Source organism: Flavobacterium sp. B114r, from assembly GCF_056824125.1.
Genome location: NZ_CP124858.1, coordinates 2249186 through 2364528 on the forward strand (window position 1 = coordinate 2249186; position 115343 = coordinate 2364528).

Here is a 115343-nt window from a genome sequence, read left to right on the forward strand (position 1 = left end):
GAGCGGAGGAGTCGATTTTAGTCCGTTTCCTGACAAGTGGGATATCAAAAAACGTTTGGGAACGATTACGGAATATCCTGAAAACTGGGAAAAAAATACGGTTGTCAATATGCTTGAATTGGTAAAAGACAACAAGCTAAAACTGATTATTGATTGTGGTGTCGACGATTTTTTTATTGATGTAAACAGAAATCTTCACACGAAGATGCTTGCCCTGAAAATAGACCATGATTATATAGAACGTCCGGGACAGCATAATATTAAATACTGGGAAAATTCCCTGAAATTTCAATTGTTGTTTTTTGACAATTTTTTCACAGAAAATAAAATTAAGTAAGGAATTGTGTGTTGCTATTTTCGATAAACAATGCATAAAAATTGGTTTGGTTACCTATCCTAACAGGTTTTTAAAACCTGTTAGGTATTTTTGCTGCTATTAATAGAAAGATTAAAAGTTTTTTCGCACGACCCGAGCAACAGCGAACAAGCAAATCAATTGCACAAATTAAATCTGCTTGATCTGCTAAATCTGGGAGAGAAAATTTAGCCACAGATTAAAAGTTTTTTAGCCACGAATTGCACGAATTATCACGAATTAAATTTGCTTGATCTGCTAAATCTGTGAGAGAAAAATTTAGCCAAAGATTAAAGTTCTTTAGCCACGAATTAAATCTGCTTGATCTGCTAAATCTGTGAGAGAAAAATTTAGCCAAAGATTAAAGTTATTTAGCTACGAATTAACACAAATTAAGTCTGCTGAATTTACATGAAGAAAAGTCAGATGAAGATTAGAGAATTAAGCTTTTTTTTAAATTAAGAATTATGATTATTTACGATTGTTCCGCTTCGTTTTTCATTTTGATCAAAAGGAGATTCGAGTAACAGCAAACAGGCGAAGTAATCACAATAGTAACCCGACAAAGATTGACGAAATTAGTAAAGGAATTTCTTGTGTGATTTCTCCTTTCGTCGAAATGACAATATTGTGTCTAAGCTTTGCTCCGGATAACTATCGGCATTGCGGTTAAGCTAGCTTGTTACAGATTAAAACTATATTAACTAACCAAAAATAATATTATGAAAAGTCTAAAATTTTTAATTGTGATGTTACTGTTTCAAAACTATGTTTTCAGCCAGCAACCAGCAAAAAGAGAAATGCGGGCAGCCTGGATATCTACTGTCGATAATATAGACTGGCCATCGAAACCCGGTTTGTCAGACAAACAGATTAAAACAGAAATGATCACTTTACTGGATAATTTACGGTCCAATAATCTGAATACCGTAGTTTTTCAGATCCGTCCTACGGCAGATGCTTATTATAAATCAACCAAAGAACCCGCATCATATTGGATCACCGGAACACAGGGAGTTGCTCCCGGTTTTGATCCGCTTCAGTTAATGATTGATGAAGCAGGAAAAAGAGGAATGAGTGTTCACGTTTGGCTCAATCCGTATCGTGTACAAAAAGATACAACCAAAGAAGTGCTTGCAAAAAATCATTTGTATTTTAAGAAACCGGAGTTATTTGTGACCTATGGAAAAACAAGATATTTTAATCCCGGTTATCAAGAAACCAGGGATTTTGTTGCTTCTGTAGTAGGCGAAATAGTCCGTAATTATAACATTCAGGCGATACATATGGATGATTATTTTTATCCTTATAAAATAGTAGGACAAGAGTTTCCTGATCAGGCAGCATTTGCCAAAGAGCCGAGACAATTTAAGGACAAAGACGATTGGAGAAGAGACAATGTCGATTTGATCATCAAACAAATACGAGATACTATAATTGCGAATAAACCGGAGGTCGAATTTGGAATTTCGCCTTTTGGCGTCTGGCGAAATATAGCCAAAGATTCAGAGGGTTCAAATACTGTGGCAGGAGCGACAAATTATGATGATTTGTATGCTAATATTTTGAAATGGCAAAAAGAAAACTGGATCGATTATGTAACGCCGCAATTGTACTGGCACATTGGTTTTGACAGAGCTAATTTTGAAGTTTTGGCAAAATGGTGGGCTGCACACAAATACGGAACAAATGTTTATATAGGTCATGGAGATTACAAGATTTCGAATACAGCCAAAGAAGTAGAATGGAGAAGCCCTGACCAGATTGTAAAACAAATAGAAATGATCAGAACCATGCCTTTAATAGATGGTTCAATGCATTTTACGGCTTCTACTTTTCTAAAAAAAGGAGATACGCTGAGAAAAGCCATTACTGAAAAACAATATAAATATATCGCATTAACACCTGAGGCGAATAGAATTACAAGGATAAAACCACAACCGCCTACAAATGCATCGATTGCAGATAAAGGAAACAAAGTAGTGCTTACCTGGAAACCCGGGGCAAACAATCAAAAATTTGTTATCTATAGATTCCCTAAAGGAAAAATAACTGATTTCTCTAATCCTGAGAATATTTACTATGTTACTACAGCTGTAAAATTAGAGGTACCGGATGCTAATTTAAAAAACTACACTTATGCTATTACCGCTTTGAGTGCCACGCAAACTGAAAGTATTCCGATACAATTTTAATAAAATAAAAAGCTATAAAGATGAAAAAAAGTATACTGCTAATTGCCGTTTTCCTGAGCTCGCTGAATGTATTGCAGGCGCAGAAACTGGATATTATTCCCAGGCCTGTAAAGATAGAACAAGAAGATAAGTTGTTTGTAATACCTTTAGCTGTGAAGATTATTGTAGACAAAAAAATGCAAAAAAGCGCTAGCTATATTGCAAGTGATTTTTTTAAAAATACAGGAATTAATGCAACGGTTGCTACTGGAAGCAAATACGGAAAAAATGGAATATCGTTTTTGATAGATGAAAAATTAGATCTTCCTAATGATGGTTATAAGTTAACTGTAACTCAAAAGGGAGTTCTGGTAAAAGGAAAATCTTCAAACGGAGTGTTGAATGGTTTTCAGACTTTATTACAGATTTGTTCTGCAAAAGACGTGAAGAAAGGAACAATTCCGTTTGTGAAAATAGAAGATTATCCTCGCTTCGAATGGCGCGGAATGATGCTGGATTGTTCAAGACAATTTTTTGATAAACAAACGGTAGAGAATTATATAGATTGGCTGGCAGCACATAAAATGAATGTTTTTCATTGGCATCTTACGGATGATAACGGATGGAGAGCCGAAATTAAATCAATGCCTGACTTAACTTTAAAAGGAGCCTGGAGAGGTCCCGGTGAAGTTTTATTGCCATCATATGGTTCCGGAGATAAACGTTACGGAGGATTTTATACGCAGCAGGATATGAAAGAAGTTGTAGCGTATGCATTGGCCCGTGGAATTGATATCATGCCTGAAATCGAAATCCCAGGACATTCGCGTGCCGTAACAGCTTCATATCCTGAAGTAGGATGTGTAACGACTCAGGAAACAAAAAGTGTTCAGGGAGAAGTAAAAAATGTCTGGTGTGTAGGCCGCGAAGAAAATTATCAGATTCTGGATTCTATTATTAGAGAATTTTCAGAAATGTTTCCATTCGAATACATTCATGTTGCGGGCGACGAAGTAAACAGAGCCAATTGGGAGCACTGCCCAAAATGCAGGGCTTTGATGGAAAAAGAAGGATATACAGATACTTTTCAGCTTCAGAATTATTTCTTTAGACGTGTAGAAAAAATAGTAGCAAAATACAACAGGAAAACAGCCGGCTGGAATGAAATTTTAAAAGGAGGAGAAATCAATCCCAATACTTTAATTAGTGCGTGGCAGGGAATAAGCTACGGAATTGAATCGGCTAAAAAAGGATATGAAACAATTATGATGCCCGGGCAATTTACTTATTTCGATATGGCACAGTCTGAAAATGAGCGAGGTCATCGCTGGGCTGCGATTACGGATACAAAAAGAGCGTATTCGTTTGAGCCAATTCCAAATAATGATTTAACTCCCGAACAGCAAAAAATGATAAAAGGGGTTCAGGGTGCTTTGTGGAGTGAATATCTGGACCGCCCTGCGAGATTTATGGAATATCAGAGTTATCCCAGAATTGCTGCTTTGTCTGAAATAGGGTGGACTAAAAAAGAAGATAAAAACTGGGATGATTTTTACGGAAGATTGACACATAGCCATTTACAGCGTTTGGCAAATATGGGAATTGCTTTTAGAGATTTTCCTCCTACAGCGATTTATAAAGACGGAAGCATAACAGTAACTCCGCCTTATGAAGGAGCCATTGTACGATATGATACACAAGGAAATGAGCCTACAAGACAATCGCCTTTGTACACAAATCCAATCAGGACAAAGGATTATGAAAATTACCAGTTCCGTACTTTCTTTAATGAAGTTGTTGCAAGTCCGGCTGTAAAAGTAGAGAAATTACCGGTTGCCAACTGGAATACCTCTAAAGTTGAGGTTTTAAACATTTCGGAGAATATTTCGGAACATATTGATAAGAATGGCATTTGGTATCTCACATTTGTTCCAACAACAGATGAGAGTATCAGTGGTGCTGTCAAAGCTGTTTCGCTTTTTGAAAATGATAAACTGATACAAACTTTTTCAGATGAAAAAACGTTGAAATCAAAACCTCGTTTGCGATTTTTGATCGAAAATTATAACGATAAAAATACGTATCGTCTTGATTTTACTGTTGAAAATAAAGAAGCAAAAGAATCTTCGGCGAAAGTCAATTTCAATTGTTCTCCTTATTTAGAACCAGAGGTTAAGGTAACTTCATCAATGGTTGAAAATCCGAAATTTCCAATTTCTAATTTAGCGGATTATAACCCGGAGACGTATTTACGTACTGATGTTGCTTGTGCAAATGGCGATTGGATTTTATATACTTTTACAAATCCTGTAACCACTGCAAAAATTGATGTTTTGACAGGGATTCCGCATCATCCAAGATTTATTATTAATAACGGTTTTGTTGAGTATTCATATAATGGAATTGATTTTATAAAAGGTGATGATTTTGATTATGGCAATGCATCAATTTATCCTAAACAACCGGTAAAAGCAGTTAAAACTACGATTACAGGAACAAACAACGAACCTCTTATGGCAGGACAGGATTTAAGAATTAACCCTTAGTAAAAAATGAAAAAAACAGGAATCAGGATCGTACTTGTTATTTTGATACTTTCAGGAATTAGTTTTAGTTCCCTGAAAAAGTCTTTTGACACAAAACAAAATGAGGTTTTTATTGATTCGATGATGAATAATGCCCTCAAAAAAGGTTTTTTTCCGGGAGCTCAAATTATTGTGGGAAGCAAAGATTCTGTTTTTATAGTAAAGAATTACGGCTATCATGATTACTCAAAAAAAGATTTGGTAAAAACAGACGATGTATACGATTTAGCTTCCATGTCTAAAGTTTTGGGAGCAACACTTGTCGCCATGCGTTTAGTAGGAGAAGATAAAATAAGTTTAGAGGATAAATTGGGGGATGTTGTCCTGACATACAAAAATACGCCTATTGCAGATTTAACGCTTTTTGAATTACTGACACATACAACGGGACTAAAATCAGGAATCACTTTTTACAAAAGCCTGTTGTCAACCCCTGACGGATCGCCTTTATTGAGCAATCAGCAATCGGCAGATTATCCAGATTTGTTTGATAATATGTATGTAAACAAGAACATCGTTTACGATACAAAATACCTTTCTTTTGAGCCAAAAGACAATTATGTGAGGATCTATAAAAACATGTGGCTGAATCCTGAATTTTATAAATCTGTTTATGACCAAATTGCTGTAGCGAATACAAATAAGCGTGGTCAATATTTGTACAGTGATTTGAATTTGATTCTGGTACAACAAATGATGGAAGCCAAAACCGGTTTAAAACTAGATCAAATGGCGAGAGGAATCTATAACGAATTGGGGATTTCAAAAATTGGATACAATCCGTTGCAATGGACTTCTGAGCAAAATGTAATACCTACGGAGATTGATTATTTGTTCAGGAAAGACACCATAAGAGGATATGTACACGATGAAGCAGCAGCTATTCTTGGAGGCGTTTCTGGAAATGCGGGTTTATTTGCCAATGCGCAATCTATCGCTGTGATTTGCCAAATGTTGCTTAACAATGGAAAATATAATGGAAACCAAATTATAAAAGCAAAGGTTGTTGCGACGTTTACAAAATCGCCTCTTGTCAAAAAAGGAATCTATCGCGGACTTGGTTTTGATAAACGTAAACCGGATGAATTCTTTAAGAAAGATGATTTTGGACATACGGGATTTACAGGTACATTTTTCTTTATAAATCCGGAAAATAATAGGTTCTTAATTATTCTGACCAATCGTGTCAATCCTACCAGAAGTAATAGATTGATGTATAAAGATGATTTTAGTGCTAAAATTTGGAAACAAGTAAATAAGTAAAAAAAAGTTAGCCGCAAATTGCACTAATTTCCACGAATTAATTTCTGATAATTTAAAAAAGTTAGCCACTAATTGCACTAATTTCCACGAATTAAATCTGCCTTAATCTGCACGATCTGTGTGAAAAAATTTGTGCTAATTTGTGAAATTCGTGGCTAAAAAACTTTGATCTCCATAATTTATCCGGCATAAAAAAAGCTCCAGATTTCTCTGAAGCTTTGGTACATATATAATTCCGTAATAATGAAACCAGACAGGTTCCGTAAGAATGATAAAGGATATTCTAAAAGTTAGTGTTTACTTTTTTAGAACGATCTGCAATGTGAGAGATCAGCCAGGTTACCTGTCCGTCTTTTACAAAATATATTTTTTTAGTTTCCAAATTTGGAATACTTTCAAGGAACATTGCCAATATGTTATTTGCAGAAATAAGGTATTTCTGGTCGTAAACATTAAAAACTCTTTCAGCTTCTTTATTAGTTTTCGCAAGGTTACTATACTTGTTGAAATTGTTTTTAAGGATTGCATCATAATACATAACATCTTCTAAAGTCAAAGGAATGTAGTGATCCTTAAGGTTTTCGTTATAGTATAGCGTTGCAAAAGCCCATACGGCACCACCGGATAAGTAGATTTTTTCTTTCTTTAGAATTTGAGGATTTGCATCAAGCATTTCTTTTATTCTTTTGCGAAGAACAGTATTAAAATCAAAGGATTTTTCCTGAAATGTAGACATATCATTGACCTGATTTTGATTTACAACCGTTTTTTTGACTGCATCAGTAAGCGACATCGTACCAAAATCAAGTTCAAGAGGTACAAATTCTAATTTGCTGTCAAGGTCATCAATATAACCGCCTTTTGTCGTTTTTGCACCAATATCAAGCAATAAAGCATTAGAATAATCAACAGGAGGTATAGCACCTTTAACAAGCATTTTAGCTTCTTCGTCGATATCTATAATGTCAAAATTTTTGCTGGTCAGGGTCGAAACTTTATTCTTTAAAACATCGATGTTGCGCGCAGATTCAAAAACCGGAGCGGCAACTATAAAAATGTTTTCTTCAAGAAGTTTAAACTGCTTTCTTACTTTCTTTAATTGATCAAAAATGATGATACTTGTTTTGTTGATATCGTCCTGAGTAAGCTCGCCGTTATCAGTAATGTGTTGGGCAAGATCAATTCTGTCATTCGAGAAATAAAGAATCTTATAGTCTGCTTTTTTGATGTTATTAACCTCAAGAACAGAAGTTTTTATTGCTCTTCGTCCGATTTCAATTCCTACGTAAAGGTTTTTTTGAGAAAAGGAATTGATCGAAAAAAATAGGTTTAAAAGAATAAAAAATAAAATTTGGGATTTGTTTTTTTTAAGCATTGGATTTAGTTATTGTTGTAGTATTTGTTTTTGAATATAGGTTGTAAGATAACTTGTGTGGTATTTATGTGAAAGTCATAATTTTAAATTAAAAATAATGGGTTTCATTACAAGATCGCAAATTTATAAAAACATTTAAGAACATAAACGCAGTTGCTGGAAAATATAGCATTTAATTAATATGAGGTTTTTTCAGTGATAACGGTAGGTGAATTGTAGTTGCTAAAGTGCTGAAAAAGAATAAATAATAGAAAAGTATTTAGGGTTAAAAACAATCCAATAGCCGAGTGTCATGATTAATGTTTTAGATAGTAAATCATTTGTACGACAGAATTTGGATTAAATTTGGTTTTAAAAGTTATGGAGTTTATCTAATTAGTTCAAACTAACGATAGGTGGATGTCCTGAATCTTATTTTGATAAGAGATACCATAATTAAGAGAAAAGGCCAGACAATTTTTAATATTCATGAAAAAGATACATATTATCATTAGCATGGGAATGTGGTGGAAGGGTTTAAAAGTAATTTATAATATATGTTATTGATTAATTGTTTTCAGTCTTCGAAGAATTCTGGTAGAAGTTGCATAAAAGTTTTTTTTGCGCGTTTTTTTATTCTTTTGAATCGTAGATATGATGCGTTTCTTTTTTCTAAAAGCAATATCAGATTTTAAATAGTTTTTTGTGTGTTATCGTAAATGATAACCGAATTACGTAAAAATAGTCTCACATTTGAATTATCATAATTGTAATTTAATTGGGAAGAAACTAATGGAAGCAAAAGAAATTAAAAACGTAGAATATCTTAGAAAACTAGTGAATAAGTATTTAGATATTTCCAAAGAAGCAGATAATAAAACAGATTGTAGTGCTGAAATCAAGTTTGTCAATTATTATGAGCTTGGCTGTACCATAACAGATATGCTCAAATTATGTATTTGGCACTGAATAAGGAAACGCAAAGGACTTCAGAAAAAGTCGAAAACCCATCGATTAATGTGGCCCTTATTTTAGAGGTGGTACTTCAAATGTTTCCTATAAATGAATTCGAGCTTCTAACTGAAATTAGTGAATTGGTTAGTGCAGATTCCTTATAGTTTTTATAAAAAAGGACTATAAAATAATTGAATAAAAAAAGCTCCGGAGAAATCTGGAGCTACCTATGGACATAATTACGAGACAAGCACAAGTTTCATTATTTGGCATTAATTTTTTGTGAAATTGATTTCACAAACTTAGTTAACGTAATTAAAATTTGTGCAAATTAGTGCAATTCGTGTTTATAATTGATTTACAATATTGGTCTCTGCACGATAAGTTTTATAGGTGTCTTTATATTCAGTTTTACGGAATTTCGGTAGCTTCTCCCATTCCCGCAAAAATGGCTTTTTTAAAGTCCAGTTTAGGCTCATTGATCAAAGTTTCATCTTTTACAATTGCAACATTTACAACCGTTTTATTAGCGCCTTTTTGCAGAGGCTGTTCCTTAAACCTTCCGCCTACGATAAGATAATCAGTTTTTAATTGAGGTTTTTTATCTCTTTCTTTATAGTCGAGAGTTTTATCCAGTTTTACTAAATAGTACTCGCTTCCGTCTGCAGCATCTAATTGTTTTACTATTTTTCCCGAAACTTCATCAGCACCCGGAGAATAATCTTCTAATCCATTTTCGCCATAAATTGTATTGAGCTTAATCGAAAAGAGCGCTGGATTTGAGTCATCCAGTTCTCCTATTTCTATTGACGTTAGGTCCAGATTTTCAGTTTTAGATTTGTTTTGACATCCTGATAAGACTAAAAATAAGGATGCTATTATGAGGGTTTTATTCATAGATTTTTGATTAACAGGTTGTTTTGGTAGTGATTATGATGAATTAAATTTGTTTATATAAAGAGTAAATATAAACAAAAAGCTTTGGATTTTTTTGAAGCTTTGTTTAAAAATCCAACAAAATTATACTGGATATTCAGAAGTATATTGTTGATTTTTAATAGTGTAGAAAACCACGATCCTTGCTATTGTTTATATGAAAAAAACAATATATTTGAACAGCATATCTTACAAATGTGCAGTAAGAAATAAGAATAATAAAAATGGGATACCTAATTGGACTTTTAATAATTGTAATTACAGTTGGAGTCTTGATTCGATCTAAAGCAACAAGTAAGAAAAAAGTAATCATATTTTCTGTAATTATTTTATTAATGCTATTGCTGCCTTTTATTTTATTGTTTTTGGCCTTCGCAACCGGAGCTGAATTTAAAGATTAAACCGAATTGAAATGAATAAATTATTTGCACTTTTTATATTAATATTCTCCTTGCAATCTTGCGAAAATAAAACTGGAAAAAAGATTAAGGATTCACATCAAATAAAAGAGAAAGCAGAAGAATGGACAAAAGAACAGGAGGAAGAACTTGCAGGAAGTTTATCAGTAAAATTTGATGATGATAGTTTAGTTGATAATTTTAATATCTTATTCAATGAAGATGAAATAGCGCAGAGTGTACTTTCGGTTTATTTGTCTTCGCAAAAGAAAGAAGTCAAAATTAATCTGCTAAATAATAGCGTTCTGTATAATAATAAAGAATCGGCTTATTATACATTCTTTACAATAAACGAAAAAAAGATATGCATAGTAACCATACAATATGCTGATCAGGAATCGATCCCGAATATCTCTGGAGAAAAGAAAGATCTGGTCGAAAAAATAAGATTAAGATTTAATAATCAAAACCATAAAATTCAGGTAATTGGATATGACGTATCTTATCAGAAAGAGACAAAAAGCATCACAAAATCTTTTAACTTCATTACCGGGAAATATATCGCGACCAGCAAAATTGATGGAAAAACTTCTACTGTAGATGGTTGGTCTGCAGAATTGGAAAATATTTATGCAGAAGATTGGAATTTTCCATTGGTACGTGATAAAATTTTTTGGATTGGAGAAGAAGTGGAATAAAACAAAATAATCTCGATTTGAATTATAATAGATTTTATAAAGAGGGAAATCACTGCAGCAGATAGCCATTAAAAGGGATTGATTTTGAATCAAAAAAAACAAATAATATGAGAAAAATAATTGCTTTGTTTTTTATAATTATAAGCTACTCTTGTGATAAAGGGAATGCTGGAGAAGATAATATTGTAATAAAAAATTCAGATTTAAAAACTGAAATCCTGAAATTTAACGAAAATGCAAAATATCATACAGGAAGAAATACAGACAATACGGTTTCGGTAGCTTTTTGGAATGATAATAATGAAATTCGCGTAGGGCTTTATTCCTCCAAAAAACTTAAAAATGAGGACTATATTGGAAAAACCTATGCAGATAAAATAACTGTCTTTTTTTATTCTAATGACAAATCTGCTTTTAGAGATTTAATTGATGTAAAATTTACAGCTAAAGAAAGTAACGATAAAAAAGATTTTTCTGATGCTTATACAAGCTTTTATGTATATAAGAATGGAAAATTAGAATCAATTCCAACAAAGTAATGCGACTAACAAGTCGTCTTTCTTGGCTGTGAAGTCTTTCGACTTTAGAAGTTGTAATCAAAAATACAATCATGGAAAAGTTTATCTGTATCAAATTATTAATCATTATATCAATAAGTTGCTCTGCGCAAAGACTTAGCTTTGCAGATAAAAAAGCACACAGAATTATTGGTCTGGGATCTAAAAAACAACAGTAAAATAACTTACCGGCGATTAAAGTTTCTGTTTTTGATAGAGGTTCGACTATAATTTTAAAGAAAGGCGATATAACACCTCCCGCTCCCAATCTTGAATATAAAGATTATGTCATGACAAAGCAGTAAATAAGTATCCCTGCTCCCCCAAAAGCAACTTATAAAAAGTAGGAGGAATGCCGGAAATCTAACCAGATTATCGCAGGATATGCATATAATTGTTGTATTTCTATCTTAAATTTAATACTTCAGGAAATAGCGATAATCTTTTGAAAAAAAGGGAAGTTATTTCATTGATACTCATTGTCTCTGATGATATGGGCAAACTCAGGAAACATAATGCCTAAAGAATAATGTTAAATAGTATGTAAATATAACCCCACAAGTAGTGTTGAATAATAAGTTTGTTAAAATTGTAAGATTTAAGTTAGGGATATGTGAATATTGTATACTTTTATATAAAATCTAAAACATATCCTATGAAAACCTACAAAATTTTATCTGCTTTATTTTTACTAGCTGTTTTTGGAAAAGTCTATGCCCAAGACACTAGGACTGATTTTCACACGATAGGAATTACAATTCCTACAGTAGCCATTGTGGATATCGAACCAGCTCTGGCCAAAAACATTACGATGGCTTTTACTGCTCCTATAGAAGCGGGTTTGCCCATTGTAGCTCCTGCAAACAATGCTAGTTTATGGCTTAATTATTCTTATATTCCAACAACAAGCACAAAAACGGCCAAAGTATCTGTTAAAATGGATGCAGTTGTACCTGGTTTAGATGTAAGGGTTCTGGCAGCTACAGCTACCGGAACAAATGGCGGCGGAACACTGGGAACTAGTGCCGGAAGCGCGATAACACTTACCGCGGCTGATCAACAAATTATATCAGCAATTGGAGCTTCTTATACAGGAGATGGTGCCGCCAACGGACACAATTTAACCTATTCATTAAACGCGACTAATTACACAGGTTTGTTTGCATCTACACCTTCAGTGATAGTTACTTATACCATTAGTGAAAACTAAAACCCATATTTTTTCAAAGATATTTAAACAAAAATAGTGTCGCTTACATAAAATCAGGAGACACTATTTTTGTTTAACTATCTACTTCTGTCTACCTATTTCAACCTACCTGCTAAGCGATGACTTTAAAAAAAACACTCTTTTTTATTGCAGTTTTCTTTGCGTATACTAATGTATTCGCAAGCATTGTTATAACCAATGGTTTAACACATAGTTACAAACTAAAAGAAGGAATATTGCAAAAAGGAATTATCACTATTCAAAACACTTCTGATATTGCTCAAAATGTAAAATTGTATCAACAAGATTATAGCTATAATGCTACGGGGACTTCATTTTATGAAGATTACGGAAAGAATAAAAGGAGCAATTTAAAATGGATTAAATTAAGTACCAATTTATTAAAAATAGAGGGCAGGAGTAAGACTGATGTGTCTTATGAAATCACTATTCCTGAAAATACCCCTGCCGGCAGCTTTTGGAGCGTAGTTATGGTTGAACCTGTAGATGATGTTGTACCAAATGATGTCAAAAACGGTATTCAGTTAAAAACGCTCATTCGTTATAGCATTCAGATGGTGACCACAAATGAAAAACCTGCGAAGGCTTTAATGACTTTTGATGCCATCAATTTAAAGAAAATTGAAGGAAAGCATGTTTTAGAACTTACAATTTCAAATAATGGGGAAATATTTCATATCGTTGAAGCCACCATTGAGATATTTGACAGCAAAGACGGCAGTAATAAAGGAAAATTCAAGAGCGATATACAGAGTTTACTACCCAATAATTCTAAACTATTTACTATAGATTTAAGTTCAGTTCCTGTTGGCAATTATAATGCTTCAATACTTGCAAGTAGTGCAGAGGACCACGTTTTTGGAATAAATATCGAATTAAATATACCCAATGAATAAATGAATAAAAGAATAATTATATTATTTTTTATTATTCCGTACTTTTCTCAGGCACAAAAACTCGCGGTCGATTTAGTAAATCAGAATGAGTTTATTACTCCGGGAAAGGTACAAACGTTGGTTTTTAAAATTACGAATCCATTTCCCAAGGATTTTTTAGTCACGGTAACGAATACACTTCCTGAAGGTTGGGTTTTGGCTGCTGCACCTTATGATCTTACTTTAGCAGCAAACGAGACCAAAATATATTTAGTTGCTATTCAGGTACCCATTAATTCATCAAAAGGCAAAGACAAAATAAATTTAGTTATTAAGGACAAGACAAATAATATTTTGCACTCTCAGGATTTTGTACTAACGGTCAGTCAGTTGCAACGAATAACATTAGAACTTATTTCGGCATCAAGCTACGTAAAAGCAGGAGACACTATCAATAATTTTTTTATGCTGAAAAATGAGGGAAACGTCAAAGAAAATATTTTTATCGAAACCTCTGCCCGAACTTTTATAAAAGGTGATAATCCTATTTTGATATTACCGGGAAAGTCTGTCCTAATAAATGCATATCAATCTACTGAACTTGAACAGCCTAAACCTTCACAAAATTTAATTAAACTTACAGCTTCTGTCAAAAACGACTCTGTTCAACCTGTTTTTGCCTCCCAGATAACAAATGTTATTCCTGTTTTTCCGGTAAATGAAGATGTCTGGCTTCGGTTTCCTATTAGAATAGCGGCAACCTATATTGGGAGACAAGAGCGAAATGATTTTGACAGCGGATTTCAGGGAGAAATTTATGGAAGAGGAGCTCTAAATGAAGAAAATTCTAAATTACTTGAATTTAGGGCTATCGGTCCGGACCGTTTCGGATTAACGTCCTTTTCTCAGTACGAAGAATATTTTATAAATTATAAATCGACTAATTTTTATGCTCATTTGGGCGATAAGACCTTTTCTTCGTCATTTTTGACAGAGTTTTCAAGATATGGGAGAGGTGTAGAATTAAGGCAAAAATTCGACAAGTTAGAAGTTGGAGGTTTTTATAATAAACCCCGTTTTTTTAAAGATATTAAAGATGAAATCAGTGTTTATGCCAAGGTAAATTTTAATGCCAAAAATAATATACGCTACGGATATTTATTGAAACGAAAAGAGAACAATCAGGACGATCATCTACACTATGTTGCAGGCGAGGGAAATGTTTTTAAGAGAGTTGCTGTACAAGGAGAATATGCTTTAAGCAGTAATAATGTAGCACAAGGAAATGCATGGCAGCTACAAACACAAACTTATTTTAAAGATCTGGATGTCAATGCGAGCTATATATATGCATCGCCTCATTTTTCAGGTTATTATACCAATACCCAGTTTTTTACGGCTAATATTAATTACCGAATTTTACCCAAACTGAGCCTTTCGTCTAACTATCAAAAGGATGCAAGAAACTTTGAAAGAGATACTCTGTATGGAGCCGCGCCATACAGAGAAGCTTTTCAGGTAGGGATACGTTATAATTATTTAAAAAGAGGTGCGATTTCGTTCTTTAGCGGAACTCAGGAATATGAAGACAGAATGGAACATAAACAGTTTTTTTATAAAGAAATGTTTAGCCGTATTGAATTGTCTCAGGATATTTATAAATTTTCGATCAATCTTCAAATGTATTTAGCAGAAACGACTAATTTTTTGATTAATTCAAAAGGCGCATCATCACTATATACTGCCAATGTTAGTTATAACAACAAAGGAAATTCTATAAGTCTTTATGGTAGTTATTCGACCGTAAATCGATATGCGACAAAGGATGAGAAGCTGTTTTTATATGGAGGGCGTGTCAATGCTCATATTTACAACAGATGGGATGCCAGTTTATTTTATCAAAACACCTATTATCTGGAGGATTATTATACAGACAGAAATCTGTTGGAGCTGGCATTAAATTACAGAGTAGCACCAAATCAACAAATAAATATACTTTCCCGATATGCTTTAGCGCAGCATCAGATTGAGAATAAGGATTTTGCATTTTCAGTACGTTATGTTCTGGACATTAATGCGCCTATAAAAAAAATCAAAGAGTATGGTTTTTTTGAAGGAAATATCACTAATTTAGGGAGTGCACAAATAAAGGATATAAAACTTCATTTAGGTCCCTATTCAGCTATTACGGATGAAAATGGTCATTTTTTGTTTAAAAATGTGAAACCTGATATTTATTTTCTTGAAATAGAAGAAGGAACATTAGGTGTGCAGGATATTACCGATATTGACATTCCGGCTAAAGTTACCATAACCGAAGGAGGAAATTATTTCAATTTTGGTATTACAAAAGCTTCCGGTATAAAAGGAATGATACTGCTTGACGAAAAAGATGCTGATAGCAAAGACCAAAGTGTTATTGTTGAAGTGATATCAGATAGCCAGGTTTTTAGAAAAATATGTGATATTACCAAACCTTTTGATTTTACCTATCTAAGACCCGGTGATTGGAAATTAAAAGTATATCGCAACGGATTAAACAGTAAATATAAAATTCAGACAGATGATATAAACTTAACACTTAACCCGGATGAAGATCAACAAGTTCAGGTTAAGATTAGTAAAACGGAAAAAGAAATAAAATATTTGCAAAAACCAATGAGAGTAGGTTTTAACACTTCAAAAGAAAAAAAATGATTTTTAATTCGATTCAATTTGTTTTAGGAGTATTCCTTTTTTTTTCTGGTAGTTTGTTTCTTTCGGCACAAACAACAGGAAGTCGCAATATTAATGTGAATCTTTCTGAAGTTGCATTACTTGATGTAGAACCTGCTATGACGGCTATTTCTTTTAGCTTTTTGGCACCCACAGAGGCTGGTCGCCCATTAACCATTCCTGCTGTTAATACTACAAAATGGTTAAACTATACGTCTGCTATAAAAACAACAACGCCCGCAAGATCTGTTTCTGCCCAAATTGATCAGACGTTCACCGGATTATTCGTAAAGCTTCAGGCCGCTGCTGCCAGCGGTAGTGGGGGAGGTACACGAGGGATTCCTGTGGGTAAAGTTACACTAACCACCGTGCCTACAACAATTATAACAGGTATTGGCGGTGCTTTTACGGGAAATGGTATCAATAACGGACACTTATTAAATATTTCTCTTGAAATGGATGATTATAAGAAATTAGTACAAACTACTAATAAAATAATTACTATAACCTATACTATTAGTAACTAAAAAGATGGTGAAACAATCTAGTATAAGAAATCGAATAAATACATCTATAAGATTATTGTCTTTAGTTGGTGCGTTATTTGTGTGCGTAGTTGCCCAATCTCAAACGATTACGGTAGGAGGTACAGATTGGACTCCTGTTATCCCAACAATTACAGAAGCGGGATCTGATTATGTGGGAACTTATGAAAGCAGCTCTTCTCAAATTAATTTAAGTTTGGCAGTACCACTTCTTTTAGGCACAGGAAAGGTTTCAGTCAGATATGAACCCAATCCTACATGGAATAATTCTCTGAAAATTGATGTAAGAAAACTGAATAATGGATCAGGTTTATGCGTGCTTTGTAGCATGGTACCAGATCAATCAGCGCCATATCAGGAAGTTCTAACGAGTGATGCGGAGTTATTTAGAGTAACTGCTGTTTTATCATTAGCAACAGTAACTAATATTGGCTTAAACCTTCGAATACGCGGTGTGTCTGTTATAATTCCGGTTGCTAATTATAGTGCTCGTATTGTATTTACTATTGGTCCAACATAAAAAATGTCAAATAGCCAGGTTTTATATTGTTAGTCAGGTATCAGTGTTTATCAGTAATAAGGGGAATTATAAAAACGAAAAGCTCCAGATTTCTCTGAAGCTTTTGTTACATTGTTTACCTCTTTTAATTTTGATCCAATCTGTTTAAAAAATCTGTAATAGGTAAAACGAGTACAAATCACACCGGTAAAAAAGGCGGCTATATTCCTAGGCAGTCTTAGGGATAAAAGCCATACAATTATTAAGTTCTAGAAGAAGAAATAACCAACAGATACTTGAAATACTCCGTTTTTATTTTTAATGGAAGAATTATCCACATTATTAATATCAGTTAATCCCAGATTGTATCGTACCCCAAAATTAAGTCCGTTGTCAAGTTTATAGCCTAAGCCAAAATTAATACCAAAATCAAAAGTATTAAAAGCATCTTTTACATCTGTCTTCTCATTTTTAGCAGAAAGTAAAAAACCTATTTGCGGTCCGGCTTCCACACTCAATCCTTTTGTTACATAATATTTTCCCATTAAAGGAATGTTCAGATAATTTAAAGCAACGGTATTGTCATTGAAACTATATCCCTGACCGGAATACATTAATTCAGGTTGAAAAGAAAATTTATCTGAGATTGGAATTTCTGATACAACACCAAAATTAAATGATGTTACGACATCAAGACCTTTGGTATTATCTCCGCTGACATTTGCAAAGTTTAAACCTCCTTTAGCACCAAATTTAATTTTTTGGGCATTGACATTTGCGAATCCTAAAACTGTAAGAACAGCTAGTAATAAAAAATTTTTCATAAAATGTGATTTGAATTATTTGAATGCAAAATTCACATAAGAAAAACTAGAAAAGGTTTCAAAAGCTTAAAAATGGATAAATTGGCACTTATTTACTTATCTTTTTTTTCTCAAAGCCACAGATTAAAGTATTAAAAAAATTAGAAAAATCTGCCTGATCTCCTAAATCTGCCTGAAATAAAAAAAATTTACAATTTTAGGAGAGATTTATTTTGCAACAAATCATGGAAATCTCCTTAAGGTGATATTGGGCGTGAGTGTCCCGCTCGTAAACGCAAAGTTGTTTCAGGGGAGTCCAAAATAAAAAAGCTCTGGATTTCTCTAAAGCTTGTCTTAGTGGCCTACCGTTTGTAAACAAATATTATAAATCAATTTTGAACACGAATTTCACTAATTGACACTAATTCATTACGTGAAATTAATTTCGCAAACTAATATTTATTTTAGCAGTTTATTAAAATCTATATCCAGCGCTCAATCCAAATTTTGCAACAATAGTGTGGTCTGTTTTATTTGCATTAAATAATAGACCGCCATAACCAACATTTGCTTCAAAAAGAAATCCGCTTTTATTGATCCACTTCCAACCTCCGCCTGCACCGAGAGCAAAATCAATAACGTCGGGATTTTCGGTATATATTGAATGATCTTCTGAAGCGTATATTTTTTTGCCATCTATAGAAGTCAGCATTCCAAATCCTTCAACAAACCAGCCTGATGCATATTTTTTACCAAAATATCTTCTGTAATACGGGGATACGGAATAATTTAAATCTTCTTCATTCTTTGTATTGTCAAACACATAATAAAACGAAAGTCCTAATGACGAATTATGATTTAAATGCCTTTCGTAACCAACCTGAAAAGATTGCCATAAAGGAGCAATTGCATTTAATTTAATTTCATTATTTTTCTGATAAGGATCAGTTTCATTTTGAGCATTAGCAGAATAAAAGGCAAACAAAATGATAAGTAGTAAAAATTTTTTTTTCATAAAAAGTGATTTGAATTATTTGAATCTAAAATTCGCAGAAGAAAAACTAGAAAGGGTTTCAAAAGCTTAAGAATGTATAAAACGGTACTTATTTTCTGGTGTTTTTATATTCATTGGGTGTTTGACCGGTAACTTTTTTAAAAGCTTTATAAAAAGTCGTTTTAGACGTAAACCCGGATTCTAATCCCATCGCCAACAAATTATAGTTTTCGTATTCAGAATTTGAAATCATTTCCTTGACAGCTTCTACCCGATAATTATTTATGTAATTGGCAAAATTGTCACCTGTTATCGTGTTTATAATTTGTGAAACATATCCCGCACTTATACCTAATTTTTCGGCAACCTTTTCTCTGTTTAAAGTACTGTCAGTATAAATGTGCTGATCTTTGCAAAGAAGTTCCAGTTTTTGAAAATAAAGATTATCTGCCGTGATAGATTCCCTGTATTCTTCGGGTCTGCTATTTTCTACAATTTGCAGATTGCTATACGAAATAGCGAAGTCATTATTTAGAAAGTTGTAGACAGCACTTTGGTCTTTGGCCAGCTTGTATTTGTAAATGCCTATATAAGCTGTCCAGTGAATTATGAATGTTGCAGATAAAGCCAGGACGCTCATGGTATAAGAAATGTCAAATTGAAGAAATAAGCCGGCGAGACAGGTAATGAGAAAAGCGAATACCAATGAAGAAACAATTGTTAGTAAGGTAATGATCCATTTTTTTTCCTGTGAATCCTTTAAATGTCTCATTATAAAATAAGAGTAAGATAACAGGAATGGGATGAATGTAACGGCTAAAATAAGGTGTATCAGACCAAGTATGTTGATTACAGCTATGCCTGACTCAGGAATAGTATAAAGTCCTGCAACACGATCAAGATCTTGTATAATATTAAGAACAGCGGAATAGGCAAATGGAATAAAATACCAATAAAATTTTTGTTTGTTTTTAACAGTATCATCAATCCGGTTTATAATAAACAAGAATATGAAAACAGGGATTAGAAATACCCACTCGACATTCTCAATAAAACGCAGAAAAGGATAGGAAGTAAATACATCTTCAACCTCAAAAACATGATTTAGTAAAATAATGGAAAGTGTAAATAGTAAATACGCCAGATATTTATTTGAATTACTATTGAATAAGGAAGACCTTAAAATAATTAAGCCCAAGACTATTCCCTGAAAAATCGCAATATTTAAAAGTGTGGTATAAATCAATTTTTTAATATAAAAGTTGTTCCTGAGATTTGTTTTGGGATATCAAGGTAATCAGTCATTTTTTAAAACATAACTTATTTCATACGAATTGACAAGACGAATTTATATCAATACCGATGACTTTCTTAAGGGATTAAGAAATGATTAACTAAAAGACCCACTGACTCTGCAACCGCAATCTGAATCAGACTTTGTTTTATAAATGGATATAAACGAAAAAAGCTCCAGATTTCTCTGAAGCTTTGTATCAATAGCGCGAAGCATTGAAATAGCTGTAGTATTTTAGCATGCACATCTTAAATTTCAAAATTGTTATTCTATTTATACTTACTTAAATCCAGATTAAGAATAGTACCAACCCTGCTGAACTCTTCGTTAATCCTGGCATTCAGGATGAGTTGTTCATTTTTTATAGGATGATTAAAAATTAACTGATGTGCGTGAAGCATCATTCCTTTCAGGTCATAATTCTCCAACCATAATTTATTTTGTTTGTTGCAACCATGTGGCCGACTTCCTAAAATAGGATGAAAAATATGTTTAAAATGTTTTCGTAATTGATGCATACGTCCCGTTTCAGGAATCGCCTCTACCAAACAATATCGTGACGTGGGCTTGTTGTTAAATTCTAACTCAACTTCGGCATTTTGCAAACGATGAAAGTATGTTATTGCATTTTGTGTAACGTTATCATCATTAGTTAAATCATAGTCAATCGTTTGTTCTTCGGGCGACCAGCCCCGTAAAATTGCTAAATATTTTTTTTCGACTTCGCGTGTGGCAAAACGATCATTCATAATTTTCAAAACTTCTTTATCCAACGCAAATAACAAGACACCAGATGTTTTGCGGTCTAACCGATGAACGGGATAAACGTGTTGCCCTATTTGATTTCTCAATTCCTGAATAGCATACACTTTTGCATCGCGCGCATAAAATGATTTGTGAACCAATAATCCGCTTGGTTTATTAATTGCTATAATATATTCGTCCTGGTAAAGAATTTCTAACATTTGGCAAAAGTAAACGAGATTTCGATTAAAATTACTTTTAGGACTTATTTGTTTTTATACTTTCTCTACAGCTAGTGTGAGCGCAATGTCATTGAGTTAAGCTTTTTTAAAGACATATTATGGCTAAAAAAATTCGGCAAAGTCGCAGAGTCGCAATCCATTTGGCAAAAGCATTATAGATTTTTTCTTAACTTAATGACATTGAGTGTTTTCGTTCTGCTCGTGAACGCAAAGAGATATTGGTAAAACGAAAAAAGCCCCGGATTTCTCCGAAGCTTTATTTTGATATTTTTATAAATGGGTATTTCTTAACTTGATATTTCTAGCTATGAATAAGAATTATTCCGAAATTATTTATTGATTAATTTTTCAAGTCTTGCCATCATTTCATCTTTTTCTTTCAGCATACGCTCGTATAAAACAATCTTTTCTTCGTGAAGTTTTAAAACCTCTTTTACAGGGTTAAATGTGGGATGAATGTTAATTGCGGAAGCTCCATCTTTAAAATCTGAAAAAGTATTAGAAATGATATTTATTGCTTGCTCCTCATCAAAATTCTGAAAAGCTTCCACAGGAATTTTTAATGAGTTTGAGATTTGATTAAGTATATCATCTTCAATTACATCTTTTTGCTCCAGCATAGAAATTTTCTTCTGGTTCCAGTCATTTCCCAGATCAAAAGCCAATGCTTCTTGTTTGATGCCAAGCATTTCTCTAAAACGTTTTACGTTTCTTCCCTGATGTATTTTCTGTTCCATATTGATTATCAATTTTTCTAAAGGCTCAAAGATAAAGCCATTTGGCTTAAAAATTTTGAATTTCAAAGATAAAAAAATATCTTCTGAATATCAGTTTTTTCAGATGTTATGTCTGTTTGGTTTTACTGTGGCATTAATGCTCTTTCTTGTGACACAAGTGAATCGATAAAGGATTGAAACAATAGTGAGGAAAAAAGCTTTCGCATATTTTATGTAAAAAAAACATTACATTTGACCGATTAGTAAATTAACTACTCTTCACCTTTTTATCAAGATCACAGGTTAATATTCTAAAAAAATTACTCAAATTGATTTTTCAACTTTAAACCTAATATGTTCTCAAATAATGAATTAGCTTTTAATTCATCTTATTTTTTATTGGATTTTGAAGTTGGAAATAAAAAAATTTCAAGGTGTACAATAGAAAAGCAAGTTGGAGATAATGCAACTCAAACATTTGATTTTTAAAATAACGAAAGGGCGGTATAAATAATCAATAAAAAAGCCGCTGTAGCATAAGAACTTTAGCCAACATTGTAAAAAAAACACTAATGAAAATATACCTTTCCTTGATTTTATTATTATTTCTTTCCTGTAATAATAAACAAAAACAACTAGAAAAAGCACTTTTAGAAAAAGAAGGACCAATTGAACTGGACTATTTTCACATAACTGTCCAAAGTTCTGATAAGAGTTATGGCTTTACTGAATCAAATCCAATTAAGGTTGGAGGTAGATCCGAAAATATGGGGCCAAAAAATGAACGAAGATTTTTAAGTGCATTGAAAGGCCCAAAAGGCGAAAAAGTTAGATTTTATAGAGAAGGAAGCTGTTGCCTTTTTGAAACTCCGAATTTAGAAAAAGGATTTAAAGGCTCGCTCGATATTTATAAAATATATTGGGAAGATGTGACAGATACTCTCAAGATCTACATAAATATGTACGATAAAGACAGTTTAATGATTCCCTCAGGTTTGACTTCAAAAAACTAACTTCACTACACATTGGCTAACAGTAAATTTTATAAAGGATATTAACTTTTTATAAATTATTCTAAAACAAAAAAAGTCTCAGATTCTCTCAAGTTTTTTATCAAGCTGTAGTAATCCGTTAGTTGCAAATTTTATACAACCCATACAAATGAAAAAAATATTATTCATAATTTCAATTATATTTAGCATTACATTACAAGGACAAACGGATATTAAATACCATGAAATTGATTCTTTAATCGAGAGTAATTCAATGATAAACTCGATGAACGCAATTAAAAAGCTTAAAGAAGATTTTGCAAAAGATTCAATTAGTTCAAATTATTGGCTCAGATATTCAAAAGCTTCATTTGTTTTTTTTAGATACGAAGATGCTTCATCCGGTATTGATAAAGCGATTAAATTAAGCCCAAACGATTCAGAGTTGTATTTTGAAAAAGGTATGCTTAACAATAAAATCGATAAACTTGAAATAGCGTTGCAAGCATTTGAAAAGGCTACAGACATTAAAAAAAAGGGGGAATATTTTTACTGGAAAGGTATTGTAAACCAACGGTTGAGAAGATTGCAGAGTGCTGAAAATGATTATCAAACAGCTATTGAATATAAATTTGAAAGCTCACAATTGTTTAACAATTTTGCAATTCTTTTGTCAGAAAGCGGAAAGAATGAAAAAGCGTTGGTAATGATTAATAAAGCAATTAATCTAGATAATAAATATCCAGAAGCGTATTCTGTAAGAGCTAAAATTAACTTCGCATTATTAAATTTTGATTTGGCTTGTAAAGATGGAAAAAATGCAATAAAATTAGGGCATCGAAATCCCTTTCAAGTCCCCGATTCAATTTGTAGTGGTACTTTAAATCAAAAACTACAATATGCCTCGGATGTATTTGTTGTAAATAAATTATATAAACAAGGCATTATTGGCTACACAATGTTGATAAACAATAAGGCTGCAAAATCAGATAATTTTTTAAATCGAGGTTACTGCTATTTTCAAATTAAAGAGTATGTAAATGCCGAAAAGGATTATCTTAAGGCCTTATCTCTTCCGGAAGCAGCAATCGATCAAATTTATGATAATTTAAGTTTGTTATATTTTGATATGAATAATTTTGAAAAATCAATACAATACTCAACAAAACGTATTGAACTAAATCCAAAAAACCACGTTCCGTATATTGACAGAGGACTTTGCTATAGGAAATTAAAAAATTATGAAAATGCTGAAAAAGATTTTAATAAGTCTTTAGAATTGAAACCTGATTTTTTTAGAGCATTTGGTTACCGTTCATTTTTATTTTTGGAACTAGGTCAATATCAAAAATCATTAGAGGATGCTAGTAAATCAATTAAAATAAATCCCCAATATGGTTATGGTTACATTGTTCTGGCTCAAGCAAAACAACAAATTGGGATATCCGATTTCTGTGAAGATTATTACAACGCAAAAAAATATGGTGAACCTGATGCTGAAAAAGGAATAAAAGAATATTGTAAATAAAAAATCTGCAACTAACAGCTACAGCAGATTTGGGCAATTGACTTAATGGAAAGTTAGTTTTGTATTTGGGATGATCGCTTTAACGGTAGTTGAACCAAATTCCTTGAAAACACAGGCTTTTAATTTTTTACATTGTAGCGGGGACACGAACCTACGTCCGCCGTGATCGATATAAGCCCGCTCAATATAATTTAAAAATAAAAAAGCGGCAGTCTAGATTGGAGTTTTTTTGTGCATATAATATAATGCATAAGAAATATCTCTATGAAAAATGTATTATATTTGTAGAAAAAATAATACAAATAAGCATGATCAGATTGAAAACAATAGTCGCATTTTTACTTATAATTTTTATTTATTCTTTTAATCAAAAAGCTAAAAGTGCCGACATAGAAAAGCTAAAGACACCAACTAAGGTTGTAATAAAGAATATCAGAAAAACTGAATCAAAACCTTTCAAGAAAGACATTCAAAATATATCCCAAAACATTGAAAGTTTTGTACCAAAAAATTACACGATTTTAGATAGCACTTCCGGAGATCTAAATTTAGATAATTATAAGGATATGATTTTGGTTTTGAGTAAAAAAGGTGAAGAACAAACTTCTGATGTAGTAGATCATCCGGAAAAAAGACCACTTTTAATTTTAATTGGTCAGCCAAATAATAAATACAAACTAGTTTCAAGAAATGACAATACCGTTTATTGTTTTGATTGTGGCGGAATAATGGGCGATCCTTATACTGGAATTACTATAAAAAATGGCTATTTTTCAGTTGAACATTATGGAGGAAGCAATTGGAGATGGACTAGAATTATAACTTATAAATATTCAAAAAAAGACAATAATTGGTTTTTGTACAAAGATGGCAGTGAAAGTTTTCATGTTTCAGATCCTGAAAAGGTTACAAAAACTACTTTGACTACAAAAAATTTCGGAAAAGTACCTTTTAAAAATTTTGATATCTATAAGGATAAATAATTTTTATCGTCAGTATATCATTAGTTTAAAATGATAGTACTCGAGAATTATATGGCATTACTGAGATTCTTGGTTTGCAGTACATTGTCAATTCATCTGCTATTTTATTCATTAATTTTATTTCCCCAATCTCCGAAGAATTCTTATGAAACGCTGTGCGAATGTCTCCTGACTTCGCACCCGCAATCTAAAGCAATTAAACAAGAGCTGCTTTCTGTGAATTTCTTGCGTTATTATCTTTGCGTTCCTTCGGCTTCGCTCAGGATGACAGACGAAAAAATTAATGTATAAAAAAAGCTCCAGATTTCTCTGAAGCTTTGTCTTAGTAGCGGGAACAGGACTCGAACCTTTGTCCGCGGCAGCGGATAAGAACCTGCCGAGCTATAATTTTTGAATTAGTTGTTTGATAAATTCTCTTCCAATTCCAGTTTTTAAATATTTTTCTCTTTTCAAAGCTTCAGATTTAGAATAAAAAAATTCAACATGAATAATAATCCAAGGTCTAAATTTTAAAGTATATCCTTTTGTTTCCAGGAGATTGTGAGATTTAAATCTTTCAATTAAATTAGAAGTATAACCAGTATAGTTTTTATTGAATTTTTCAGAATAAAGAATGTAAACAACGAATTCTTCCATAAATACAAAGTGTTATAAATGAAAAAACACCAACTTTTTCAAGTGGTGTTTTCTTTAGTAGCGGGAACAGGACTCGAACCTGTGACCTTCGGGTTATGAGCCCGACGAGCTGCCTACTGCTCTATCCCGCGTTGTTTCGGGTGCAAAGATACGCCGTTTTTTGAGAAATCCAACGAAAACTTTAAAAAATGTTTTATTTTCTGTATTGAGTTGATATGACTACCTTTGCAAATTAAATAATACACAAATGTCACATAAAGCAGGTTTTGTAAACATCATCGGGAATCCAAACGTTGGAAAATCAACATTGATGAACGCCTTTGTTGGAGAAAGATTATCAATCATTACATCAAAAGCACAAACAACTCGTCACCGTATTCTAGGGATCGTGAATGGCGAAGATTTTCAACTTATATTATCGGATACTCCCGGAATCATCAAACCCGCTTATGAAATGCAGGAATCGATGATGAACTTTGTAAAATCAGCTTTTGAGGATGCTGATATTCTGGTTTATATGGTCGAAATAGGAGAGCAGGATCTAAAAGACGAAGCTTTCTTTAATAAAATCATTCATGCTAAAATTCCGGTTTTGTTGTTGTTGAATAAAATCGACAATTCAAATCAGGAACAATTAGAAGAGCAAGTAGCATTCTGGACAGCAAAAGTACCAAATGCTGAAATTTTCCCAATCTCGGCTTTACAGAATTTTAATGTACCGGAAGTTTTTGGGAGAATAATTGAGTTGTTACCAGAATCACCGGCATATTATCCAAAAGATCAATTAACAGACAAACCGGAACGTTTTTTCGTAAACGAAACAATTCGTGAGAAAATCTTGTTGAATTACAGCAAAGAGATTCCATATGCAGTTGAAATCGTAACAGAAGAATTTTTTGAAGATGAAAATATAATCAGAATCCGTTCGATCATTATGGTAGAACGCGAAACTCAAAAAGGAATCATTATTGGACATAAAGGTGCAGCTCTTAAAAAAGTAGGTACTGAAGCTCGTGCTGATTTAGAGAAATTCTTCGGAAAACAAATTCATATTGAACTGGTTGTAAAAGTGAACAAAAACTGGAGAAGTAACGCCAATATGTTGAAACGTTTTGGTTATAATCAATAAGAGATCAAATAGTTTTTAGATCTGAAAGTTATTAAGAAATCATTCTGTTTTTTTTAGCCCGGATCGAAATAAAAACCCCGCAGTATAAAAATATTATTGTTCTTGTATTTGCAAAGCGACCAACGGAAGCTTTGCAAATGCATTAGAACAATTTTTTTTGCGAGGAGTTGAAATGCAGAGCTGGAATAGCTCCTCAAAAAAATATAATTCTTGTAATTCATAAAAATCGTTAAGTTTCTTTATCTGTTTAAGATCCTAGGATTTCTAAAAATACTTTTTCGATTTCATTCATTTGTTTTTCGCCATTTTTCCGAATTTGCTTAGCGATAAAATAAAGCAAAATCCAGGCAATCACCATCAAGGATAGTATAATAAGATCAGTTTGCACTGGTGTTTTTAGGACGTAATGAGTATAGGCGATTCCGCAAAAAATGATAAATGTTCCTGCGATCATAAAGTGCAGAAACATAAAAAATGTCCATAAATTAGGATCAGGTCCAAATAAACCACGAATGTGACTTTGATTTTCGCCTCTTGATTCCATTTCGAGATGCAAATGTGGCGACCAATATTCCTTTTTAGAGCCTTTTATATCGATCCAAATATGATACCCTTTTATTTTTAGGATGAAATCAGGCGAGTTTTTGGTGGTAAAATAGTTGAATTTCTGAAGCAGGGAATCTATGTTTTGATCGACCTCTTTGTAAAAACGAAGACGTAGACGGATATCGTTATTGGTGTCCATAAAGTAGATAATGAAGTGATTAGCTGTATAAGTTAAAGCTAATATATCAAAAAAGTGATTCTTTTTTGATTTTTAGGTGGTAATTTTCAGACATTTTCACTGAATGCTTAAAACAGTGAACTACAAAGTAAAAAAAGACTACCTTTGCAAAAAATTAAAATAAAGCATTTTGGATTTGTAAGAGATAGGATTCTAGGAAACTAGAATTTAAATTCTGAAATCTAAAATCTAAAATTTACAAAAATGAATAACATTGTTGCGATAGTAGGAAGACCTAATGTAGGGAAATCAACCCTTTTTAATAGGCTGATACAAAGAAGAGAAGCTATTGTAGATTCAGTTTCTGGAGTTACCAGAGATAGAAACTACGGTAAAAGCGAGTGGAACGGAAAAGAGTTTTCTGTCATTGATACCGGTGGATACGTTCGCGGGTCTGATGACGTTTTTGAAGGCGAAATCCGTAAACAAGTAGAATTAGCGATCGACGAAGCTGATGTTATTATTTTTGTAGTTGATGTTGAGGAAGGTATTACACCAATGGATGACGTTGTTGCCCGTTTGTTGCGTAAAGTGACTAAGCCGGTTTTATTAGCGGTAAACAAGGTAGATAATGCCATGCGTGAGAAAGATGCAATTGAATTTTATAACCTTGGTTTAGGGGAGTATTACACGTTTGCAAGTATTTCAGGAAGCGGAACTGGAGATTTATTAGATGCTCTGATTGACTCATTTCCTGTAAAACCAGAACCAGTTCAGGAAGAAGTTGTTTTACCTCGTTTTGCTGTTGTAGGACGTCCTAATGCAGGAAAATCAAGTTTTATCAATGCATTAATTGGTAAGGAACGTTTTATGGTAACAGATATTGCAGGAACAACACGTGATGCAATTGATACAAAATTTGACCGTTTTGGTTTTGAATTTAACCTGGTAGATACTGCGGGAATCCGTCGTAAAGCTAAGGTAAAAGAAGATTTAGAGTTTTACTCAGTAATGCGTTCTGTTCGTGCGATTGAGCATGCAGATATTTGTATCTTGATTATCGATGCTACCCGTGGATTTGAAGGCCAGGATCAGAGTATTTTCTGGTTGGCAGAGAAAAACCGTAAAGGTGTTGTAATCTTAGTAAACAAATGGGATTTGGTCGAAAAAGATACCATGTCTACACGTGATTACGAAGCAAAAATTAGAGAAGAATTAATGCCTTTTACAGATGTGCCAATTTTGTTCGTTTCGGCTTTAACGAAACAACGTTTATTGAAAGCATTAGAAGCTACGGTTCAGGTTTTTGAAAATAGAAAGCAAAGAATCCCAACTTCTAAATTCAATGAATTTATGTTGAAGGTGATCGAAGCTTATCCGCCGCCTGCAACAAAAGGTAAATATGTAAAAATTAAATATTGCATGCAGTTACCAACTTTAACGCCTCAATTTGTGTTTTTTGCAAACATGCCACAATATGTTAAAGAACCGTACAAAAGATATCTCGAAAATAAGATTAGAGAAAACTGGGACTTTTCAGGAGTACCAATCGATATTTATATCAGAGAAAAATAAAATAAATAAGTCCTCACAACGGGGACTTTTTTTACGCCTTGTTTTTTCAAATTGATGATATTCATACTAAATGGCATACTATTTGAATAAATGTTAAAAACACAATTAAACCTTTTGGCTCTTTTTGAGTCTTACTGTTTCTAACTAACCAATTTATGACCAAAATTTATTATTTCCTGATTTTTTCTCTTTTTTGTTATTCGGCAAGTGCGCAGAACGATATTGTTCTTAAAGGAACTGTTGTTGATATCAATACACAATTGCCACTCGAGTTAGCGACTGTTTATTTTACAACAGTAAAAGATTCTACAGTAATCGAATATGCTACAACTGATAAAAACGGATCTTTTAATATTAAGACAAAAAAATATGATAAGCCTATTTTTCTAAAGGTGAATTATATGGGATATCAACCTTATTTTGAAGAAGAGAAGGGACTTTTGGAGAGTAAAGACTTTGGTAAATTGTATTTACTTGAGGCTGCAAATGCTTTAGATAATGTGGTTATAAAAAGCGAAGCACCGCCAATTACAATCAAAAAAGATACGCTCGAGTTTAATGCGGGTTCTTATAAAGTCAGGCCTGACTCGAATGTGGAGACTTTGCTAAAGCAATTACCGGGATTTGATGTAGGTACTGATGGAAAAATTACTGTAAACGGGCGTGAAGTTAATCAGGTGTTAGTAAACGGAAAGACATTTTTTGATAAAGATGGTGCCATTGCTTTGAAAAACCTACCGGCAGAAATCATCAAAAAAATTCAGGTTTCTGATTTTAAAACAAAGAAAGAAGAACTCTCCAAACAAGAATCGACTTCGGATTTTTCGAGTATTAATATAACAATTGACGAAAAGAAAAACAAAGGTTACTTTGGTAAAATTCTGGGCGGATATGGTTCTGATGATCGTTATGAAAGCAGTCTTCTTTTGAACTTCTTTAATAATAAGCAAAAAATTAGCGTTCTCGCTTCTTCAAATAATATTAATTCTACCGGTTTTGCGATGGATGAGGTGTTTGATAATATGGGAGGCGGGAGAAACAGCAAAGGCAGTAGCGGAAGCTCAGGAAGTGGTAAAGGAATCACGCAATCGAACCTTATAGGGCTGAATTATTCTGATGACTGGTCTAAAAGTTTAGCAGCGATGGGAAGTTATAATTTTTCGAACTCAGTTAATAATAACGAAAGTAAATCGGATCAGGTTAGTTTTTTACCAAGTGGCAATATTGCTACTTCGGCTGATTCTAAAACAAGAAACGAAAGTACCGGAAACAACGTAAATTTTGAATTAGAGTATAAAATAAATCCAACAACCCGATTGGTGATCGTACCAAAAGTCAATCAATCCCGCACGAATGGTAATTCAACATCCTCCAGTTCTTCTGAAGATGAAAACGGAGATGCTTTGAATGAAAGTAATGCAAAAAATTATTCAGAAAGTACCAATACAACCTTTGGGAACACGATTAATTTCAATAAAGCGTTTAAGAAAAAGTCGCGTAATTTTAGTGTTGTATTTGATAATAATAATGCCAAGACAGATGCTGAGGCACTCAATCTTTCTCAAACTATTTTTTATCAGGACGGCAAACCAAATGACGATAGAAATCAGCAAAGTAAAAACATAAGTAATTCAGATGTTTATTCTCTTGAATTTGAATATACGGAACCCGTTACTGATTCATTAAGAATAAGGTTTGGTTCTGATTTTGACTGGAAAAGCGAAATGAAAGATATGAAAACATACGATTTTGATGCTGCATCACAATCGTATAGTAATCTAAACGAATCTTTGACAAATTATACTACATCAAAGCAAAATTCATTCAGTCCCAAAGTTGGTATTACCTGGCAGAAGAGTAAATTTACTGTCAACCTGAATTCCAGAACAGCAATCGTAGCCTTCGATAATCACTCTTTATACCTTAACAATGCGACCGATCTGAATAAAAAATATGCTTTGCCATATGGTGATTTTCAGATTAGGTATAAGTTTAGCCGTTCAAAGAATCTGTCATTCAAATATGATTATTCGAATGCACTTCCGTCAGCAGTTCAGTTAATGCCGGTTTTAAATTTAACCAATCCATTAAATACAATTACGGGAAATCCGGATTTGAATCCTATCGAAAAAAATAGTGCGAATTTTAGTTTTAGAAATTATGATTTCCGTACACGTTCAGGTTATAGCCTTTACATAAAAGGAGATTATTACAACAACGACGTGGTTTCGACTTCAATCTATGACGATAGCGGAAAAAGAACGACTACTTACGTAAATATATCCGGTACTTATATTACTTCGATTGGAGGAAACTGGAATCAATCGATCAAATGGGATGCTCATGTTTTAAGATATGGTTTTGGATTAAATGGTAGTTATTCATTTGATAAAGGTTTTACAAATGCTGTTTTATACAATGCAAAATCAACCGCCATTACACCAAAAGTAAATATGACGTATGAGTATGGAGATTTACTTATTATTTCGCCATCGTATAGTTTATCATACAATCAAACCGATTATGAAAATTCTTCAAGAGATGCCAGCTCGAATGTTGTACACAGAATCAATCTGCAAACCACAAGTTATTGGCCGGCAAATTTAATCTTCGGGAATGATTTTGGATATACTTATAATTCTAATATTTCGAGCAACTTCAAGAAAGATTTTTACTTGTGGAATACAAGTTTGTCTTATGGTTTTTTTGATAAAAAAATCTATGCAAAAGTAAAAGTTTACGATGTTTTGAATCAGAATTTAAGTGCAACAAGAACAATTTCGGCAACCTCGATTCGTGATGAAGAAAATACGGTCTTGAAACGTTATGTAATGTTTTCTGTAAGTTATAAAATTGGAAATTTTGCAGGTGCTGAAAAAGGAGGGAAGAAAAGGCAGAGAATGGAGTAGTTTTTTTTAAGGTTCAAAGAGGGAGAGGTTCGGGCAACAAAGGTTTTAAAATAGCTCTAGCCAATTTTGATAATCAAAAAATCTAAAATCTACAATCTAAAATAAAAAACGAGGTAAGTTTTTAAACTTACCTCGTTTTTACTGTATTTAAACCAACTAATTGTTTATTATATTGAATAATTCAATTTAAGTCTATTTCTTCCAATCAATACGTGTTGTATTCCAAACACTATTTTTGTCTTGTAGCGATTCTTTTATTGCAGATGCAAATGCAGTAGGATTGTTTCCCCAAAAAACAGCACGTCCAGTCATAAAAGAAGATGCATATTCGAACCAATTTTTATACCTTTCCGTAGCCATGTTTTTTGCAATTTCCAAATATTTAAAACAAGTTTCTTCATTTATATAACCTGCAGCATAACAATAACGAGCTACAGAACCGATACGTTCAATATCCCAAGCATCTACATCTTGAAAGTTTCCAGCCGCATCTATATTTAATTTTATTTGAGGTGATAAAGCTTTGCTGTACTCTTGTATTGCTATTTTTACTTCTTCATCTTGCGTGTCTACTTCTTCATCTCGATGTCCGGATTCTTTAAGCCAGTCAAGTGTTTCTATAGCTTCTTGTGTATTTGTAATTTCCCATGCATTGTCTAGCATTTCTTTCAAATCATTTTTAGAACTATAAATTTGGAGTGTTTCTACAGGATGTTGATATAGTATTATAGAACCAAATGCAAGTAAATGTTTCTTGTCATCTGCAACAGGCGTGTCATCTTCTGTAACATCATCATCATCATCATCATCATCACCCTCAACATCAAAATCTGAAAATCCACTCATTAACTGGTCAAAAAATGAATTTGCTGTTGAGGTATTAGTGCTTGAAGGAAGAGGTTGTACAAGATTGCTGAATTTAGGGCACAACGAAGGATTGCCAAAGTACTGCATGTACGTTGCCATATCTGTCATTGCTGAAAATTGATAAGTATTGCACACTTCTGTCCATTGTTCAGATTCGATGTTTAATGCTTTAAATATCAAATCAATATCAATGTTATGTGTTGCTACTGCTCCTAGTGCAGCTGCGTATTCAGGTATGCTTACACCATGTGTTGTGTCGCTCATAATAATTTTTGTTGTTTGTGTTATTCGTTTAGCTTATGTTTTTACAAGTACTGAGTATGCAAACTGTTATTGTCTAAACTATTTTAATATTACTAAAAAGGGTATCTAATTGAGATTTTTTTTAATTTCTAAATGTCATGTCTACCACAAGAGAACCTGCTAAAGCAATTATTTTTTTAGGGTCATTTGTAAATTCAAAATCTATATTTACAAAATATTTATCTTTGTTCGGGGTTAGTGCTTGCGCGGCAATTTCCATTAATTTTCCTTGCGTCTTTTTTTCAATAGTTCCCATTTTTACCCCATTTGCATTTGTAATATTAAAAGCTTTTAGACCTGCATCAGTAGATTTGATAGTGGCTATTATGTTACCATTATTATCTTCAATAGCAAATGTATTGTGTGCCAGTAGGTTAAATTTTTCTTTGATCACGCCAATTACATTATTATTAGCGTCAAGTATTTGTATTTTAGACATAAAATAGGTCCATCCTCTTTTTACAGTTGCACCAATGTTACCTTTTTCATCTTTAAAGTGGTACGTATAAGGAAATGCCTGTTTGTCTAAGACAAGTAATAATAGCTTGTGCCATCCTGGTATTTGTTGGTCAATAACACCTATTTTTTTCCCTTCAGTATCAACGATATCGTATGTGTTTCCTATCTTTAAAAGATTTGCCCTTTGATCAATTATGTATTCATTTTTTTCAAACAATAAGGGAATTTTTAATTCTGACATAATTTTATTTTCTTTTTTTTGTGATTAATTGTTTTTAGTAAACAATATTTTTATTTCCAATCCTTTTTTAATTCTGTGTTCCACTTTACTTGAAAAGGACTTTTTGGATCTTTCTTTAATTCAGATATAAATCCTTGACGTTCCGCATATTTTGAAGAAGGATCTTTTGGATTTTCATTGCTCCAGTATAAATAGCCATACATGTAGCTTCTATTATATTCGTCCCATGATTTAAAAGTTTTTTGAATACGTTTAGCTACTTCTAACGATTTGTCTAAGGCAGTATCTTCATTGATAAAATCAGCTACATAAAAACTAGTTAACAGGAAGTTGGCTCTACCAAGATCCCATCCTGCAATTGCGTTATAGCCAAGATCACTATAAGCATTATACAACAATTGTAAATGAATTTTTTGCTCTGGATCTGTAATACTTGATAATTCAGTATCAAATTCCTGTTTAGACATTTTATCAATACCAAGTTTTTTTATCTCGTTAACAAATTCTTTACTATGCATGCCATTTTCAGATGTAAGTTCCTGCACTTGTTTCATACCGGAATTTAAATCAGATACTGACCACCATTGTTGAAGCATTTGTTTTATGGATTGCTTAATAGAGGCATTTTTTTCCTGACCGCCAACTAGTTTATAATCTCCTTGATTTTGCATTGTCATGATAGCATAAGTACCATTTATAAAACGCGTGGTTTCTGATGTATTTTCACTCACAGAACCGACGTTCTCTGCTGATGTACTTTTTTTACATCCAGTTAATAGGAAACATACTGTTAGTACAAGAGTTGTACTTAAGTAAAGAAACTGCTTCGCTTTGTTCATTTTGTTTATTTTAATAATTATATTTATTTATGGTTACTGAAATGTTTTAGATTTCAGAAAACTCAATGCAAAATTACCTGGACAATAGAATATAAATAACCTCTATAAGTTTTAAGAATGATAAAAGAGGGTATATTTAGACGCCATAGAATTTCAATGAATGTTCATTTATGTGGTGTACGATTGATTAATGAGTAAACAAAAAAATGGGACAAATATTTAAATTTGTCCCATTTCATTAATTTTTTAAAGTTGCAGGATTGCAAAGTATAAAGATTGAATTTTCTCCAGCTTTTTCGTGATGGAATAACTCAAGATCTTTGATTAATTGTAGTATAATTGAAAAATTAATCTCTTCTTAATAGATATTATTGACTCTAAAAGTTTTTGGATTAATAGGTTACGTTTAAATATCTGAGCTAATCTTATGAGCTTTTTTGGCATAAAAAAACGAGATAGATTTAAAAACCTATCTCGTTTAATATGATTAAAATTAACTAATTGTGTTACAATGAATATTTCAATGTTACTCCGTAAGTTCTTTGATCACCAATTACACCCGCATATTGACCTGTGTTTCCACCAGCAGGTAATAATTGTTCGTAGTAATCTTTATTCAAAAGGTTACGTCCCCAGAAATGAACAGATAAACCTTGAGAAGCGCGGAAACCTAAACGAGCATTAAAAATGGCATAACCCGGAACTACTAAATATTTTGAAGCCGATGGGCTTGACGAAAATTCAGAACGAGCATAAGAATCTAAACCAAGGAATATTTTTCCTGCGTTTCCAAAGAATTTAGCATTATCGGATAATTCTCCGCCTAGAGATCCTGCCCATTTTGAAGCACCCGGTAATTCAGTTCCTGAAACATCTTTGAAGGCTACAGCAGCTCCAGTTTCTTCTAACGGAAGTGGTGCATTTGTAAATTTGATGTATTTACCATCAGTATAAGTTGCAGCACCATTGATTGTTAAGTGTTGGCTTATTACAAAACTTGCATCAAGTTCAGCACCTCTCACACGTACTTTATCTGCATTGGCAAGATACCCGCGGTTTACACCTAATTCAGCAGCCTGAACGTTTGTTTGAAAATCTTTGATGTCAGTATTAAAGAATGTCAGGTTGAAAACTGAATTTCTAAAAGGAGATGTTTTTACCCCAATTTCATAATGATTTACTTTTTCAGGCTTAATTACTGCAAGATCAAGTAATGGTAAACCTTTTGAATCAGTTGGAAGTCCAGCTACATTTACACCAACCGGTTTGTAACTTTTTGCATAAGTTGCGTAAGCATTGATTTTGTCAGAAGCTTTAAAAGATACTGTTATATTTCCAGAGAAATCTGTATTATCAGTACTTGAATTAAAAGCCTGATCAGAGTAAACAGATTTTTTCAAAGCAAGTAATGCCGGATCTGTAGTTTGAAGACCTCCGTATGTTGTACGAGCATAACGAGCATCTTTTTTATCGAAATTATATCTTAAACCTGGCAATACGTGTAAACGTTCTGTAATTGCCCAATCAATTTGGCCAAATACTGCCGCACTCGATGCTCTGATATTTGCATCAGTTTTGATTCCGTATCCTTCAAAAAGACCGGGAGTTTTCCATAAGGGACTTGTTGAACTTTGTGCAAATCTCCATTGAGCGTTCCCAGATTCTTCAGTACCATTTGTTTGAGATGTCTGGTCTATAAAAAATACCCCTACAACACCGCTTACTTTAGAGGTTAACTGACCTGCGTAACGTACTTCTTGTGTAAATTGTGTTTGTCTTGTTGGGTTTTGTGATTTTGCCAATACCTGTAATCCTGTAAAATCTCTGTCATTTGATGGATCCCAGTTCCAAAAACGCCAAGCTGTAGTTGAAGTAAGAGTTCCTGATCCAATTTTTGTATCAATATTAAGAGATAAACCTCCCATATCTTGTCCCGAACGCCATGGAGTATCGTGGTCAATTTTACGGTCAAAAGCATTTAAGCTTGGTAGTTGATAATTTAAATCTTTAATAATAGCATCAAACTGGCGATAAGCAGCTCTTTGAGTAGGAGCAACACCGGCAACAACTTGTGCATATCCGTCAGGGCGTTGCGTTGTGATATCTCCGGCAAATATAATATTGGTATTTACAGTTGGAGTCCAAAGTAACTGACCTCTAATCCCCTGATTGTTTAAAGTATTTGTAGGTCTTCCTGTAGCAACATTGTCAATAAGACCGTCACGTTGTGTCCCTGAAAAAGATAAACGACCTGCTAATTTTTTTCCTAAAGCTCCTGTAACAGATGCTTTAGCTTGTAGAAAGGCATAATTTCCGTAACTCACTTCAAAATCAGCTCCTGAAGTAAAACTTGGTTTACGCGTAGTAATGTTAAAAGCTCCGGAAGTGGTGTTTTTACCAAACAAAGATCCTTGTGGTCCGCGTAATACTTCGATTTGCTCGATATCGATAAAATCTAAAGTCGTAGCAGCGGGACGTGCATAATATACACCATCAACATAAAAACCAACTCCGGGATCGATACCATCATTAGTAAGTCCAAAAGGAGAACCAAGGCTACGAATGTTTATTCCTGTATTTCTGGGATTTGATGAATACAATTGTACAGAAGGAACTAATTCTTTAATACGGTTAACATTAAAAGCTCCTGTTTGCTCCGCTTGTTTACCAGTAATAACTGATATTGCAATTGGTACATCCTGAACTTTTTCTATTCGGCGTCTGGAAGATACAACAACTTCTATGAGTTCGTTTTCTTCTTTAAGGGTTACTTGTAATGGAGTAGTAGGTAAATCAACAAGTTCAATCTCAGTAGTTTTATAGCCTACATATTGAACTAAAATAGTGATAGGAAGTCTTCCTTTTGTATCAAGGCTAAATTTTCCGCCAGGATCTGTAGTTGTGTTAGAAGTTGTTCCTTTTACAACAACGTTAACGGCTTCTAATGGAATGTTTTCACTTGTTTTAACAACACCTTCAATGTTTTGTGCAAATGAAATAGAGAAAGTAAAAACAGATAATAGTGTAAGTATATTTTTTATAGAATTTTTCATTTTTATATTAGTTATATGTGATTAGTAGAATTTAAATTAAATTTTTTTTACCAGCACATACACATCATAGAAGAATTGTTTTTTACAGTCTTGAATTGACTATTTTGGTTTTTTTGCAAAAGATTTTTTGACACACCCGATCGATTGTAATTTACTTTCATATTGGTTAAAATTTGTAAATTGGTTAGTTGATTTTTTTGCAAATATATGTAAATTCTATAGATTTACTAGGAATTAGGAAATATTTTTTTATTTCTTTACAAGTGAGGCGATTGTGATGCCTTGCATCGCTTTAAGAGTTTCGTCTCGAATGATCATTAAGCCGTGTCTTAGGCTACATTCTTCCTCAGTTTTGCAATCTGAGCATGGTTCGTAAAAGTTTAACGAAGCACATGGTAAAAGCGCAATTGCACCGTCGAATAAACGATGAATTTCTGCCAAAGTAATATCATTTTTGGAGCGTATCAGATAATATCCGCCAAATTTTCCTTGCTTACTACTCACAAAACGTCCTCGTTTTAGATCTAATAAAATCTGTTCTAAAAACTTTTTAGGAATATTGGCGCCATCAGCAATTTCTATCGTTCTGGAAATGTGATTTTCGTCCTGTTCTGCTAAATAAAGTAAGGCCTTAAGGGCGTATTTTGCTTTATGTGATAACATCTATTTTGAATTATAAATTGTAAATTATGAATGATAAATTTAAACTAAATTTTCTTAGTATCAACTTAAAACCTGAAACTAAAAAAACTTGAAACTAAAGACTTTACCAGCCTCCGCTGGAACCTCCGCCGGAGAAACCACCTCCGCCAAAACCTCCGCCAAAGCCACCTCCGCCACCGGATGATCCGCCACCAAAACCTCCTCCAAATCCGCCACCGCTGCTTCTTCCAAGACTGCTTAGAAGGATAACATCGAGTAAACTTGGACCTCCACCGCTGTTATTGCCTGAATTTCCACCGCCGCCTTTATTTCGGGACAGCAAAATTAATACAATTACAACAATAACAATGAATGGCAGTATCGGAAAATCATTTCCTTTTGCCTGTTTGCGTTCTCCCTTGAATTTGCCTTTAAAAACATCAATTATGGCATCTGTTCCTTTGTCAAGACCATTATAAAAACTGCCTGCTTTGAATTCCGGAATAATAATATTTCTGATTATTGTTCCACCAATTCCTGCAGTCAAACGATCTTCAACTCCATATCCCGGATTAATGGCTATTTTCTTTTCGGCCTTAGCCAATAAAATAATTACACCATTATCATCTTGCTTAGTTCCTCCAATTCCCCAGGTTTGTCCCCATTTTGTAGCTAGTTGGCTAACATCTTCTCCTTTTAAACTTTCGATTGTAATAACTACAATTTGTGTTGTGGTAGAATCAGAATAACGAATTAGTTTTTCTTCTAATTGTGCCTTTTCAGATGCGCTTAAAACATTCGCATAATCATAAACTGAAGTCTGAAAACTTGGTTTTTCCGGAATTGTAAATTGTGCAAAAATACAATTGGTGGTAAAAAAAGCGATTAACAAAAAGGTAAATTGAAAAAGTCCTTTTGAATGAGATATTTTGTTTGTGGAAATTTTCATTATTTATCCTTTTGAGATTTCGTTTGATAATTCGTTAGTGTCCCCTTCAAACGAAGGAAAGTATTTTTTTAATTGTTCGCCGGCGTTCAGAATGCCATCAACAATACCTTGCTTGTAGTTTCCTAACTTAAATTGGGCAATCATGGTCTCTTTGGTGCAGTCCCAAAAATCTGATGCAACAACATCATGAATACCTTTGTCTCCACAAATTGCAAATGTTTTATCTGCTACAGCAAAGTAAAATAAAACCCCGTTTTTTAGTTGGGTTTCATTCATTTTTAATTCGTGAAAAACTTCTAAAGCCCTATCAAAAGGAACTTTAGAAGTTGTTTGTTCTATATGTACCCTAATCTCGCCAGAAGTGTTTTTTTCAGCCACGCAAATAGCATCAACAATATGTTGTTCTTCTTCTTTGGATAAAAAATCTTCTACTTTTGACATTGGAGTTATTTTAGAGTTTAGTTTGTTGATTTTAGATTTACCTAAAATGTAAAATTCTTTTTTAGAATTTTACTTCAACTGGTTTATCAGCACCTGCAACAGCTTCGAAATATGGTTTTTCTTTGTAATCTAAGAACCATTTGTTCGGGATAGCAAGAATATAACCATTATAATCTTGTACAGCTTCGTTGAAACGTGTTCTGGCCGTTAAAATTTGATTTTCTGTACTAGCCAATTCATCCTGTAATTTAAGGAAGTTTTCATTCGCTTTTAATGTTGGGTATTGTTCAACAGAAACTAACAATCTTGATAAAGAAGAGGATACCCCACTTTGAGCCTGGTTGTATTGAGCCAATTGCTCTGGAGTTACATTGCTTGGATCGATTGTTACCGAAGTAGCTTTTGCACGAGCCTCAATTACAGCTGTCAATGTTGATTTTTCGAAATCTGCAGCACCTTTTACTGTGTTAACTAAATTTCCAATAAGGTCATTTCTTCTTTGGTAAGTAGTACTTACATTTCCCCATTCTTTATTAACTGCTTGATTTTTTTGCAAACCAGTATTTTTAATTCCAATTGACCAAAAAGCAATAATAGCAATTAGCGCTATAATAATTCCTACGGGGATTAACCATTTTTTCATATCTGTTTTAATTTAAGTTTGTTTTTGATTTATTTAATAAATATACTATAATTCGTTCTTAATATCGTTTAATTGTGTTTTTATGGTCTCTAATTTACGTATTATTTCGAACTTATCTAATGTTTTCTTTTGTCCTTCTTTCAGGTGTGTTCTGGCGCCATCAAGTGTAAAACCTCTTTCTTTTACCAAATGATAAATTAATTGCAGGTTGGTAATATCATCCGGAGTAAACATTCTGTTGCCTTTGGCATTCTTTTTTGGTTTTAAAATATCAAATTCACTATCCCAAAATCGAATCAATGATGCATTGACATTAAAAGCTTTGGCAACTTCGCCAATACTATAATATCTTTTATCTTTTGAAAGCTCAATATGCATGATTTGTAATTTTCTGTTTTTATTCCAAAAATACAACTTTTTGGAGGATTAATCTAATGATTGGTTTTCCTGATTTGCCATTTGTGAAATTGCCACATATTCTGCTGCCGATATATTGCCGTAATAAAAGTTCAGCGGATTTACGACTTTTCCGTCTTTATGTACTTCATAATGGCAATGCGGACCTTCAGATCTGCCGGTACTTCCCACATATCCAATAACATCACCACGTTTGACATGTTGTCCGGCCCTGCAATTGTATTTGCTTAAATGGGCGTACAAACTTTCGTATCCAAAACCATGCCTGATGACGACGTGGTTTCCAAATCCTGAAGCCGAATTATCTGCTCTTTCTACAACACCATCGCCAGTGGCATAAACAGGAGTGCCTGTGTTGGCTGTAAAATCCATTCCGTTATGCATTTTCCTCACTTTTGTAAAAGGATCAGTGCGATATCCAAATCCTGAAGCCATTCGCTTAAGGTTTTCGTTACGAACAGGCTGAATCGCCGGAATTGCCAATAATAAATTGCCTTTTGTACTCGCCAGTTTCAAAATTTCATCTAATGATTTCGATTGAATGGCTAATTCTTTTGATAATCTGTCAATGCGTTTTGTCGTATTTAAAACCAATTGTGAGTTGTTGTAGCCTTCTAGGTCTCTATAACGTTTAGAATCTTTAAAGCCTGCTTTTCGGATAGAATCGGGAATTTCAGTTTTATTAAAATAAACCCTGTAAATATTATTGTCCCTATTTTCTAATGCCTCAGTTACATCGTCGATTTCATCCAGTTTTTTATTTAAAATTGAATATTGCAATTTCAGATTCTCGATTTCACGAGCCTGTAAACGATCCTTTGGTGTTTCAAAATAAGGAGTATTCAATAAGAGAACAAAAACTAAAAAACCAAACAATGCCGAAGCCAGCAAAAACAATAATGCATAGCCAAATTTGATTCTTTTTCTGGTCTTTATTTTTGTATAAGCCAGATTTTCTGAGTCGTAATAATATTTTACTTTCGCCATATTTTAAAATACCCTATTTTTGCAGCTTGTAAAATAAGTTAGTAGAACAAATTTAATAAATGTTTCAGATGTTCGAAGCTTTTTTCAAGAATAAAATAGAATTAGGTAATGTGTCAATCTGATAATTAGATAATGTCTTTAAAGTGAAATTTATTGTTTAGAATGATAAATTTCTAATTTAAAAAATACATTAATATATTTTCAGATGAACTAAATTATCTAATTGACACATTATCAAATTATCACATTATTACATTTCTAATTATAACATGAAATCACAAGACGTACGTAAACAATTTTTAGATTTTTTTAAAAGCAACGGGCACTTAATCGTTCCGTCGGCTCCTATTGTGCTTAAAGACGATCCAACCTTAATGTTCAACAACTCGGGAATGGCCCAGTTCAAAGAATATTTTTTAGGAAATTCAACTCCAAAAAGTAAACGAATAGCCGATACGCAAAAATGTCTTCGTGTAGCCGGTAAGCAAAATGATCTTGAAGAGGTAGGAATTGATACGTATCACCATACTATGTTCGAAATGTTGGGGAACTGGTCGTTCGGTGATTATTTTAAAAGAGAAGCGATTAATTTTTCATGGAAATTGTTGACAGAAGTTTATAAAATCCCGAAAGAGAATATTTATGTTTCTGTTTTTGAAGGGAGCAAAGAAGAGAATGTTCCTTTTGATCAGGAAGCTTGGGATATCTGGAAAACATTAATCGAGGAAGACAGAATTATCCTTGGAAACAAAAAAGATAATTTCTGGGAAATGGGAGATCAGGGGCCATGCGGACCTTGTTCTGAAATTCACGTTGATTTACGTTCAGCAGAAGAAAAAGCACAAGTTTCAGGTAAAAGTTTGGTAAATAACGATCATCCTCAGGTAGTTGAAATCTGGAATAATGTATTCATGGAATTCAACCGTAAAGCTGATGGTTCTCTTGAAAAACTTCCTGCACAACACGTAGATACCGGTATGGGATTCGAACGTTTGTGTATGGCTTTGCAAGGAAAAACATCAAATTATGATACCGATGTTTTTACACCGCTTATCGAGAAAGTAGAACAAATTACAGGTTTTACATATACATCTAATGAAATTAAAAACATCAGTGAAGAACAAAACAAAACGAATATTGCGATTCGTGTTGTAGTAGATCACGTACGTGCGGTTGCTTTTGCAATTGCCGACGGACAATTACCATCAAACACAGGAGCAGGTTATGTAATACGTAGAATCTTGCGTCGTGCCATTCGTTACGGATTTACGTTCTTGGATACGAAAGAACCTTTTATCAATAAATTGGTAGAAGTTCTGGCAAACCAAATGGGAGAATTTTTTCCTGAGATTAAATTACAGCAACAATTGGTTACGAATGTAATTCGCGAAGAAGAAGCTTCTTTCTTAAGAACTTTAGATCAGGGATTACAATTGTTAGACAATGTAATTGCACAAACCAAAGGTTCTGAAGTTTCTGGAGCAAAAGCATTTGAATTGTATGATACTTTTGGTTTTCCGAAAGATTTAACAGCATTGATCCTGAAAGAAAAAGGAATGTCTCTTAACGAAGCAGAATTTGATGCATCGATGCAGAAGCAAAAAGCACGTTCACGTGCAGCATCAGAAGTTTCAACAGAAGACTGGACTGTTTTGATTCCAGGAAATGTAGAAACGTTTGTTGGATATGACAAAGTAGAAAACGACGTCAAAATCACGAGAATTCGTAAAGTAGATTCTAAAAAAGACGGAATTTTATACCAAATTGTTTTAGACAATACACCATTTTATCCAGAAGGAGGAGGACAGGTGGGTGATAAAGGAACGTTAGTTTCTGCAAACGAAACGATCGAAATCATTGATACGAAGAAAGAGAACAATTTGATTTTGCATTTTGCAAAACAATTGCCTGAAAATATTGAAGCTGGTTTTACAGCAAAAGTAAATACCGATTTAAGAAGTTCAACTTCTAAAAATCACTCAGCTACGCATTTAATGCATTTAGCTTTGAGAAACCTTCTTGGAACTCACGTAGAGCAAAAAGGTTCATTGGTAAATCCTAACTATTTGCGTTTTGACTTTTCGCATTTTTCTAAAGTTTCAGACGAAGAATTACGTCAGGTTGAAGCAAGTGTAAATGCGCAAATCGAAGCACAATTGCAATTAGTAGAACACAGAAATATTCCGATTAAAGAAGCATTAGATAAAGGTGCAATGGCTTTATTTGGAGAGAAATACGGAGATAATGTCCGTATGATTGAATTTGGTGACAGTAAAGAACTTTGCGGTGGAATTCACGTGAAAAACACAGCAGAAATCTGGCATTTCAAAATCATTTCTGAAGGCGCAGTAGCGGCTGGAATTCGTCGTATTGAAGCAATTACAGGTGATGCTGTAAAAGACTTCTATAAAAATCAGGAGAATACCTTAGCTGAAATAAAAGAAACATTAAAAAATCCACAGGATATTTTAAAATCAGTGGCTTCTTTACAAGATGATAATGCTAAATTGAAAAAGCAAATTGAGCAATTGCTTAAAGAAAAAGTAAATGCTTTAAAATCTGATTTAGAGAAAGATTTCCAGGAAGTAAACGGAATCAATTTCCTTGCAAAACAAGTAGATTTAAGCATGGCATCGACTAAAGAATTAGCTTCTGTTTTAGGAGCTTCAAAAGCAGATTCTTTTGTGTTTTTAGCTTCTATAGAAGACGGTTTGCCAAATATTCATTGTTATATCTCTAAGGATTTAGTAGCAAGCAGAAGCCTAAATGCAAATGCTGTTATCAAAGAATTAGGAAAATATATTGAAGGAAATGGAGGAGGTCAGCCTTTCTTCGCATCCGGAAAAGGTAAAAATGCTGCAGGAATTGCTGAGGCTTTGTCTCACGCAGTTGATTTTGTGAAGTAAAGAAAAGTTACTAAGAAGCTTAGTTGCTAAGGTTCTAAGTTTTTTATAAGATCTAAAAAGCGAACCCGACAGGTTTTTAAAACCTGTCGGGTTTTGCATATAAATTCAATTTTTTACCATAGGTTAAACAATTAAAATGACATACTAAACGAAAACATTCTTATGAAAATGATTGGCCTAGCCCCGATAGAAGAGAAAATCCTTTTGTGGCGGGGTTCGCCACAAAATATGGAAACGGAAAGCGGGATTAGCTCCTGAAAAAAGATTTAGTTTTATCTAGAAAACGAAATGATAAATAGTTACGTGTAATTGGTTGTCTTAATAAAAGAAAGGGCTTTAGCCAAACGTAACAGTCTGGCTAAAGCCCTTCAATTTTAAACTTTTTTGTTCCATTCAGCTAAAGCTGGACACTATCTGAAAAAAAACTTAGCAACTTAGCGCCTTAGCAGCTCAGAACCTTAAAAAAAGCTATTTTCTTTCCCCAATTTGCTGACGCCACATAGCGTAATACAAACCTTTTTCAACAATCAGTTCTTCATGTTTACCGGATTCGATAATTTTACCTTGTTCCAAGACAAATATTTTGTCGGCATGCAATACAGTAGACAATCTGTGCGCAATTAAAACCGTTATTCTGTTTTGGTCGGAGATATTTCTAATCGTAGCATTGATCTCTTCTTCAGTAATAGAATCTAATGCAGAAGTAGCCTCATCAAAAATCAATAGATTAGGATTTCTTAAAATAGCTCTGGCGATTGATAAACGTTGTTTTTCACCACCGGAAACTTTAATTCCGCCTTCGCCAATTGTTGTATTTAAACCATCTTCGGCACGTTGCAATAATTTTTCGCAACTCGCTTTTTTAAGAGCATCATACAAATCTTCATCAGTAGCATTAGGTCTTACAAACAGTAAATTTTCACGAATTGTTCCTGAGAATAATTGAGCATCCTGAGTTACAAACCCCAATTGTTTTCGTAAATCTAACAAGTCAATTTCTGTAGAATCAATATCATTATAAAGAACCTGCCCTTCGGCAGGAGTATACAATCCGACTAATAGTTTTACTAAAGTTGTTTTTCCGGAACCTGACGGACCAACAAAAGCAACGGTTTCACCTTGTTTAATTTCGAAATTAATATTTTCTACCGCTTTGAATTTTGCAGTTTTATGCTGAAAACTTACATTGGTAAAAAGTAAAGACCTTATTGCTCCAACATGTTTCGGACTTTTTGGGCGAAACTCTTTTGGTGCGCTTAATAAAACCTTAAAATTTTCCATTGAAACTTTAGTCTCATTCAATGCAATAATGAAATTTCCTAATTCTTGTAATGGTCCAAAAATGAAGAAAGTAAAAAATACCATGGTCAATAAATCACCCACGATAATTTTATGTCCAAACAAGAAATAATACAACGTAAAGACAACACAAGTTCTTAAAAAGTGAACGGTTGTTCCCTGAATAAAACTCAAGCTTCTGATAAAACGAATTTTTTCTAACTCTAATTGCAGAATTTTAAAAGTGTTTAAGTTCAGACGTTTTTCTTCCTGATACGTTAATCCAAGACTTTTTACCAATTCAATATTTCTCAAGCTCTCGGTTGTAGAACCAGCCAAAGCATTGGTTTGATTGACAATTTTTCTGGAAACGATTTTTATTTTTTTACCTAAATACGAACTGATTAAAGCAATAATGGGAGCCGTAACCAAAAAGATTAGTGAAATACGGTAATCGATTCGGGCAACGTAAACGATTACAAATATAAATCCGATAATGGTTTGAAAAATCAAAGAGATCGAAAGCGTAATTAATTTTTCAGAATCAGAGCGTACTTTCGTCAATTTACTTAAAGTTTCACCGCTTCGCTGATCTTCGAATTCGGCATAAGGTAAATCAAGCGATTTTTTGATTCCGTCAGTATACATTTGAGCTCCGGTACGCTGAATTACGACATTGGTAAAGTAATCCTGAAAGTTTTTGGTAATTCTTGAGATCATTGCAGCACCAAGGGAAAGCCCCAGCCAGAAGGATAAAGATTTTAAAAAACCTATTTCATTTCCTTCATATTTATGCAAACCAACACCGCAATCCTGCATTAATTTACCGGTAATAATTGAGTCTGATAAGCTGAAACAAATGTTTATAGAAGCCATAATCAACGCAAAAAGCAAGAGCATTTTGTGTTTGATTATATAAGAATATAATAATTTCATGTGTGAGTTTAAATTTATTGAAGATGCAAAAGTAGTGAATAGTTTGGCTTTGTAAAGTTGCTTTTAGTTATTAAAAAACTAAATTTTTTTACAGTTGAAATTAGCGGCGTGTTTTTTTAGTCTTGAGTGTCTTAATTTTTTATAAAATATATTTTTTAACACTGGCGTTATAAAAAAAACGAAGAAAACAATCAGGTATTTAAATGGGATTATTTTTGGTTAAATTTTATTACTAAGGTAATTGTTTGCTTATGTTATTCTTTATTAATGCTTTAGTAAGTAGTGGGGTTGCATGCTGTATTTTTTTAGTTTGAATGTGGGATGCCGTAAGGTTTTGATTTTTGGTTGTATTAAGTTTGCCGCAATAACAAATTTAACAAATAAAAATGAAAAAAATTTTATGTCTTTTTAGTGCTTTATCTATGGTGCTGATTTCTTCTTGTTCTAGTGACGATTCGACAGATGTTGCATCTGAAACATTATTACCTAAAAAAATTGTTGAAACAACTGTTGAAAATGGAAAGTCAGGAAGTCTTGATTTTACGTTTACTTACGACGGAAATAAATTAAAGCAAATTTCTCTTTCAGATGCTTCTAAATTTGTTTATACGTATACAGGAGAAGTAATCACTAAAGTTGAGGAGTTCAAATCAAGTGAGTTACAATCTACAGATGTATATACGTACGAAGCTGGAAAATTAGTTTCTAAACTTACTACGAGTGCTTTCAGTTCTACTCCTCCACAAAAACTAACTTTTGTTTACAATGCAAACGGTACTGTTAACGCAAATTATTCTGAGATAATCAACAGACAGGAAGTTAAATATGATACAACAAGACTTTATACTTTTGCAAATGGAAATATAATTTCTACTGAGTTTATCGATGCTGTAAGGGAAAAAAGTACAAGTACATTTGATGACAAGAAAAACCCTTTTACCAATATTACAGGAGCTAAACTTTTGTTGGATTTAGATGATAATTTTGATTTTTATTCAGCAAATAATACAGTTAAAAATGTTACTGTAGAAACTGATGCTTCAGGAAAAGTTATTGGAACAGTAACAGTAACGAATACCAATAAATACAATGCTAATAATTTTGCAACTGAAATATTCTCTGGAGATGCTAAAAACTCTTTTAAATTAGAGATTGCTTATTAATTAGCTTTTAATACAATAATAAATCCCCAATCATCAATAATTGATGTTGGGGATTTTTTTAGATCTTTAAATGAGTTTTAAACTGTATTTTTGAATAAAAAAGTCATGCAATTCAGAACGCAAATAACAATTTCTAAAACCAATAGTCCAATCGATTATAACTCGAAGATCATTTCTATTGGTTCCTGTTTTGCTGAAAATATGGCGGAGAAATTCGATTATTTTAAATTTCAAAACCAGACAAATCCGTTTGGGATTATTTTTAATCCGGTTTCGATCGAGAAGATAATCAGCAGGATTATTAAGGAAGAATTTTATACAGAGAAAGATGTTTTCTTTTATAATGAGCGCTGGCATAGTTATGAAGTACATTCGGATTTAAGTAATTCAGATCGACAGGAATTATTGGAAACTTTGAATAAGGCTATTTCAGAAACCTCTAAATACTTAAAAGAAGCCACGCACATTATTATCACGTACGGAACTTCCTGGATTTACAGAAACATAGAAAGCGATGAGTTTGTAGCCAATTGCCATAAAGTACCGCAAAAGCAATTTACGAAACAATTATTATCGGTAAATGTAATTGAGCAAAGTATTCAAAATACAGTTGATTTTATTAAGACGTTAAATCCTAAAATCAATTTTATATTTACTGTTTCTCCCGTTCGTCATATCAAAGATGGTTTTGCTGAAAATCAATTAAGTAAATCACATTTGTTTGCGGCGGTTCATTCTATTTTAAACGATTGTCATCCTGAGCAAAGTCGAAGTCTTTCGGGAATTGAATACTTCCCGTCCTACGAAATCATGATGGACGAACTGCGGGACTATCGTTTTTATACCGAAGATATGTTACATCCCAATCAAGTAGCAATCGATTATATCTGGCAGAAATTCAGTGAAAACTATATTTCTGAAAATAGTATTTCAACGATGCAAGAGGTTTCAGAAATACAAAAAAGTTTGCGTCACAGAAGCTTCAATCCGGAATCAGAACAACACCAGAAATTCTTAGCAAAACTTCAGCAGAAGATAAATGCGATTCAGGAAAAATGGAAGCACATTAAATTTTAATTTAGAAACATTTCAATTCCATTGTTTAAACCAAAGTTTATTAAAAATCTTCGTGCCTTAGCACCTTCGTGGCTAATTAAAGTAAGAAAATAATTATTTGTCCATAAAATTTTAGAATAATTGCATGTAATTATGTAAATTGTTAAGGTTTAAAATTTACAATTTTGTAAACTGTAGAAATACAGCTTTATAATGACACAACTTTAATTTAACCGTGTTTTATTGACTTATGAATAAGAAACCAATTCATTTTCTTAAAAAAACACTACGTATACTACTTTGGTGCGTGGTTTCTATCATTGCACTTTTATTACTTCTAATTGTTTTAATTCAGGTTCCGTCGATCCAAAATTATGCAAAGGATAAAGCGATAACCTATTTGCATAATAAAATAAAAACCAAAGTTGCTTTGGATCATATCTCTATTAAATTTCCAAAAGATATAGTTTTGGAAGGTTTCTATTTTGAAGATCAAAAGAAAGATACTTTGTTGAGCGGTAAACGTTTAGAGTTAGATGTCGATTTGTTTAAGCTAATAAGCAGTGAGCTCGAGATAAATTCAGTTTCCCTTGAAAATGTCAATGCTAATATTTCCAGAAATAAAGACGGCGTTTTTAATTTTGATTATATAATAAAAGCTTTCGAATCTAAAGAACCAAAGGTTGAAGATCCGGATAGTAAACCATTCAAAATATCAGTTGTAAATGTAAATCTGGACAATGTTAAATTCAGTTTTAAAGATGATTTTTCTAAGAATGATGTGAAGGTCAATCTGACACATTTTGATACAAAATTCAAGGAATTTGATTTGGATAAAATGAATTTCGATATTCCGAATATTAAGTTAGACGGATTAAAATTAGTTTTAGATCAGGATGCAGTCGAAAAAATTGCCGAAGTATCGGTAGAAACCGTTGATACTATTTCGAAAAGAAAAGATTCTAATTTGAATTTAGGTAAAATTAGTTTGTCGAAAATTGATATTGCTTATGATAATAAAGATTCCAAATTAGACTCAGGAATAAAACTGGGGAATCTTGATTTATCGGTCAATAAAATTGACCTGAACAATCAGCTTTTAGATTTTGATACTTTCGAATTGAAAAATCTAAAAGGGAACTTACGTTTAGGTACAAAAGACAAACAAATAAAAACTCCTGATTTAGATTCAACTGCAATTAAGCAAGCAGGATGGAAAGTAAAATTAAAGAATATAGATATACAGGATGTCGCCTTCAGGTTTGACGATATGCAATCGAAACCAGTTTTAAAAGGTATTGATTACAGTCATCTTGATTTGGATAAATTAAATTTTAAAGCAGAGAAATTATACTACGGAAACGACACCATTTCCGGGAACATAAAAGCTTTAACGGCAAACGATAAAAGCGGATTACAAATTCAGTCTTTAAAAACCGATTTCTTTTACGGACCTAAAAATGCATATCTGAATGATTTGTATTTGAAAACGCCTCAAACTTTACTTCAAAATAAAGTTAAAGTCGCTTATTCTTCGATTGCAACAATTTCTAAAGATTTAGGAAACCTTTCTTTAGACGCTAATTTAAATCAATCAAAAATTGGTTTTAAAGATATTTTGCTTTTTGTTCCGGATTTGCAAAAGACAAATCCGTTTAAGAGTAATCCAAATGCGATTTTGTACGTTAATACACGCTTGAGCGGAAAAATTAAAGATCTTAACATTCCACAATTCGAAATGAGTGGAATAGGAACGACAAAAGTTTCTCTTTCTGGAAAAATAACAGGGTTGCCGGATGCCCAAAAAGCCTATTACGATTTAGATATAAAAAAAATATCAAGTACTTCAAAGGATATTAATACGTTTGTACCGGCAGGAACAATTCCGAAAAACATTCAGTTGCCTTCTCAATTAAACCTGCAAGGAAAATTTAAAGGTTCTGTTCAGAATTTCAAAACAAACCTGGCCTTAAACAGTAGTTTCGGAAATGCGAAAGTCGATGCATTATTCGATCAGCGTGTTAAGAAAAAAGAGAAGTACAATGCAACAGTTTATTTGTTGGATTTTGATTTGGGAAAATTAATCAAAAATGATTCAATCGGAAAAATTACGCTTAAAGCGAAAGTAGATGGGAAAGGACTCGATCCAAAAACAGCTCAGGCGCAATTTGACGGATTGGTTCAGAAAGCAGTTTTTAATAAATATACTTATAAGGATTTAGCTTTAAAAGGAAATATAGAAAACGGATCATTTGATGTAAAATCGGGAATGAAAGATCCTAATTTGCATTTTGATCTTGTAGCAAGTGGAAATACAAAAGATAAATATCCATCCATACAATTAAAATTAAATCTGGATATTGCTGATCTGGAAAAACTAAATCTTCATGCCGGACCAATGAAACTGCGTGGTAATGTAGATGCAGATATTGCCAACAGTAATCCTGATTTTTTAAACGGTAAAGTATTTCTTTCCAATATACAGGTGGTACAAGATGCCGCACCTATTGTTCTGGATTCAGTGCGTATAATTGCTTTTGCGGATAATACGAGAAATAACATCAAAATTGCATCTCAGTTTTTGAAAGCGGAAGTTGACGGAAAATATAAATTGACCACATTAACAGCGGCAATAAAAAAATCATTATCGAAATATATTGATTTAAAAAATCCAAAAGTAAATGGAGAAGCAGATGAACAACGTTTGGTCTTTAAGTTAAAGATTGATAATGATCCGCTGCTTTTTAAACTGGTTCCAAAATTAACTGGTTTAGAGCCTGTCAATATTACAGGAAAGTACAATAACGTAACAGATTCATTAGAAATAAAAGGGACAATACCAAGAATTGTGTATGCCGATAACACAATTGCCGATGGAAAAATAAATATCGAAGGAAAAGAGAATGCTTTAGAATATATGGTTTCTGTAGCAACGATCGAAAGTGGCTCTTTAAAAATTCCATTCACAAGTTTAGCAGGAAAAGTCGAAAATAATATTTTGACTTATGCTCTTGAAGTGAAAGATGTAAAAGACAAACAACAGTATTTTATTGCGGGAGAATTTAAAACAGAAGATTCTAAAAATATCTTCAAAATCGATGCAGAAAACTTTGTGCTTAATTACGATAAATGGACGGTTGATCCTGAAAATGTAATTGAATTTGGAGGAAAAAGACTTTATATTAATAAGTTTTATTTATCAAATTCAGGCAATGAATTAAAGATACAATCTCAGGGAGAACAGGATAATGCACCGTTGAAAGTTGATTTTGTAAACTTTAAAATCGAAACCATTATGAATATGGTTAAAAAAGACGAGATTTTAATGCAAGGTCTGATTAACGGAAATGCAGTTGTTGAGAATATAATGACAAAACCCACTTTTACATCAGATTTAAAAGTAGATCAGTTCGCTTTTAAAGGGGAACCTGTTGGTGATATTGGTATTAAAGTAGATAACAAAGTGGATAATTTATTGGCCGCAAATGTTACATTAACGGGTCAGGATAATGATGTAAGTCTTACCGGGAATTATAAAGTTGACGATGGAGATCTTGATTTCAATTTAGATTTGAATAAACTGAATATAAAAAGTATTCAGGGATTCAGTATGGGTAATATTAAAGAAGGAACAGGATATTTAACCGGGAATTTTAAAATTACGGGCAATGCAAGCGAGCCAAAAGTAATTGGAGAATTAGACTTTAAGGAAACAGGTTTCAGAGTAACTAAACTGAATTCTTTCTTTAAAACGGTTGATGAAAAAATCACGCTTCAAAATGATGTAATTACGTTTGATAAATTTACTTTTCATGACGAGAATGATAACGAGTTAACAATAGACGGAACGATTAAGTCTGCTGATTATAGTAATTTCGATTTTGGTTTAACAGTTGTTGCAGACGATTTTAGAGCCATACATTCTAAAGAAGCAGATAATGATTTGTTTTATGGAGATTTAATTCTGGATACCAAACTAAACATAAAAGGAACGCTTAAAAATCCTGTTGTTGGCGGAAATATCAAAATAAACAAAGACACTAAATTTACAGTTGTTTTACCACAATCAGATCCTTCTATTGCGGATCGTGAAGGTATTGTTGAGTTTGTCGATGAAGATAATATGTTGCTGAAACAAACTGTTGCGATGGAGAAAGAATTGAATCAATCTCAGTTAATTGGTATGGATGTGAGCGTTGAAATTGCCATTGATAAAGAAGCTGAACTTACCTTGGTGATTGACAAAGGAAACGGAGATTATCTGAATCTAAAAGGTGAAGCACAGCTTACAGGAGGAATCGATCCGTCAGGAAAAACTACTTTAACGGGTAAATATGAGTTTTCTGAAGGAGCGTATGAAATGAATTTCAACATGATCCGAAGAAAATTTGATATTCAAAAAGGAAGTTCTATTACCTGGAATGGTGAACCTACAATGGCAAGTCTGAATATTACAGCCATTTATAAAGTAGAAACAGCACCAATAGATTTACTTGGAAACCAGTTAGGAGCAATGAGTCCGACGGTTAAAAACACATACAAACAGAAAATTCCGTTCCAGACATTATTAAAAATGAATGGAGAATTACTGAAACCGGAAATCACATTTGATATTGTGCTGCCTGACGGGAATTATGATGTTTCATCAGATATCGTAACAGCTTCCCAGAATAAATTAGAGCAATTACGACAAGAACCAAACGAATTGAACAAACAGGTTTTTGCACTGTTATTATTAAACAGATTTATTGGTGAAAACCCTTTTGCGAGTGAAAGCGGCGGAACAAGTGCAGAATCATTGGCAAGACAAAGTGTGAGTAAAATACTTTCTCAACAGTTAAATGATCTTGCAGGAGAGTTAATTAGCGGAGTTCAATTAGAGTTTGATCTTGAATCTACAGATGATTATACTACCGGAAACAGGGAAAACAGAACAGATTTGAATGTTGGTGTTTCTAAAAAACTTTTAAATGATCGATTAAAAGTTACGGTAGGAAGCAGTTTTGCTGTCGAAGGACAAGAACGCGCAAATGAAGAAAGTACCAATATTGCCGGCGACGTAGCATTAGATTATCAACTAACAAAAGACGGCCGATATATGCTTCGTGCGTATCGCAAAAACGAATATCAGGTTGCAGTCGAAGGTCAGGTTGTCGAGACAGGAGTTGCGTTTATTATTACAATGAGTTACAATAAATTCCGTGAACTTTTTCATAGAAGTGCAGCCGAAAAAGAAATGATAAAAGAAGAAAAACTGCGAAAAGAGAAAAAGAAGCAGAAAGAGAAGGAAGAGAATAAAAAAGAAGACGAAGAAAATAAAATTGAAGGAAATGAACAAAAGACATAGCAATATGGAAATTAGATATGTAAAATATTTTATAGCGCTATCCTTATTTTTTGTTTTTGGATGCAGCAATACTAAATATTTGCCCGAAGGAGATTTATTGTACACAGGAGGTTCTGTGACAGTAAAGGATTCTACTATTAAAAAGAAAGAAAGAAAAGCTTTCGAGAATGAACTAGAAGATTTATTGCGACCAAAACCCAACAAGCAAATATTAGGTTTACGACCTAAATTATGGATTTACAATATTGCAGGCGAACCTAAAAAACAAAAAGGAATTCGATATTGGCTGCGTAATAAAGTGGGAGAAGCGCCAATACTTTTTAGCAAAGTCGATTTAGATTATAATGCTTCGGTTTTACGAAATTTCACAGAAAACAGAGGTTATTTTAAAACGCGTGTCAGTGCAGATTCTACTGTTAGTAACAAAAGAGTAACTGCAGAATATACGGTTGTGCCTAAAAGACAGTATATTATTAAAAGTGTAATTTTTCCGGATGACTCTCTGGCCATGTCAAGAATAATTGGGCGATCAAGCCGAAGAAGTTTATTGAAAGTAGGAAAACCATATGATTTGGATGTCATAAAAGCAGAGAGAGAAAGAATAGATGCAAGGCTTAAAGAAAAAGGATATTACTACTTTAATCCGGATTATATTTTAGCCCAGGTAGACAGCAGCAAAGGCGATCATGAAGTAAAAATCAGGTTGGTAATAAAACCTGAGGCACCGCCAAAAGCTTTGACCGCTTACAAGATTAATAAAATTGTAGTTTATCCTAATTTTACCGTTTCAAAAGATAGCGTGAAATACACTGGTAAAGATATTGTTCAATACAAAGATTTTACGATTATTGATACTGCAGATACTTTCAAACCAAGGGTTTTTGATCGGGCGATCTATTTTAAAAAAGGAGATTTATACAATAGAAAGAACCACAATTTGACTTTAAACCGATTCGTGAATCTGGGAACTTTTAGTTTTGTAAAAAACGAATTTAAACCTTCTGATAGTATAAAAAACGCCTTGGATTCTTATTATTATCTGACGCTTTTGCCGAAGAAATTTATTCGTGTAGAAGTTTTAGGAAAAACAAATTCAGCCAGTTATACAGGAACAGAACTGAATGTAAACTGGAACAACCGAAACTTATTTCGTGGTGCTGAACTGCTGACGGTTTCTGTTTTTGGCGGAGCCGATTTTCAGCTTGCAGGAACTAATAACGGAAAAAATATTTATAAATTAGGAACAGAAACCAGCTTGACCTGGCCGAGATTTATTGTGCCGTTTTTTCATATTGAAGGTTCCAGCGAATATGTGCCGAGAACAAAAGCTACAGTGAGATATGAATATCAAAACAGAACACAATTGTATGCATTGAATTCGTTTAAAACATCATTTGGTTATCAATGGAAAGAAAACATCAGAAAAGAACACCAATTCAATCTTATTGATATTACGTATGTGAGCCCAAATAATGTAACAGCAGAGTATCGTCAGGATATTATAGAAGATGCATCGTTAGGGAAAGTAATCGAAAAGCAACTGATTTTTGGACCAACGTACTCGTATACATATACAAATACAATGCAGAAGCGTAAAAAAAATACGTTTTATTTTAATGGAGAATTAGATTTGGCAGGAAATATAACTGGTTTGGCTACAGGCGCTAATGTAAAAAAGAACGATACCATAAAAATATTTGATGTTCCGTTTAGTCAATTTGTAAAGCTAAAAGGAGATTTCAGGCATTATTTAAAACTGGGTAAAGAAAGTGAACTGGCAAGCAGAATTATTATTGGTGCCGGACTGCCTTACGGAAATTCAGGTGCATTGCCAACGTCTAAGCAATTTGTGGTAGGAGGAACCAATAGTATTCGTGCTTTTAGAGCACGATCTCTCGGTCCTGGAAGTTATGTCAATACTGTCACAGATAATTCATACTTACCGGATCAGTCAGGAGATTTAAAATTAGAATTTAGTACAGAATACAGGGCAAAACTTTTTAGTATTGTTCGCGGTGCAGTATTTATAGATGCTGGAAACGTTTGGCTTTTAAATGCTGATAAAGATAAACCGGGAGGACAAATTACCAAAGATTTCATGAAAGAGATTGCCGTGGGTGCCGGAGCGGGATTGCGTTTTGATTTGTCTTTCTTAGTTCTAAGAACAGATCTGGCATTTCCGTTAAGAAAGCCTTATTTGCCGGAAGGACAAAGATGGGTAATCGACGATATCAATTTTGGCAGCGGACCGTGGAGAAAAGAAAACCTGATTTTGAATATCGCAATTGGTTATCCATTTTAAGAATTTTGCCACGTTTTTTGCCGCAAATTTCACGAATTTTCACTGATATATAGTTTGCGCATAATAAGCAATTTCACAAATTTTAAATTCACATCATTATAAATTATAAACAAAGCATTAGTGAAAATTCGTGAAATTGCTTCGCCTGTTCGCTGTTGCTCGGGTCATGGCGAAAAAACTTAGTGATGAAAAACTTTTAACCTCTTAGAAAAAAGAAGTAAATTGGTCTAATAAAATAATAGAATGCAAAATTTAATAAAGAGAATAATAGTTTTCGTTGCGGTCGTACTTTTGATAGTTTTGGCTTTCAAATATTGTGAGTTCAAAAAAGACGACGATTCTACCATCGATTACAATACCAATTTAATTCAACAGCAGATTTTAAATGTTGGAAAATTAGTAGTCACCGAAGGGCATTTTTCAGAAGTCATTACCTATAAAAATCAACAGAAATACTTGATGGATATGGTTTCTTTTGAGAAGAAAGCACTTGTTGTCGTGAATGCAAATGTTACAGTTGCTTATGATTTGCATAAAATCAAATACGATATCGACGAAAAAAATAAAACCATCACCATTCTTAATATTCCAAAAGAAGAAATTACAATCAATCCGGATATTCAGTTTTACGATGTTGAACAAAGCAAACTAAATCCTTTTACAGGAGATGATTACAACAAAATCAACAAATCAGTAAAAGCCAATCTGGCGAAAAAAATCGAGAAATCGACCTTGAAAACCAATGCCCAAAATAGATTGATTAGTGAGTTATCTAAAATTCTGATCCTGACAAATTCAATGGGTTGGAAATTGCAATACGAAGGAAAAACAATTGAATCTGATAAAGATTTTAATACAGATTTAAAATTGTAGTTTGCCACAAAGGCAAAAAGACTCTAAGTTTTTTTAATTAATGATTAATCGTATTGTTTGTCATTTTGGCCCAAGGGAGAAATCACACTAGAAGCTCCGCACAGAAAGTCGTCAATCTTTGTCGAATCCCGCGTGTGATTTCTCCCTTGGGTCGAAATGACAAAATTGTAGAAAAACTTTGCGACTTCACGTCTTTGCGAGATTAAAAAAAAACCTGCGTTAATCAGTTTAAATCAGTAAGATTCGTGGGCAAAATTTTCGCAACAACAAAAAGTCTTATTGTCTTTGTGGCAAATCCGGCAAAGAACCGTTAAATATCAAATCCAATCCACCAGTAATTAAATGTGCCACTTCAGGACGTTTTATTTTCAACTGATCCAGATAAACCAATACTTTCTGCAAAAGCTGTGCTTCATTTGAATCCTTCGAAAGCTCCGCTATTTCAATAGAAAGCAACCAATCATTAGAATGGTTTTTTTGAAGTTTCTCAAATACAGATTTCAATTCATATTTAGCATCTTTATTTTCTCTGATCATACGAACCGTTTGGTACAAAATCTCCAGATCGTCACGTTCGTCTGAATGTTTGGCTTTTATAGTTGTAGTTTTAGGAACCGAATTTATCAAATCGAAACTATTTACATCGGCTGGACCTGAAAAAGCCGAAACTACTTTTTTACCAATTGCCATATCATAATTTCCCCATTCCGGCTGAAACAAAATTGTTTCGCCATGTGTAACGGTACAATTTCTAAAACTAATCAGGATAATTTCACCGTGTAAATTTCTGGAACCTGTAATGATTTCTCCTTCAACAATAATATTGCCTTCAAACTCCAGTTTTACAGTTTCATTTTCAACGATACTATAAGCTTGTAAATCCTTCGGGCTCATATCTTCGATTGCTAAATTGAATCCTTTCAGTTTCCCAATCGGACTTCCAAAACCTTCCGGATGTGTTAGCGTTCCGTGGCCAACTAATTCTTTTTCGCGATACGATAAAGCTGTTTTTCCTGTTGTCTGAATGTAAATTGGTTTTCCTTCCTCTTCTAATACATTTGTAAAAACTCCCGAAATCTGTAAACCTGTACTCAATTCAATAGTTCCTAAAGCATTGGAATGAATTAGTTTCTGAATCCCCGAAAGTCCCCCGGTTCTTAAAGCCATTTTATTCGCAAATTCTTCCAGGACCAAACTTAAATAAGAGAAATTTGGCGTTACATATAATTGAGGTTGCAATTGCGTAATATCAAAATTCTGATTCGCAGCAGAGATATCGTAAGGTATTTTCTTTACGTTATCCGTCATGCACCAGGCACTTTCTCCAATCGATGAAAGTAATCCTGCGCCATATATTTTTGGGTTTTCAACAGTTCCAATCAGGCCATATTCAACAGTCCACCAATGCAGGTTTCGAATTTGAGCCATTTCAGACAATTCCCCCATATTATTTTGCAGATCGGCAACAGCTTTTTCAGCCTCGTCTATTTTTTCCTGTGGAGTATCTTCGGCTTCTTTTAATATTGAAAGCAACCGAATCGCCTCGTACATCTGATAATCTTTATGTGATGAAATGGCTTTGCAGCCAATTTCTCCAAACCGGCGTAAATATTCAGCATATTCAGGATTCGCAATAATAGGAGCGTGGCCGGCACCTTCGTGAATAATATCCGGAGCAGGCGTATATTCGATATGTTCTAACTGGCGAATATCTGAAGCAATAACCAAAACGTTGTAAGCCTGAAATTCCATAAAAGCATTTGGCGGAATAAATCCGTCAACCGCAACCGCAGCCCAGCCAATTTCGGTTAGAATCCGGTTCATTCCATACATACTAGGGATCGCATCAATTTCGATTCCCGTTTTGCGTAAGCCGTCTAAGTACGAACTATGTGCAACTTTCGATAAATAATCTACATTTTTACGCATTACATAGCGCCAAACCGCTTGGTTTATAGGAGTGTAATCGCTATAATCCTGAGGTTTAATAAACTGCTTTAAATGTTTAGGCAATCGCTCTAATAACGGGTTTGTTTCAATACTTGCATTCATTTCGAAAACGTTGTAGTTTAGAATGCAAAATTACGAATTAACACCGCTATTTTTTGCTATTTGTTACAATTATTTTATTCGAAGGTGATTTTTATTGCGTTTTTCGTGAAGTTTGTCTTGAGATCTTATATAGGTTTTAGGAGCTAATTCCTGCTGTACGCTGTATCTTTTTGTTTTTAAAGAAAAAACAAAAAGGATGCCGCTTCCATCAGGGCTAGGACTTCCGTTTTCAAAAGAACATTTTAAATTTATAGAGATAAAAATTTCCAATAAAATAATTCATGATAATTCGTGAAATTGATGGCAATTTTTTTTCTAATGATTTTCAGGATTTCTAAAATATTCAATTTTGTAATTGAACATATAGGCCATATTTGCTGCACGAACTTTAGCTTCCTCAGCTAATTTTCCAATAAATAATTCATCGACAGTTGAAGTGAAAATTTTCATCCAGCGATCAAAATGAGATTGATTTACAGGTAATTGTTTGTGTGGCGGAAATGGGCTTCCGGAATAAGTATGTTCTTCTAAAAGAATGGTTTGCCAAAAACGATACATTTTTTCTAAATGTTCAGGCCATCTTCCTAGCATTTTTTCATTGAAAATAGGTCCAATTAAATCATCTTTCTGAACTTTATCATAAAATGTATTTACTAAAAGTTTGATGTCTTCTATGTTTGAAATATCCTGAGTTGCCATTTTTTAAATAAAAATAAAGTGCTTTCTTTTGTAAAGCCGGTGAAATCTTTGTGATTCTCTGCGAAAATCCAGTACACAAAGTTACACAAAGATTATACAGTGAAACTTAAAGAAAAACAAAAAGTGGGTTAAAGTTTGATTATCCTATTAACTGTGTAAACAAATCCTGATTGTCATTCAGATATTGAAATTCAAAACCATTTTTGGTCATGTTCATTTTAATTGCCAGAATATCTTTTTTGTTTTTCAATTCTAATCCAACTACGACAGAACCAACTTCACGGCTGTTTTTCTTAGCGAATTGAAAGTAAGTGATGTCATCATCCGGTCCTAAAATATTATTAACAAATTCTTTTAGAGCTCCGGGACGTTGTGGAAACTGAATCATAAAATAATGCATCAAACCTTCGTAAAGTAAAGAACGCTCTTTTATTTCGGCCGTTCTTTCGATATCATTATTACTTCCGCTTACTACGCAAACTACGGTTTTGCCTTTTATTTTATCCTTATAAAAATCTAAAGCAGCAATTGTTAATGCTCCAGCCGGTTCTACAACCATAGCCTCTTCGTTGTATAAACGCAAAATTGTCGTGCACACTTTGCCTTCAGGAACCAGAATGATGTCGTTTAAGTTATTACGGCATATTTCAAAAGTTTTATCGCCAACTTGTTTTACTGCAGCGCCGTCAACAAATTTATCAATAGTTGCAAGTGCAGTATTTTTATTTTCTTCAATAGAGGTTTTCATTGAAGGAGCACCTTTAGGTTCAACTCCAATAATTTTAGTATCAGGACTCAGATGTCTAAAAACTTCAGATAATCCTGAAGCCAATCCACCTCCGCCAATTGGGACAAAAACATAATCGATAGCTTCTTTATAATTTTCGAGAATTTCAAGTCCAACAGTTCCCTGACCGGCAATTACTTTCTCATCATCAAAAGGATGAATAAATATTTTATGATTTTTTACGGCATCTGCAGTTGCGGACGCATAAGCATCATCAAAAGTATCTCCGATAAGCACAATTTCAACAAACGATTTTCCAAACAGTTGAACCTGTTTTACTTTTTGTTTTGGAGTCGTTTTCGGCATATAGATTTTGCCTCTGATCTGCAAAATATGGCAGGAATATGCAACACCTTGTGCATGATTTCCGGCACTTGCGCAAACAATTCCAGTTGCTTTTTCGATATCATTCAACGAAGAAATCTTGTTATAAGCGCCTCTGATTTTGTACGATCGTACAATTTGTAAATCTTCCCGTTTCAATAAAATAGTCGATTGAAATTCGTCTGAAAGATTTAAATTTTGCGTAAGTGGAGTAGCGGCTACTACATTTTCTAATTGCTTTTTTGCAGCAAGTACTTCGTTAAATAAATTCATTTTGTTTTGTTTTTTTGCCACGAATTAGCACTAAATTTTATTGTTTGATTAGAAAAAAATAATTTGTGAACCTACGTGAAATTTGTGACAACCTTTTGATTATTTATTAAAATAAAAAACCTCCCGGTTTGGGAGGTTTCATAAATTGTATTTTGTTTACTTATTTATATAATACCTCGCCATTATTGCTGAATTGCAATAATGTTAACAGAGATAATAATGATATTTAAGTTTTTCATTTCAGATAATTGAATGGCAAATGTATAAATTATTTCGTAAAGTATTTAATAACTTTTTTTAGTTTTTTCAAATACTGAAAACTGCGACTTAAAAACTTACTTCTTAACCGGAGGATATTGTGCCAAAACTTTTGATACAAGTTCTTTTACTTTAGCATCTTTTTTCTCTACGTTTTTGGTTAAAGTTCCAACACCTTCACCTTGCCAGATCATTTCTTTCTTTTTAGCATCAATTAAGTCAATGAATAAAGTTCCTTCTGTAGAGGTTGATACAGTAGTTTGATTTCCTCCGTACATCATGTAAGGATTCCATCCCCAACCCCAACCATAACCCCAACCGGCGCTAAATTGGTTTACATTAACTTGTTCTCTTGATTTTGTAAAAATATTTATTAATAAATCTGGGTTCTCACTTTTTGTAAAACCTTTGGCTTGCATTTCTTCGTCTATGGCGTGTAGGATACGTCTTTTATCCAAATCAGAAATTTCGACCTTATCAATTCCCGGCTTAAAAAATGCATAAGTCTTATAAGGCGTGAAATCTACGTTTTTATCATAATCAGAATAAACACTGACTGTGCTGCATGACGCAAGAATTAAAAGCAAAAAAACGGGTACTAATTTGAATGTTTTCATATGTTTAAAAATTTTAATGTTCTTCTTTCTTTGTCTGGCTGAGCGGAGTCGAAGCCCTTTTTCCTCTATAGCCTTTCGACTCCACTCAAGGTTACATTAGTCAACTAAAATAGATTTTCATCTACAATATTAGGTAACGTAACTTTTAATAACGGCTGAACTTCCATTGCTCTTTTTATAGCAAAAATAGCTTCATCATTTCTAGCCCAGCTTCGTCTTGAAATTCCGTTGTTAACATCCCAAAAAAGCATTGATGCTAAACGTTTTGAAGCTTCCTGAGAACCATCAAGAACCATACCAAAACCACCATTTATTACCTCTCCCCAGCCAACTCCGCCGCCATTATGTATCGAAACCCAGGTTGCACCCCTGAAACTGTCTCCAATCACGTTTTGAATCGCCATATCGGCAGTAAAACGGGATCCGTCATAGATATTTGAAGTTTCTCTGTAAGGAGAATCAGTTCCGGAAACGTCATGATGATCACGACCTAAAACAACAGTTCCAATTTCGCCTTTTGCAATCGCCTGATTAAAAGCCTCGGCAATTTTAATGCGGCCTTCAGCATCTGCATAAAGAATTCTCGCCTGAGAACCCACAACCAATTTATTCTCCTGAGCACCTTTGATCCATTTGATATTATCCTGCATTTGCTGCTGAATTTCATTTGGAGCCGTTTTTGCCATTTCTTCCAGAATTTCACTTGCGATAGTATCTGTTTTTTGTAAATCTTCCGGTTTTCCAGAAGTACAAACCCATCTAAACGGACCAAAACCATAATCAAAACACATAGGTCCCATGATATCCTGAACATAACTTGGATACTTGAAATCGATATTATTTTCGGCCATTACATCTGCACCAGCGCGGGAAGCCTCTAGTAAAAAAGCATTTCCGTAATCAAAAAAGTAAGTTCCTTTTGCGGTGTGTTTATTGATTGCTTTAGCTTGTCTGCGCAAAGATTCCTGAACTTTTTCTTTGAATAAATCAGGATTATTGGCCATCATTTCGTTCGCTTCCTCAAAAGAAATTCCAGCCGGATAATAACCTCCAGCCCACGGATTATGAAGTGAAGTCTGATCCGATCCCAAGTCAATTTTTATGTTTTCCTTATCAAAACATTCCCATACATCAACGACATTTCCTAAATAAGCAATCGAAACCACTTCTTTATTGGCTTTTGCCAAAGTCACTCTCTTTACCAATTCATCTGTCGAAGTTACGACTTCGTTAATCCATCCTTGTTCGTGGCGGATTTTGGTAATTTTTGGGTTCACTTCAGCGCAAACCGTGATACAACCTGCAATATTTCCTGCTTTTGGTTGTGCTCCGGACATTCCGCCAAGTCCTGAAGTTACGAATAAATTGCCTTCAGGATTTAATTTTATTTTTCTGAAACCATTTAGAACCGTAATTGTCGTTCCGTGTACAATTCCTTGTGGGCCAATGTACATATAACTTCCCGCCGTCATTTGTCCGTATTGAGAAACGCCCAAAGCATTCATTTTTTCCCAATCGTCCGGTTTAGAATAATTCGGGATCACCATTCCGTTTGTAACCACAATTCTTGGCGCTTCAGAATGCGAAGGAAATAATCCCATTGGATGTCCAGAATACATTGTTAAGGTTTGCTCATTTGTCATTTCAGACAAATATTGCATCGTCAATAAATATTGTGCCCAGTTCTGAAAAACAGCTCCGTTACCGCCATATGTAATCAATTCATGCGGATGTTGCGCCACAGCATAGTCCAGATTGTTCTGAATCATATGCATAATCGCTTTTGCCTGCACTGATTTTCCGGGGTAATCGTCGATTGGTCTTGCGTACATTCTGTAATCAGGACGCAGGCGATACATATAAATACGACCGTAAGTATTTAATTCTTCGGTAAATTCTTTAATTAATTCAGCGTGATGCTGAGGTTCAAAATAGCGCAATGCATTTTTTAAAGCCAGTTTTTTTTCTTCTTTCGAAAGAATATCTTTTCTTTTTGGCGCATGGTTAATTGCAAAATCATACTCTTTTTTTGGAGGCAATATAGAAGGAATTCCTTGTTGAATTTGTTCTTTGAAAGTCATGGTTTATTTGAGATTTTAGATTATTGATTTTAGACTTTTTCTAAGGCTAAAATTATAATCTATAAATTAGTTATTATAAGTTTTAAATTATGTCGCCCCGCTGGGGCTAAAAATCTGATTGTTAAATGAAATTCTATAAATATGCGGCATAAATATACCGCTATAAATATGGCACTCCTCCGGAGTTTAATTTTAGCCTTGGAAAGGCGTCATATTTATAGAAATAAAATAGATCTTTTAGTAAAAGCTCCATTGGAGCGATATATAAATTCAGTTTAAAAAGAATTATCTATTATCAAATTGACATATTTTCTAATTAAAAACCTACGGATAACGAATATCCGACCTATGATAAGATTTGTGGATTTTAATCCTAAATTTTCTTGAGCGAATATCCATTTATAATTATTGATGATTAATTGTTAGTTGTTGATTTTTTAATTGACGAATTAAGAAATTATCTAATTAATAAATTGTCCCATTTTTTAATTAAGAATAAACTTCTTCATTAACACAAAACGGCATTTTTTTATGCTCAAAAAGTGCTATTATATTTTGTGCAGCACAAATTGCCATTGCATTTCTGGCTTCGTATGTTGCGGAGCCAATGTGTGGTAAAATGCAACAATTTGGCAAAGATAATAATGGGTTATTTTGTTTCATTGGTTCAGGATTTGTAACATCAAGTCCTGCGCCCCAAATGACATCATTGGTTAGTGCATAAAAAAGGTCGTCGTCATTATGAAATTTTCCTCTTGCTGTATTGATGAAGATAGCATTGCGTTTCATTTTTGCAAAAGCATCTTTATTGAAAAGTTCATTGCTTTCTTTGCTGTAATTTGCATGAATACTCAAAACATCACTTTGTTTAAGCAAGCTTTCGAAATCTACATATTGAGCATCAAGTTCTTTTTCGGCGTTGTTATTATGAGAGCGATTGTGGTAAATGATATTCATTCCAAATGCAGCTTTGCACTTTTTTGCCATTTCAAAACCAATTCTGCCTAAACCGAATATGCCTAATGTTTTACCGTAAAGTTCCTGTCCTAAATTTTCTAAGGCATTAAAAGAATTCCATTCTCCGCTTATAATTTTTTTATGATTAAAAAATGATTTTCTCGCAACACTTTGCATCAATAAAAAAGCAAGATCTGAAGTGGCTCTGTTTAAAACGTCCGGAGTATTGCCAACAGGGATTTTGCGGCTATTAGCGGATGGAATATTTACGGAATCAAATCCGACAGAAAATAAAGCGATACCTTTTAAATTAGGACATTGCTGAAAAAAATCTTCATCTAAATTATTGGTTCCAACATTCAGAAGAGCGTCATTTTGTTTACAGAAATTTATAAACTCATTTCGTGATGATACATTCTCTGTTGGATTTATGGTAAGTTTGATACCTTTTTCCTGAAGTAACAAAATGCCTGCTTCGGGTATATTTTTAGTTATAAAAACCTTCATTTTGTATTGTTTTAGTTTTTATTGCGGTTTGTTTATTCTTCCGGTTCGTTTATCAAACCCATACGGGCAATGACGACAGCCACTTTTGCAGCAATAACCTCGTTTTAAATGGTGTTTTTCAGTAAAGCATTTATAACCTTCGGGCGTATAGTAAAAATCTTCGCCTTCGATTAATTTATTTTCATTACTTTGCTCTTTCATAAATCTGCATTGGGTTCATATTCTTATTTTTTTTCAATCAAAATCTACTGTTAGATTGTGATTTTAATGAAATTGAACAATTTTTATCTACAAATTTATAAATTTTACAGCTAATGTTTCTGATTGTTGCTAAATATTTAATTCCAAAAGGATATCGGGGAATGACTTTATTTCCGTTTGTGTTTTTAAAATATGATTTTGATAAAGACAATCTGGTTTTTGTAAATCACGAAAAGATTCATTTGAGACAGCAATTAGAATTACTGGTTTTTCCGTTTTATGTTTTTTATGTTTTAGAATATATAATTAGGTTGATACAATATAAAAATAAAGATTTAGCATACCGAAATATAAGTTTTGAAAGAGAAGCTTATACAAATGAAAATGATTTGGATTATTTGAAAAACAGATCTTTCTTTGGTTTTTTGAATTACATAACTTTAAAACAAAAATAGATTTTGAACGTACCAATTCATATCACTTTTCCAAATAATATTGCGCTTACAATAAAACGAGATGATCTCAATCATCCTTTTGTATCAGGGAATAAATTAAGGAAGCTAAAATATAATTTACTTGCGGCAAAAGCTGAAAACCAAGGAACAATATTGACTTTTGGCGGAGCTTTTTCGAACCATATCGCTGCTGTTGCCTATGCGGGACAGGAGCAGGGCTTTAAAACGATTGGTGTTATTCGCGGGGATGAACTTTTTGATAAAATTGAAGAAAACCCAACATTGAAATTTGCTCGGGAAAACGGAATGCAATTTGAGTTCGTAAGCCGGGAAGATTACAGGCATAAAAGTGAAATTTCCTTTATTGAAAAATTAAAAGATAAGTTTGGAGATTTTTATTTAGTACCTGAGGGTGGAACAAATGAATTGGCCGTAAAAGGCTGTGAAGAGATTTTGACTGATGAAGATGCTGTTTTCGATTATGTATGCTGCGCAGTTGGAACGGGTGGAACAATCTCCGGATTAATCAATAGTGCCTTGCCACATCAGAAAATTTTAGGGTTTCCGGCGTTAAAAGGTGACTTTTTAACCGATGAAATTCGTATTTTTGCAAAACAAGATAACTGGAATTTGATTTCTGACTATCATTTTGGAGGTTATGGGAAGATAAATTTAGAATTAATTGAATTTATCAATACTTTTTTTGAAGATAATAAAGTACCCCTGGATCCAATTTATACAGGAAAAATGGTTTTTGGCGTTATAGATTTAATCTATAAAAACTATTTTCCTGAAAATTCAAAAATAGTACTCATTCATACCGGCGGATTGCAGGGAATTGAAGGGATGAATATAAAATTGAGACAGAAAAAATTACCAATACTCAAAAACAATGGTTAAAAAAATTATAACATTCCTGATTCTGGCAACTTTAGTAAGTTGTTCCTCTAGTAAACCTACTATTGCAACGACTAAAAAAGCAGCAATGCAGAAGCCCAGAGTGGCAGCAACCAGAAAGCCAGCGTATGCTAAACCAATTGGCAAAAATTATCCTTCTACAAACAATACTACAGAAGTAATACAATCTACATCAAATACAGTTGTAACCAATGATTTAATTACGAGTTACGTCCTGTTGTATAAAGATATTGCAATGGGTAATATGCAAAAATATGGTATTCCTGCCAGTATTATTCTGGCTCAGGGAATTTTGGAATCTGGTGCAGGAAGAGGAGATTTAGCTGTTGAAGCAAACAATCATTTCGGAATTAAATGCCATAAAGACTGGTTAGGAGAAAGTGTTCGTCATGATGATGATTCAGCCCAGGAATGTTTCAGGAAATATCCGGAAGCTGCGGAATCGTATAGAGATCACGCTTTGTTTTTAGTCGGAAAAAATAGATATGCGACTTTATTTACTTACGAAAAAGACGATTACAAAGCTTGGGCAAAAGGGCTGAGAGCGGCAGGTTATGCTACAGATCCTAATTATCCGGATAAATTAATAAGTTATATCGAAAGATACAATCTTCATCAATACGATTGTCAGGTTACGGGTAGAAATTACAAACCTTTTGAGAAAACAACTGTGACTAAAAGTTCCTCAGCTCCCGTTCGAAGTTCTTCAAATTCGAATGCAAATTCAAACGATCCAAATTCGTACGAAGTTCAAAAAGGAGATACCTTATATTCGATTTCAAAAAAATTCAACGTACTTGTTGACGATTTAAAACGGAAAAACAATCTTTCAGATAATGCAATTTCAATAGGGCAGAGGTTGAAAGTGAAGTAATTTTTTAGTCTCAGTGGCAGTTTTCAGTTATTATGAAAAAGAAAGTTTTAATACTAATTGTTACTTTTGCAGCAGTTTTAATCATTAGATTCTTTTTCGGAGTTTACGATAATGATGAGTTTGCGGAAAGTCATCTTTTTGTAAAACATCGCCCAACTTGGAAATGGAAATTTTATTCTCCTCAAGGAATGTCAGATATAAAATTGGAAGAACTTTCAGTAGAAAAACAAACAGAACAAAAATATTTTAATGAGTTTATAAGAGATCAGGGTTTAAGCAGATAGCTTAAATCTAGAATCAGAACTCTAAAATCTAGAATCAAAAATGATATATAAAAGAAGTAGTCAGCTTTTTGCTGAAGCAGAAAAAGTAATTCCGGGAGGAGTAAATTCACCAGTTAGAGCCTTTAAAGCGGTTGGGGGAACTCCTATTTTTGTAAAAAGTGCCAAAGGTGCTTATTTGTATGATGAAGACGGAAATAAATTAATAGATTACATTAATTCATGGGGACCAATGGTTTTGGGGCACGCTTACCAGCCAGTTGTTGATGCTGTTATCGAAAAAGCAAAATTAGGCACTTCATTTGGGATGCCAACAGAACTGGAAACTCAAATTGCTGCTTTAGCAGTTTCTATGGTTCCGAATATTGATAAAATAAGATTTGTAAATTCAGGTACAGAAGCTTGTATGAGCGCAATTCGTCTGGCGCGTGGATTTACAAAAAGAGATAAAATAATAAAATTTGCAGGTTGTTATCATGGACATTCTGATTCATTTTTGATTCAGGCAGGAAGTGGAGCCGTAACTTTTGGTTCTCCAAACAGCCCGGGAGTTACAGAAGGAACTGCAAAAGATACTTTGTTGGCGAAATACAATGATTTAGAGAATGTAAAAACTTTAATCGAAGCAAACAAAAACGAAATTGCAGCGATTATTATCGAGGCAGTTGCAGGAAATATGGGTTGTATCCCACCACAAAAAGGCTTCTTAGAAGGTTTGAGAGAATTGTGTACTGCAAACGGAATTTTATTAATCTTTGATGAGGTAATGACCGGTTTCCGTCTGGCTCGCGGTGGCGTTCAGGAATTGTATAATATCAATGCTGACATTGTAACTTTTGGAAAAGTAATTGGTGGTGGTTTACCGGTTGGAGCTTTTGCTGCACGCGAAGAAATCATGAATTATCTGGCACCGCTTGGTCCGGTTTATCAGGCAGGAACATTATCAGGAAATCCATTAGCAATGGCGGCCGGATTAGCAATGTTGCAGGCATTAGATAATGACCGCGCTATTTTTACCCGTTTAGAAGAAAAAACAGCTTATCTGGAAGCAGGAATTGATAAAGTTTTAAAAGCAAATAATGTTGCTTTTACCATCAATAGAGTAGGTTCTATGATTTCTGTGCATTTTGATGCCAATCCGGTTGTTGATTTTCAAACGGCTGCAAAAGGAGATAATGAAACTTTTAAGAAATTCTTTCACGGTTTATTAAACGAAGGTATTTACATTGCGCCATCTGCTTACGAAACCTGGTTTATTACAGATGCATTAAGTTACGAAGACTTGGATTTTACGATTAATGCAATTGATAAGGTTTCAAAGACATTCTAAAACATAATATATTTTTTTTTCAATTTAAGGTTCAGCTTTTTTAGTAAAGCTGAACCTTTTTTTTATTCAGGAGATAGTTAATGAAAAGTTAATACGTTGTTTTTTTATTCTAAAATTAGAATAAAAATTATTTTTGTTTATCAAATAATCACTAAACTTATAATAAATGAAGAAACTTTTCATTTTTATTACAATGGCATTTTTTATGCTGTTTTCTACTCAACAATTTGCACAATCAAACAAAAAGAAATCCAAAGAAGAGGAAACGGCAGTTACGCCACCTGAGAAAAAATCAGAATCTACAATTAAGGAATATAGTAAAGTAATTACTAAAAATGCTATTTCTGACGAAGGACTTTTTACGGTTCATAAAGTCGATAAAAAATATTACTTCGAGATACCCAATAAATATTTAGATAAAGACATGCTTTTGGTAAGCAGACTTTCTAAATTGCCGTCTAATTTGGGTGGAGGATATGTAAATGCAGGATCCGAGACCAACGAGCAATTAATTGTATGGCAACGATTTCAGGATAAGATTCTGATCAAGTCAAAATCATACAATGCAGTTGCAAACGATACTTTACCCATTAGTATCTCTGTAAAATCAAATAATTATGAACCTACATTATTTGCTTTTGATATCGTAGCTTTTAGCAAAGATTCAGCAAATACAGTTATTGATGTGACTAAATTTTACAGTACAGATGTCAAAGCCATCAGCGGAATATCTGCAGAAATGAGGGAAACTTACAAAGTAAAAGGTCTTGATGATTCAAGAAGTTTTATTAATACAATCAAAAGTTTTCCAATGAATATTGAAGTAATTCAGGATATGACTTATAATGCTTCGAAACCATCAATGTTAGCAGATACAGAGTCGATAAGTATCCAGATGAATCAATCGATGATCTTATTGCCGGAAGTGCCAATGAAACCCAGATTAGCAGATCCCAGAGTAGGATGGTTTACAGTAAGTCAATATGATTACGGAAGTACGGAATTAAAATCTGATCTTAAAACTTATATCAGACGCTGGAGATTAGAACCTAAAGATCCTGAGGCGTATAATAGGGGAGAATTGGTTGAGCCTATTAAACCAATTGTTTATTATTTAGATCCTGCAACGCCTGAAAAATTGAGAAAATACATTAAGCAGGGAATTGAAGAGTGGCAAAAACCTTTTGAAGGTGCAGGTTTTAAAAATGCCATTATTGCTAAAGACGCTCCAACAAAAGAGGAAGATCCCGATTTTAGCCCTGAGGACATCCGTTATTCTGTAATTCGTTATGTAGCAAGTACAACCCGTAATGCGGTTGGCCCAAGTGTTTCTGATCCCAGAACAGGAGAAATTATAGAAAGTGATGTTATCTGGTACCATAATCATTTGCGTTCTTATAGAAACCGATATTTATTAGAAACCGGAGCGGCTAATCCGTCTGCAAGAACATTGCAAACCAGTGATGAAGAAATGGGAGAAATGATGCGAATGGTGATTGCTCATGAAGTAGGACACGCTTTAGGATTTCCTCATAACATGGGCGCAAGTTGTGCTTATGATGTTGAGAGTTACAGAAATGGTGATTTTACGCAACAAAACGGAATTTCGGCAAGTATAATGGATTATGCCCGTTTTAATTATATAGCACAGCCAGGAGATAAAAATATTCGTTTTATTCGTAAAATGGGGGCTTATGATCAATATGCAGTAAATTGGGGATACAGAGTGATTCCAAATGCGAAATCTCCTCAGGATGAAATAAAAACTCTGGACAAATGGATTCTGGAAAAAGCTGGAAATCCGTTGTATAAATTCGGAAAACAAAGCAGTGCTTTTGATCCTACTTCTCAAACAGAAGATATTGGAAATAATTCAATGAAAGCAAGTTCGTACGGACTTAAAAATTTAGAATTTGTTGCAGGTCATTTAAGTGAATGGACGAGCACAGCAACTAATAATTATGATGATCTTGACGAGTTGTATAAAGAAATGCTGGACGTTTGGAGTAGATATGTTGGTCATGTTGTAACCAATGTTGGCGGTGTTTATGAAAATACTAAAAAGCCAAATCAACCGGGAAATGTTTATGAAGTTGTGTCTAAATCAAAACAGATAGAGGCAATGAATTGGCTTCAGGCCAATGCTTTTGCTTCACCAACCTGGATTGTAAATGTCAATACTTTAAAAAATACAGATTTTGCAGGTTATGCTGAAAGGTTTAGAAATTTGCAGGTAAGACATTTAAATAGTTTATTAAGTATTGGACGTATTGGGCGATTGATCGATAATGAAATTCTTGGCGCGGATACTTATAAAGCACTGGATTTATTAAAAGATACGCGAAAAGGAATCTGGAAAGAAGCGGCTACGCCAGAGAATGTAACCATATATCGCAGAAATTTGCAACGTGGTTATATTGACAGAATGGGGGCTTTGATGACGGAAGAAATTAAACCTGCAGACAGATCAGTAATATATTATAATGTAGGTCAATCTGATGTTAGGGCTTTGGTTCGTGGAGTATTAACAACATTACGAAGTACTCTTTTGGCAGCAAAGGCAAGACCGGTTAATACGGAAACAAAATACCATTATGAAGATTGTATTAAAAGAATTGATTTAATTCTGAATCCGAAATAGAAATTTATTAAAACAAAGAAGAGGCTTTTAAAGCCTCTTCTTTTTGATCCCAATTACATTTTATCTTTTCGGTGATCTTTCATTTTGTCTTTATGCTCTTTTTGAATCGCTGTCCATTTTTTATATTGATCAGCATTCAAAACAGATTTCATTTTTGTATCAAAGGCTTTTTGATCTTCTGCCATTTGTTTTTTCATGGCGTCTTTATCCGCTGCAGTTGGTTTTGTACCGGAATCTTTTCGGCTTTTTTCAAGCATTGACCACTTAGTACTTCTGTCAGATAAAAGTTGACCAACTTGTTTTTGCTGATCAGCATTTAAGCTTAGATCGGTTGTTAATTTTTGTAGAAGTGCCTGATCGCGTTCTTGAGGGGATTTTGAATCTCTATGATGTTTCCCTTTACGCTCGTGATCTTTTTTAAGAGCCGTCCATTTTGTGTATTGATCCGCATTCAAAATCGCTTTCATTTTAGCATCGTTTGCTGCTCTTTCAGTTTCTATCTGTTTTTTAAAAGCTTCTTTTTCTGCGTCAGTAGGTTTTGTTTTACTGTCTTTTCGGGCGTCTTTAAACTTTTCTGCTTTAGCGCTTCTTTCTGCTAATAATTGTTTTACCTGATCTTGTTGTTTTTTATCTAAACTCAGTTCCGAAGTTAATTTTTGTAAATGTTTCTCATTACGCTGTTCAGGAGTTAAATTCTCTTTTTGATCACCTGTCGGTTTTTGTTTGACGTCTTGTGCAAAACTTACTATTCCAACGAACAATAAAGCTGCGATAAATAATTTTTTCATAATTCGTTTTTTTAAAGGTTTATACCAATTAGACTTCAATAACTTTGCTAAGTTTAATCATCTTGTCAGATTTATCTTTTAATTAACAAAAACTATTAACGAAACCATAATGAATGTTTAAAATAAAAAAGAGGCTGTTAAGGCCTCTCTTTGGTAAATTATAATTAGTTTTTATCGTTTCGATATTCTTTCATTTTTTCTCTGGCCTTCTCTTTGTTTTCTTCCTGCATAGACGTCCATTTTTTGTATTGGTCTGCATTTAAGATCATTTTCATTTTAGCATCATTAGCATCTTTTTCAGCCATTACTTCTTTTTTGAATGCTTCTTTTTCTGCTGCAGTTGGTTTTACATTACTGTCTTTTCGATCTTTTCTTTCCTCTCGTAATTTATCTGCTTTGGCACTTCTTTCTGCTAAAAGTTGTTTGATTTGTGCTTGTTGATTAGCATCTAAATTTAAGTCTGTAGTTAGTTTTTGTAAATGTTTCTCATTTCGTTGTTCCGGAGTTAGTCTTTCTTTTTGTTCACGAGAAGGTTTTTGGCCATTGTCTTGCGCAAAACTTGCTACTCCAACGAATAACAAAGCAATAAATAGTTTTTTCATGATGTAAGTTTTTTAATTGTTAGATCAATTAGACTGAGTTAAAAACATTAGGTTTAATCTGATAATCAGAATTGTATATAATTTAACAAAACGAAAAATTATTAGTCAATATTGTATTTTGACCTTAATGTGTGTGATTTTGTCTTATTCTATTATTACTTTGTCTTATGTAAATACATTAAAGAGAATGAATACTTTAATCTTGCAAAAAAATATTTTTTTATTAAAATATATTCAGCATGACAATAACAGAAACTATAATAAATAGAGTACCGGTCGAAAAAAGGATAATGAAATCAGGTCTCAGTTCTATAACCGGAAAAATTTCTAATCTTCAATATTCCTTAGAAGAACGTCAAACTAAATCCGGAGAGTTTGAGCGTAATGCCAGATTATATGCTCCAGTTTTATCAGCACTTTCAGGAAATAGTACAGGCGCCTTAACTGGTATGGCTATGAATTGTTATTATCCTGCTGCAAGAGGTAAATTATATTGGGATGAGATGGAAATTAAGGGAGACCTTTTAAAGGTTGGCTTGGGGGGATTTTCTTTAAAGATCAAGACGAAGTTGAGTTACTTATAAAAGAGGATAAAATAATAGCAGTACATAGTCCGATAAAAAGAATTATTGCATTCGACCCAATTTATGGGAACGGTTTAAGTCTTGATTTTGAGTTTAAATCAATGAAATATATTTTTCTTGGTTTCTTTCTGTTTTCTTCACTGTCTTTAGGTATTACGCTATTTTTTTTGACAAGTGATTTTAAAGAATTTGTGCATTTAATTTTATATCTGATTCCTGTAATTTTAATTATTTCATTACTTATTTCGTTTGGTGCTAATCGAGTGGGATTTTTTCAGGCGTTGCCTAAACAAAAAGCTTTAGTTGCTCTTGGATTGCTTGGAGATCAGAATCTTATGCAGACAATATATAATGATGTTCCTAAATTTGGAAAGGTTCGGGAAAGGATTGGTGCAATATATAGTTATTGAAAAACAAGATCTAATTTTATTTAGTAGTGTTGTTCTAAATCACATTTTTAAATTTGTAAAGAATTTAAAATTTTAAAAGAGATATCCTTAGCAAATAAAAAAATGGAATTATTCAATAAGAAAAATAAAAACAGAGTTCTTAAAGCAGTAAATAACGAAATGTCGTATCAAAAATTAACTGCATCGGAATTACATCAATTTGTGCAGCATTGGAATTATGATGACGGAATCGAACCTTTTAAATGGATCATAAAGCAAATTTATCTGGATAAAGGAACTGCACTTTGCTTGTATTGGATGTTACAGCCTGATTATTTTTGCAAATTCAAAAACGAAGACGAGATAAAGCAAGATATAAATTTTGAGAGTTATCCATTAATAAAAGATATTGAAGAAAGATATATTTCCGGTTTTTATGTCGATGGAAATTTTTCGTTTGATCCAAGGGAAGAGTTTCTCGATGAAAATTCCAATATTAAATGTATTCCTGCAGAAATGCAGATAAAATCGCCAGGAATTGTTTTTGACCGAATAGATATTGAATTTGCTTTTTTAAGAAACCCGAATGAAAAGGAATTAAAAACAATAAACTCAAAAATAGCAGATGCTATAAAAATTATTCAAATCTCAAATTCTGATTTTGTTTATGGCGAGACAAATGACGCAATTAAAGCTATAATCGAAAGTATTGAATATTGGAAAACGAAAGAATTAGGAAAAATTAAAATTAAGAATCTGTCGTATTTATGGATGGATTGTATTCATAAAAAACACAATTGGAGTTGGATTATTTGGGATTGGGAAACAGGAAATAATATAGGGGTTACAAATGCAACAAAAGAATTAACTTGTTTGGCAGATACTATTATAAATCATACCATTGATGGGTTTCAGAAATCTTCGATAATTTCAGATTTGTATAAAGATTTAGAAGGAGCAAGTAATTTTTATGATTTAAAAAGAGATCCTTATAGCGGAATTGGGTTGCTTTTTAGTACTGATCATTTGAAGTTTAGAGAATGATATTTTAGTTTTTGGGATAAATAAATTAAATAGAATTCAATATGGAAGAAGTGAAATTTTCTAACTGTGAAAAGTCAATTACAGAACTTGATTTGTTAAATGTTGAAAAAAGATTGCAAGTAAAATTCACGAATGATTTTAAAATTCATTATTTAAAATATAATGGAGGAGAGCCAACAGTCTGGAAAAGAACCTCTTAATATTGATGCAAAAGAGAAACATTTTGAATACATAAAAGATGTAATATATATAAGAATCTTGAAAAGAAATACGATTCAAATTTTAATTCGATACGATTTAGATATTGAGCATGGTCTTGAATTTAAAATAAGAAATAATAAAATAGTTGCTGCAGGAGGTATAGCAGAAACCTAAGACAAATAATTAGAGAAGTTTAAAAGAGTTCAATTTTGAGCTCTTTTTTTATGATCAGAAATTTACTTTAAGATTAATTGCGTAATTTAGTAAAACCGGAAATTAACAATCCAAAAGAAACTATTATGAGTTTAAATACCGCAGTAAATAACAATAAAATCGCTTTTTTTTCAACACAACCTTATGACAAGGCTTTTTTTAATAAGCATAATAAGGAGTTTGGTTTTCAATTGGATTTTTTCGAAACGCAACTGAATCCGCAAACTGTAATTTTAATCGAAAATGCTTCAATTGTTTGTGTTTTTGTAAACGATATTGTCAACGAAGCAGTTATAAAACAATTGGTAGAAAAAGGCGTGAAAATTATTGCTTTACGCTGTGCCGGTTTTAATAATGTAGATTTAGAAGCGGCTAAAAAGTACAATTTAAAAGTCTGCCGAGTTCCGGCATATTCACCAGAGGCAGTTGCAGAACATGCGATAGCCATGATTTTGACTTTAAACAGAAAAACGCATAAAGCATATAACAGAGTTCGTGAACAAAACTTCTCTCTAAACGGATTATTAGGTTTTGATTTATTCGGCAAAACAATCGGAATCATCGGAACGGGAAATATAGGGAAAGCTTTTGCGAAAATTGCATTGGGTTTTGGATGTAAAGTTTTGGCTTATGATATTGTAACGAATCATGAAATGGAAAAAGACGGAGTTGAATTTGTATCATTAGAAGAGATTTTTAAATCGAGTGATATTATTTCACTTCATTGTCCTTTAAACGATCAGACGAAACATATAGTAAATAAAAACTCGATTGCTTCGATGAAGGATAACGTGATGATTATCAATACGAGTAGAGGCGGATTAATTGAGACAGCGTCTGTAATCGAAGGTTTAAAAGAAGGTAGAATTGGTTATTTGGGAATCGATGTTTATGAACAAGAAGAAAAACTATTCTTCAGAGATCTTTCAGAAGATATTATCCAGGATGATAATATTCAGCGTTTAATGAGTTTTCCCAATGTTTTGGTTACAGCACATCAGGCGTTTTTTACCAACGAAGCTTTAACGCAGATTGCTTTGGTTACGTTTAATAATATTAAATCTTTGCTGACTAATAATGATATTGAAAACAAAGCAGCTTTGTTGGTTTAAAAATGAATTAGTTTCTCTCATTGGATATTCTCTGTGTTTTAAACTTATAAAAAATAATAATTATGAAAAATAAAATTTTAATGGCATTTATGATTCTGGGAATGATTTCATGCCAAAACAAGGACAAAACCGACTCAAAAAGTATCATTAAAACAGTTGCTGAAGATACATTGTCAAAAACAGTTGCAGGAACTGCAGATGTTAGCGATGCTCCCGTAAAAGATGATAAAGCGGTTGAACTGATTCGTACACAATTGAATATTCTATTAAAGAAAGATTTGCCTGCAATGACAAAAGACGACAGATTCTTTTATTACAGTGCTTTCGATTTAAATAATGATAAAAAGGATGAATATTTCGTAGGTTTCTCCAACCCTTATTTTTGCGGAAGCGGAGGTTGTTCAGGATATATCCTAAACAATGACGGAAGTGTAATCAACAAGTTTACTGTGACAGATTTCCCAATATTAGTAACAACTTCAACATCGGATAAATTTTATGATCTTATTTTTGAAACTGGAGGAAAATTTCATCTTCTAAAAATAAAGAATGGTAAATATCCTTCCAATCCATCTGTTCAGGAAATTTGGAAAGGTGATGTTCCTAAAGAAAATACGAAGGTGTTGGATATTCAAGGAAAGAAATTAGAGAAGTATTCGTTTTAAAATAGAAAGAAGCCATCCGAAAAGAACAGTCTTTGGCAAACCCGACATGTTTTTAAAACCTGTCGGGTTTAGAACTCCAGTTTAGAAAGCCATTCTAAGTCTTCTCTATCTAAATCTTCTTAAGAAATAACTCTGTCATATTTTATATCCTCTTCGCTTTGTTTCAGAATATCAAATTCATATTGTTCGAATTGGTAAATTTTAAAGTATTCATGATTAAAGGATTTTAAGTTAAATAAATAAAAAACCCGACAAATTTTTAAAAATTTGTCGGGTTTGAATATTATAACAATTTTGGAATTTGGAATTTTTAAAAATTGGAATTTTAAAATTTACTCTACAAGTTCTACAAATTTAAACTCACCTTCAACAGCCACTTTTGTTAAACCGTGTCTAGATAAGTTTTTCATGGCAGCATCCCATTTTTTACCGCTTAAATTGGCAGTAACTTTTAGTTGTGCTAAATCCATTTTATTTTCGTTTCCTTTTAATAAATCAATAATTGCTTTCTCTTCATCAGACAATTCAATTAATTGTTTTTTCTCCGGACGCATTTGCGGGAACAATAAAACTTCCTGAATCGATGCATTGTTTGTTAAGTACATAATCAAACGATCCATACCAATTCCCATTCCGGATGTTGGAGGCATACCGTATTCAAGTGCTCTTAAGAAATCTTCATCGATAATTCCGTTTGCTTCATCATCACCTTTTTCAGCCAAACGCATTTGATCTTCAAAACGCTCACGTTGATCAATTGGGTCGTTTAATTCAGAATAAGCATTTGCAATTTCTTTACCACAAACCATCAATTCAAAACGTTCTGTAAGTTCAGGATTATCGCGGTGCTCTTTACACAAAGGCGACATTTCTTTAGGGTAATCAGTAATGAAAGTAGGCTGAATATAATTTCCTTCGCATTTTGCTCCAAAAATTTCATCAATCAGTTTTCCTTTCCCCATTGTTTTATTAACGTCAATTCCCATTCCTCTGGCAGCGTCAAACAATTCCTCCTCTGTTTTACCAGAAATATCAAAACCTGTAAAATGTTTGATAGAATCCGTCATCGTTACACGGGCATAAGGCGCTTTAAAGTTAATTTCGTGTTCACCAAAAGTAACTTCGCTCGTTCCGTTTACTGCAATTGCACAATGCTCAAGAAGACCTTCAGCAAATTCCATCATCCAGTTGTAGTCTTTGTAGGCTACGTATATTTCCATTGCGGTAAATTCAGGATTATGCGTTCTGTCCATACCTTCATTTCTAAAGTTTTTCGAGAATTCATAAACACCTTCAAAACCACCAACAATTAATCTTTTCAAATACAATTCGTTTGCAATACGCATATAAAGCGGAATATCAAGTGAATTATGGTGCGTGATAAACGGACGTGCTGCAGCTCCACCAGGAATCGATTGTAAAACCGGAGTTTCAACTTCAAGATATCCTGCATCGTTAAAATAACCACGCATTGCAGTATACAACTTTGTACGTTTGATGAAATTCTCTTTAACTTGCGGATTCACAGTTAAATCTACATAACGCATTCTGTAACGTAATTCAGGATCATTAAAAGCATCGTGAACGTTTCCTTCTTCATCTACTTTTGGTAAAGGCAACGGACGTAAAGTTTTACTCAGGAAAGTAAATCCGTCAACACGAATACATTGCGCACCAACTTTTGTAGTAAACAATTCACCTTCAATTCCAATAAAGTCACCTAAATCAGTTAGTTTTTTAAATACAGTGTTGTATAAAGTTTTATCATCACCTTCACACAAAACATCGCGGTTCACGTACAATTGTATGCGTCCTTCGCTATCCTGCAATTCAGCAAAACAAGCTTTTCCCTGATCTCTCACGCTCATCAAACGTCCGGCAACGATCACCTTCTTACCTTCTTCAAACGACTCCTTTATTTGCTTTGAAGTATGATTTACTGGAAAAAGATTAGCAGGATAAGGATTGATTCCTAAGTTGCGTAAGTTTTGAAGTTTTTCTCTTCTGATGATTTCTTGTTCTGATAATGCCATTTTGTGCTCTTTTTTAAGTGTGCAAAGATAAAGAAAAGAATGTAGATTTTAGAATGCAGGTTTTAGATTTTTTGTAGCAGTAATTTATTGCGTTTCAAGATTCTTTTGTCCTGCTATTCGGTTGTATCTTTTTTGCAGAAAAAGCAAAAAAAGATACCGCTTCTATCGGGGCTGGATTAGAAATTTTAGTTTTTAAAAGATGTTTTGGTTGGAGTGTTTCTGTCCTTTCGGTTTTTCTGTCCTTTCGAAGAAGGAGAAATCACACCAGGAACTCCGCAAAGAAATTCGCCCATCTTTGTAGAATACTGGATGTGATTTCTCCTTCGTCGAAATAAAAAACAATACTTAATGAGTAAAATACACAAACACAATATTGTGTAAAAAAATGTAAGAAATAAACCGAAAACCGCAGTATCTTAGCTTCTCAAAACCTCAGAGCCTTAAAAAAAATGAAATACATATCAGCCTTAATAATTCTACTCCTTCTTACAAGTTGTCAGATCACAGAAACCATCACAATAAAACCAGACGGAAGCGGTAATATTGAAGTTGAACAACTTCGCGATGAAAATAGTTATATGCAAGTGGTTGGAGAAAACTATTCTCGAGAAGAAGCTTTTCAGGATACAACATTTGTTTTTCAGGAATATATCACAAAATACAACGAGACATTTTTAAAATATACAACTGTCGAACAACAATTATTTAAAAGGTATGCGAATGTAAAAGCACATCTTAAAAAAAGTTCCTTCGAAAAAGAATTCCGAAATACATTTACTCAAAATTTTAGTAAAGTTTCAGAAATTGCCGATTTGTATAAAACAGAAGATTATGCAAATGACCTCAGGCACAACTACGCTTTAACTGCTGAAAATCACTATTACAAAATAGAATACTCTTTTGATGGAAAAGTTTTTAAACGTTTGGTTTCGGTCACAAATCCAGAGCAGCTACAAAAAGAAAAAGATCAATTTAGGAATGTGGATCCTAAATATGCTTCTTTAAAATTGACGCAAAGCTATATTTTGCAATATCATTTTCCTCATAAAATAAAATCAGTTTCAAATGAAAAAGCAATTATCAGTTCAGATAAAAAAACAATGACAATAGAATTTAAGCTTTCAGATTGTATGCAAAATCCTGAAATGACAAGCTTAGAAGTCGTTTTAGAGTGAATTATCATAGGGCAGGGATTTAACGAATTTAAACAGGTTAACGCTGTTTTTTTTATTTTGAAGACACGATCTTTGTCAAAGTCAAAACTTTGACAAAGATTAAACGGAAATAACCTGCGTTCAACCCATTTCAATCCGTCAAATCCGTGAGCAATTTTCGCATCAACAATTATACAAATCCACGATAAAAAAATAAAAATAGTCTTCGTATCTTTGATGAAAAATTCGCCATTATGAAATTATACAAGTTACTTAGTTTTTGTTTTGTATTAGCAACGTTAACAAGCTGCACATTAACCGAAAATATTTATGTAAACGATAACGGAACCGGGAAGTTTTCTGTCGACATGGATGGTTCGTCTTTAATGGCAATGGCAGGAGATCAGCTTGGTGATCAAATGGGAGCTGATGCCAAGAAAAATATAGATTCTACTTTTACCTTCAAACAATTATTTGAACAGAAAAAGGATAGTATTGCAAAATTATCCCCTGAAGCGCAAAAAGAACTTAAAAAACTGGAAAATTTTGTAGTAAATACCAAAATGAACGCAGAGAAAAAAGAGTTCTTAATGACACTTTCGACTGATTTTAAAAACGTAAATGAATTACAAGATGCATTGCAATCTTTAAGCGCACTTCAAAAATTAGAAGGCGGGGCAAATTCTTCAACACCTTTTGCAAAAGGTTTAGGAGATAATAATAGTAAGTTAAGTTACAGTTATGATGGGAAGAAGTTTACGCGTAAAGCAATAATAGATAAACAAAAACTAGCTGCAAAAGCAAAAGATTCTGCTGCAGATATGTCTAAAATGATTTTTGCTTCGTCGACTTATATCATAAAATATCATTTTCCTAAACGAATCAAAAAAGTATCAAACCCAGGTGCTTTGTTTAGCGAGGATAGAAAATCAATTACAATTCAATACCCTTTCACGGATTATATGGAGAATCCTGAAAAACTTAACTTTGATGTTGAGTTTGAGAAATAATTAAAATGAATAAAAAAATTCAACTTCAGGATTTAGGAAGCAAAGATTATAAATCGACCTGGGAATATCAGGAAGAAATTTTTAAAGATATAGTCGACTTAAAAATCAAAAACAGGAGAGAAGAGCTCGATTTGCCAACTCCAAATTATTTACTTTTTGTATCGCATCCTCATGTTTATACCTTAGGTAAAAGCGGAGATCTGGAAAATTTATTATTAAACGAAAAACAACTCGAAGCCAAAGGCGCAACTTTTTATAAAATCAATCGTGGGGGTGATATAACGTATCACGGACCGGGACAAATTGTAGGTTATCCTATTTTGGATCTGGAAAATTTCTTCACTGATATTCATAAATATTTACGTTTTCTCGAAGAAGCTATTATTCTTACTTTAGAAGAATATGGTTTAAAATGTGGCAGGAGCGAAGGCGAAACTGGAGTTTGGCTAGATGCCGGAACACCGTTTGCACGTAAAATTTGTGCTTTGGGAGTACGTGCTTCACGCTGGGTTACCATGCACGGATTTGCCTTAAATGTAAATGTTGATTTGGGTTACTTCGATAATATAATTCCGTGTGGAATTCGCGGTAAAGGTGTTACTTCATTACAAGTAGAACTAGGCGTGGAAAAAGTCGATGAAGCCGAAGTAAAAGCGAAAATTGTAAAACATTTAGCTGAACTGTTTGAAGCTGAATTCGTTTAAATTGGCTTATTAAATATAAATAATAGGAAAAATGCTGAAGGAGCTGCAATTTTATAATAATTGTAGCTCCTTTAGTATTTACGTTTGTTTTTGCTACTCAGGATTAAAAAACCAATATCATTTTTATTTCGATAAGGCCGAATGCTTTTTTTAGATGATATTTTAAAGTGGGGAAATAAGATAAATAGGTCAATAAGTTTTCCTTAATAGTTTTCTTTTTTAGAATAGTAAATTGTACAAAAGGGTAGTAATTGTATGGTTTTTTATGCTAAATTTGGTTTGACCCTTCTAATAAAAGTTTTAAACCAAATCTAATTAAATAACATATGAGAAAAATCTACTTTATTTGCTTCCTTTTTATGCTTAATGGTCTTTTTGCTCAAAAAAAAGATAAATTATATCCAATTTCAGTTTATGAAAAAGTCTGGTCAGAACGCAATAGCGAGACAAGATTAAAAATAATAAAAACAATCTGGCTAGAGGAAAGTACTTTCGAAGATCCTTCTGCGTCTATAAAGGGAACAGTTGCCCTTAATAATGTTATCAATGAGTTTTATAAAAAGTTCCCGGATGCTATATTAACTTCGGGCTCAAAAGTAGTAAAAGACAATTATGTAAGTTGGGACTGGAAAATTTTAGATTCAAAAAATAAACTTATAATGGCAGGACGTGATTTTGCCAGACTCAATGGAAAAGGACAGGTAAGTAAAATTATTGGTTTTTGGGATTCAGAAGCTACTTTGCCAGAATCAGAAGTTTTGAAAAATATTGAAACCGATAATTTTAAAGTTGTAGCACAATATTATGAAAGCTTTTTTAAAACCAGAGATTTTACCACAATGGCACCTTTAATCGAAGAAGGAGCAATATATAGCCAAGCCGAAGGATTGCCTTACGGAGGAACGTATGTTGGTTTTAACGAATGGATTAAGATGTATACAAAATCAACTGAATTTTTTGATTTACAAATAGAAAAAGAGCCTGTTTATTTTAGTGACGCGACTAAAAATGAAGTTATTATTTATTTTACAATAAAGGCGAAAGCAAAAAAATCAGGTAAAACACTTTCAATGCCAATTTCAGAACATCTCGATTTAAAAAACGGGAAAATTATTGCCATTAGACCATTTTATTTTGATACAAAGCAATTTGCAGAGTTTTTAAAAAGCAAAAAATAAGGAAAGTTATTTTTTTGAATGATTAAAAACTTGTAATTATATAGGTCTTTTAATCATTCAAAAATTAATTCGAGTTGTTCCGGCAAAAGCCTGAAACTCATTCGGTGGTATTTTGTTGGGCCATATTTTCTAATAGCTTCACGATGTTCTTTTGTTGGATATCCCTTGTTTTGTTTCCAGTTGTACATTGGAAATTCTTCGTGAATTTGATCCATGTACTCATCGCGATATGTTTTTGCTAACACAGAAGCCGCAGCTATACTTATATATTTAGAGTCTCCTTTTATAATACTTTCATTGGGTATGGATTTTAATAATTCGATTTCTTTTTTCGAAAATTGTTTACCAAAAGTATTTTTTAAACCCAGTTTTGCATTCAGTAAACGATTACCATCCACAATAATAAATTCAGGAATCTGATTTAATTTCAGGATACATTCCTGCATTCCCTTCATTGATGCATTTAATATATTGATCTCATCTATTTCGTCAGGATGTAAATGTGTCACAGAAAAACAAACAGCATGTTGTTCGATAATTGGTTTTAAAGATACTCTTATTTTCTCAGACAATAGTTTACTGTCATTTAAAATTAAATTTTCAAAATCAGCAGGTAGAATTACAGCTGCCGCTGTTACAGGACCTGCCAAACAACCTCTACCGGCTTCATCTGTTCCTGTTTCTAAAATAAAACCTGAGAAATTTTTTGCAAGCATTTTATTTTTTCTTTTTGAGATGCAAATATTATAAAATATTTTTTTTTAATTCTTTAATAATAATCTAGGATTTATCAAAAAAGTAAATAAGCTATGTATTTTGATGATGTTCGTAAAAGTAGGTATTGTTTTTTATGAGGTTTACTAATTTGTCTTGATTAATTGTTAAAAAAAAGTTAAGTATCAGATTTACGTAAGTTTGAAATTTATGCAAAAAAGCGAGGAATAATTTTATTAAAACGATTAAAATTAATGCTTTTTAAGGTATAAATTGATGGATGTTTAAAAAATTAGATTAAAAATAAGTTAAAATGTTTTGGTATTTTAAGAAATAATTAAGATGTTTGCCGCATACTAATTCAAAATAAACTAAAATGAAATTAAAATTACAATGGATTTGTACGCTATTAGTAGCGTTGTCTATGCAGTTTTCTTTCGCTCAGGAGAGAACTGTTACCGGAAAGGTCTCTGATAAAACAGGCGTCATTCCAGGAGTAAATGTTCTTGTAAGAGGAACTAAAGTAAGTACCCAGACAGATTTCGACGGAAGTTATTCCGTGAAAGCAAAAACTGGAGATGTTTTAATATTTTCATACGTAGGTATGAATAATAGAGAAGCTACTGTTGGAACATCAAACAGTGTAAATGTTCAATTAGAGTCAGAGGCTCAATTGATGAATGAAGTTGTTGTTGTTGGTTACGGTGTACAAAAAAGAAAAGAAGTTACGGGTTCTATTTCTAAAATTGCCGGAAGTGATATTGCTAATTTAGTTACTCCAAGTTTCGAGGGAGTATTAGCAGGTAGAGCAACAGGAGTCCAGGTTTTAACTAATACAGGTCTTCTTGGTGCTGCTCCAAAAATTAGAATTAGAGGTATTGGATCTATTTCCGGAAGTACAGAGCCTTTAATTGTTGTAGATGGTATTCCTATTTATTCTGGCGATATTGGTGGTGTTTCAGCTACAAATGGTTTGGCTGACATCAACCCGGAAGATATTGAATCTTTCGACATTTTAAAGGATGGTGCTGCGACAGCTATTTACGGTTCGAGAGCTGCTAATGGTGTTATTTTGATTACTACTAAAAGCGGAAAAAGAGGAGCTCTAAAAGTGAGTTATTCAAGCGTTTTTGGTGTTGCTAGTGCAGCTAAAAAATACGATTTATTACAAACTCCGGATTTCATTACTATCTCTAATGAGAAGAGATCGAATGCAGGACAAACTCCTTGGGCTGTAGGAAATACGTATAATACAGATTGGCAAAGTGCTGTTTTAAGAAATGCTCCTCAAACTACACATAATCTTAATTTTAGTGGAGGTTCTGAGAAAACAAAATATTATTTGTCTTTAGGAATTACTGATTTAGATGGTATCAATTTATCAAATAGTATGAAAAAATATTCGATTAGAGCGAATATTGATCAGGATATCAACAGATGGTTAAGTTTTGGGACTAATTTAAATGTGAACAGAACTGAGTATAATGGTTTGAATAGTAATGCAAGTGGATTGTCGGGTAATATTTTTAATACAATCAGACAATTACCAAACACACCGATTTATGATGCTCTTGATCCAACTGGATATAATCTTGCACCGGGTAATGCTGCTGTTGGTCAGTGGGATAACTTAGCTGCTGTAGGCGACGCTATTACAAATATTATGTATGTTCTTGACCATAACAAATATAAATCAACAACAACAAGAATTATTGCAAGTGTATTTGCAAATGCAAAAATTACTTCTGACTTAAGTTATAAATTACAAGTAAGTGCAGATAATGCTTCAACAGATGGCTTTTATTACTGGAATCCTATTCATGGAGACGGACGTTCATTTAATGGATATGTGTACCAGGAGAATAGAAATCTGTTGAGATGGAACTGGCAAAATATTTTGAATTACAAGCATACTTTTGCTGAAGATCATAACCTTGGTGTGACAGGGGTTGCTGAGTATCAAAAATCACAAGATAAAACATTATGGGGTCAGGGAAGTGATATTATAAGTGACTTCTTTGATAAGAACTTAGTAAATAATAGTTTTAATACTAAAGATACCGGTGGTGGTATTTTAGAAAAAGGAATTATATCATACTTAGGTCGTGTGACATACAACTACAAAGAGAAATATTTTGTTCAGGGATCTATTAGACGTGACGGAATTTCTCAGTTTGAATCAGATGTTAGATACCATAATTTTCCTGGAGTTTCTGCAGGTTGGACAGTTTCTAAAGAAGGATTTATGGAAGGAATTAATAGTGTAGTTTCTGATTTGAAATTCAGAGGTTCTTATTCTGAAGTGGGTAACGTTGATGTTTTAAACGGAGCATCTTATCCTTCAAAAGATCTTACAATTGGTTCTCCATACGGAAGTTCAAATGGTATTGGTTATTATCAATTTGGAAATCCTTTATTACAATGGGAGACTTCTAGTAAAGTGGACTTTGGTGTAGATTTAGGATTGTTCAACAATCGTTTGACTGTAGCATTTGATTATTATAAAAATGATATTGATAATTTAGTTTTGGCTGCGCCAACACCTCCATCTATTGGTATTCCAAACAATACAATCAACCAAAACGTTGGTGCAATGTACAATCAGGGATATGAATTTGCTGTAACTTTCAAAGCTATCAATAATGCAAATTTCAAATGGGATGTATCTTCTAACGTGACTTTTACTAAAAATAAAGTTACTGCTTTATATGGGGGGCAACCAATTGTAGGTGGTTCATCTACAGATACAAATATTGCACCTAACATTATTATCAAAGAAGGAGAATCGATTAACTCTTTATATGGGTACAGATATTGGGGTGTTAACAGCGCAAATGGTAATCCTGTTTATTACAAAGCTGATGGTAGTTTAGTACAAGGAAATCTTAGTACAACAACGTATGCTGTTTATGACCCTGCTAATCCTGCTAACGTAGCTACTGGAGCATCTTTAGGAACTGCTGATAAAACTATCTTAGGAAATACATTGCCTACATATTATGGTTCTTTTACATCTACTATGAAGTATAAAAATCTTGATTTTGGTTTCATGTTTAGATTTAGTGGAGGAAATAAAGTTTTCAACGCAACCAGAAGAGAATTAATGAATCAAAATTTCAACAATAATGGTACTGAGATATTAGGAAGGTGGCAAAGTGTTGATAATCCTGGAGACGGATGGACACCAAGATTAATTGCTAGTTCTAATACATTTACGAATCTTTCAGGAAATGCCACTACGCGTTTTGTTGAAAAAGGTGATTTTATCTCACTTGATAACATCAGTTTAGGATATACATTACCTAAGTTAGTAATGGACAAAATAGGAGTAGATAACTTTAGATTATTTGTTCAGGCACAAAATATCTGGTTAATAACAAAGTATAAAGGTATAAATCCTGAAATGGAAACATCTGGAGTAGATGTGAATGGTACCCCACGTGCTAAAGTGATATCAGTTGGATTAAATGTAAGTTTATAAAAAAAACATATGAAAAATATAATAAAAACAATTTTACTTTCTGTAGTCGTACTCGGGATGAGCTCATGTACAGAAGAAAAAATATTGGATTTAAAACCAGTAAACAATATTCTAAGTCCAGATGCTTTTACAACACCTACGTTGATTTCTACCTACATGAATGGGGTTTATAATGCTGCGGCTATTGGTCAATATAATGCTGCACCAACCAGTCCAAATGGTGGTAGAGGTTATGTTTGGGGAGCTGCGTTTGTAGAACAAGGTGAAACAAGAGGTGAAGATGTTGTAAACATGCAAACTTTTTACGAGTTAACATACAGAGGTACTTACGATCCAACAACGGCTAATAATGTTTACTACTGGGTGGATGGTTACAGATTAATCAACAGATGTAACATTATGATCGAAGGAACAACAGATGCTGTTGCTAAGGGTATAATTACTCAGGCTGTAGGAAATGATTACATTGGACAAGCTAAATTTTTAAGAGCGATTACACATTTAGAATTACTTACTTATTTTGCAAAACCATATTTTTTTACTCCTGGTGCTACGCATCCTGGTGTTCCTTACAGAGAAGTTGGGGTTAATACAAGTGAAGAAATTAAAGCAGAATCAGCAAAGCCACGAAATACTGTTGCTGATGTTTATGCAAAAGTTTTGGCAGATTTAAATGATGCAGAAACTTTAATCACAACTGGTAACTCAACTAGTTTTTCATCAAGAGTTGTTGGTAGAGCTTCTAAATGGGCTGCAATTGCGTTCAAAACTAGACTTTATCTTCAAAAGAGAGATTGGGCAAATGTAATTCTTGAAGGAGACAAGTTAAAAACTGCTTTTGCAATTACTGCTGATCCTTATGCTCCGTTTCAGAATACTACTGGAAGTGCGCCTAGTAACTCAGAATCTATTTTTTCTATCCAACATTCTGCTATATCTAATCCTGGTTCAAATGCTGCGTTAGCTAGTATATTAAAAGACAGGGCTTTAGTTTGTATTAGTCCAATTCTTTGGAGAGATTCTAAATGGTTAGCTGATGATAAACGAAGAGAAAACGGCAAGTTTATCTTTACTCCTGCTTCTGGGATTAAATATTCTAATAAATATACGGACGTTACTAACAGAACAGATGCTGCACCAGTTATTAGATATGCTGAAGTAGTATTGAACATGGCTGAGGCTCAGGCACGTTTGTCAAATCCAACTGCTGCTTTGACTTTGTTAAACTCTGTAAGAAACAGATCTTTAGCTATTTCGGCTACTCAAGCTTATGTTGCTGCTGATTTCCCTACAGACGCTGCCTTGGTCGCGGGTATTCTTAAAGAAAGAAGAATTGAGTTTTTACAGGAAGGGCGCAGATGGACAGATATTCATAGATTGCAAAATGACCCAATACCAGCTATTGCTGATGCTAATAAGGGAGTTCCTGCAAAATTTGCTAATGGCGCACCTGCTGCTGCTGCATATGTATTAGGAAATAGTTTTGTTGTTACTACTCCTATTGCTGCTATACCCTATGAGAATTATAAGTTCTTATGGCCTATACCACAAATTGAATTAAACACTAATCCAGGTTTAGGACAAAATCCAGACTGGAATTAGAAAAAATAAATATTTTGATTTTTTTGAAAACCCTCAATCACTTTTCTGATTGGGGGTTTTTGCTTCTATTGATACGTCTGAAAAAATACCTCAATAACAATGATTTGTTTTTTTATACGTTTTTATCTTTTACCTTTGCCAGACAAATTTTGCCAAAATAATTCCATATAAAGCGATCAAATGAGAATATTCTTTTTTCTATATCTATTAGTTGTACCAACTTTATTGTTTTCTCAGGAAAAAACTACTTCTCAAAAAGGTTTAGATATGAATACAAAATATTCAAGCATAACCGATACTGTAAAAAAGAAGAAAGCAAAAATAGCGACAATAGATCAATATCAGATTATTACGCTGGAACATGATACTACTTATGTAGATACGTCGTTAACGCTGAAAAGTGCCTATAAGCAAAATCACCTTCGAAAGGATGATTTCGGACTTTTGGCTTTTTCTAATATCGGACAAACTTTTAATACTTTGCAATACAGCCTGACCAATTTTTCTCCTTATCCGGAAATAGGTTTTAGCGGTAAACATTTTAATTATTTACAGGCAGATCAAATCAACTATTATTCAGTAGCGACACCGTTAACAGAGCTGTTTTTTAATACAACCATAAATAAAGGTCAAAACGTAGATTCATTTATTACATTAAATACCTCAAAAAACCTCAATTTTTCTATTGCTTACAGAGGTTTACGTTCAGAGGGAGATTATATAAATCAATTAGTGAGTGCGGGAAATTTTAGGTTTACAACAAGTTATGCAACAACTGATAAGAGATATGAAATAAAAGGGCATTATACTTATCAGGATATTTCAAATGGAGAAAATGGTGGTATTACATCGACTTCGGATTTTGAGAGTGATAATAAAGATTATAAAAACCGCCAGAGATTACAAGTATATCTTACAGATGCAAAGTCCTTTCTAAAAGGAAGACGTTTGTTTTTCGATCATGCGTTTAGAATAAATCCAACAGATGGAAGCAATAATTTATATGTAACACATCAATTCAATTACGAAACTAAATTTTTTGAATACAATCAGAAGACTATTTTATCTACTGTTGGTACTACACCGGTACAAAGATTTGGAGAATCTTATGTTACCAGCGGCATAAATGATCATACAAAATATGAAAGACTGTATAACAGAGCTGGACTTGCTTATGAAAATTCTCTTTTAGGCAAATTTAATTTCTTTGTAGATGATTACAGATCGAATTATGAATACGGAAGAGTATTAGTAGATAGCTTAAACAATGTTATTCCAAATAATCTATACCTTCAGATTAATAATTTTGGGGGACAATATGAATATCAAAAAAACAAATGGAACGGGCGTTTTTTCTATTCCAGATCAATTACGAATCAGTCGCTTTCTAATTTAGATGCTAAATTGAAATATGACTTTAGTGATAAAATCCAGTTTGATTTTAGATACCGCAACATTAATAAATTACCAAATAATAACTATAATTTATACCAAAGTAGTTATGTAGAATATAATTGGTCTAAGGATTTTAAAAACGAAAAAATAAACTCCCTTAGTGCCAGTGTTCTTACGCCTTGGTTGAATGCTGAAGTTCAGTACACGGTTCTAAATGATCACTTGTATTTCGCTGATGTTTCTACACCAGAACAGATAAAAGTGAATACACAAATTATAAATCCTGCTCAATACGGGAATGCAATCAATTATCTGGAAATAAAAGCAAGTCGTGAATTTAAATTTGGCCCCTTTGCATTAGATAATACACTTTTATATCAGAAAGTAGATCAGTCAGATCTGATTTTGAATGTACCGGATTTTGTTACAAGAAATACATTTTATTATACCGGTTACTTTTTCAAGAAAGCCTTGTTTATGCAAACCGGAATCGTTTTTAATTATTTTACAAAGTATTACGGAAATGATTACAATCCGGTTATTGGAGAGTTTTTTGTTCAGGAAAATAAAAAGATTGGTGGTTATCCGTTATTTGATCTTTTTGTAAATGCAAGAATTCGTCAGACTCGATTTTATTTAAAAGCGGAACATATAAATTCTATTTTTTCTAAAAGCGATTATTATTCTGCGCCTAATAATCCTTATCGTGACTTCGTTATCCGATTTGGTTTAGTTTGGAATTTCTTCCAGTAAAATCAAATCAATAGTTATATTAAAATCAAATATTAAAATTAAAATAAAAATGGACTTTTCAAATAACATTTTAGAAACAATTGGTAATACACCATTAGTAAAACTCAACAAAATTGTTGCTGAAATTGATGCGTTAGTATTGGCAAAAGTCGAAACATTTAATCCCGGAAATTCTGTAAAAGACAGAATGGCCGTAAAAATGGTGGAGGATGCAGAGGCAGATGGACGTTTAAAGCCCGGAGGAACTATTATTGAAGGTACTTCTGGAAATACAGGTATGGGATTAGCACTTGTGGCTATCATAAAAGGATATAAACTGATTTGTGTAATCTCAGACAAACAGTCTAAAGAAAAAATGGATATTTTACGTGCTGTTGGTGCCAAAGTTGTAGTTTGTCCTACAGATGTTGAGCCAACAGATCCACGTTCATACTATTCTGTTTCAAAGCGTCTGGCTGAAGAAACACCAAATTCCTGGTACGTAAACCAATACGATAATATGTCAAATTCTTTGGCGCATTACGAACAAACGGGACCTGAAATCTGGAAACAAACTGATGGAAAAATTACTCATTTTGTGGTTGGGGTAGGAACGGGTGGGACGATTTCCGGAGTTGGAAAATATTTAAAAGAGAAAAACCCGAATATTAAAATTTGGGGAATTGATACTTATGGTTCCGTTTTTAAGAAATATCATGAAACTGGAATTTTTGACGAAAACGAAATTTACTCTTATATCACTGAGGGAATTGGAGAAGATATTTTACCTAAAAATGTTGACTTTTCTTTAATCGATGGTTTTACAAAAGTTACGGATAAAGATGCAGCGGTTTATACAAGAAAGATTGCGCTTGAAGAAGCAATTTTTGTTGGGAATTCTGCCGGAGCTTGTATAAAAGGGCTTTTGCAGCTTAAAGAACACTTCAAGCCGGAAGATGTGGTTGTAGTACTTTTTCACGATTCAGGAAGCCGTTATGTAGGTAAAATGTTCAATGATGACTGGATGCGTGAGCGTGGATTCTTAGAAGAAAACATAACAAAGGCAGAAGATGTAATCAAAGATCATATCGATAAGGAACTGATCGTTGTACGTACAGAAGAATTGGTTTCGCATGCAATTGAACGTATGCGTAAATATAAAATTTCGCAAATTCCGGTTGTAGACATCAACGGATTTGTGGGTTCTGTAGATGAAACAGATTTGTTTAGAAGTTATGTTGCTGATAAAAACGTAGCCGAAAAACCAATTAAGGAAGTAATGGGAAAACCTTTTCCTATTGTAAAATTAGGAACGCCTATAGAAGAAGTTTCTAAATTATTTACCAAAGAAAATGATGCTGTTTTGGTTGATCTGGGAAATGGAAATCATCATATTATTACAAAATATGATATCATTGGATCTATAAAATAAAAAAGTAATTAGAAATATTAAAAATCCTGCATGTTTATTAAACTGTGGGATTTTTAGTTTTAAATGGTTGAATTTTTGTAAAGCTCATTTTTAATTAAAGTTATCTGCCGTAATAAATTTACACTATTGATATAAGTTTTATATTTGTGCTATGACTAAGTTTTCAATGAAAATAATCCCGGAATTACTTTTAGAAGAGTATAAAAAAAAACTTCCCAAAAGAATTAGAACAGAAGTTTGAGAATCTTTGTGATGCTGAGATTTCTAATGATTCTTTTAGCTTTTATACTTCAGTAGCTTCGGTTTTTTCGAGTAAGATCGAAGGAGAAGAAATTGAATTAAATTCTTATGTTAACCATAAACGTTTTGGTATAGAATTTCTTCCTGATTATACCAGGAAAATTGATGATTTATATGAAGCGTATTCTTTTGCCAAAGTAAATTCATTAAATAAAAAAAATATTTCGGAAGCTCATAAATTATTGGGAAGAAATATTGTAGCATTGGCATATCAGGGTAAACATAGAATTCAAAACATGTTTATCACAACTGATGACGGAAAAATCGAATATGTAGCTACAATTCCTGATCTTGTCAATGAAGAAATGAAAAAGTTTTATGATGATGTTGATTACCTTTTAAATGAAGAGTTAAGTTTTTCTGAAGTTTTTTATTTTGCAAGCTTAATTCATTTGGTTTTTGTGAAAATTCATCCTTGGAATTATGGAAATGGCCGCTCAGCGAGGCTTTTAGAGAAATGGTTTTTATCTGAAAAGCTTGGAGAAAAAGCATGGTTTATTCAAAGCGAGAAGAATTATTATCAAAAACATAAATTATATTATTCTAATTTACGAACTTTAGGTTTAGAATATGAAGTCTTAGATTATTCAAGCGCACTACCTTTCCTTGAAATGTTACCTCAATCCCTATTTTTATAATCTGTATAAAACTATTAATGAATTTTACCGCAATAGATTTTGAAACCGCCACAGGACATCATCCTTGTTCAGTTGGTATTGTTACTGTAGAGAACGGCATAATTGTAGATGAGTTCGTTACTTTGATCAAACCGCCCAATAATGAATATAATCCGTTTACAATTCGTGTTCATGGAATTTATCCAAGTGATACCGTGTATGCTAAATCTTTTGTACAAGTCTATCCTGAAATCGAAAAAAGGTTAAAAAATAGAGTTGTTGTTGCACATAACGAAAGTTTTGATAGAAATGTTTTAAGTAAATCTATGGCACTTTACGGATTGCAATATGAGGATTTAAATATAGCTGAAAAATGGGAATGTACAGTTAAAATCTATAAAGCAAAAGGTTTTAAACCTACTAAATTAAGTGATTGCTGCAGAGAAATGAAAATTCAGCTGAACCATCATGAAGCCTTATCTGATGCTCGTGCGTGTGCGAAATTGTATCTGTTAAAATAAATACCAAACAAAAATGTAAGATTATTAGTATTTTTAATTATATTTAGGGTTTTTATAAATTAAAGTAAAAGCCTAGAAATGAAAGAAGATTTTCTTCATTACCTCTGGAAATTCAAGAAGTTCGATACGTTGAATTTGCAAACAATCCAGAATGAATCTATCACAATTATAAAAACAGAGGACTATTTACGACTTGCCGGGCCCCGATTTTTTTAACGCTCAAATTACTATTGGAGATCAAAAATGGGCGGGAAATGTCGAAATTCATTTAAAATCTTCAGACTGGTATGTACATGGTCACGAGAATGATGCAGCATACGAAAATGTAATTTTGCATGTAGTCTGGGAACATGATACAGATATATACGGTAAAAACAACAGAGAAATTCCTGTTTTGGTACTCAAAGATTATATTTCTTCAGATATTCTGGCAAATTATCATGCTTTAATAATTCCCAAATCATGGATATTTTGTAAAAAAAGTATTGGCGAAATTGACGAGTTTGTTTTTAAAAATTGGCAGGAGCGGCTATTTTTTGAGCGCTTAGAAAGAAAATCGAAATTTATATATGATTTATTAGAAGAGACAAACCAAGATTGGGAGGCCGTTTTATTTTCTTTATTGGCAAAAAGTTTCGGCTTAAATACCAATGGCAATTCCTTTTTACAAATTGCAAAATCAGTCCCGTTTTCGATTATTCGAAAAGAAAGCTTTGAAGTCGAAAATCTTGAAGCGATACTTTTAGGCTCTTCAGGATTATTAGATGATGAGAAAGAAGATGTTTATTTTACGGATCTAAAATTAAGGTATTACTATCTGCTTAATAAATATCAGTTAGAAAAACAGCATATAGATTCGGTGCAGTTTTTTAAGCATCGTCCGGATAATTTTCCAACCATCAGACTTTCACAATTAGCTAATTTATATCATAAACACCAAAATATATTTTCGAAAATGATTGATTTAAAATCAGTTAAAAACGTTTACGATCTCTTAGGTGTTTCTGCAAGTTTGTATTGGTAAAATCACTATCAATTCGATAAAGAGAGTATAAAGAGACCCAAAATTTTATCAAAAGCTTTTTTAGATCTGATTATTATCAATACTATAATCCCAATTCAGTTTGCTTACTCAAATATAAGAGGAGAATCTATTTCAGAAGATCTAATAGCGTTTATGAATGAAATTACTCTTGAAAAAAATGCCATTATTGATAAATTTAATTCCTTTGGCATTTCTTGTAAAAATGCTTTCGAAGCACAATCGTTATTAGAACTCAAAAATGAATATTGCAATCAAAAAGCGTGTTTAAAATGTGCTTTAGGAATAAATTTACTGAAAAGTAATTAGGCGATTAGAAAATGCGTCAATAAAATAATTTTGTACTTTTGCCTTTCTTATCAAATATTAACCATCCTGAGCGAAGCCAAAGGATAAAATCTAAAATCTACGATGTCAGCAATTTTAAAACTGAAGTTTTTCTTCGAGAAATATGGATTTCATGTTTCATCCCGACTTGCAGATAAGCTAGGTATGAGAGTAACAAGTGTTAGGTTGTTCTTTATTTATATTTCGTTTGTTACAGCAGGTTTATGGTTTGGAGTATACCTGACTTTGGCATTTTGGATTCGACTGAAGGATTTAATTCGCGCCAAACGAACATCTGTTTTTGATCTGTAACACTAAATTTTAATCATAAAAAAAGGGCTCTAAAGTAATTATTACTTCAGAGCCCTTTTTTAATGAAATTATTTATCTTGATTTATTAAAACTGAAAGTAAATATTACGGCATGAATTGCTGCAAATATTAAAGAGAAGTAATACAAGAAAGCTCCATCAGCATTTGCATCTAAATGGTTGATATAAGCAACAGCAACTAATGCTATTACCATAGCGTATCCGGAATAAGCGATAGTTTTATAATTGCCCTCACTAAAAGTACCTTTATTCAATACACTATTTTTCATTCCGTAGAATAAATATAAGTCAAAACCAAGCATCATCCATGCAATTAGTCTGATCCAGGTATCCAATGGTAAAAATACCATCATAAATAAACATACTAATACTCCTGCAATAGGCACGAAAGGTACAAGTGGTGTTCTGAAAGCTCTTGGTGCATCCGGCATTTTTTTACGCATAATCAATACACCAATACAAACAAGGATAAAAGCAAATAAAGTACCAATACTAGTCATTTCTCCTACTACTCTTGCAGGAACAAATGCAGCAAAAAGACTTACAATTACCATAAACAATAAATTGTTTTTTGCCGGAGTTCTAAATTTTGAATGTACTTCAGAGAAAACTTTTGGCATTAACCCATCTTTACTCATAGAGAAAAATACCCTGCTTTGTCCCATTAACATTACTAAAATTACAGAAGCATAACCACCCAGGATAGCAAGTAAAATAGCATTATTCAACCACGGGTATGCCGGAGTAATCATTCCGTTTGCTCCCACATGTCCCATCGATTCAACTGCAATTGCTACAGGCGCGATTCCGTCCTTACCGGCAAAAGCCTGATAATTTACAACCCCAGTCATTACGTGAGCAAAAAGAATATATAAAACAGTACAGATTGCCAATGATAATAAAATTCCGATAGGCATATCTCTTTTAGGGTTTTTAGCTTCTTGTGCTGCAGTAGAGACAGCATCAAAACCAATGTATGCAAAAAATACAATTGCAGCCGCTCTAATTATTCCTGAAAAACCAAATTCTCCAAATTTACCAGTGTTTGCAGGGATATAAGGAGTGTAATTTTCAGGTCTTATGTATTGCCATCCTACAGCAATAAAAACCAATACAACAGTAACTTTTAATAATACAATAATACTGTTTACGAAAGCAGATTCTTTTGTTCCTCTAATTAATATTAAGGACATTATCATTACGATCACTACAGCAGGAACATTAATTATCCCTCCTTCAAAAGGAGAAAGCATATACGACTCGTTGAGATGAATACCATAACCACTAAGGAATTTGCCAAAATACCGCGACCAGCTAATCGAGACCGTTGCTGCTCCTACGGCATATTCTAAGACAAGATCCCATCCAATTATCCATGCTACAAATTCACCCATTGTTGCAAATGAGTAAGTATATGCACTTCCGGCAACTGGAATCATAGAAGAAAATTCAGCATAACATAAACCAGCAAAAACACATCCAAATGCAGCTACAAGAAACGAAATGGTTATCGCCGGACCTGCATTCATAGATGCTGCAAGACCAGTAATCGAAAATAAACCAGCTCCAATAATAGCTCCAATTCCTAAAGCAACCAATCCGGGTGCCGTTAATGTTTTCTTTAATCCTTTTTCGGAATCAGCGGCTTCTGCCAAAAGCTGATTTAATGGTTTTCTTTTCCAAATTGACATATATGTGGTTTTTATTATTATTAAGCTCCAAATGTATAGTTTTTTATAAAAAATAAAAACAATAATTAAGTTTTAAGTTATAAAAAAAGAATATTTAACTTTTCGAAAGCCATTTCTCTTTTATTAGTAGGAGAAGAACTAAAATATGAATTGCAAAAATGTCATTTAGCTTATGTAAATAGTTTTTTATAACGTATAATTGTAGTAAAATATTTATAAATTTATTAAGCTAAAAAAGCTCTAATTAAAATAACTGCATTATATAATATGAATTTCAGTACCATAAAATTATATTTTAAGTTTACAAGTCAACAACGTACGGGAGTTTTTATCCTTTTTGTTATAATAATAGTACTGCAGTTGGTATATTTTTTCGTTGATTTTAGTTTACCCGAAAAATCTTTTCCTGAAAAAGAAGAATGGATGTCTTTACAGTCAGAAATTGATTCGATGAAATTCGTAAAGTCTAATGAAAAGCCAAAAGTGTATTCTTTCAATCCAAATTTTATTACAGATTATAAAGGGTACAAGTTAGGAATGTCAGTTCAGCAGATAGATCGTTTGTTTGCTTTTCGTAAAGAGAATAAATATGTTAGTTCCGCAAAAGAATTTCAGGAAGTGACAAAAATTTCAGATTCTTTATTAAATGTGATGGCTCCTCTATTCAAATTTCCTGATTGGGTTCAGAATAAAAAAGATTTGAAAACAGAAAGAAAAGAATTTGTTCATAAAGAAAACTTTAAAAAAGAAAAAATTATAGTTTTGGATATTAATGAGGCGACGCAGGAGGATTTAATTAAACTTTACGGAATAGGTGAAGCATTATCATTAAGAATATTAAAACAGAAAGAAATCTTGGGATGTTTTGTTTCTATGGAACAGATGAATGATGTTTGGGGACTTTCGCCCGAAGTTATTAGTGAATTGAACTCGCATTTTAAGGTTGTAATTCCTTCAATGTTTAAAAAGATCGCTATAAATGAAGCGTCATTAAAAGAGTTATCACAGTTTTCGTATTTTAGATATACCTTGGCAAAACAAATTGTCACGTATCGAAGTATGAACGGAAATATTAATAATATTGAGGATTTGTCAAAAATTAAAGGTTTTCCTGTTGATAAAGCAAAAATAATTAGTTTATATTTGGAGTTCTAAAACAAAAGCAGCTTACAATGAATTTTGAATATAACGAAACGCAGTCAATGATTGCTCAATCTATAAGAGATTTTGCCGAAAAAAATATCAGACCTAATATAATGGAATGGGACGAGGCTCAGATTTTTCCAATTCCTTTGTTTAAAAAATTAGGCGAAATGGGATTTATGGGAGTTTTAGTTCCTGAAGAATATGGCGGATCAGGTTTAGGTTATCATGAATATATTACAGTTGTAGAGGAAATTTCAAAAGTAGATCCTTCAATTGGTTTATCAGTCGCAGCTCATAATTCATTATGCACCAATCACATCTTAACTTTTGGAAATGAAGAGCAAAAGAAAAAATGGCTGCCAAAATTAGCGACCGCAGAATATATAGGAGCCTGGGGTTTAACCGAGCATAATACAGGTTCAGATGCCGGCGGAATGAATACAACAGCTGTTAAAGATGGTGATGAATGGATTGTAAACGGAGCTAAGAATTTTATAACTCATGCTATTTCCGGAGACATTGCAGTTGTAATAGTTCGAACGGGAGAAAAAGGTGATTCAAAAGGAATGACCGCTTTTGTTTTTGAAAAAGGAATGAAAGGATTTACTTCAGGTAAAAAAGAAAATAAACTTGGAATGCGTGCCAGCGAAACTGCAGAATTGGTTTTTGATGGTTGCCGTGTTCCTGATGCAAATAGATTAGGAGAAGTAGGCCAGGGATTTGTTCAGGCTATGAAAATATTAGATGGAGGACGTATTTCAATCGGAGCTTTGTCATTAGGGATTGCAAAAGGTGCATACGAAGCTGCTCTTAAATATTCAAAAGAGAGACATCAGTTTGGTCAGCCTATTAGTAATTTTCAGGGAATTTCATTTAAATTAGCTGATATGGCTACGGAGATCGAAGCATCGGAATTATTGCTTCATAAAGCAGCTTTCTTAAAGCAGCAACATAAGCCCGTTACAACACTTGGAGCAATGGCAAAAATGTATGCCTCAGAAGCTTGTGTTAGAATTGCAAACGAAGCCGTTCAGATCCATGGTGGTTATGGTTATACAAAAGATTATCCTGTAGAGAAATTTTATAGAGACTCGAAGTTGTGTACAATAGGAGAAGGAACTACCGAAATTCAGAAAGTAGTTATCTCTAGAAATTTATTAAAAGAATAAAGAATAAAGCATAAATCTTGCTTAATTGTCTCATTAATAAGAGATGGTTTTTTTAAGTGTATTCTCTTTTTTCTATCTTCTTTTTTCTTTGAAAAAAATAATTGATAATTTATAACCCGAAATCAATAATTAATATATACTTTTGCACACTTAACGAAAGGGGGTGTCTATATTATGTTAATTATACCAATTAAAGACGGAGAAAATATCGATAGAGCATTAAAGCGCTATAAAAGAAAATTTGATAAAACAGGAACTGTTCGTCAATTAAGAGCGCGTACTGCTTTTATTAAGCCTTCTGTTAAAAATAGAATCAAAATTCAAAAAGCAGCTTACATTCAAAACATGAAAGATGGTTTAGAAAGTTAGTATTAGCTTATCAGAAATAATTGCCGTTAGTTATCAAAATTTTGATACTAACGGTTTTTTTATGCTTAATTTTGAGATAAATAATATTCGCTGTAAGTAGAGGGAAAAAAGTACTTATTTTATGAAAGCAAATAAAGAAGCATTTCGGGATTATCTTCAATTAGAGAAAAAGTATTCAGTTCACACTATTAATGCTTATTTGAATGATATTTCATTTTTTGAAACATTCAATAAAACTCATTTTGATCAGGAGAATATCGAACAGGTTAATTATAGTCAGATAAGAAGTTGGATTGTTTCTCTGGTTGATCAGGATATTTCAAATGTTTCTGTAAATCGAAAGATGTCATCTCTAAAAGCGTTTTATAAGTTCCTTTTAAAAACAAAACAAATAGAAGTTAGCCCAATGTTGAGGCATAAGGCCTTGAAGACGCCTAAAATTGTGCAGATTCCTTTTTCTGAAAAAGAATTGGCAGATCTAATGCAGCAGTTTGGTGATCCATCCGGGTTTGAGGAGGTGAGGGATAAGCTTATTGTTGATCTTTTTTATACAACAGGAATGCGGAGAGCAGAACTGATAAATTTAATGAGATACAATGTCGATTTGTCTTCTAATGTGATTAAGGTTTTAGGAAAGCGAAATAAAGAACGTATTATTCCTGTCTTGCCAATTATTGTCGAACAGTTTAATTTGTATCTGCAGGAAAGAACTTCCGTTGAAAAGATAGTCGATGGTGATTATTTTTTTATTTCAGGAAAAGGGTTAAAATTGAGTGAATCTTTTGTGTATCGATTAATAAATTCATACTTTAGTAAAGTCTCCGAAAAGGTAAAAAAAAGTCCACATGTGCTTCGGCATACTTTTGCGACTCACTTATTAAATAATGGAGCAGATTTAAATTCAGTTAAAGAATTGTTAGGACATTCTAGTTTGGCATCCACACAAGTTTATACTCATAATAGTTTGGCAGAGCTTAAAAAGGTGTATGGTAATGCGCATCCGAGGAATAAATAACAGTTCTGAAATGTTTAACCCTAAAATTTGTATTATGAAGGTAGATGTTCATGCAGTTAACTTTACTGTTGACAGAAAATTAGTGGATTTTATTCAGGAAAGAATGGATAAATTAGAAAAGTATTACGATCGAGTTGTTTCGGCTGACATTTTTTTAAAAGTCGAAAGAACAAGTGATAAGGAGAATAAGGCAGTAGAGATTAAGATTAATGTTCCTGGAGATGATTTTTTGGTTAAAAAACAGTGCAAAACCTTTGAAGAGGCGATTGAGCTTTCGGCAGAATCTTTAGAGCGTGTATTAGTAAAAAGGAAAGAAAAAATAAGAGCACACATATAATTGAAAATTTTTTTGAAAAAATGTTTTGATTAAAAGATAAAATAGCTACATTTGCAGTCCGTTAGAAATAGCGGACTTTTTTATTGATATTGCCAGCGTAGCTCAGTTGGCTAGAGCAGCTGATTTGTAATCAGCAGGTCGTGGGTTCGAGTCCCTCCGCCGGCTCTAAAATTTCAAATGCGATTTGAAATTGTTCATACGATTATTGATAAAAAAAAGGGGAGATACTCAAGCGGCCAACGAGGGCAGACTGTAAATCTGCTGTGTGAACTTCGCAGGTTCGAATCCTGCTCTCCCCACAAAAAGAAGTTAAGGTTTTAGGACGTAGATTTCAGGTTTTAAAACTAAAATCTTTGAAATGCAATCTAAATCAGAACTCTCTGCCGACTTAGCTCAGAGGTAGAGTGCTTCCTTGGTAAGGAAGAGGTCACGGGTTCAATTCCCGTAGTTGGCTCAAGTAAGTAGGAAATTGAAAATTAATATATAACTAAGATTAAAAATTAAGTAAAATGGCAAAGGAGAATTTTAATCGTTCCAAACCGCACTTAAACATAGGTACAATTGGACACGTGGATCACGGAAAAACTACATTAACTGCAGCAATTACAAAGGTATTGTCTGATGCTGGTTACTGTCAAGCAAAATCGTTTGATCAAATCGATAACGCTCCAGAGGAGAAAGAAAGAGGTATTACTATTAATACATCACACGTAGAGTATGAAACAGCTAATCGTCACTACGCTCACGTTGACTGTCCAGGTCACGCGGATTACGTAAAGAACATGGTTACTGGTGCTGCTCAAATGGACGGAGCTATCTTAGTAGTTGCTGCTACAGATGGTCCAATGCCACAAACTCGTGAGCACATCCTTTTAGGTCGCCAGGTTGGTATTCCTAGAATGGTTGTTTTTATGAACAAAGTTGACATGGTTGATGACGCTGAGTTATTAGAGCTTGTTGAAATGGAAATTAGAGATTTATTATCTTTCTACGAATATGATGGAGATAATGGACCAGTTGTTCAAGGTTCTGCTTTAGGAGGATTGAATAATGATCCTGCTTGGGTTCCTAAAATTCTTGAATTGATGGAAGCTGTAGATTCTTGGATCGAAGAGCCAATCCGTGATACTGCAAAACCATTCTTGATGCCAGTTGAGGATGTATTTACAATTACTGGTCGTGGAACTGTTGCTACAGGACGTATCGAAACTGGTATTGCTAATACAGGAGATGCTGTTGAAATCATTGGTATGGGAGCTGACAAATTAACTTCTACTATTACAGGAGTTGAGATGTTCCGTAAAATTCTTGACAGAGGAGAAGCTGGAGATAACGTAGGTTTATTGTTAAGAGGTGTTGATAAAGAATCTATCAAAAGAGGAATGGTTATCATTAAGCCAGGATCAGTAAAACCACACGCTACTTTCAAAGCTGAGGTTTATATCTTGAAAAAAGAAGAAGGTGGACGTCATACTCCATTCCATAATAACTACCGTCCACAGTTCTACGTACGTACAACTGACGTAACAGGAGTTATTACTTTACCAGAAGGAGTAGAGATGGTAATGCCAGGAGACAACTTGACAATTAATGTTGCTTTATTAAGCCCAATCGCAATGAGCGTAGGTTTACGTTTTGCTATCCGTGAAGGTGGTAGAACAGTAGGAGCAGGTCAGGTAACTGAAATCGTAGGATAATCCTATAAATATTATAAAAAGCCAGCTGATTCTCTTAACTGAAATCACTGGCTTTTAATTACGGGCGTAGTTCAAGGGTAGAATAGCGGTCTCCAAAACCGTTGATGGGGGTTCGAATCCCTCCGCCCGTGCAATAAAAAAATATATCAAATGACAAAAGTTACGAATTATTTATCAGAGGCTTTCGAAGAGTTAAAGTCAAATGTTACTTGGCCTGCTTGGGCTGAGGTTCAAAAATTGACAATTGTTGTGGCTGTATTTTCGATCTTATTCGCTTTGGCAACATGGGGAGTAGACGAATTTTTTGCAAAAGCTTTGGCTGGATTTTTTAACTGGTTAAAAGGATAATTTTTTTGTGATGGCAGATAATAATGTGAAAAAATGGTACGTAGTAAGAGCTGTAAGCGGACAAGAAAATAAAGTCAAAGCTTACATCGAAACTGAGATTGCCAGATTAGGTATGGGTGATTATGTTTCCCAGGTTTTAGTGCCTACAGAAAAAGTAGTTACTGTAAAAGAAGGAAAGAAAATGTCTAAGGATAAAGTTTATTTTCCTGGGTATGTTATGATCGAAGCCAACTTGGTTGGTGAGATACCTCATATTATTAAGTCTATTACTAGTGTAATTGGATTTTTAGGTGAGATCAAAGGTGGAGAACCTGTTCCTTTGAGACTTTCTGAAGTAAATAGAATGTTAGGTAAAGTAGATGAGTTAGCTGTAAATACAGATACTCGTGCAATTCCTTTCAACTTAGGTGAAACTGTTAAAGTGATCGATGGTCCATTTAACGGCTTTAATGGTACGGTTGAAAAAATAAATGATGAAAAGCGTAAACTTGAAGTTATGGTTAAGATTTTCGGAAGAAAAACACCATTAGAATTGAGTTTTATGCAAGTTGAAAAAGTATAATTTTTGTTACATCTATAATAACCACTATAATTGCTTCCTATGATTATAGTGTTAAATTTTTTAAAAAATGGCTAAAGAAATTAGTAAGGTAGTTAAACTACAAGTTAAGGGAGGTGCTGCGAATCCGTCGCCACCGGTTGGACCTGCTTTAGGAGCTGCTGGGGTTAATATCATGGAGTTCTGTAAGCAGTTCAATGCTAGAACACAAGATAAACCTGGCAAAATATGCCCAGTGCAAATTACTGTGTATAAAGACAAATCATTTGATTTTGTTGTAAAAACTCCTCCAGCTGCTGTCCAATTATTGGAAGCTGCAAAGCTAAAGTCTGGATCAGGTGAACCAAATCGTAAAAAAGTAGCTAGCGTTACTTGGGACGTTATCAAAGCAATTGCTGAAGATAAAATGGTAGATTTAAATGCATTCACAATCGAATCTGCAATGAGCATGATCGCTGGAACTGCTAGATCTATGGGTATAACTGTATCAGGAGATGCTCCTTTTTAATTAAGAGAAAGAAATGGCAAAATTAACAAAAAAGCAAAAAGAGGCTGCTTCAAAAATTGAAAAGAACAAACTATACTCTTTAAAAGATGCAGCTGCATTAATTAAAGTTATAGCTTCTGCAAAATTTGATGAGTCTGTTGATATCGCAGTTCGTTTGGGTGTAGATCCAAGAAAAGCGAATCAAATGGTTAGAGGTGTAGTTACATTACCTCACGGAACAGGTAAAGACGTTAAAGTATTAGCATTAGTTACTCCAGATAAAGAAGCAGAAGCTTTAGCTGCTGGAGCTGATTATGTAGGTCTTGACGATTATTTACAAAAAATTAAAGATGGTTGGACAGATGTTGATGTTATTATCACTATGCCAGCTGTTATGGGTAAATTAGGTCCATTAGGTCGTATTTTAGGACCTAGAGGTTTAATGCCAAACCCTAAAACAGGTACTGTAACTATGGATGTTGCAAAAGCTGTTGCAGAGGTTAAAGCTGGTAAAATTGACTTTAAAGTTGATAAAACTGGTATCGTACATGCAGGAATTGGTAAAGTTTCTTTTGGAGCTGAGCAAATTTATGACAATGCACACGAAATTATTCAAACATTAATCAAACTTAAACCAACTGCTGCTAAAGGTACCTATATTAAAGGTATTCACCTTACAAGCACTATGAGTCCTGCAATTGCATTGGACCCTAAAGCAGTATAATTGGTAGTTAATAATTTTTAGTATGACTAGAGAAGAAAAATCAATCGCGATTGAAGATTTAACTGCACAGTTAGCTGGTACAAATATTATTTATGTATCTGATATTTCTGGATTAAACGCAGAAACGACTTCAAACTTGAGAAGAGCTTGTTACAAAGCAGGTATTAAATTAGAGGTTGTAAAAAATACATTGCTTGCAAAAGCAATGGAAGCTTCTGCTAATGACTATGGTGATTTACCTTCAGTATTGACTGGTAATAGTGCTATATTTATTTCAGATGTAGCAAATGCACCTGGAAAAATAATTAAAGATTTCAGAAAAAAATCGGCTAAACCTTTATTAAAAGGAGCTTATATTAATTCTGAAGTTTATATTGGAGATGATCAATTAGATGCATTAGCAACTATTAAATCTAAAGAAGAACTTCTTGGAGAGCTTATTGGATTATTGCAATCACCAGCACAAAGAGTTATCTCTGCTTTACAAAACCAATTCGCAAACAGCGAAGAGGCTGAAACTGAAGCATAATAACAAATGCAGGAAATTTTATTTCCTTGCTGCTTAAATAGCGCACAATAAATAAATTATATTTTACAAATCATTTTAAACGATAGAAAAAATGGCAGATTTGAAACAATTCGCAGAACAATTAGTTAACTTAACAGTTAAAGAAGTTAACGAATTAGCAACAATATTAAAAGACGAGTATGGTATCGAGCCTGCTGCTGCAGCTGTTGTAGTTGCTGCTGGTGGTGGAGAAGGTGCTGCTGAAGAAGCACAAACTGAATTTACAGTTGTATTAAAAGAAGCTGGTGCTTCTAAATTAGCAGTTGTAAAATTAGTAAAAGAACTTACAGGTTTAGGTTTGAAAGAAGCTAAAGATGTAGTTGACGGTGCTCCAAGTAACGTTAAAGAAGGTGTTTCTAAAGAAGAGGCTGAAGGTCTTAAAAAATCATTAGAAGAAGCTGGAGCTGTAGTTGAACTTAAATAAGTTTACTCGGTTTTAAGAACTAGGTTTAGGTCTTGAGTTAACACTCAATGGCCTAAACCATTTTTCGTATAATAAAATATATCAAGTTTTATTATCAAATAGTTTAAAATACGAAAAAGTTTTTGATCAGTACGAAGAAAAAAAATTAACCAATTTTTACCGGGTTATTTTTAAAGATGTATTGATTACAAAAAGAAGGTATCAATTAAACATTGTGTTTTTACACAAAAAACTACTTTTTTTTAATCAAAATTTTGTCCATTGATGATAACAAATCAGACTGAAAGATTGAATTTTGCCTCTACAAAAAACATACCTCAATATCCGGATTTTCTTGATGTTCAGGTAAAATCGTTTAAAGATTTTTTTCAATTAGAAACAAAATCTGACGAAAGAGGCGACGAAGGGTTGTACAACACCTTCATGGAAAACTTTCCAATTACAGATACTAGAAATAACTTTGTACTGGAGTTCCTTGATTATTTTGTAGATCCACCACGTTATACCATTCAAGAATGTATAGAGAGAGGTCTTACTTATAGTGTGCCTTTAAAAGCCAGGTTAAAACTATACTGTACAGATCCAGAACACGAAGATTTTGAAACTATTGTACAAGATGTTTATCTTGGAACAATACCTTATATGACTCCAAGCGGTACTTTTGTGATCAATGGTGCTGAGCGTGTGGTAGTATCTCAACTACACCGTTCTCCTGGGGTTTTCTTTGGACAATCATTCCACGCAAATGGAACAAAACTTTATTCTGCCAGAGTAATTCCTTTTAAAGGATCCTGGATAGAATTTTCTACAGATATAAACAGCGTAATGTATGCTTATATTGATAGAAAGAAAAAATTACCTGTTACAACTTTATTCCGTGCTATTGGATTTGAAAGAGATAAGGATATCCTTGAGATTTTCGACCTTGCAGAGGAAATTAAAGTTTCTAAAACAGGAATTAAAAAATATATTGGAAGAAGACTTGCTGCACGTGTATTGAACACTTGGCACGAGGATTTCGTTGATGAAGATACCGGTGAGGTAGTTTCTATCGAACGTAACGAAATCATCCTTGATAGAGATACTATTATCGACAAAGATAATGTTGAAGAAATCATTGATGCAAACGTAAAATCAATTTTGTTACATAAAGAGGATAATAACCAGGCAGATTATGGTATTATTCACAATACATTACAAAAAGATCCAACAAACTCTGAAAAAGAAGCTGTTGAGCATATCTACAGACAATTGCGTAATGCAGAACCGCCTGATGAAGAAACTGCTCGTGGTATTATAGATAAATTGTTCTTCTCAGATCAACGTTATAACTTAGGTGAAGTTGGTCGTTACAGAATGAACAAAAAACTTGGTTTAGATATCCCTATGGAAAAGCAAGTGCTTACCAAAGAAGATATCATTACCATTGTAAAATATTTGATCGAATTGATCAACTCTAAAGCAGAGATTGATGATATTGATCACTTATCAAACCGTCGTGTTAGAACAGTTGGAGAACAATTGTCTCAACAATTCGGTGTTGGTTTAGCGCGTATGGCGAGAACTATTCGTGAGAGAATGAACGTTAGAGATAACGAGGTGTTTACACCAATCGATTTGATTAATGCTAAAACATTATCATCGGTTATCAACTCTTTCTTTGGTACGAACCAGTTATCTCAATTTATGGATCAAACGAATCCATTAGCTGAGATTACACACAAAAGAAGACTTTCTGCCCTTGGACCTGGTGGACTTTCGAGAGAAAGAGCTGGATTTGAGGTTCGTGACGTTCACTATACACACTATGGTCGTTTATGTCCGATTGAAACTCCAGAGGGACCAAACATTGGTTTGATTTCATCTCTTGGTGTTTATGCAAAAGTTAACGGAATGGGTTTCATCGAAACTCCTTACCGTAAAGTTACAGATGGTGTAGTTGATTTAGTAAGTACACCTATCTATTTAAGTGCTGAAGAAGAAGAAGGAAAAATGATTGCTCAGGCAAACATTGAAATGGATGAGACTGGTAAAATCACGGCGACTAATGTTATTGCTCGTGAGGAAGGTGACTTCCCGGTTGTTGAACCTTCTGCAGTACACTATACAGACGTTGCTCCTAACCAGATTGCTTCGATTTCGGCTTCATTGATTCCTTTCTTGGAACATGATGATGCGAATAGAGCCTTGATGGGATCTAACATGATGCGTCAGGCGGTTCCTTTGATCCGTCCGGAAGCACCAATTGTTGGTACAGGTTTAGAGCGTCAGGTAGCTTCAGATTCTAGAGTATTGATTAATGCTGAAGGAGATGGAACTATAGAGTATGTTGATGCAAACATCATTACTATCAAATACGACCGTACTGAAGAAGAAAGAATGGTAAGTTTTGATTCTGATGAAAAAACATACAACTTAATTAAATTTAGAAAAACAAATCAAGGAACAAGTATCAACTTGAAACCAATCGTAAGAAAAGGTGACAGAGTAGTTCTTGGACAAGTATTATCAGAAGGGTATGCTACTCAAAATGGTGAATTAGCTTTAGGTAGAAACTTAAAAGTTGCGTTCATGCCATGGAAAGGGTATAACTTTGAGGATGCGATTGTAATTTCTGAAAAAGTAGTTCGTGATGATATTTTTACTTCTATCCACGTTGATGATTATTCATTAGAGGTTAGAGATACTAAGTTAGGAAATGAAGAGTTAACAAACGATATTCCTAACGTTTCTGAAGAAGCTACTAAAGATTTAGATGAAAACGGTATGATCAGAATTGGTGCAGAGGTTAAACCTGGCGACATTTTGATCGGAAAAATTACACCAAAAGGAGAGTCAGATCCTACTCCGGAAGAGAAATTGCTTCGTGCAATCTTCGGGGATAAAGCAGGAGATGTAAAAGATGCTTCATTAAAAGCGTCTCCATCTTTACACGGTGTAGTTCTTGACAAAAAATTATTTGCAAGAGCCGTAAAAGATAAACGTAAACGTACTCAGGATAAAGATGCTTTAGGCGCTTTAGAAATGGAATTCGAAACTAAATTTGTTGAATTGAAAGACAGATTGGTTGAGAAATTATTCTTGATCGTGAACGGAAAAACATCTCAAGGTGTAATGAATGATTTGGGTGAAGAAGTTTTACCAAAAGGTAAAAAATATACTCAGAAAATGCTTTACGCAGTAGAAGATTTTGCTCACTTAAGCAAAGGTCAATGGGTTGCTGATGATGCTACTAATAAAATGGTTAATGATTTAATTCATAACTATAAAATTAAGCTAAACGACTTACAAGGAGCTTTAAGAAGAGAAAAATTCACTATTACAGTCGGAGATGAATTGCCATCTGGAATCTTGAAATTAGCGAAAATTTATATCGCTAAAAAGCGTAAGTTGAAAGTAGGGGATAAAATGGCTGGACGTCACGGTAACAAAGGTATTGTTGCAAGAATCGTCCGTCATGAAGATATGCCTTTCCTTGAAGACGGAACACCGGTAGATATCGTATTGAATCCACTTGGGGTACCTTCACGTATGAACATTGGTCAGATTTATGAGACTGTTCTTGGATGGGCTGGACAAAATTTAGGTAGAAAATTTGCTACTCCAATTTTTGATGGTGCTTCTTTAGACCAAATCAATGAATTAACTGATGAAGCTGGAGTTCCACGTTTCGGACATACACACCTTTATGATGGTGGTACTGGAGAGCGTTTCCATCAAGCTGCAACTGTGGGAGTAATTTACATGCTTAAATTAGGACACATGGTTGATGATAAGATGCACGCGCGTTCTATTGGTCCATACTCGTTGATTACTCAACAACCACTTGGAGGTAAAGCTCAATTTGGAGGTCAGCGTTTTGGAGAGATGGAGGTTTGGGCACTTGAAGCTTATGGAGCATCAAGTACACTACGTGAAATCTTAACAGTTAAGTCGGATGACGTTATTGGTAGAGCTAAAACTTACGAAGCTATCGTTAAGGGAGAGTCTATGCCAGAACCGGGATTACCAGAATCATTCAATGTATTAATGCATGAATTGAAAGGTCTTGGACTTGACATTCGTTTAGAAGAATAAATAAAGTTTTCAGTTACAGTCTCAGTATTCAGTTCAACACTGGAAGCTGAGACTGAAGCTGTTTATTAAAATAAAAGTTTTTAGGATTTATACCCGTAACCCGTTCCGATTTTTTATTTAGACCTGAAAAGTTTTATAATTAGCGCTTCAACATTGATGTTTGAAGTTTAGAGAAGTAATCCGAGGTAGTGTTAAAGTCATAAAGTAAAATGTCTTAAAGTCTTAAAGTCCTGAAAATGACTTTTGACTTTCGATTTTTAAACTTTTGACTAAAGCGAAATCAATTTTTTAATTGCAGATAAATCAATAGTAAAAACTATGATGAATAATAGAAACAATAATAAAGATAAAAATCCGGTTAAAAGATTTAATAAAATCTCAATTGGATTGGCTTCACCTGAATCTATCTTGAAAGAATCAAGAGGAGAGGTTTTGAAACCAGAAACTATCAACTACAGAACGCACAAACCAGAACGTGACGGACTTTTTTGCGAAAGAATCTTCGGACCTGTTAAGGATTTTGAGTGTGCTTGTGGTAAATATAAAAGAATTCGTTACAAAGGTATCATTTGCGACCGTTGTGGTGTTGAAGTTACTGAGAAAAAAGTACGTCGTGACAGAGTAGGACACATCAACCTTGTTGTGCCAATTGCTCACATCTGGTACTTCCGTTCTCTTCCAAACAAAATTGGTTATATCCTTGGTCTTCCATCTAAGAAATTAGACATGATCATTTACTACGAAAGATACGTAGTAATCCAGGCTGGTATTGCTAAAAATGCAGATGGAGAATCATTACAAAGATTAGATTTCTTAACTGAAGAAGAATATTTGAATATTTTAGATACTCTTCCGCAAGAAAATCAATATTTAGATGATATGGATCCTAATAAATTTGTTGCCAAAATGGGAGCAGAATGTATTATGGATTTATTAGCACGTATCGACTTAGATGAGTTGTCTTACCAATTGAGACACAGTGCTAATAACGAAACATCTAAACAACGTAAAACTGAAGCTTTAAAAAGATTACAAGTTGTTGAGTCATTCCGTGAGTCTAACTTAAACCGCGAAAATCGTCCTGAGTGGATGATTATGAAAGTGGTTCCTGTTATTCCGCCAGAATTACGTCCGCTTGTGCCACTTGATGGAGGTCGTTTTGCAACTTCAGATTTAAATGACTTATACCGTCGTGTAATCATCCGTAACAACCGTTTGAAAAGATTAATGGAGATTAAAGCTCCAGAAGTTATCTTAAGAAACGAAAAACGTATGTTACAGGAATCTGTAGATTCATTATTTGACAACACGCGTAAAGCTTCTGCTGTTAAAACAGAATCTAACAGACCATTAAAATCATTATCTGATTCCTTAAAAGGTAAGCAAGGACGTTTCCGTCAAAACTTACTTGGAAAACGTGTGGATTATTCTGCTCGTTCGGTAATTGTTGTTGGTCCTGAATTAAAATTATTCGAATGCGGATTGCCAAAAGATATGGCATCTGAATTATACAAACCTTTCGTTATCCGTAAATTGATTGAAAGAGGTATTGTAAAAACAGTAAAATCTGCTAAGAAAATTATAGACAAAAAAGAGCCAGTTGTTTGGGATATCCTTGAAAATGTAATTAAAGGTCACCCAGTATTACTTAACCGTGCTCCTACGTTACACAGACTTGGTATCCAGGCTTTTCAACCAAAATTAATTGAAGGAAAAGCAATCCAGTTGCACCCATTAGTATGTACGGCTTTTAATGCCGATTTTGATGGGGATCAAATGGCGGTTCACTTACCATTAGGACCAGAGGCTATTTTAGAGGCACAATTATTAATGTTAGCTTCTCACAATATCCTTAACCCTGCAAATGGTGCGCCAATTACTGTACCTTCTCAGGATATGGTCTTGGGTCTATATTATATGACCAAAGAACGTATCTCTACACCAGAACACATAATTTTAGGTCAAGACTTAACATTCTATTCTGCTGAAGAAGTAAATATTGCATTAAACGAAGGAAGATTAGAATTGAATGCTCGTGTAAGAATCAGAGCAAAAGATTTTAATGAAGCTGGAGAATTAGTGTACAAGATTATCCAAACAACTGCAGGACGTGTATTATTTAATGAAGTAGTACCTGAAGCAGCCGGATATATCAATGATGTATTGACTAAGAAAAACCTTAGAGATATTATTGGACACATTTTAAGTGTGACTAATGTACCTACTACTGCTGCTTTCTTGGACAATATGAAAGATATGGGTTATAAATTCGCATTTAGAGGAGGTTTATCATTCTCTCTTGGTGATATTAGAATTCCAGAACAAAAAACAAAATTAATTGCAGATGCCAGAGAGCAAGTTGAAGGTATTTCTGTGAATTATAACATGGGTCTTATTACCAATAACGAACGTTACAACCAGGTTATTGACGTATGGACTTCTGCAAATGCTCAGTTGACAGAATTAGCAATGAAAAATATTAGAGAAGACCAACAAGGTTTCAACTCTGTATATATGATGCTTGACTCTGGGGCGAGGGGTTCTAAGGAACAGATTCGTCAGTTAACAGGTATGCGTGGTTTGATGGCTAAGCCTAAAAAATCTACTGCCGGTGGTGGTGAGATTATTGAAAACCCGATTCTTTCTAACTTTAAGGAAGGTCTTTCGATTCTTGAGTATTTCATTTCTACTCACGGTGCTCGTAAAGGACTTGCGGATACGGCTCTTAAAACTGCCGATGCCGGATACTTGACAAGAAGGCTTCATGACGTATCACAAGATGTTATTGTAAACATCGAAGATTGTGGTACTCTTAGAGGTGTTGAAGTTTCTGCTTTGAAGAAAAATGAGGAAATTGTTGAATCTTTAGGAGAAAGAATTTTAGGACGTGTTGCATTGCAAGATGTTATTAATCCTCTTACTAATGAAGTATTAGTTCAATCAGGTCAACAAATTACTGAAGCAATCATGAGAGTTATTGAAGCTTCTCCGATTGAAAGAGTAGAAGTTAGATCTCCATTAACTTGTGAGGCTTTAAAAGGTATTTGTGCTAAATGTTACGGTAGAAACTTAGCTACTGGTAAGATGACACAAAGAGGTGAAGCAGTAGGAGTTATTGCAGCTCAGTCTATTGGAGAGCCAGGTACACAGTTAACACTTCGTACGTTCCACGTTGGAGGGGTTGCAGGAGGTATTT

94 protein-coding genes, 5 tRNA genes and 1 pseudogene (2 of these 100 running past the window's edge) are annotated in these 115343 nt (G+C 33.4%); 67 read left to right on the top strand and 33 right to left on the bottom strand.

Annotated elements, in window-relative coordinates; translation table 11 throughout:
• The 4 genes from QLQ94_RS09815 to QLQ94_RS09830 form a co-directional block, all read left to right on the top strand.
• Positions 1–337, top strand: the 3' end of a protein-coding gene (locus tag QLQ94_RS09815) for an alpha/beta hydrolase (RefSeq protein WP_271334973.1). The gene continues 488 nt to the left of window position 1, outside the view; only the last 337 of its 825 coding nucleotides appear in the window; its start codon lies off the left edge, out of view; the stop codon is at positions 335–337.
• A gap of 740 nt (positions 338–1077) precedes the next feature.
• Entirely contained in the window at positions 1078–2550 is a 1473-nt protein-coding gene (locus tag QLQ94_RS09820; RefSeq protein ID WP_271334972.1) for a glycoside hydrolase family 10-like protein, read from the top strand.
• Between the two features lie 20 nt (positions 2551–2570).
• Positions 2571–5075 (top strand): beta-N-acetylhexosaminidase, encoded by a 2505-nt coding sequence (locus QLQ94_RS09825; protein WP_271334971.1) that lies wholly within the window; start codon positions 2571–2573, stop codon positions 5073–5075.
• Between the two features lie 6 nt (positions 5076–5081).
• Positions 5082–6377 (top strand): serine hydrolase domain-containing protein, encoded by a 1296-nt coding sequence (locus QLQ94_RS09830; RefSeq protein ID WP_271334970.1) that lies wholly within the window; start codon positions 5082–5084, stop codon positions 6375–6377.
• A gap of 283 nt (positions 6378–6660) precedes the next feature.
• Here QLQ94_RS09830 and QLQ94_RS09835 read toward each other — a convergent pair whose 3' ends face one another.
• Positions 6661–7752 (bottom strand): Ppx/GppA phosphatase family protein, encoded by a 1092-nt coding sequence (locus QLQ94_RS09835; RefSeq protein ID WP_271334969.1) that lies wholly within the window; start codon positions 7750–7752, stop codon positions 6661–6663.
• Between the two features lie 732 nt (positions 7753–8484).
• On the opposite strand from QLQ94_RS09835, the gene QLQ94_RS09840 reads away from it, so the two are divergent.
• Positions 8485–8700, top strand: a complete 216-nt coding sequence (locus QLQ94_RS09840) for a hypothetical protein (RefSeq protein ID WP_482499611.1) — start codon at positions 8485–8487, stop codon at positions 8698–8700.
• 396 nt (positions 8701–9096) lie between these two features.
• On the opposite strand, the gene QLQ94_RS09845 is transcribed toward QLQ94_RS09840, so the two are convergent.
• A complete protein-coding gene (locus tag QLQ94_RS09845; protein ID WP_271334967.1) occupies positions 9097–9582 on the bottom strand; it encodes a hypothetical protein in 486 nt (161 codons plus the stop codon).
• A gap of 263 nt (positions 9583–9845) precedes the next feature.
• Between QLQ94_RS09845 and QLQ94_RS09850 the strand changes: the two genes are divergently transcribed.
• The 8 genes from QLQ94_RS09850 to QLQ94_RS09885 all read left to right on the top strand — a co-directional run bounded on the left by QLQ94_RS09850 (position 9846) and on the right by QLQ94_RS09885 (position 17160).
• Entirely contained in the window at positions 9846–10022 is a 177-nt protein-coding gene (locus QLQ94_RS09850; RefSeq protein ID WP_271334966.1) for a hypothetical protein, read from the top strand.
• A gap of 11 nt (positions 10023–10033) precedes the next feature.
• On the top strand, positions 10034–10717 hold the full coding sequence (locus QLQ94_RS09855) for a hypothetical protein (RefSeq protein WP_271334965.1): 684 nt from the start codon (positions 10034–10036) through the stop codon (positions 10715–10717).
• 107 nt (positions 10718–10824) lie between these two features.
• Positions 10825–11256: a hypothetical protein gene (locus QLQ94_RS09860; protein ID WP_271334964.1), complete on the top strand. Its 432-nt coding sequence runs from the start codon at positions 10825–10827 to the stop codon at positions 11254–11256.
• A gap of 673 nt (positions 11257–11929) precedes the next feature.
• Positions 11930–12484 (top strand): hypothetical protein, encoded by a 555-nt coding sequence (locus QLQ94_RS09865; protein WP_271334963.1) that lies wholly within the window; start codon positions 11930–11932, stop codon positions 12482–12484.
• Positions 12485–12603: 119 nt separating this feature from the next.
• A complete protein-coding gene (locus QLQ94_RS09870; protein WP_271334962.1) occupies positions 12604–13401 on the top strand; it encodes a hypothetical protein in 798 nt (265 codons plus the stop codon).
• The gene (locus tag QLQ94_RS09875; protein ID WP_271334961.1) at positions 13402–16077 is read left to right on the top strand and encodes a TonB-dependent receptor; all 2676 of its coding nucleotides are present in this window, start codon (positions 13402–13404) and stop codon (positions 16075–16077) included.
• Complete coding sequence (locus QLQ94_RS09880; RefSeq protein WP_271334960.1) at positions 16074–16622, top strand: hypothetical protein; 549 nt, start codon at positions 16074–16076, stop codon at positions 16620–16622. The genes QLQ94_RS09875 and QLQ94_RS09880 overlap by 4 nt, the downstream gene beginning before the upstream one ends.
• A gap of 4 nt (positions 16623–16626) precedes the next feature.
• Positions 16627–17160, top strand: coding sequence for a hypothetical protein (locus QLQ94_RS09885; RefSeq protein ID WP_271334959.1), 534 nt, complete (start codon positions 16627–16629; stop codon positions 17158–17160).
• Positions 17161–17408: 248 nt separating this feature from the next.
• Here the strand turns inward: QLQ94_RS09885 and QLQ94_RS09890 are convergent, their stop codons facing one another.
• The 5 genes from QLQ94_RS09890 to QLQ94_RS09910 form a co-directional block, all read right to left on the bottom strand.
• Positions 17409–17963 carry a porin family protein gene (locus QLQ94_RS09890; RefSeq protein WP_271334958.1) on the bottom strand — a complete coding sequence of 185 codons (555 nt, stop codon included), beginning with the start codon at positions 17961–17963 and terminating at the stop codon, positions 17409–17411.
• Between the two features lie 454 nt (positions 17964–18417).
• Positions 18418–18957 carry a DUF3575 domain-containing protein gene (locus QLQ94_RS09895; protein WP_482499613.1) on the bottom strand — a complete coding sequence of 180 codons (540 nt, stop codon included), beginning with the start codon at positions 18955–18957 and terminating at the stop codon, positions 18418–18420.
• Between the two features lie 88 nt (positions 18958–19045).
• A complete protein-coding gene (locus tag QLQ94_RS09900; protein ID WP_482499615.1) occupies positions 19046–20182 on the bottom strand; it encodes a helix-turn-helix domain-containing protein in 1137 nt (378 codons plus the stop codon).
• A gap of 317 nt (positions 20183–20499) precedes the next feature.
• Positions 20500–21195, bottom strand: coding sequence for a pseudouridine synthase (locus QLQ94_RS09905; protein WP_271334955.1), 696 nt, complete (start codon positions 21193–21195; stop codon positions 20500–20502).
• A 350-nt stretch (positions 21196–21545) separates the two neighbouring features.
• The gene (locus tag QLQ94_RS09910) at positions 21546–21953 is read right to left on the bottom strand and encodes a helix-turn-helix domain-containing protein (RefSeq protein WP_482499617.1); all 408 of its coding nucleotides are present in this window, start codon (positions 21951–21953) and stop codon (positions 21546–21548) included.
• Positions 21954–22504: 551 nt separating this feature from the next.
• On the opposite strand from QLQ94_RS09910, the gene QLQ94_RS09915 reads away from it, so the two are divergent.
• The 3 genes from QLQ94_RS09915 to QLQ94_RS09925 all read left to right on the top strand — a co-directional run bounded on the left by QLQ94_RS09915 (position 22505) and on the right by QLQ94_RS09925 (position 25435).
• The gene (locus tag QLQ94_RS09915; RefSeq protein WP_482499619.1) at positions 22505–22945 is read left to right on the top strand and encodes a 2-dehydro-3-deoxyphosphooctonate aldolase; all 441 of its coding nucleotides are present in this window, start codon (positions 22505–22507) and stop codon (positions 22943–22945) included.
• 148 nt (positions 22946–23093) lie between these two features.
• Positions 23094–24452 carry a tetratricopeptide repeat protein gene (locus tag QLQ94_RS09920; protein ID WP_482499621.1) on the top strand — a complete coding sequence of 453 codons (1359 nt, stop codon included), beginning with the start codon at positions 23094–23096 and terminating at the stop codon, positions 24450–24452.
• A gap of 317 nt (positions 24453–24769) precedes the next feature.
• Positions 24770–25435, top strand: a complete 666-nt coding sequence (locus QLQ94_RS09925; protein ID WP_482499623.1) for a hypothetical protein — start codon at positions 24770–24772, stop codon at positions 25433–25435.
• A gap of 381 nt (positions 25436–25816) precedes the next feature.
• Here QLQ94_RS09925 and QLQ94_RS09930 read toward each other — a convergent pair whose 3' ends face one another.
• On the bottom strand, positions 25817–26071 hold the full coding sequence (locus tag QLQ94_RS09930; RefSeq protein ID WP_482499624.1) for a GIY-YIG nuclease family protein: 255 nt from the start codon (positions 26069–26071) through the stop codon (positions 25817–25819).
• A gap of 58 nt (positions 26072–26129) precedes the next feature.
• Positions 26130–26202 (bottom strand) — tRNA-Met (locus QLQ94_RS09935).
• 116 nt (positions 26203–26318) lie between these two features.
• Between QLQ94_RS09935 and era the strand changes: the two genes are divergently transcribed.
• On the top strand, positions 26319–27200 hold the full coding sequence (gene era / locus QLQ94_RS09940) for a GTPase Era (protein WP_041517423.1): 882 nt from the start codon (positions 26319–26321) through the stop codon (positions 27198–27200).
• A gap of 247 nt (positions 27201–27447) precedes the next feature.
• Here the strand turns inward: era and QLQ94_RS09945 are convergent, their stop codons facing one another.
• Positions 27448–27945 carry a hypothetical protein gene (locus QLQ94_RS09945; protein ID WP_482499626.1) on the bottom strand — a complete coding sequence of 166 codons (498 nt, stop codon included), beginning with the start codon at positions 27943–27945 and terminating at the stop codon, positions 27448–27450.
• A gap of 243 nt (positions 27946–28188) precedes the next feature.
• On the opposite strand from QLQ94_RS09945, the gene der reads away from it, so the two are divergent.
• Both der and QLQ94_RS09955 read left to right on the top strand, forming a co-directional pair.
• Positions 28189–29499 carry a ribosome biogenesis GTPase Der gene (gene der, locus QLQ94_RS09950; RefSeq protein ID WP_271334947.1) on the top strand — a complete coding sequence of 437 codons (1311 nt, stop codon included), beginning with the start codon at positions 28189–28191 and terminating at the stop codon, positions 29497–29499.
• Positions 29500–29654: 155 nt separating this feature from the next.
• Positions 29655–32408, top strand: a complete 2754-nt coding sequence (locus QLQ94_RS09955) for an outer membrane beta-barrel protein (RefSeq protein ID WP_482499627.1) — start codon at positions 29655–29657, stop codon at positions 32406–32408.
• 192 nt (positions 32409–32600) lie between these two features.
• Here QLQ94_RS09955 and QLQ94_RS09960 read toward each other — a convergent pair whose 3' ends face one another.
• From QLQ94_RS09960 to QLQ94_RS10005, 10 genes are all read right to left on the bottom strand, one after another.
• Positions 32601–33539, bottom strand: a complete 939-nt coding sequence (locus QLQ94_RS09960; RefSeq protein ID WP_482499629.1) for a DUF1266 domain-containing protein — start codon at positions 33537–33539, stop codon at positions 32601–32603.
• 121 nt (positions 33540–33660) lie between these two features.
• The gene (locus QLQ94_RS09965) at positions 33661–34278 is read right to left on the bottom strand and encodes an LURP-one-related family protein (protein ID WP_482499631.1); all 618 of its coding nucleotides are present in this window, start codon (positions 34276–34278) and stop codon (positions 33661–33663) included.
• Positions 34279–34328: 50 nt separating this feature from the next.
• Positions 34329–35117 carry a DUF1266 domain-containing protein gene (locus tag QLQ94_RS09970; protein WP_482499633.1) on the bottom strand — a complete coding sequence of 263 codons (789 nt, stop codon included), beginning with the start codon at positions 35115–35117 and terminating at the stop codon, positions 34329–34331.
• A 506-nt stretch (positions 35118–35623) separates the two neighbouring features.
• Positions 35624–38170 (bottom strand): TonB-dependent receptor, encoded by a 2547-nt coding sequence (locus QLQ94_RS09975; RefSeq protein WP_482499635.1) that lies wholly within the window; start codon positions 38168–38170, stop codon positions 35624–35626.
• A gap of 249 nt (positions 38171–38419) precedes the next feature.
• Positions 38420–38833, bottom strand: coding sequence for an RrF2 family transcriptional regulator (locus tag QLQ94_RS09980; RefSeq protein ID WP_041517419.1), 414 nt, complete (start codon positions 38831–38833; stop codon positions 38420–38422).
• A 103-nt stretch (positions 38834–38936) separates the two neighbouring features.
• On the bottom strand, positions 38937–39761 hold the full coding sequence (locus QLQ94_RS09985) for a TPM domain-containing protein (protein WP_271334943.1): 825 nt from the start codon (positions 39759–39761) through the stop codon (positions 38937–38939).
• Positions 39762–39764: 3 nt separating this feature from the next.
• A complete protein-coding gene (locus QLQ94_RS09990; protein ID WP_271334942.1) occupies positions 39765–40202 on the bottom strand; it encodes a TPM domain-containing protein in 438 nt (145 codons plus the stop codon).
• Positions 40203–40263: 61 nt separating this feature from the next.
• Positions 40264–40845: a LemA family protein gene (locus QLQ94_RS09995; protein WP_110837347.1), complete on the bottom strand. Its 582-nt coding sequence runs from the start codon at positions 40843–40845 to the stop codon at positions 40264–40266.
• A 45-nt stretch (positions 40846–40890) separates the two neighbouring features.
• The gene (locus QLQ94_RS10000; RefSeq protein ID WP_271334941.1) at positions 40891–41223 is read right to left on the bottom strand and encodes a MerR family transcriptional regulator; all 333 of its coding nucleotides are present in this window, start codon (positions 41221–41223) and stop codon (positions 40891–40893) included.
• Between the two features lie 48 nt (positions 41224–41271).
• Positions 41272–42249, bottom strand: a complete 978-nt coding sequence (locus QLQ94_RS10005; RefSeq protein WP_271334940.1) for a M23 family metallopeptidase — start codon at positions 42247–42249, stop codon at positions 41272–41274.
• A gap of 269 nt (positions 42250–42518) precedes the next feature.
• Here QLQ94_RS10005 and alaS point away from each other — a divergent pair, with 269 nt between their 5' ends.
• A complete protein-coding gene (gene alaS, locus QLQ94_RS10010) occupies positions 42519–45155 on the top strand; it encodes an alanine--tRNA ligase (protein ID WP_482499637.1) in 2637 nt (878 codons plus the stop codon).
• A 468-nt stretch (positions 45156–45623) separates the two neighbouring features.
• Here the strand turns inward: alaS and QLQ94_RS10015 are convergent, their stop codons facing one another.
• Positions 45624–47369, bottom strand: coding sequence for an ABC transporter ATP-binding protein (locus QLQ94_RS10015; RefSeq protein ID WP_271334938.1), 1746 nt, complete (start codon positions 47367–47369; stop codon positions 45624–45626).
• Positions 47370–47755: 386 nt separating this feature from the next.
• Here QLQ94_RS10015 and QLQ94_RS10020 point away from each other — a divergent pair, with 386 nt between their 5' ends.
• The 5 genes from QLQ94_RS10020 (at position 47756) to QLQ94_RS10040 (ending at position 58110) form a co-directional block, all read left to right on the top strand.
• A complete protein-coding gene (locus tag QLQ94_RS10020) occupies positions 47756–48532 on the top strand; it encodes a hypothetical protein (protein ID WP_271334937.1) in 777 nt (258 codons plus the stop codon).
• 105 nt (positions 48533–48637) lie between these two features.
• A complete protein-coding gene (locus QLQ94_RS10025; protein ID WP_482499958.1) occupies positions 48638–49609 on the top strand; it encodes a GSCFA domain-containing protein in 972 nt (323 codons plus the stop codon).
• 229 nt (positions 49610–49838) lie between these two features.
• Entirely contained in the window at positions 49839–54935 is a 5097-nt protein-coding gene (locus QLQ94_RS10030) for a translocation/assembly module TamB domain-containing protein (protein ID WP_271334936.1), read from the top strand.
• Positions 54919–57237, top strand: coding sequence for a translocation and assembly module lipoprotein TamL (gene tamL / locus QLQ94_RS10035; RefSeq protein ID WP_482499639.1), 2319 nt, complete (start codon positions 54919–54921; stop codon positions 57235–57237). The genes QLQ94_RS10030 and tamL overlap by 17 nt, the downstream gene beginning before the upstream one ends.
• Positions 57238–57480: 243 nt before the next feature.
• Positions 57481–58110, top strand: coding sequence for a DUF4230 domain-containing protein (locus tag QLQ94_RS10040; RefSeq protein WP_271334934.1), 630 nt, complete (start codon positions 57481–57483; stop codon positions 58108–58110).
• A gap of 276 nt (positions 58111–58386) precedes the next feature.
• Here the strand turns inward: QLQ94_RS10040 and QLQ94_RS10045 are convergent, their stop codons facing one another.
• The 7 genes from QLQ94_RS10045 to QLQ94_RS10075 form a co-directional block, all read right to left on the bottom strand.
• Entirely contained in the window at positions 58387–60162 is a 1776-nt protein-coding gene (locus tag QLQ94_RS10045) for an aromatic amino acid hydroxylase (RefSeq protein WP_482499640.1), read from the bottom strand.
• A 315-nt stretch (positions 60163–60477) separates the two neighbouring features.
• A complete protein-coding gene (locus tag QLQ94_RS10050) occupies positions 60478–60861 on the bottom strand; it encodes a group III truncated hemoglobin (RefSeq protein ID WP_482499642.1) in 384 nt (127 codons plus the stop codon).
• A gap of 139 nt (positions 60862–61000) precedes the next feature.
• Positions 61001–62245 (bottom strand): threonine ammonia-lyase IlvA, encoded by a 1245-nt coding sequence (ilvA, locus tag QLQ94_RS10055; RefSeq protein ID WP_271334931.1) that lies wholly within the window; start codon positions 62243–62245, stop codon positions 61001–61003.
• Positions 62246–62580: 335 nt separating this feature from the next.
• Positions 62581–63120, bottom strand: a complete 540-nt coding sequence (locus QLQ94_RS10060) for a DUF4136 domain-containing protein (protein WP_271334930.1) — start codon at positions 63118–63120, stop codon at positions 62581–62583.
• 104 nt (positions 63121–63224) lie between these two features.
• On the bottom strand, positions 63225–65201 hold the full coding sequence (locus QLQ94_RS10065) for a urocanate hydratase (RefSeq protein WP_271334929.1): 1977 nt from the start codon (positions 65199–65201) through the stop codon (positions 63225–63227).
• Between the two features lie 489 nt (positions 65202–65690).
• Positions 65691–66665, bottom strand: coding sequence for a 2-hydroxyacid dehydrogenase (locus tag QLQ94_RS10070; RefSeq protein ID WP_482499644.1), 975 nt, complete (start codon positions 66663–66665; stop codon positions 65691–65693).
• Positions 66666–66683: 18 nt separating this feature from the next.
• Positions 66684–66866 (bottom strand): C1orf53 family protein, encoded by a 183-nt coding sequence (locus tag QLQ94_RS10075; RefSeq protein WP_271334927.1) that lies wholly within the window; start codon positions 66864–66866, stop codon positions 66684–66686.
• A gap of 113 nt (positions 66867–66979) precedes the next feature.
• On the opposite strand from QLQ94_RS10075, the gene QLQ94_RS10080 reads away from it, so the two are divergent.
• The 6 genes from QLQ94_RS10080 to QLQ94_RS10105 all read left to right on the top strand — a co-directional run bounded on the left by QLQ94_RS10080 (position 66980) and on the right by QLQ94_RS10105 (position 73365).
• Entirely contained in the window at positions 66980–67321 is a 342-nt protein-coding gene (locus tag QLQ94_RS10080; protein ID WP_482499645.1) for a hypothetical protein, read from the top strand.
• Between the two features lie 3 nt (positions 67322–67324).
• On the top strand, positions 67325–68221 hold the full coding sequence (locus tag QLQ94_RS10085; protein WP_482499647.1) for a 1-aminocyclopropane-1-carboxylate deaminase/D-cysteine desulfhydrase: 897 nt from the start codon (positions 67325–67327) through the stop codon (positions 68219–68221).
• Positions 68214–69113 carry a glucosaminidase domain-containing protein gene (locus QLQ94_RS10090; protein ID WP_271334924.1) on the top strand — a complete coding sequence of 300 codons (900 nt, stop codon included), beginning with the start codon at positions 68214–68216 and terminating at the stop codon, positions 69111–69113. Before QLQ94_RS10085 ends, QLQ94_RS10090 begins: the two co-directional genes overlap by 8 nt.
• 32 nt (positions 69114–69145) lie before the next feature.
• Positions 69146–69397, top strand: a complete 252-nt coding sequence (locus QLQ94_RS10095) for a hypothetical protein (protein WP_271334923.1) — start codon at positions 69146–69148, stop codon at positions 69395–69397.
• Between the two features lie 40 nt (positions 69398–69437).
• A complete protein-coding gene (gene hemL / locus QLQ94_RS10100) occupies positions 69438–70724 on the top strand; it encodes a glutamate-1-semialdehyde 2,1-aminomutase (RefSeq protein ID WP_271334922.1) in 1287 nt (428 codons plus the stop codon).
• A 166-nt stretch (positions 70725–70890) separates the two neighbouring features.
• Entirely contained in the window at positions 70891–73365 is a 2475-nt protein-coding gene (locus QLQ94_RS10105; protein ID WP_427401447.1) for a zinc-dependent metalloprotease, read from the top strand.
• 53 nt (positions 73366–73418) lie between these two features.
• Here the strand turns inward: QLQ94_RS10105 and QLQ94_RS10110 are convergent, their stop codons facing one another.
• Positions 73419–74153, bottom strand: coding sequence for a hypothetical protein (locus QLQ94_RS10110; protein ID WP_271334920.1), 735 nt, complete (start codon positions 74151–74153; stop codon positions 73419–73421).
• Between the two features lie 164 nt (positions 74154–74317).
• On the bottom strand, positions 74318–74755 hold the full coding sequence (locus QLQ94_RS10115; protein WP_482499650.1) for a hypothetical protein: 438 nt from the start codon (positions 74753–74755) through the stop codon (positions 74318–74320).
• A 290-nt stretch (positions 74756–75045) separates the two neighbouring features.
• On the opposite strand from QLQ94_RS10115, the gene QLQ94_RS10120 reads away from it, so the two are divergent.
• The 6 genes from QLQ94_RS10120 to QLQ94_RS10145 all read left to right on the top strand — a co-directional run bounded on the left by QLQ94_RS10120 (position 75046) and on the right by QLQ94_RS10145 (position 78963).
• Positions 75046–75339 (top strand): hypothetical protein, encoded by a 294-nt coding sequence (locus QLQ94_RS10120; protein ID WP_482499651.1) that lies wholly within the window; start codon positions 75046–75048, stop codon positions 75337–75339.
• A gap of 101 nt (positions 75340–75440) precedes the next feature.
• The gene (locus QLQ94_RS10125; protein WP_271334917.1) at positions 75441–75749 is read left to right on the top strand and encodes a hypothetical protein; all 309 of its coding nucleotides are present in this window, start codon (positions 75441–75443) and stop codon (positions 75747–75749) included.
• Positions 75750–75851: 102 nt separating this feature from the next.
• Positions 75852–76772, top strand: coding sequence for a DUF4274 domain-containing protein (locus QLQ94_RS10130; protein ID WP_271334916.1), 921 nt, complete (start codon positions 75852–75854; stop codon positions 76770–76772).
• Between the two features lie 162 nt (positions 76773–76934).
• On the top strand, positions 76935–77147 hold the full coding sequence (locus QLQ94_RS10135; RefSeq protein ID WP_271334915.1) for a hypothetical protein: 213 nt from the start codon (positions 76935–76937) through the stop codon (positions 77145–77147).
• Between the two features lie 125 nt (positions 77148–77272).
• Positions 77273–78298: a 2-hydroxyacid dehydrogenase gene (locus QLQ94_RS10140; RefSeq protein ID WP_482499655.1), complete on the top strand. Its 1026-nt coding sequence runs from the start codon at positions 77273–77275 to the stop codon at positions 78296–78298.
• Between the two features lie 62 nt (positions 78299–78360).
• Positions 78361–78963, top strand: coding sequence for a hypothetical protein (locus QLQ94_RS10145; RefSeq protein WP_271334913.1), 603 nt, complete (start codon positions 78361–78363; stop codon positions 78961–78963).
• 332 nt (positions 78964–79295) lie between these two features.
• Here the strand turns inward: QLQ94_RS10145 and lysS are convergent, their stop codons facing one another.
• Positions 79296–80996: a lysine--tRNA ligase gene (lysS, locus tag QLQ94_RS10150; protein WP_271334912.1), complete on the bottom strand. Its 1701-nt coding sequence runs from the start codon at positions 80994–80996 to the stop codon at positions 79296–79298.
• A gap of 449 nt (positions 80997–81445) precedes the next feature.
• On the opposite strand from lysS, the gene QLQ94_RS10155 reads away from it, so the two are divergent.
• From QLQ94_RS10155 to QLQ94_RS10170, 4 genes are all read left to right on the top strand, one after another.
• Positions 81446–82171, top strand: coding sequence for a hypothetical protein (locus QLQ94_RS10155; RefSeq protein ID WP_271334911.1), 726 nt, complete (start codon positions 81446–81448; stop codon positions 82169–82171).
• 233 nt (positions 82172–82404) lie between these two features.
• Entirely contained in the window at positions 82405–83160 is a 756-nt protein-coding gene (locus tag QLQ94_RS10160) for a hypothetical protein (protein ID WP_427401440.1), read from the top strand.
• 5 nt (positions 83161–83165) lie between these two features.
• Positions 83166–83864, top strand: a complete 699-nt coding sequence (gene lipB / locus QLQ94_RS10165; RefSeq protein ID WP_427401439.1) for a lipoyl(octanoyl) transferase LipB — start codon at positions 83166–83168, stop codon at positions 83862–83864.
• 326 nt (positions 83865–84190) lie between these two features.
• The gene (locus tag QLQ94_RS10170) at positions 84191–85042 is read left to right on the top strand and encodes a nuclear transport factor 2 family protein (RefSeq protein ID WP_427401438.1); all 852 of its coding nucleotides are present in this window, start codon (positions 84191–84193) and stop codon (positions 85040–85042) included.
• 53 nt (positions 85043–85095) lie between these two features.
• Here the strand turns inward: QLQ94_RS10170 and QLQ94_RS10175 are convergent, their stop codons facing one another.
• A complete protein-coding gene (locus tag QLQ94_RS10175) occupies positions 85096–85758 on the bottom strand; it encodes a ribonuclease HII (RefSeq protein ID WP_271334907.1) in 663 nt (220 codons plus the stop codon).
• Between the two features lie 374 nt (positions 85759–86132).
• Between QLQ94_RS10175 and QLQ94_RS10180 the strand changes: the two genes are divergently transcribed.
• The 8 genes and pseudogenes from QLQ94_RS10180 to QLQ94_RS10215 all read left to right on the top strand — a co-directional run bounded on the left by QLQ94_RS10180 (position 86133) and on the right by QLQ94_RS10215 (position 97517).
• Positions 86133–89237 (top strand): SusC/RagA family TonB-linked outer membrane protein, encoded by a 3105-nt coding sequence (locus QLQ94_RS10180; RefSeq protein ID WP_427401437.1) that lies wholly within the window; start codon positions 86133–86135, stop codon positions 89235–89237.
• A 9-nt stretch (positions 89238–89246) separates the two neighbouring features.
• Positions 89247–90839 carry a RagB/SusD family nutrient uptake outer membrane protein gene (locus QLQ94_RS10185; protein ID WP_427401436.1) on the top strand — a complete coding sequence of 531 codons (1593 nt, stop codon included), beginning with the start codon at positions 89247–89249 and terminating at the stop codon, positions 90837–90839.
• Between the two features lie 180 nt (positions 90840–91019).
• Positions 91020–92987 carry a putative porin gene (locus QLQ94_RS10190; RefSeq protein ID WP_427401435.1) on the top strand — a complete coding sequence of 656 codons (1968 nt, stop codon included), beginning with the start codon at positions 91020–91022 and terminating at the stop codon, positions 92985–92987.
• A gap of 49 nt (positions 92988–93036) precedes the next feature.
• On the top strand, positions 93037–94398 hold the full coding sequence (locus QLQ94_RS10195) for a pyridoxal-phosphate dependent enzyme (protein ID WP_427401434.1): 1362 nt from the start codon (positions 93037–93039) through the stop codon (positions 94396–94398).
• Positions 94399–94880: 482 nt separating this feature from the next.
• Positions 94881–95336, top strand: coding sequence for a Fic family protein (locus QLQ94_RS10200; RefSeq protein ID WP_482499658.1), 456 nt, complete (start codon positions 94881–94883; stop codon positions 95334–95336).
• A 17-nt stretch (positions 95337–95353) separates the two neighbouring features.
• A complete protein-coding gene (locus QLQ94_RS10205) occupies positions 95354–95836 on the top strand; it encodes a 3'-5' exonuclease (protein ID WP_271334900.1) in 483 nt (160 codons plus the stop codon).
• Positions 95837–95914: 78 nt separating this feature from the next.
• Positions 95915–97187 (top strand): annotated as a pseudogene (locus QLQ94_RS10210) (DUF2851 family protein).
• Positions 97188–97289: 102 nt separating this feature from the next.
• Complete coding sequence (locus QLQ94_RS10215; RefSeq protein WP_264204740.1) at positions 97290–97517, top strand: PspC domain-containing protein; 228 nt, start codon at positions 97290–97292, stop codon at positions 97515–97517.
• Between the two features lie 72 nt (positions 97518–97589).
• On the opposite strand, the gene QLQ94_RS10220 is transcribed toward QLQ94_RS10215, so the two are convergent.
• Positions 97590–99227: an amino acid permease gene (locus QLQ94_RS10220; protein ID WP_427401432.1), complete on the bottom strand. Its 1638-nt coding sequence runs from the start codon at positions 99225–99227 to the stop codon at positions 97590–97592.
• Between the two features lie 267 nt (positions 99228–99494).
• Here QLQ94_RS10220 and QLQ94_RS10225 point away from each other — a divergent pair, with 267 nt between their 5' ends.
• From QLQ94_RS10225 to rpoC, 18 genes are all read left to right on the top strand, one after another.
• Positions 99495–100382, top strand: coding sequence for a ComEA family DNA-binding protein (locus QLQ94_RS10225; RefSeq protein ID WP_427401431.1), 888 nt, complete (start codon positions 99495–99497; stop codon positions 100380–100382).
• 17 nt (positions 100383–100399) lie between these two features.
• Positions 100400–101542 (top strand): acyl-CoA dehydrogenase family protein, encoded by a 1143-nt coding sequence (locus tag QLQ94_RS10230; RefSeq protein ID WP_271334897.1) that lies wholly within the window; start codon positions 100400–100402, stop codon positions 101540–101542.
• Between the two features lie 174 nt (positions 101543–101716).
• On the top strand, positions 101717–101911 hold the full coding sequence (gene rpsU, locus QLQ94_RS10235; RefSeq protein WP_072959426.1) for a 30S ribosomal protein S21: 195 nt from the start codon (positions 101717–101719) through the stop codon (positions 101909–101911).
• A 121-nt stretch (positions 101912–102032) separates the two neighbouring features.
• Complete coding sequence (locus tag QLQ94_RS10240) at positions 102033–102926, top strand: tyrosine-type recombinase/integrase (protein ID WP_427401430.1); 894 nt, start codon at positions 102033–102035, stop codon at positions 102924–102926.
• 34 nt (positions 102927–102960) lie between these two features.
• Positions 102961–103263, top strand: a complete 303-nt coding sequence (hpf, locus tag QLQ94_RS10245) for a ribosome hibernation-promoting factor, HPF/YfiA family (RefSeq protein ID WP_213302146.1) — start codon at positions 102961–102963, stop codon at positions 103261–103263.
• Between the two features lie 91 nt (positions 103264–103354).
• Positions 103355–103428: transfer RNA gene (locus QLQ94_RS10250), tRNA-Thr, on the top strand.
• Positions 103429–103481: 53 nt separating this feature from the next.
• A tRNA-Tyr gene (locus QLQ94_RS10255) sits at positions 103482–103562 on the top strand.
• Between the two features lie 83 nt (positions 103563–103645).
• A tRNA-Thr gene (locus QLQ94_RS10260) sits at positions 103646–103717 on the top strand.
• A 55-nt stretch (positions 103718–103772) separates the two neighbouring features.
• Positions 103773–104960, top strand: coding sequence for an elongation factor Tu (tuf, locus tag QLQ94_RS10265; RefSeq protein ID WP_072959420.1), 1188 nt, complete (start codon positions 103773–103775; stop codon positions 104958–104960).
• 60 nt (positions 104961–105020) lie between these two features.
• Positions 105021–105091: transfer RNA gene (locus QLQ94_RS10270), tRNA-Trp, on the top strand.
• A gap of 19 nt (positions 105092–105110) precedes the next feature.
• Entirely contained in the window at positions 105111–105308 is a 198-nt protein-coding gene (gene secE / locus QLQ94_RS10275) for a preprotein translocase subunit SecE (RefSeq protein ID WP_008466927.1), read from the top strand.
• Between the two features lie 10 nt (positions 105309–105318).
• On the top strand, positions 105319–105870 hold the full coding sequence (nusG, locus tag QLQ94_RS10280) for a transcription termination/antitermination protein NusG (protein ID WP_271334895.1): 552 nt from the start codon (positions 105319–105321) through the stop codon (positions 105868–105870).
• Positions 105871–105937: 67 nt separating this feature from the next.
• Positions 105938–106375: a 50S ribosomal protein L11 gene (gene rplK / locus QLQ94_RS10285; protein WP_007807442.1), complete on the top strand. Its 438-nt coding sequence runs from the start codon at positions 105938–105940 to the stop codon at positions 106373–106375.
• A gap of 13 nt (positions 106376–106388) precedes the next feature.
• Positions 106389–107078 (top strand): 50S ribosomal protein L1, encoded by a 690-nt coding sequence (gene rplA, locus QLQ94_RS10290; protein ID WP_072944426.1) that lies wholly within the window; start codon positions 106389–106391, stop codon positions 107076–107078.
• 22 nt (positions 107079–107100) lie between these two features.
• Positions 107101–107607, top strand: a complete 507-nt coding sequence (gene rplJ, locus QLQ94_RS10295) for a 50S ribosomal protein L10 (protein ID WP_271334894.1) — start codon at positions 107101–107103, stop codon at positions 107605–107607.
• A 91-nt stretch (positions 107608–107698) separates the two neighbouring features.
• On the top strand, positions 107699–108070 hold the full coding sequence (gene rplL, locus QLQ94_RS10300; RefSeq protein WP_007807437.1) for a 50S ribosomal protein L7/L12: 372 nt from the start codon (positions 107699–107701) through the stop codon (positions 108068–108070).
• Between the two features lie 264 nt (positions 108071–108334).
• The gene (rpoB, locus tag QLQ94_RS10305) at positions 108335–112147 is read left to right on the top strand and encodes a DNA-directed RNA polymerase subunit beta (protein ID WP_271334893.1); all 3813 of its coding nucleotides are present in this window, start codon (positions 108335–108337) and stop codon (positions 112145–112147) included.
• 318 nt (positions 112148–112465) lie between these two features.
• Positions 112466–115343, top strand: partial view of a DNA-directed RNA polymerase subunit beta' gene (gene rpoC, locus QLQ94_RS10310; RefSeq protein WP_271334892.1) — the 5' portion only. The gene runs 1433 nt beyond the window's last position; only the first 2878 of its 4311 coding nucleotides appear in the window; it begins with the start codon at positions 112466–112468; its stop codon lies off the right edge, out of view.

What these genes read in the sequence shown, in the direction of transcription:
- era (WP_041517423.1), top strand. Translation starts at nt 26,319, where the DNA reads ATGTCACATAAAGCAGGTTTTGTAAACATCATCGGGAATCCAAACGTT.
- QLQ94_RS09955 (WP_482499627.1), top strand. Translation starts at nt 29,655, where the DNA reads ATGACCAAAATTTATTATTTCCTGATTTTTTCTCTTTTTTGTTATTCG.
- QLQ94_RS10070 (WP_482499644.1), bottom strand. Translation starts at nt 66,665, where the DNA reads ATGAAGGTTTTTATAACTAAAAATATACCCGAAGCAGGCATTTTGTTA.
- tuf (WP_072959420.1), top strand. Translation starts at nt 103,773, where the DNA reads ATGGCAAAGGAGAATTTTAATCGTTCCAAACCGCACTTAAACATAGGT.
- QLQ94_RS09970 (WP_482499633.1), bottom strand. Translation starts at nt 35,117, where the DNA reads ATGAACAAAGCGAAGCAGTTTCTTTACTTAAGTACAACTCTTGTACTA.
- der (WP_271334947.1), top strand. Translation starts at nt 28,189, where the DNA reads ATGAATAACATTGTTGCGATAGTAGGAAGACCTAATGTAGGGAAATCA.
- rplL (WP_007807437.1), top strand. Translation starts at nt 107,699, where the DNA reads ATGGCAGATTTGAAACAATTCGCAGAACAATTAGTTAACTTAACAGTT.
- QLQ94_RS10025 (WP_482499958.1), top strand. Translation starts at nt 48,638, where the DNA reads ATGCAATTCAGAACGCAAATAACAATTTCTAAAACCAATAGTCCAATC.
- QLQ94_RS10240 (WP_427401430.1), top strand. Translation starts at nt 102,033, where the DNA reads ATGAAAGCAAATAAAGAAGCATTTCGGGATTATCTTCAATTAGAGAAA.
- QLQ94_RS10030 (WP_271334936.1), top strand. Translation starts at nt 49,839, where the DNA reads ATGAATAAGAAACCAATTCATTTTCTTAAAAAAACACTACGTATACTA.
- QLQ94_RS09830 (WP_271334970.1), top strand. Translation starts at nt 5,082, where the DNA reads ATGAAAAAAACAGGAATCAGGATCGTACTTGTTATTTTGATACTTTCA.
- lipB (WP_427401439.1), top strand. Translation starts at nt 83,166, where the DNA reads ATGAATAAAAAAATTCAACTTCAGGATTTAGGAAGCAAAGATTATAAA.
- QLQ94_RS09930 (WP_482499624.1), bottom strand. Translation starts at nt 26,071, where the DNA reads ATGGAAGAATTCGTTGTTTACATTCTTTATTCTGAAAAATTCAATAAA.
- QLQ94_RS10050 (WP_482499642.1), bottom strand. Translation starts at nt 60,861, where the DNA reads ATGGCAACTCAGGATATTTCAAACATAGAAGACATCAAACTTTTAGTA.
- QLQ94_RS09890 (WP_271334958.1), bottom strand. Translation starts at nt 17,963, where the DNA reads ATGAAAAATTTTTTATTACTAGCTGTTCTTACAGTTTTAGGATTCGCA.
- QLQ94_RS09975 (WP_482499635.1), bottom strand. Translation starts at nt 38,170, where the DNA reads ATGAAAAATTCTATAAAAAATATACTTACACTATTATCTGTTTTTACT.
- ilvA (WP_271334931.1), bottom strand. Translation starts at nt 62,245, where the DNA reads ATGAATTTATTTAACGAAGTACTTGCTGCAAAAAAGCAATTAGAAAAT.
- QLQ94_RS10045 (WP_482499640.1), bottom strand. Translation starts at nt 60,162, where the DNA reads ATGAATGCAAGTATTGAAACAAACCCGTTATTAGAGCGATTGCCTAAA.
- QLQ94_RS10215 (WP_264204740.1), top strand. Translation starts at nt 97,290, where the DNA reads ATGTCAGCAATTTTAAAACTGAAGTTTTTCTTCGAGAAATATGGATTT.
- QLQ94_RS10130 (WP_271334916.1), top strand. Translation starts at nt 75,852, where the DNA reads ATGGAATTATTCAATAAGAAAAATAAAAACAGAGTTCTTAAAGCAGTA.
- QLQ94_RS09965 (WP_482499631.1), bottom strand. Translation starts at nt 34,278, where the DNA reads ATGTCAGAATTAAAAATTCCCTTATTGTTTGAAAAAAATGAATACATA.
- QLQ94_RS10040 (WP_271334934.1), top strand. Translation starts at nt 57,481, where the DNA reads ATGCAAAATTTAATAAAGAGAATAATAGTTTTCGTTGCGGTCGTACTT.
- QLQ94_RS10095 (WP_271334923.1), top strand. Translation starts at nt 69,146, where the DNA reads ATGAAAAAGAAAGTTTTAATACTAATTGTTACTTTTGCAGCAGTTTTA.
- QLQ94_RS10160 (WP_427401440.1), top strand. Translation starts at nt 82,405, where the DNA reads ATGAAATTATACAAGTTACTTAGTTTTTGTTTTGTATTAGCAACGTTA.
- QLQ94_RS10175 (WP_271334907.1), bottom strand. Translation starts at nt 85,758, where the DNA reads ATGCTTGCAAAAAATTTCTCAGGTTTTATTTTAGAAACAGGAACAGAT.
- QLQ94_RS09850 (WP_271334966.1), top strand. Translation starts at nt 9,846, where the DNA reads ATGGGATACCTAATTGGACTTTTAATAATTGTAATTACAGTTGGAGTC.
- QLQ94_RS10180 (WP_427401437.1), top strand. Translation starts at nt 86,133, where the DNA reads ATGAAATTAAAATTACAATGGATTTGTACGCTATTAGTAGCGTTGTCT.
- QLQ94_RS09855 (WP_271334965.1), top strand. Translation starts at nt 10,034, where the DNA reads ATGAATAAATTATTTGCACTTTTTATATTAATATTCTCCTTGCAATCT.
- QLQ94_RS10065 (WP_271334929.1), bottom strand. Translation starts at nt 65,201, where the DNA reads ATGACTTTCAAAGAACAAATTCAACAAGGAATTCCTTCTATATTGCCT.
- QLQ94_RS09915 (WP_482499619.1), top strand. Translation starts at nt 22,505, where the DNA reads ATGAAAATATACCTTTCCTTGATTTTATTATTATTTCTTTCCTGTAAT.
- rplJ (WP_271334894.1), top strand. Translation starts at nt 107,101, where the DNA reads ATGACTAGAGAAGAAAAATCAATCGCGATTGAAGATTTAACTGCACAG.
- QLQ94_RS10135 (WP_271334915.1), top strand. Translation starts at nt 76,935, where the DNA reads ATGGAGGAGAGCCAACAGTCTGGAAAAGAACCTCTTAATATTGATGCA.
- QLQ94_RS10170 (WP_427401438.1), top strand. Translation starts at nt 84,191, where the DNA reads ATGAGAAAAATCTACTTTATTTGCTTCCTTTTTATGCTTAATGGTCTT.
- QLQ94_RS10090 (WP_271334924.1), top strand. Translation starts at nt 68,214, where the DNA reads ATGGTTAAAAAAATTATAACATTCCTGATTCTGGCAACTTTAGTAAGT.
- lysS (WP_271334912.1), bottom strand. Translation starts at nt 80,996, where the DNA reads ATGGCATTATCAGAACAAGAAATCATCAGAAGAGAAAAACTTCAAAAC.
- QLQ94_RS10155 (WP_271334911.1), top strand. Translation starts at nt 81,446, where the DNA reads ATGAAATACATATCAGCCTTAATAATTCTACTCCTTCTTACAAGTTGT.
- QLQ94_RS10080 (WP_482499645.1), top strand. Translation starts at nt 66,980, where the DNA reads ATGTTTCTGATTGTTGCTAAATATTTAATTCCAAAAGGATATCGGGGA.
- QLQ94_RS09960 (WP_482499629.1), bottom strand. Translation starts at nt 33,539, where the DNA reads ATGAGCGACACAACACATGGTGTAAGCATACCTGAATACGCAGCTGCA.
- QLQ94_RS09880 (WP_271334960.1), top strand. Translation starts at nt 16,074, where the DNA reads ATGATTTTTAATTCGATTCAATTTGTTTTAGGAGTATTCCTTTTTTTT.
- QLQ94_RS10225 (WP_427401431.1), top strand. Translation starts at nt 99,495, where the DNA reads ATGAATTTCAGTACCATAAAATTATATTTTAAGTTTACAAGTCAACAA.
- QLQ94_RS09945 (WP_482499626.1), bottom strand. Translation starts at nt 27,945, where the DNA reads ATGGACACCAATAACGATATCCGTCTACGTCTTCGTTTTTACAAAGAG.
- QLQ94_RS09905 (WP_271334955.1), bottom strand. Translation starts at nt 21,195, where the DNA reads ATGTTAGAAATTCTTTACCAGGACGAATATATTATAGCAATTAATAAA.
- QLQ94_RS10230 (WP_271334897.1), top strand. Translation starts at nt 100,400, where the DNA reads ATGAATTTTGAATATAACGAAACGCAGTCAATGATTGCTCAATCTATA.
- QLQ94_RS10190 (WP_427401435.1), top strand. Translation starts at nt 91,020, where the DNA reads ATGAGAATATTCTTTTTTCTATATCTATTAGTTGTACCAACTTTATTG.
- secE (WP_008466927.1), top strand. Translation starts at nt 105,111, where the DNA reads ATGACAAAAGTTACGAATTATTTATCAGAGGCTTTCGAAGAGTTAAAG.
- hpf (WP_213302146.1), top strand. Translation starts at nt 102,961, where the DNA reads ATGAAGGTAGATGTTCATGCAGTTAACTTTACTGTTGACAGAAAATTA.
- QLQ94_RS10195 (WP_427401434.1), top strand. Translation starts at nt 93,037, where the DNA reads ATGGACTTTTCAAATAACATTTTAGAAACAATTGGTAATACACCATTA.
- QLQ94_RS09895 (WP_482499613.1), bottom strand. Translation starts at nt 18,957, where the DNA reads ATGAAAAAAAAATTTTTACTACTTATCATTTTGTTTGCCTTTTATTCT.
- rplA (WP_072944426.1), top strand. Translation starts at nt 106,389, where the DNA reads ATGGCAAAATTAACAAAAAAGCAAAAAGAGGCTGCTTCAAAAATTGAA.
- rplK (WP_007807442.1), top strand. Translation starts at nt 105,938, where the DNA reads ATGGCTAAAGAAATTAGTAAGGTAGTTAAACTACAAGTTAAGGGAGGT.
- QLQ94_RS09985 (WP_271334943.1), bottom strand. Translation starts at nt 39,761, where the DNA reads ATGAAAATTTCCACAAACAAAATATCTCATTCAAAAGGACTTTTTCAA.
- QLQ94_RS10120 (WP_482499651.1), top strand. Translation starts at nt 75,046, where the DNA reads ATGAAATCAGGTCTCAGTTCTATAACCGGAAAAATTTCTAATCTTCAA.
- QLQ94_RS10145 (WP_271334913.1), top strand. Translation starts at nt 78,361, where the DNA reads ATGAAAAATAAAATTTTAATGGCATTTATGATTCTGGGAATGATTTCA.
- QLQ94_RS10185 (WP_427401436.1), top strand. Translation starts at nt 89,247, where the DNA reads ATGAAAAATATAATAAAAACAATTTTACTTTCTGTAGTCGTACTCGGG.
- QLQ94_RS10125 (WP_271334917.1), top strand. Translation starts at nt 75,441, where the DNA reads ATGAAATATATTTTTCTTGGTTTCTTTCTGTTTTCTTCACTGTCTTTA.
- QLQ94_RS10015 (WP_271334938.1), bottom strand. Translation starts at nt 47,369, where the DNA reads ATGAAATTATTATATTCTTATATAATCAAACACAAAATGCTCTTGCTT.
- QLQ94_RS09865 (WP_271334963.1), top strand. Translation starts at nt 11,930, where the DNA reads ATGAAAACCTACAAAATTTTATCTGCTTTATTTTTACTAGCTGTTTTT.
- QLQ94_RS09875 (WP_271334961.1), top strand. Translation starts at nt 13,402, where the DNA reads ATGAATAAAAGAATAATTATATTATTTTTTATTATTCCGTACTTTTCT.
- QLQ94_RS09980 (WP_041517419.1), bottom strand. Translation starts at nt 38,833, where the DNA reads ATGTTATCACATAAAGCAAAATACGCCCTTAAGGCCTTACTTTATTTA.
- QLQ94_RS09870 (WP_271334962.1), top strand. Translation starts at nt 12,604, where the DNA reads ATGACTTTAAAAAAAACACTCTTTTTTATTGCAGTTTTCTTTGCGTAT.
- QLQ94_RS09820 (WP_271334972.1), top strand. Translation starts at nt 1,078, where the DNA reads ATGAAAAGTCTAAAATTTTTAATTGTGATGTTACTGTTTCAAAACTAT.
- QLQ94_RS09835 (WP_271334969.1), bottom strand. Translation starts at nt 7,752, where the DNA reads ATGCTTAAAAAAAACAAATCCCAAATTTTATTTTTTATTCTTTTAAAC.
- QLQ94_RS09910 (WP_482499617.1), bottom strand. Translation starts at nt 21,953, where the DNA reads ATGGAACAGAAAATACATCAGGGAAGAAACGTAAAACGTTTTAGAGAA.
- QLQ94_RS09825 (WP_271334971.1), top strand. Translation starts at nt 2,571, where the DNA reads ATGAAAAAAAGTATACTGCTAATTGCCGTTTTCCTGAGCTCGCTGAAT.
- QLQ94_RS09920 (WP_482499621.1), top strand. Translation starts at nt 23,094, where the DNA reads ATGAAAAAAATATTATTCATAATTTCAATTATATTTAGCATTACATTA.
- hemL (WP_271334922.1), top strand. Translation starts at nt 69,438, where the DNA reads ATGATATATAAAAGAAGTAGTCAGCTTTTTGCTGAAGCAGAAAAAGTA.
- rpoB (WP_271334893.1), top strand. Translation starts at nt 108,335, where the DNA reads ATGATAACAAATCAGACTGAAAGATTGAATTTTGCCTCTACAAAAAAC.
- QLQ94_RS10105 (WP_427401447.1), top strand. Translation starts at nt 70,891, where the DNA reads ATGAAGAAACTTTTCATTTTTATTACAATGGCATTTTTTATGCTGTTT.
- tamL (WP_482499639.1), top strand. Translation starts at nt 54,919, where the DNA reads ATGAACAAAAGACATAGCAATATGGAAATTAGATATGTAAAATATTTT.
- QLQ94_RS10005 (WP_271334940.1), bottom strand. Translation starts at nt 42,249, where the DNA reads ATGGCGAAAGTAAAATATTATTACGACTCAGAAAATCTGGCTTATACA.
- QLQ94_RS10140 (WP_482499655.1), top strand. Translation starts at nt 77,273, where the DNA reads ATGAGTTTAAATACCGCAGTAAATAACAATAAAATCGCTTTTTTTTCA.
- QLQ94_RS10020 (WP_271334937.1), top strand. Translation starts at nt 47,756, where the DNA reads ATGAAAAAAATTTTATGTCTTTTTAGTGCTTTATCTATGGTGCTGATT.
- alaS (WP_482499637.1), top strand. Translation starts at nt 42,519, where the DNA reads ATGAAATCACAAGACGTACGTAAACAATTTTTAGATTTTTTTAAAAGC.
- QLQ94_RS10000 (WP_271334941.1), bottom strand. Translation starts at nt 41,223, where the DNA reads ATGCATATTGAGCTTTCAAAAGATAAAAGATATTATAGTATTGGCGAA.
- QLQ94_RS10115 (WP_482499650.1), bottom strand. Translation starts at nt 74,755, where the DNA reads ATGAAAAAACTATTTATTGCTTTGTTATTCGTTGGAGTAGCAAGTTTT.
- QLQ94_RS10205 (WP_271334900.1), top strand. Translation starts at nt 95,354, where the DNA reads ATGAATTTTACCGCAATAGATTTTGAAACCGCCACAGGACATCATCCT.
- QLQ94_RS10220 (WP_427401432.1), bottom strand. Translation starts at nt 99,227, where the DNA reads ATGTCAATTTGGAAAAGAAAACCATTAAATCAGCTTTTGGCAGAAGCC.
- nusG (WP_271334895.1), top strand. Translation starts at nt 105,319, where the DNA reads ATGGCAGATAATAATGTGAAAAAATGGTACGTAGTAAGAGCTGTAAGC.
- QLQ94_RS09995 (WP_110837347.1), bottom strand. Translation starts at nt 40,845, where the DNA reads ATGAAAAAATGGTTAATCCCCGTAGGAATTATTATAGCGCTAATTGCT.
- QLQ94_RS09990 (WP_271334942.1), bottom strand. Translation starts at nt 40,202, where the DNA reads ATGTCAAAAGTAGAAGATTTTTTATCCAAAGAAGAAGAACAACATATT.
- QLQ94_RS10110 (WP_271334920.1), bottom strand. Translation starts at nt 74,153, where the DNA reads ATGAAAAAATTATTTATCGCAGCTTTATTGTTCGTTGGAATAGTAAGT.
- QLQ94_RS09860 (WP_271334964.1), top strand. Translation starts at nt 10,825, where the DNA reads ATGAGAAAAATAATTGCTTTGTTTTTTATAATTATAAGCTACTCTTGT.
- QLQ94_RS10060 (WP_271334930.1), bottom strand. Translation starts at nt 63,120, where the DNA reads ATGAAAACATTCAAATTAGTACCCGTTTTTTTGCTTTTAATTCTTGCG.
- rpsU (WP_072959426.1), top strand. Translation starts at nt 101,717, where the DNA reads ATGTTAATTATACCAATTAAAGACGGAGAAAATATCGATAGAGCATTA.
- QLQ94_RS10075 (WP_271334927.1), bottom strand. Translation starts at nt 66,866, where the DNA reads ATGAAAGAGCAAAGTAATGAAAATAAATTAATCGAAGGCGAAGATTTT.
- QLQ94_RS09885 (WP_271334959.1), top strand. Translation starts at nt 16,627, where the DNA reads ATGGTGAAACAATCTAGTATAAGAAATCGAATAAATACATCTATAAGA.
- QLQ94_RS09845 (WP_271334967.1), bottom strand. Translation starts at nt 9,582, where the DNA reads ATGAATAAAACCCTCATAATAGCATCCTTATTTTTAGTCTTATCAGGA.